Source organism: Xanthomarina sp. GH4-25 (assembly GCF_045363175.1).
In the GTDB taxonomy this organism is placed as follows: Bacteria; Bacteroidota; Bacteroidia; order Flavobacteriales; family Flavobacteriaceae; genus Xanthomarina.
Window position 1 is genome coordinate 288357 of record NZ_JBJFLO010000002.1, and the last position, 115343, is coordinate 403699.

The window sequence follows — 115343 nt, forward strand, 5'->3', positions numbered from 1 at the left end:
TGTATTACCTAACAAATCTAATGTGATTTGAAAATGCAAATGTGGAGCCCAATTGCCATTTTCAGTAACATTACCAACATAAGCTATCAAATCGTTCTTATAGATTTTCTGTCCTTGTTTGACTAAGTTTAAGCTGTTTTCGGACAAATGCCCATACAAACTATAAAATGGAATTCCAGAATCTGTTTGGTGTCTTAAAATTAAGGTAGGTCCATAATCTTTATTGCTTCCGTTGTTATACACACTATATACTTCAGCATCAAAAGGTGCATGAATAGCAGTGTTTTCCTTTACCCAAAAATCTACTCCCAAATGTGTTGTTCTAAATTCTGGTCCAGAATTCCCTTCTTTTTGATAAGCTTTAGTACTGTAAAAGGGTCTAATTTCTAAATAGCCTCCAGCAAACAAAGCTTTTGGTTTTTCGGTTTGTAGTCTATTTATTTTAAAATTTGTGAGTTCTATATCGTTATATTCACTTTCATGACCTAACCATGTACTACCAACGCTCATATCTATAGTGTGAATGTGATTGAAGTCTATAGCTGGAAAGAAATACTGTAAAGACATTTGTTGATTTTTAGCCCATTTTAAAAAAGCTTCTTCATTTGGATGTGCTTTAAAACCACAACTATTTCGAAAACTATAATGTGCCAAGTTTTCATCGATTTGCATCCATTTCTCAAGTACATCCCAAGCTGGTTTTTCACTAATTAGTAAATACTCATTTTCAGGTTCTTTCTGTTTATTCAAAGCAGATTTAGTCACGCTAATCACTAAATTCATAGCAACCAGATTATATAAGAATGAAAGCTCCACTTCCATCAAAGGATATTCTTTATGATATCCAGAAACAATAGGCAAAGCAGCAGAAAGCATATCTGGCTTATTCATGATAGCATAAGAAATAACAACAGCTAAATCATTTATAGTCTGTGTGTAGATAGTGTCTCCATAATCAATAATAGCAATAACTTCAGGGTTTTCTAATTCTGAAGAAACCAGAATGTTATTATCATTTATATCATTATGAATGACACTTTTTCTAAGATTTTTATAATCGTCTTGAAAAATTTCAAATTGCTTTTGAAAATAAGAAACCATATTTTGTCGTTCCGTTGAAAACAAACCTAAGTGTTTAGAAGTCCATTCGGCTTGAGCAACATCCCAATCAAATTGTCTGTGAATTTTATGATGTTCAAATCCCTTTAGAGCCGAGGTTACTTTTCCAGCTTGCGCACCTAAGCTAAACAACAAATTGTCTTTAATAGGATTAACCGAAGACCACAATCTTCCATCAATCCAGGAAAGCAATCTAACATATCTCTTATTCCCATCGGTATCAATTATGGTACTAATAAGTTTCCCTTGAGTGTCTGGAAAAATATTGGGAGCATTTAAATGACTTTTAGAAAGATGTTTAAGAATGTTTTTTTGAAATTCTAAATACTCAAAATCCTCATGAGGTCTACCAATTTTTAATATATAAGTTTCAGATTTGGTTTTTATCCGAAAATTAAAATCCAACTCACCAGGCAATGCCTTTACTTCGCCAGCAATATTGTAGAGGGCATTCGAAATTTCATTAGCCTGTTCAGGAAGAATTTTTATGTTCGAATAATCAATCGACATGATATGAGTTTTGAATTAAAAATAAGAGTAACGAAGTTACTTTTTTTTTAATGAATAATTCAAAAGAGATTCTTCGAATTTGTGAAAATAGATGTCTATTTTTAAAGCTTCAAAGCAAATAAAATTGAACAAAAAAGAATTAAAAGAATTTCTCGACGCCAAAGTGTTACAATATAACCGTCCAGATTTTATAGAAAGTGATCCTATACAGATTCCGCATCTTTTTAATAAAAAGGAAGATATTGAGATTTCAGGTTTTCTAACAGCAACTATTGCTTGGGGAAACAGAAAGAGTATTATAAATAACGCTAAGAAAATGATAACCTTGATGGATAATTCACCTTACGACTTTGTGATAAATCATCAAGAAAAAGACTTAGAAGCCTTACTGCCATTTGTTCATAGAACTTTTAACGGAACAGATTTCATTACGTTTATTAAAAGTTTACAACATATTTACAAGAACCATCAAGGATTGGAAAGTGTGTTTTCAAGAAACAATGAAGATCATTCATTACAAACAACTATTCATCTTTTTAAATCTGTATTTTTTGAGATTGAACACCCACTAAGAACCCAAAAACATGTAAGTGATCCGTTGAAAAATTCTGCTGCAAAAAGAATTAATATGTATCTAAGATGGATGGTTAGAAAAGATAATACTGGTGTTGATTTTGGTATTTGGAAAAATATTTCACCTTCGCAATTGTCCTGTCCTTTAGATGTTCATTCAGGTAATGTTGCCAGAAAATTAGGCTTACTAAAACGAAAACAAAACGATGCTAAAGCATTAGCCGAACTAGACAAATCCCTAAGAATATTAGATTCAAACGATCCTGTAAAATACGATTTCGCACTTTTTGGTTTAGGAGTTTTTGAAGGATTTTAACAGATTTTCAAATTGGCTTCCATTAAAACATTTTATATTTAAAAATTAAATAACATCTATGAAAAACATTTTTATATTATTAGCTACAATTTATACCAATTTGCTTTTTTCGCAAACAATTAAGATTCCATTAGACACAATGGTTGTTACCAATCATTCTGTCGCCATTAATGGTCAAGATTTACCTTATCAAGCAACAGCAGGAACCCAACCTGTCTGGAACAACAATGGAGAACCTATTGCTACATTATTTTACACGTATTATAAAAAAAGTAATAGTGACAAAGAGAACCGTCCAATCATCTTTTCATTTAATGGAGGTCCTGGATCTGCATCTGCTTGGATGCATATTGCTTATACTGGACCAGTAGTATTAAACATAGACGACGAAGGTTACCCTGTTCAACCTTATGGTGTAAAAGACAATCCGAATTCCATTTTAGATGTTGCAGATATAGTTTTTGTCGATCCGGTAAATACTGGTTATTCTAGAATGGTTGAAGATAAAGATGGAAAATTACCAGATAGAAAAACATTTTTCGGAATCAATGCCGATATAAAATATTTAGCCGAATGGATGAATACTTTTGTAACGAGACATAACAGATGGGAATCTCCTAAATATTTAATTGGCGAAAGTTATGGAGGACCAAGAGTTATGGGTTTGTCTAAAGAATTACAAAATAGCCAATGGATGTATTTAAATGGTGTAATTTTAGTATCGCCAGCAGATTATAAAATATATTCTACCAATCAGCCTATTTATTCTGCTTTAAATTTACCCTATTTTACAGCTGCAGCTTGGCATCAAAAAGCTTTACCTCCTTCGTTACAACAAAAAGACTTATTAGATATTTTACCTGAAGTGGAAAGTTACACCATTAACAATTTAATGCCTGCTCTAGCAAAAGGAGGCTTTATCTCAGCAGAAGAAAAAGAGGGTGTAGCTGAAAAAATGAGTTTGTATTCTGGATTAGACAAGAAAGCTATATTGGATCATAATTTAAATGTACCAACTAGTTTTTTTTGGAAAGAGCTCTTACGTGATGAAGGCTACACTATTGGTAGATTAGATTCGCGTTATTTAGGAATTGATAAAATGACTGCTGGAAATTCACCAGATTATAGTGCCGAATTAACGTCTTGGTTACATTCTTTTACACCAGCTATAAATTATTATTTAAGAGAAGAGCTTAACTTTAAAACTGATATTAAATATAATATGTTTGGCGATGTGCATCCTTGGGATAGACAGAACGATAATACCAGAGAAGGTTTACGTCTAGCTATGGCTCAAAATCCGTATTTAAAAGTCTTGGTGCAATCTGGGTATTATGATGGAGCTACAACTTATTTTGCTGCAAAATATACTGCCTGGCAAATGGACCCTAGTGGTAAAATGAAAGACCGATTTTCTTTTAAGGCATATAGAAGTGGACACATGATGTATTTAAGACATGAAGATTTAAAAACTGCTACAGACGATATCAGACAATTTATTAAAGCCTCTACTTCTAAAGGGAAAGCTGCTAAGTATTAAAAGAGAGTTATATACCAAACCTAACACTTATAGAGAAGTTCTAAATCAAATTAAAAATGACAAATATTTGTATTTTTCAATATAGTCCTCCAGAAAATGCAACAAAATATGAAACTAAAAAAAAGCCTGATGAAATTTCATCAGGCTTTTTTTTAAATCTTTTTTTATAGGTATTAACCTTTTAACCAAGCTTTACGTAAAGATAATTGAGCTTCGGTAGCATTTGGATTTGATACTAAAGTTTTTCCAATGGTATAAGAAGTTTCAACAGTTGTTTCTATAACAACTTCTTTTCCATCTCTATCTAAAACCATTGTAATTTCTTTTCCAGGTTGCCACATCATCACTTTTTGAAAAACAGAATTTGCAGTCATCATAGTCACTTCTTCACCATCTACAGATTTAACAACATCGTTAGGCAGTACCCCGTTATCATGCCAAAAACTATTTTGAGCTACTAATCCATTAAAATGAATGGTCCCTTTTTCTTGATTCGCTCCAAAGATTAAAGCGCCATCATTTTGAATATAATTGGTTTCCACTTTGCTTTCACCAATTTCCAATCCAACTTTAGCAAAAAACTCATTATAATTAATCGGCACATCTCCAACAACATGAGTTTGCAAGAATTCACCAACAGAAGGATAAGTCATGTCTGTAATTTCATCAATCAAATTATCATCCACAAAAGGCTTGTCTTTACCATATTTCGAAGACAATTGCTTCATTAGAGAAAGAATACCTCTATTCCCATTACTTTCTTCACGTAATAAAATATCGATGCACATGCCAATTAATGCTCCTTTTTGATACACGTTGTAATATTGACTAGCATAAGGCTCATCTAACACGTTTTCACTCATAATAGTAAAACTCATAGTGTCATTCATTCCTGAAGCCGATTGAATTTTTCCTAATATTTTAGTATAAAATTCTTGTTCTGAAATTAAATCTTGATCGACTTGAAACAACGTAGCAAAATATTCAGTCACACCTTCATACATCCATAAATGCTTAGAAAAAGTAGGATTGTTATAATCGAAATAATGTACGTCTTCAGAATGCACGCTTAAAGGGGTTACAATATGAAAAAACTCATGTGAAACCACATCTACCATACTTTCAGCAAGTGCTGCATCTGGAATAGCTTCTGGCATAACTACAACGGTAGATGTATGGTGTTCTAACGCACCAAATCCTTTAGGAGAATCTGCATCACCACGAGATAAGTATAAATAAATATCGTAACGAGGTGTGCTGTTAATGTCTCCTAAATAAGCTTTTTGAGCTTGCATCATGGTTTTCATTGTTTCTCCAATTTGTTTTGCAGTATGTGTTTGATTTGGAGAATACACACTTAACACCACTTTAATACCTCCAACCTCAAATGTTTCAACATCAAGGTTTCCATACATCATTGGGTTGTCTGTAATATCGAAATATCTAGGAGCAAAATAACTAGTTGTTATTGATTTTCCATCTTCGCTAGTTTTTTCAGCTACATTTTGTAAAGCAGAAGTTCTAACAAAATCTGAAGGAGCAGTAACATCTAATTTGTATTGATTATTTTTTAAAGAATCGAAATACCCAATAAATCCGTGTAAGTTCAACACGTAATTATCTGGTTCTATATTTGTTCCAGCTGGAGAAAACGGTGTGTCTCCACCAATACCTCCAGAAGTTTCAACATCAAAGGTATCGTTTACATTATAAGTAATGTAATCTAAATTAGTAGCACCACTAACCGTCCAAGTGTTAGTATCGACTTTGTTTGCAGCTATTTCAATACCTTCATAATTATATGCTTTAAAATCATCTACATACTTTCCAAAATCACTTACAGAATATGTTCCTTGTACTACTTTTGGCAATCTATAAGTAACAGTTTCAACGGTAAATCTTCCTGGATTAATAACAACAGGAACTTGGTCGTTAGTCACTTTAGTTAAATCTATTGATGTCTCAATAGGTGTACTTACTGCAAGATCTGCAGATGTTTTTGTGGATGAACCACAAGCAACAAGTAAAAAACTGATGCTAAAAATGGTTAATAATTTTTTCATTTTATTGGTTTTTATAATTGTCAAATTTGACGTTCAAAAATACAATGTGTTACACATATAAACCTTAACTTTTTGTTAAAAAGAGATATTGTTATATTCGCTTTATGCAAAAACCATTAATAAGCATCTTAACTCCTTGTAAAAACGCAGCAAATTTTCTCCCTGAATGTCTAGAATCTATTCAGAAACAATCCTATACAAATTGGGAATTGCTTATTATAGATGATGGTTCTACTGATGAAAGTTATCAAATAACTCAAAACTACGCACAACAAGATAAACGCATCAAACTCTTTAAAAATAAGGGTAATGGCATTATTGAAGCACTGAGATTTGCTTTCAGCAAAAGTTCGGGGGCTTATATTACCAGAATGGATAGTGATGATATCATGTCTCCAAATAAATTAGACGTTTTGTTGAGTAAATTATTATTTAACGGAAAAAACCATATTGCTACTGGCTTGGTTTCTTATTTTAGTGAAGAAGGCATTAGCGATGGTTACAAAAGTTATGAAACATGGTTAAACCAATTAACACGTAACGGAACAAATTATTCTGAAATTTATAAAGAATGTGTCATTCCATCCCCTTGCTGGATGATACATAAAGACGATTTATTAGCATGTGATGCATTTAATCCAGATGATTATCCTGAAGATTACGATTTGACATTTCGATTCTATAAACACCAATTAAAAGTAATTCCTTGCAATCAAGTGATACATTTTTGGAGAGATTACAGTACCCGAACTTCTAGAACTCATAAACATTATGCACAAAATTATTTTCTAGAAATTAAACTGAAATATTTTCTAGAAATAGATTATAATACTTCCAGGCCTTTAGTAGTCTGGGGAGCAGGTTTTAAAGGAAAATCTATAGCTAAATTGTTAATTGAAAAGCGTGTAGATTTTATCTGGATTTGCAATAACCAAAAGAAAATTGGAAAACACATTTACAATCATGAACTCTTTGATGTTACTTCTCTTAACGACATAAAACAAGCGCAATGCGTTATTACCGTTGCAAACAAAGAATCGCAACATAACATAAAAACCTTTCTTAAAAGTCATAACAAACGAGCTATGGAAGATTACTTTTTCTTCTGTTAAGTATAAAATCTATACAGAAAAAATTTAATTTGTTGTTAAAAGGTTTTCTATTTCAGAGTAAACACTATTTTTGTAAATAAACTAAAAGGAATGCAGTTTAAACATCCCGAACTTCTTTACGCTTTATTTGCGCTGCTTATCCCAATTCTTATTCATTTATTTCAACTCAGAAAATTTAAAAAGCAAGCCTTTACCAATGTAGCCTTTTTAAAGAAAGTCACATCTCAAACACGAAAAAGTTCTCAACTTAAAAAATGGCTAATTCTATGCACAAGGATGCTACTTCTAGCTGCTTTAATTATGGCGTTTGCACAACCTTTCACATCTAAAACAAACACTTTAAACACCAAGAAAGAAACGGTTATATATTTGGACAATTCTTTTAGTATGCAAGCAAAAGGCGAGCAAGGAGAGTTGTTAAAACGAGCTGTTCAAGATGTTATGGATAATGTAGACGAAACAGAAACAGTGACTCTTTTCACCAACAACCAAACCTTTAAAAACACTACTATTGGAGGTATAAAAAATGAATTGCTCCAATTAGACTATACGCCTAATCAACTGAATTACGATGCTGTATTATTAAAAGCTAAAAACCTATTTAATAATTATTCAGGAAATTTAAAACAATTAGTTTTAATTTCAGATTTTCAATCTAAATCATCCAGATTTAATCCTACAGTAGATTCTTTAATAACCATTCATGCTGTTCAATTAAAGCCTGTGAACACCAATAATCTGTCGATAGACAGCTTATATATTTCAAACAAAACACCTTTAAACATAGAACTTACAGCTGTTATTACGAATCAGGGACCAGAACTTAAAAATCTATCAATTTCATTATTTAATAATAGTAATCTTCTGGCAAGAACAGCTATCGATATTAGTGAAACTGCAACTACAAATTTCACTTTGAATACCGATGAAATAATTCTTGGAAAGCTTGTTATTGAGGATGTAAATTTGGTTTTTGATAATACCTTGTATTTTAACATCAACAAACCAAATAAAGCTAATGTTCTTGTTATTACTGAAACAAATGATGCTTATTTAAAACGAATTTTTGCAGAGAACGAATTTCATTATACATCAGAAATTCTAGCTAAACTTAATTATAACGATATTGAAAATCAAAATTTGATTGTTTTAAACGAGTTAGATAATATTCCTAATTCTTTAACTACTGCTTTAAAAGTTTTTGCAGAAAATGGTGGTTATATTGTCATGATACCTTCAGAAGAAGGTGATTTACAATCGTATAATGATTTTTTATCAACGTTAAACATGCGTTTTGAAAAACTTAATCCTTCAGAAAAAAGAATTACAACTATTAATTATTCGCATCCGCTATATAAAGATGTCTTTAATAAACAAGTTTCCAATTTCCAGTATCCCAAGGTGAACAGTTATTATCCGATGCTTTCAACGCTTACAACAACTCCATTAAAATACGAAGACGGTAAAGCTTATTTAAGTAAAAGTGGACAGGTTTATGTGTTCTCAGCATCCTTAAAAACTGAAAATTCAAATTTTGTAAACTCTCCTTTAATAGTTCCTACCTTTTATAATATTGGAAAGCAAAGTTTAAAAACATCTGAATTATATTTTACAATTGGCGAAGAAAACAGGTTTGATGTTCCTATAACACTACAACAAGATGATATTTTAACTTTATCTTTAGGTGAAGAAAATCTCATTCCGCAACAACAATATTTTAATAACAAAGTACAGATTACAACGACTGAAACACCAAACATTGCAGGAACATATAAGGTAAACAATAAGTCTGAACTCATTGAACAAATTAGTTATAACTATAAAAGAGACGAAAGCATACTTCGGTATCAAGATTTATCTACCGCAAAAAACATCCATGTCTCGCAATCTGTTTCTAATTTGTTCGATACTTTAAAAAGTGACTCGAAAATTAACGAGCTATGGAAATGGTTTGTTATTTTTGCACTAGGCTTTTTAGCTATTGAAATGCTCATCTTAAAATATTTTAAATGAACGTACTCTTAAAATCTGCCACTATTATTGACACCAAAAGCGATTTTCATAATCAAACGGTCGATATTCTTATTGAAAATGGTGTGATTTCTCAAATTTCAAAACAAATAAAAAAAACTAATAACATTAAAGAGGTAGCTTTAGAGAATCTTCATGTATCTCAAGGTTGGTTCGATAGTAGTGTAAGTTTTGGAGAACCAGGTTACGAAGAAAGAGAGACCATTGAAAATGGTTTAAAAACAGCTGCACTTTCTGGATTTACATCTGTGGCTTTAAATCCTAATACCAATCCTGTAATCGATTGTAATCCGGATATATCTTTTATAAAAAACAAAGCAGAAAAACATGCTGTAAACCTCTATCCTATTGGTGCTTTAACGAAAGAGAGTAAAGGAGTTGATTTAGCCGAATTATTTGATATGAAAACTGCTGGTGCTGTAGCTTTTGGCGATTATCAACAACCTATAGAGAACCCTAATCTTTTGAAAATTGCTTTACAATATGCTAGTAATTTTGATGGTTTAATTTGTTCTTATCCACAAGAAAATAAGATTTCAGGAAACGGAGTGATGAATGAAGAAGTTACAAGTACGTCTTTAGGTCTTAAAGGCTTAGCTAATATGGCTGAAGATTTACAAATTGCAAGAGATTTATTTTTATTAGAATATACAGATGGCAAACTTCATATTCCAACCATTTCTACAGCAAAATCTGTAGAATTAATTCGTGCAGCAAAACAGAAAAAACTCAATGTAAGTTGTAGTGTTGCTATACATAACCTTGTCTTAACTGATGAACACTTAACTAGTTTTGATACCAATTTTAAAGTATTACCTCCTTTAAGAACTCAAAAAGATATTGATGGATTACTTGAAGGACTTAAAGATGGAACCATAGATATGGTAACTAGCGACCATAATCCTATTGACATCGAACACAAGAAAATAGAATTCGATTTTGCAAAGTTTGGCACCATTGGTTTAGAATCAGCTTTTGGAGCTTTAAACACCATTTTTAGCACAAAAAAAACTATTGAACTTTTAACCAAAGGGAAAGCAAGATTTGGTATAGAATCTAAACCAATTACTATTGGAATTAAAGCAGATCTCAGCCTTTTTAATCCTAATAAAAACAGCAACTTTGGAGTTGAAAATATCAAGTCCACATCTAAAAACAGCATCTTTTTAAATAAAACCGTGAAAGGAAACGTTTATGGTATTATTTCGAAAAATAAAATACTATTAAATTCATGACAGATCAAACCATCCAAGATGGCAAAACCTTAGCCATAATAAACTATTTAACTTTTATAGGTTTAATAATTGCCATTATTATGAATCTTGAAAAAAAGAATCCATTTACTTTTTTCCATGTTAGACAAATGTTAGGTTTAATTATTATGTTATTAGCATCAAACATTATTGAAGGATATGTAAACAGTTGGTTAGGAACATGTTTCTGGATTATTACATTTGTTTGTTGGCTTTTTGGGTTGTTTTATGCAGCTAAAGGGGAAGCTAGACAAATTCCAGTTATTGGCGAAAAATTCCAAGAATGGTTTAAAAATATTAATTAAAATATACGACAGATTTGAGCTTATCATACATTACCAGACCTTCCACTTTAAATGAAAATGCACCTTTATTAATTATGTGTCATGGTTATGGAAGCGATGAAAACGATTTATTTTCTTTTGCATCCGAATTACCTGAAGAATTATTTATCATTTCTTTAAAAGCACCTTATCCCATGCAACCTTATGGTAATGCTTGGTATGCTATTAATTTTGATGCAGATCAAAACAAATGGAGTGATGATGAACAAGCTAAAACTTCAAGAGATTTAATTGCCAACTTTATTGATGAAGCTTGCAATAAATATCCAGTAAATAAAGACAATGTCACCATTCTTGGGTTTAGTCAAGGTACCATTTTAAGCTATGCAGTAGCATTAACCTATCCAGAAAAAGTAAAACAAGTAATTGCTTTAAGTGGTTATATTAATGAGCAAATTATTCCTGAAAATTTAACCGATAAAGATTATTCGCATTTAAGTTTTTATTGTTCTCATGGAAACGTGGATCAAGTACTACCTGTAGAATGGGCTAGACAAGCACCTAAGTTTTTAGAAGCTTTAAACATTGAACATACTTATTCTGAGTTTCCTGTTGGCCATGGAGTGGCTCCACAGAATTTTTATGAATTTAGAAAATGGTTAATCGATAAACTTTAACCTATTCTGTTGGGTATAAAAACGAGTCAATTAATTTAAATTTTAACTGTTCGTCTTCAGTAATTTCATAAGCAATAAACAACTCTCCCCAATATTTGCCATCTGAGAAATTAGCAATAATCCATTTATGATTTAACAAACGAATCGAGTTAATCAACATTTTACCACCTGTCATAGACGCATAAGGAATAAGTGGATGCTCCTCTCCTTTTAAAGCATTTAACTCGTACAATTCATCTTTTATAAAAGGAATCAATTCTGTAACATTATAACCACGCTCTTCAAAATAAGAAAGAGCAGCTTCGGTTTGATCTAATTTAAATTCAGATAAGGTTAATACCTGATCCCTTAAATTTGAAATAGTGTCCTGGTATATTAGATATTTCTCTTGACTTCTTTCATATTTATCATCGTAAGATTCTATAATATTTTTTGAATTTACATATTGAAAAACAACAAGTAAAAGCGCGAAAATAAATAGATACATAAAAATTCTATTCTTCATTATATGGTAATTTGTAAGTTATCGTAAGCCAAAAAAACGTTTTCTGGCAATTTTTGTTGTACTTCGTCATGAAAACCTAATAAATGACTAATATGTGTTAAATAAGCTTTCTTAGGATTTACTTTGTTTATAAAACACAAGGCTTCTTCTAAATTGAAATGTGAAATATGAGGTGTCTCTCTCAACGCATTAATCACCAAAACATCTAAATCTTTAAGTTTTTCTATCTCGGCATCTTCAATAGTTTTCATATCAGTTAAATAAGCAAATTTAGAAAATCTAAATCCAAAAACTTGCAAGTTATAATGTAAACCATCAATTGGTACAACGTTTAAATTAGCAAGTTTAAAAGGCTTGTTTTGTATTTCATTTATCGAAACACTAGGAGCTCCTGGATACTTGTTTTCAATTTCAAAAATGTAATCAAAACGTTTCTTAAGTTCACCTATAACTCGTTTATGTGCATAAATAGGAATATCTCCTTGTCGAAAAAAATAAGGTCTAATATCATCCAAACCTGCAGTGTGGTCTGCATGCTCGTGTGTAAATAAAATACCATCCAGTTTGGTGCAAGCAACTTTTAACATTTGTTGTCTAAAATCTGGACCACAATCTATAACATAAGCAAAATTATCCCATTCAATTAAAACAGAAACTCGCAATCTTTTATCTTTAAAATTTGTACTTAAACACACAGGATGAGAACTACCAATAACTGGTATTCCTTGAGATGTACCTGTGCCTAAAAATGTAATTTTCAATGAGATTTATTTTAAAACAAAAATAAGGTTATTTTTTTGTTTAACATGGTAATTTAATACCTTTGTGATTAAGAATTAATCCCAATTTACAATGGAAATTAGCTTAAAAGGAGACAAAGAGTTTGATGAAATTCCTTCATTAAAAACCAAGGCACTTCGTATAAATTTAAATGAAAATATTTACGGAACATTTGCTGAAATTGGTGCAGGTCAAGAAACTGTAAGACAGTTTTTTAGAGCTGGTGGTGCTTCTGGAACTATTGCAAAAGCCATGTCTGCTTATGATAAAGATTTTAGTGATGCTATTTATGGTATTGAGGATGATGGCCGTTATGTTACTGAAGCCCGACTTCGTAAAATGTTAGATCACGAAATTAGTCTTATTGAAAGAAGACTAACTAGAGATAAACATCCAAATAAATTATTCTTTTCATTTGCTAATACAGTAACAACTATTGATTTTGCTAAAAAATATAAAGGTCATGGTTGGGTTGGAATTAGATACCAAATTGATGCAGATCAAGATTACAATGAAATTACTTTACACCTACGATTTAAAGAGAATGATGCTAGATTACAACAAGAAACCTTAGGGGTTTTAGGAACTAATTTAATGTATGGCGCTTTTTATAAATATAATGAGCCTAAAAAATTACTTCGATACTTGTATGATCATTTAGATAAAGATCAATTAGAAATAGACACCATTAACTTTGCAGGTCCTGTCTTTGAAGATGTAGACAACCGATTAATGAGTCTGCAATTGGTTAAAAATGGCATGACAGATGCCGTTATGTTTGCCCCAGATGGCAATAACGTATTACCTGCAAGAGTCCTTTATAAAAAGAACATCTTAGCTCTTAGAGGTAGTTTTAGACCTGTAACTAAAGTTAATATAGACATGTTCGAAAAGTCTTACGACATGTTTATTAAAGAGAATAAGGTTGATATAGATAAAACTCAGGTTGTTTTCGAAATCACCCTTTCAAATTTAAGAGCTGAGGGCGAAATTGATGAGCAAGATTTTATGGATCGAGCTAAACTTTTGTGTTCTTTGGGTCATACAGTCTTGATTTCTAACTTTCAAGAATACTATAAATTAGTTGAATACTTTTCTCAGTATACTAAAAGTCGTATGGGACTTGCCATGGGAGTTAATAACTTGGTAGATATATTCGATGAAAAATATTATCGTCATTTAAGTGGAGGAATATTAGAAGCTTTTGGTAAACTATTCTTTAAAGATTTACGTGTGTACTTATATCCAATGCAAAATGATGATGGTACCTTAACAAATAGCGAAAACCTTAAAGTACATCCAAGAATGAAAGAATTATATAAATTCTTTAAATACAATGGAAAAGTAATCGATATTACAGATTATGATTCAAGCATCTTAACGGTGTTTTCAAGAACTGTATTAAAAATGATTGCAGATGGTAATGAAGGTTGGGAAACGATGCTTCCAGAAGGAGTTTCTAAATTAATAAAAGAGAAAAGTTTATTTGGTTGCGAAACTGAAGAAGTTTTTAGAGATGAATAATTAGAGAAATAAAAAAAGCGACCACAAATGTTCGCTTTTTTTTATTTCAAGATTTGGTCTGTATGAGTTTTTGTTTTGACTTTTAAAATAACATCTTCAATTATGCCTTTTTCGTCAATAACAAACGTTGTTCTATGTATGCCATCATACTCTCTACCCATAAACTTTTTTGGTCCCCAAACACCAAAGGCCTCAATTACCTTTTTATCTTCATCTGCAAGTAAAGGGTACGGAAATTTAAATTTATTTCTAAAATTACTTTGTCTTTTCTCACTATCTGCACTTACTCCTAAGATCTCAAAGCCTAATTTTTGAAATCTAGAATAGTTATCACTCAAATTACATGCTTCTGCAGTGCAACCAGGTGTACTAGCTTTAGGATAAAAGAACATAACCAATTTTTTTCCTTTATAATCGGCCAATGAAATGGAATTTCCATCTTGGTCTTTTGCAACAAAATTTGGTGCTTTATCTCCTGGTTTTAAATTTGTCATAGTATCTTTGATTATATTATTATTTTTGTAAAAATACAACATATGACCAAGCAAGAAAAGGTAGAATTCGTTATTAAAACGTTAAAGGAGCTTTACCCTACAATTCCTGTTCCATTAGATCATAAAGATCCATATACCTTGCTGATTGCTGTTTTAATGTCTGCTCAAAGTACAGATGTTCGAGTCAATAAGATAACACCACTGTTATTTGCAAAAGCAGATAACCCATACGATATGGTGAAGCTTTCTGTAGACGAAATTAGAGATATCATTAAACCAGTTGGCTTGTCTCCAATGAAAAGTAAAGGTATTCATGGATTATCTAAAATATTAATAGAGAAACACAACGGTCAAGTGCCAAAAACTTATGAAGACTTAGAAGAATTACCAGCCGTTGGACATAAAACAGCAGCAGTTGTCTTATCTCAAGCTTTTGGTATACCAGCTTTTCCTGTAGACACACATATCCATAGACTAATGTATCGTTGGGGGTTTACAAATGGAAAAAACGTGGTACAAACTGAAAAAGATGCCAAACGTTTGTTCCCAAAAGAATTATGGAACGACCTACATCTTCAAATTATTTGGTATGGTCGCCAATATTCACCTGCAAGAGGTTGGGATTTAGAAAAGGATATTATTACTAAAACAATTGGAAGAAAAAGTGTAATACATAACTATATTAAAACAAAAAAGTCCTAACGACTAATTAGGACTTTTTCAAAGTTTAGTTGAGAAGCGCTTCAAACTTCATCTTATTACAATTTATAACACTTAAAGCCTTAGAATAATCAAGAAGAAATTTAATTGTTTCCTCTTTGGGGTTCAAATTAATTTGCTTTTGGGGATTTTTTTGAGAGTAAAGTTTTGCCATTTAATATTTTTATATGGGTTATTTTACCTTAATAACGAAGCAAATAAATTTTTATTGTTTAATTGGTTAAAATAATATTATGTTTATCAATAATTTTTCTCATATTAATTAATGCATAGCGCATTCTTCCTAATGCTGTATTGATGCTTACGCCAGTTTTATCTGAAATTTCTTTAAAGCTCATGTCATTATACATACGCATCACTAACACTTCTTTTTGATCTTCAGGTAATTCTTCAATAATTTTTCTAACATCAGATTCTACCTGGCTTTTAATTATACGTTTTTCAGCATCCAATGTACTATCACTCAATACTGAAAAAATATTAAAATCGCCAGTATTACTAAATTTAGGCATGCGACTGTTTTTTCTAAAATGATCTATGACTAAATTATGTGCAATACGCATTACCCAAGGTAGAAATTTACCTTCTTCGTTATATTTTCTCTTTTTTAAAGTTTTTATAACTTTAATAAACGTGTCTTGAAAAATATCTTCAGAAACATCTCTGTCAAATACTTTTGAATAAATAAAACTGTAAATACGTTGTTTATGCCTTGTGATGAGTGTTTCTAAAGCAGATTCATCACCATTAATGTAATTACTTACTAATGTAGCGTCTGTGATAAGTTCGTTTTGCATAATCATTACTTTTTAACATAAAGTGACCTCTATGCTTGGGGTTTAAAAAATTTTAAAAAGTAAAATTATGCTATAGGCTAGACTAGTGATTTTAAGATTAGTAAGTTCCAAATATAATAACATTCTTTTATAAATCGCAAATAAAATATTCTTTTTTATAAAAAAATATTCGACAACATTCTGTTTTTTAGGCTGATTTACTTGTAGTATCTTTGCAGAATTATTGTTGAAACAACTTATGATAGCTAATATTTCTCAAGTAAATCCGAAAGAAAACATTATTATTAAAGGTGCAAGTTTGCACAATTTAAAGCATGTTGATGTTGTAATACCAAGAAATAAATTAGTTGTTATTACAGGGCTTTCTGGTTCTGGAAAATCCAGTTTGGCTTTCGATACACTTTATGCAGAAGGACAGCGTAGATATGTGGAAAGCTTGTCAAGTTATGCACGACAATTCTTGGGCAGATTAAACAAGCCAAAGGTCGAATATATTAAAGGTATCGCTCCTGCTATTGCTATAGAGCAAAAAGTAAATTCTACCAACCCTCGTTCAACCGTTGGAACTTCTACAGAAATTTACGATTATCTAAAGTTATTATTTGCCAGAATTGGAAAAACATATTCTCCAAAATCTGGAAATGAAGTTAAAAAAGATACCGTTTTAGATGTATTGAATTATATAAAAACCTTTAATGAAGGAGAAAAACTCTTGCTCCTTGCTCCTATTCATTTAGAAAGCGGTCGAACCATGGAAGACAAATTAAAGGTGCTTCAGCAACAAGGTTATGCTAGAATTAAAGTTGATAATGACGTTTTAAGAATTGAAGAAGCTACTAATGTTTCTAAAAAAGACAACATTTTTTTAGTGGTTGATAGAATTATCACAAAAAATGAAGAAGATTTTTACAATCGGTTGGCAGATGCTATACAAACATCCTTTTTTGAAGGAAAAGGAGAATGTATTGTAGAAACTTTAAAGGATAGCAAGCAACGTTTTTTTAGTAATAAATTTGAACTAGATGGTATTGATTTTCTAGAACCTAATGTTCATTTGTTTAGTTTTAATAATCCGTATGGCGCATGTCCTAAATGTGAAGGATATGGCGATATTATTGGAATTGACGAAGATTTAGTGATTCCAAACACAGCATTATCCGTTTATGAAAATGCTATTTTTGCTTGGCGTGGTGAAAGTATGAGTTGGTATCGCGATCAATTGGTAAACAATTCACATAAATTCGATTTCCCTATTCACAAACCCTATTTTCAATTAAGCGATGAACATAAACAACTTATTTGGGATGGTAATAAATACTTCGAAGGTTTAAATGCTTTTTTCACAGAATTAGAATCCAAAGCTTACAAAATTCAAAATCGAGTGATGCTTTCTCGTTACAGAGGAAAAACCAAATGTAAAGCTTGTAAAGGCAAACGCTTAAGACCAGAAACTGAATACATAAAAATTGGTGGTGCAACTATAACAGATTTAGTGGATTTGCCATTAAGCAAACTAACACCTTTCTTTAAACAGTTAAAGTTAAACGAATATGATTCAAAAATTGCTAAACGTTTGCTTAAAGAAATTAATAATCGCTTATTGTTTTTAGATAATGTGGGTTTAAACTACCTGACTTTAAACAGAAAATCGAATACATTATCTGGTGGTGAAAGTCAACGAATAAACTTAGCAACTTCTCTTGGTAGCAGTTTAGTAGGATCCATGTATATTCTGGATGAACCAAGCATTGGTCTGCATCCAAAAGATACTGAAAGGTTAATTGGTGTACTAAAATCGCTTCGAGATTTAGGTAATACGGTAATAGTGGTAGAACATGATGAAGATATCATGAAAGAAGCCGATGAAATCATCGATATTGGCCCAGAAGCAGGAACCTTTGGTGGACATGTGGTTGCCACTGGAACATTTAAGGATATACTGGCTTCAAATTCTTTAACGGCTAAATATTTAAATGGTTCTCTAGAAATTGAGGTTCCTAAAAAACGTAGAACTTCTAAATATCATGTGGATGTTCTTGGGGCCAGAGAAAATAATCTGAAGAACATTGATGTAACTATTCCACTTGGTATGCTAACCGTTATTACTGGTGTATCCGGAAGTGGAAAAAGTACACTGGTAAAGAAAATTCTCTATCCTGCACTTCAAAAAAGGCTTACAGATTTTGGTGATAAACCAGGACAATTTTCAGAATTAACTGGTAATTTCAGTAATATAAAACAGATTGAGTTTGTCGATCAAAACCCAATAGGACGTTCATCTCGTTCTAATCCTGTAACTTACATCAAAGCTTACGATGATATTCGTGCTCTATATTCAAATCAGAAATTAAGTAAGATTAGAAATTATCAAGCCAAACATTTTTCGTTTAATGTGGATGGTGGACGTTGTGAAACTTGTAAAGGTGAAGGCGAAGTGACTATAGAGATGCAATTTATGGCAGATGTGCATCTAACTTGTGAAACTTGTAATGGCAAACGTTTTAAAAAAGAAGTTTTAGAAGTTGCTTTTCATGAAAAATCTATTGACGATATTTTAAATCTAACGATTGATGAAGCCATTGATTTTTTTGAAACCCATGAACAGACAAAAATTAAAACTAAACTACAACCGCTTCAAGATGTTGGTTTGGGGTATGTTACTTTAGGGCAAAGCTCTTCTACCCTCTCTGGTGGTGAAGCGCAGCGTATTAAATTAGCTTCGTTTTTAGGAAAAGGAAGTAAAAGTGATAATGCCTTATTTATTTTCGATGAGCCCACTACAGGTTTACACTTTCACGATATTCAAAAACTCTTAAAGTCCTTCAATGCTTTAATAGAAAAAGGACATTCTATACTTGTAGTAGAACACAATTTAGAGTTGATTAAATGTGCCGACCACATTATAGATCTAGGTCCAGAAGGTGGCGAAAATGGTGGTTATTTAGTGGCTTCTGGAACACCTGAAGAAATTGTAGGAAACAAAGATTCAATTACTGGAAAATATTTAAAAGAAAAACTTTAATTTTTCTGGTTTCTAATAATACATAAACGTTACTAACCCTACAATAATTGCTGCAAAAGGTAATACCATCATCAAAAAGGTAAAAGACACCACACTACATTTAAAAAAACTTACAAACCAACCTTGTTGATAAAAACGTCTTAAAGCAACATATAGATAGAAAAACGAAGACCAAATAATAAGCCAATCTATCCAGTCTGGAATATCCAAAATAAAGTTGACTCCTATAATGATGCTAAACAACATAAATAGGAAGGAGAAAAAGTAAAAACTAAATACCAGATGATGTGCAAATGTACCACGTCTCCAATAAAAGATTTTTAAAAGCAATGCGAAAATTGGCAACAAGATAAACATAGCTAAAGGGATACTATCGTAAAAAGCACCTAACAAACTGCCTCCATCACGTTTTTTATAGAATTTAAGCATTTGAGCATACAAGCGTCGTTTAAAAGAACCTGCATCTTCCTCTAAACCCATAGCCTTATAAATTTCTTGATCTGTTGCTCCTGTTTCAATTAAAGAGTCCACTTTCTTTTCATCAAAATCAAAACTTAAATCTTTAGAATTAGAACTCAAGTCGTTTTTAAGCACTGAGTCTAAAACTTTTAATTCAGCTTCATCCATACCAATTACTTTCTGTTTATCTTTTAATGGCTTTAGTAAATTCTCAATATCTAAAGAATCCATTTCAGGCTTCATAATTATTGAATCATTTAAAAGAGGTTTATCAAATGTTTTCTTTAATTCCTTATCTAATTTTTCAGTTTGAGGACGAACTAAAATAGTGAATAAAAAGAAAAATATGACAGATATAAACAAATACATCTGAGCTGGATGTAAATATAATAGGCGTTTACCTTCAATAAATTTACTAGCTAAATAACCTGGTTTAATTAATAAAGGAATAAAACTCTTAAAAAAACGCGCATCAAAAGAAAAATAATTACTTATGGTGTTATAAAATAACACACCAATGGTTAATTCATCTTTAGATTTTTGCCCACAATGAGGACAAAATGAAAAATCTTCTTCAAAAGATTGTTCGCAATTTTTACAAGTAATTTGGTTGGTTGACATTTTTTAAAAATTGGTTTTATAAATGTAAAAAAAAATTATTCAGAGTCTTTTACTTCCTTTTTTAAATGATCTAAATATAAAATACCATTTAAATGATCGATTTCATGTTGGAAAATAACCGATGTAAACCCTTCAACAGTTTCCGTTTTATGTATATTCTCCATGGTATCATATTCAATTTCGATGGAATAAGAACGATTATATAATGTTTCTGACCTATTTGGAATTGATAAACAACCTTCGGTATATGTTTGTTTTTGTTCTGAATACTCAATTATTTTTGGATTTAAATAAACCTCAAAAGGAAACTCCTCTTTATCAAATCTCTGTACCAAAATAATATTTTTTAAAATGCCTACTTGTGGTGCTGCAATTCCTACACCCAAAGACATACTATCTCTAACGGTTCTATACAATCTTTTTACAAAATTTTGAAGCACAAGATCGTTTGGATTAGCCTTAACAGAAGTGCTTCTTGTTCTTAATAATAATGAATCTGATTTCGAGTTAATTTTAAACACACGCATAGGAATGGCGCTATCTGCTTGCATGATGAGGGCTATTTCACTTTTTGAAAAAGATGTTTTTACAACTGATTTGTCACTTACATTCTTTGTACTTGAACAAGCACTTATTGCTAGACATAAGATACATGCCACAATATATTTAAAACCAATCTTCATTTATTCGCTTTTTATTATGTATTCATCTTTTATTTCAAAAAACATTTCATTCCCTTCTTTGGTTCCTCTTTTATAGATTTTACCATCAATTAATAATACCTCCCCATATAGACCATTTTTTATGCTTGAATCTACGCCAAATATTTTTTGGTTGTAAAGCTGCACAACTTCTTCGTTTGAACAGTGTCCAACAATTATATGTTCTGAATCTGCTTGTCTTAATATAGCTGTAATCTCAGAATCTGTGAGGTTATCATTAAAATAACCACGATACCAAATAGGCCCCTTAGATCTATAATAATCTTCATAAAATGACGTCGCTTTTAATTGCTCTTTAGAAATATCGATGGATTCTCTCATGAGTTTATTAACGTTTTCAATATTATAACCCAAGTCTAAGAAAGTTTTGGATAAACCTCCATGAACATAGGTATCTTTATTAATTTTAAGAACTGTAGGTTTAGATCTTAACCATCTTCCTAAAACGGTTTGGTTACTAAATAAATCTGTATAATTCGTTTCAAGCAATTGAGATGTTAGTTGATATTTTTTATGAATATACCTTAAATCTTTATGCAAGACCATATATTCATGATTCCCTAAAAGCACATGTACTTTACCACCACTTTTTTCTGCTTGTTTTTCTAAATGATACAAAAACCAGAGTGTTTCAGTTACTTTTGGACCACGATCGAAAATATCACCGACAATGACCAAATGGCCATTGTTTAGATTCCAATTTAAATCGTTGGTAATAACATGATTGTTTTTTAAAATTTCTATGGCTAAATCAAATTGACCATGAATATCACTTAGTGCTACGATTCTAGAATTGGTTTTAAAAACAGATGATTCTGAAATAAACTCTGTTTGAAAAGCATTCAATGGCAGTTCTTTTACTTGTACTTTTCCATCGACAATTCTTTTGTCAATCAATTTATCAGATTCTATAAACACATAAGGTCCATCGTTAATATTAAGTGTGTCTTCAAGTTTCTCGGTTTCATTTTCTAAAACGGAACCCTTTAAATTTTGCGATAGAGAACTTAAAGACAGTAAAAAACAAATTAATAAAAACGTTGTTGCTTTTGAAGTGAAATTCATTGTAAAATCTATTAATAATTTATGAGTGTACTAATTTAATCATTATTTTTTGAGTAATATCAAAAGTAATGTATTAGTAACCAGAACAAAATAGCAGTTTTTATACTTCTTATTTTCAGATAATTAGGTCAAACACTCGGTTGCAAAATTATTTTTGGCATGTTGTTTGTTTTATACTTAGCAAGTTTCATTTAAATCAAACAATTATGAAAAAAAATCTATTATTAATAACAGTATTGATCCTTGGAGGATTATCTGTTAGTGCTACAACTACCAACAAACCAAGCCACGTTGATAATGCAACAACTTTGAGGGGTTACGGTAATTCTTTCATATTTGTTGAAAATGGCGTAGAATTTTCCATTTTTCCAGATGGTCAATTCGATTTTTATATGCCATCTTATGGACCTAACGTAAACGTGTCTGCACCAGGAATTAGCATCAGTTTTAATTCTGGTTATGATTATAATCCGTTTTTACAATACGATGAGTTTGGTGCCATTATTCAAGTGGAGCATGTGCCAGTTTATTACGATTATTATGGGCGCGTAAGTCAAATTGGTAACGTATTTATAAACTATAATAGTTTTGGTTATGTAACACGTATTGGAGGTCTTTATATTCATTACAACCCATATAGACGATATTCTCATTATACGGGATTCATCAATGCTTATAATCCGTATTATGTTTATAGACCTTGGCATACTTACTATAGAGTTCCTGCCTATAACCATTGTGTGGTTTATAACAAACCTTACAGAAAATATTATAAACCTGTAAGATATACATATGCCAAACCTTATGCTAATAATTACAGACGTACAACTGCTGTTGCAAGTAGAAGAGGTACGACAGTAACTAGACGAAGTGAGTTAGCTACAAGACCTACTAAGTCAAATAATATCTCTAGACAAGATGTAAGACGAGATGTAGGGACTGTAAAACCAAGAACTAGAAATCAGGTAGCTACTAAACCTAATAGATCTGAGAATATCTACAGATCACGTGAAAGTTCAAAAATGAACACGTCTAGAGTAAATAGTCGAGAAAATACTAAATCTAGAAAAAGTACGACAGTTAAGTCTAGTCCTGTTGCTACTAAACTTAGAATGCAAACTAGAGACCATAGTAAAACAAGAGTTGTAAAAAATAATGCTCCTGAAAGAAAACCAAAGACTTTAAATAATCGTACATATAATAAGAGTAACAACAGACAAGTTGCTTCAAACACAAGAAACAAAAGATAATTAGATTTTGGTTGGTTAGTTGGAAAGTCCTGCAAGTAGTTTGCCTCAAAGCAACGTTGTGGGATTTTCCTTTTTATACTTATTTACTTACGACTTCTTCTAAAGATTTTATTAATCAACGATGAAATATCATCCGACAGATTAAGAGTATAAACCAAAACGCCATAACTTAAAGAAATCAAGATACTTTTAAGAGCAATATTTATTATTGGATGAAATGGAAAATCCCAAAAATAGAACACCCCTAAACTCACCAATAAAAGCACAATAACCTTTACGGTATTAGCTGAAAATGGCAACATTTTAAATTTACTATATACAAAAGCTATTTTTGAAATATTATAAATAAGAATTGCAATAAACGTAGCAAAAGCAGCTCCGTTAATTCCGTATAATGGAATAAAAATAATATTTAAAACCACAGTTAAAGCAGCTAGAAAAACTCCTAAAACCAAGACCATTCTATAATAATCACTATTAAAAAGTATGGCATTATTATTCCCTAGTAAACTATCTAAAAGTTTCGTAACACCTATAATAAACACGACGATTAAGCCATCGACATAATTTTCGTTAATAAGTTTATAAAGTTCATTGATGTTTAAAATAATTAACAGAAAAATAAATCCACTAATAATAAATAAGGTTAACGAACTTTTTTGATATAGTATTTTTAAATCTACTTTATTTTTTTCGTTTAAAAGTTTAGCTGTTAAAGGATTTACAATTTGATACATGGATCGATACGGAACACCAATAACTGTTGCTATATAAATGGCTACTCCATAATAAGCAACATTCTCAATAGCTTCATAACGATTAATCATAAACTTATCGATCTCTAAAATAACATTAGCAACAGATCCTGCAACAATTATTAAAGTGGTGTATTTTAAAACAGCAGAAAGGTTCGGAATTCTTTCAAATTTTAACTTTGGAAAACGTAAACTGAACGCATAAAGTTTCATAATTAGCATTCGTAAAATATAAACACCAACAATACTGTATATAAATTGATTGATGGTAAGATAGCCAGCATAAAGAATTAAAAGCAAAATAGTAATGCACAATCGGTGGAATACCTCTTTCATGAAGTTACCAAAGACCGTTTGCATTTGCACTTTAGACCAAGCGTAAAACACTTCAAAATAGGCAAAAGCGACAGCAGATATATAAATTAGCCAAACATAATCGATAACAATTATATTGTCTCCAGCTAACCAGGTACTAATAAAGTCAAAAGCTAAACACCCTATTAAACCCATAGGAATAATAACCAATAAAGGCAAAAACAACATCAAAGTTAAAAAGCTGTTCTGTGATTGTTTCGATTTGAAAGATGAATAAAACTTCACGATTGTATTATGAACCCCAAAAGCCATTAAAGGCATCATAATATTGGCTGTTGAAAATAAATAACTTACCAATCCAAAATACTCATCACTTAAAAAAGAGGTGTATAAAAACAGGACATTAATTGCTCCTATACCAAAACCTAGATAGGTAATAACCGTATTCTTAATAGATTGATTGACTACAACTCCCATAAAATCAATTTAGATAAAGTTTCAGTTAAAGTCTTTCTATTATATTTTTGCAATCCAATGGCATGAGATTGCAAACTTCCATCTTGATAAGCTTTATAAAAGTTTAAAAGTGTGTTTTTTATAGCATCATGATCTTGATAGTTAAAGTAAGACCCCGTATTCGTTTCTTTTATAACATTTTCAATATCCGATGCTTGTGGACCAATGGCTAAAATAGGTCTATTAGAAACCATATATTCAAACAGTTTTCCAGGAATAATACATTTAGTTTCTTCGGAATCTATTTCGATTAACAATAAGACTTGAGATTTTCTTTGAAACTCAATAGCCTTATTATGTGTAACATAACTATGATTATTTATATAATTACTTAATCTATTATTTTTCAATGAATCTAACACCTCTTCACTTACCGATCCTATAAAATGAAGTTCAAAATCTTTTGCAAAATCTGCATGTTCTGCAACGAGTTCTTTTAGAACTTGCCAAAGAACCTCTGGGTTTCGTTTAGACAATAACGATCCAATATGCGCTATTGTAAATTTCTTATCTAATGGAGGAGTTCCTACCGAATTTCTATCATAACCATTTGTTATTACCGAAATGGGTTTATTGGTTATATTAGAAAACTCTTTCTTAGTAACCTGGCTTGTAACAATTACTTGATCTGCCGATTGAAGCACTTTTTTTTCTAAGTTTTTATGCTTTTGTTTTGCAAATTTAGTCAGTTTTAATTGTTTATGATACCCAATAGTTGTCCAAGGATCTCTAAAATCTGCAATCCACCTCACTCCTGCTCTTTTTTGTAATTCCATTCCAATAAGATGCAAACTATGTGGTGGACCTGTTGTAATAATGGTTTTAATATTATAATCATTAATATAAGTGTCTAAATATTGGACAGATGGTCTTATCCAGCTTTTTCTAGCATCAGGAATAAAAAAATTACCTCTTACAAAGAGCATTAATTTTTCAATGGGTGTTTGTTGCTTTTTTTTCGGAATAATACCTTTACTAATAGTTTGAGATTTGCTCTTCGATAAAAATCCAGCAAACTTATAAGGTTCTTTTATAGGTTGCTTTATAATTGTTATGTCTTCTGAAACATCTTCTAAAAGTGTGTCATCAATAATTGGATAGCTTGGGTTTGATGGCACATAAACAATAGGTTCAACCCCAAATTCAGGTAAATATTTTACAAATTTCAACCAACGTTGCACGCCTGGACCTCCAGCTGGTGGCCAATAATAAGCAATTATAAGAACCTTGGTTTTAGTCATTTTTACTATTGTAAAGTCATAAAAAGGCTAATCTTTATTTTTTTTCTTAAAATTATAAAACAATCCTCCTAGAAGGAGTAAAACAAAAACGACAGAACTAGCTAGTGCAATATTGCTACCCGTTGTTATGACTTGTGGTTCAAATTTAAATTCTATATCGTGTTTACCTGCTGGCACATTCATACCACGCAATAAATAATCAACACGGGAATGTGGTGTTAATTTACCATCTATATATGCGTTCCACCCATCTTTATAATATATTTCAGAAAAAACTGCAAAACCATCCACTGCACTTAATGATTTGTATTTTATATAATTAGGCTCGTATATTTCTACTGTGATACTTGCAGTAGTATCTATCATAATATCTTCTTTCAAATAAGAAGCATATTCGTCATCAGCCATCATAACTGCTACTCTTTTGGTATTTAAAGTATCAAGAACTAAAATTTCCTCATTAGCAGAATTCACCAGTTTTATGTTTTCTATAAACCAAGCATTTCCATTAGCATCTGGATTGGTATAAGGAAACGGGTTTCCTTCTTCATCTTCAGCGATAATGTATTTGGTATTCAACATATTTAACACATTGATGTTATTTTTAGAAATATAAAAATCAAATAACTCATCATAGCGTTTTAACTTGGCAGCATGGTAACCTGTTAATGAATTATAAAAGTAGGATGCTTTGGCTGGAGCTCTTGAAACTAAATCGAAAACCCTAAAGTGCTCTGGGTCTTTCATAATGGCTTTGTCAACTTCTGTTGCTTGATAAGGTTTGCTCATTCTAATAGATGGCACAAAATCGTCGTTATTAACATAGCGTCTATCGACTCCAACTAAATCGATCAAGATTAAAATAGCAAAAGCCATAATCACTTTGGTTTCTGAAAGTTTCTTTTTCAAAAACACATAGATTATTCCAGCAGATAATAGCACTAACACTAGAGTTCTTAATGTATCTTGTGTGAAGAATGCCTTTCTATCAGCGATAAGTGCATCCATAAATTGCTGCCCGTAATTCTGACGGTAATAACCATCACTACCACCAACAAAATTGAAAAATGACGATTTAAACAAAAGAAAGATAACTGCTAAACCAGCTGTTATAATTACTGTAAATTTTAATGCTTTAAGCTTTTCTTCGTCTTTATGAAAATTATTAAACAACCTTACTAGTCCGAAAATTGCTAAAATAGGGATACACAATTCTAAAAGTACCTGTATAGAGCTTACTGCACGAAACTTATTGTAAAGTGGTACATAATCTATAAAAAAGTCTGTTATAAATTTAAATGGCTGACTGTCTCCATAAGATAAAATGAGTGATAATAAACTACCTCCAACAAGCCACCATTTTAAGCGACCTTTCACTAAAAACAAGGCAAAAACAAACAAGAAAATAACAACAGCTCCTATATAAGCTGGCGCTTCAACTATGGTTTGTTTTCCCCAATAAGTAGGTGTTTGTTTAGTGTATTCTCTTGCTTCTAAAGGAGGAACTCCTTGTTTTAAAAAGAATTGATACGATTCAGAATCCTTCCCAACATCTTCATGACTTCCACCTCCTAAAAATCTAGGAATATATAGGTTAAAAGTTTCAAGAATGCCATAGCTATATTCAGTTATATAATCTCTATCTAGGCCAGTTGTAATTTCTTTTGGTGAACCATCCGGATGGATAGTTAATTCACTTTGACCACGTGTACTTTCTTTAGCGTATTCTTGAGTTGCTAAAATATTTGTAGCATTTAATCCAATTGCTAAAATTACAGCTAAAACCAAAATTCCTACAGCCTTAAAATAATGAGGTATTTCTTGTTTTTTATAAGCATCTACTAAGTAAGCAATTCCTAGAATTAATACTAAAAGAAACAAATAATAAGTCATTTGAAAGTGATTCGTAACCAACTCCAAAGCCATGGCAATTGTTGTTAACAGGAACCCAAAAATATAACGCTTTCTAAAAGTTAATAAAATACCACTTAAAACCAATGGCATATAGGCAATAGCATGAGCTTTAGCATTATGTCCTACACCAAGTATAATAATAAGGTAGGTTGAAAAACCAAATGCAAGTGCACCAAGAGCTGCAAGTTTAAAGTCGACTTTTAAAACTAATAATAAGATGTAAAAGCCTAAGAAATATAAGAAAAGATAATCGGCTGGCCTTGGTAAAAATCGAAGTGTTAAATCGAGTTTTTTTATAAAGTTGTTAGGGTAATGTGCCCCTAATTGATACGTTGGCATACCTCCAAAAGCACTATTTGTCCAATAGGTTTCCTCTCCTGTTGTTTGTTTAAAGTCTGTTTGTTGCTTAGACATGCCAATATAATGAACAATATCACTTTGATATATGGCTTTTCCTTTTAAAACAGGACTAAAATATGCTAATGAAATAAATACAAATCCTAATAATACAAGGATGTGAGGTAGAAATTTTTTAAATGAAATTGGCATGAAGTAAAGTTATACAATGAAAGCGAAAATTAATCAATTTCTTCGTAATCTACATATTCTCCTACCTTTTTATTTGAAGTTGGTTGTTGGGGTACTTTATCTATAGTGATTTCACCTTCTTTATTTTTTTCTTGTTTTGGCTGTTGGTATTGCCCAAATTGACCACCAAAACGCTCTTCGGCTTTTTTGGCAACATATTTCATTAAAAAAGGGGCAAAAATTCTAGAGAGTATTTTAATTCCGTAATAAATTAATAATATAATTAAAATAACTCTTAAAACGCCTGTTATAGATGCATACTGTAGCATAAATATATTTTTAAACAAAAATACAAATCTCCTTTTTTAAAATCTGAAATAAATACTTAAAAAAAATATAAAATCTATATATTTGATTCAAACTAAACTACATAATATGTTTGCTGCTTAATAGTTTATAATAGGTTAAAATACAATCTATTATCATTTAGAGCTTCAAATCAACAAATTATTTTTACATATGACATCTTTAAAAACTTATGTATTTCTATTCGCTTTTGCCTTTACTTTAAGTGGATATTCGCAATATACCGAAGTTATTAATTCCAATAGACCTGGAGTTTCTCAAAGCGCTTTTTCGGTTGGAACTAATGTTGTTCAATTTGAGGCTGGCCCTTATATGCTAAATGAAACACATGAACTCTTAGACCGAGAAGACAAAAGTTTTGGTGCCGATTTTGCCGTTAGATATGGCTTACTTTGGCCACAACTAGAAATAAATGTTGAAGGTACTTTTCAATCTACAAAAAGAACCTACACAAACACGATTCCAAACGAAGATAAATTCAGTAATTTTAAAACATTAACACTTGGTGCCAAATATTTGGTTTACGATCCTTTTAAAAATGCTGAAGAAGAAAAACCTAATTTATACAGCTGGAAAGCCAATCATAGTTTTAAATGGAAATATTTAATTCCTGCAGTTGCTGTTTATGCAGGCGCAAATTTCGATACAGCCGACAATCCGTTTACAGCTCCTGGAGTTGAAGGCTTTAGTCCAAAAATTATGATATCCACTCAAAACAATTTTTCTGGAGGTTGGGTTTTTGTAATGAATTTTATAAAAGATCGTATTGGTACAGACCAATCTGATTTTTCATTTATTTTAACCTTAACGAAATCTATTGCAGATCAATGGGCTGTTTTTGCAGAATCTGAAAATATAAGTAGTGATTTCTACGCTGATAATTTAATTCGTTTTGGTGGAGCTTACTTATGGACTAGAAACTTTCAAGTAGATGTGGCAGCTACATTTAACACCAAAGACACTCCCTCGGTATTTGGTGTTAATTTGGGAGCGTCTTATCGCTTAGATTTTCATAAAGATAAAGAAGAAGACGATGGCACTTCGGCAGAAGATGAACTTGAAAGAAGAGAAAATAAAGCACGTGGAGAAAAGAAAAACAAACGAAAGAAAGAAGAAATAGATTTTGATTCAGATAATTAATTTGATGTTTTTACACCTATGATAACACTTAAAGAAGTTAAAAATAAAAAGGAGCTAAAAGCATTTGTAACTTTTCCCTTCCAACTATATAAAAATTCTAAATATTGGGTACCTCCTATTATTTCAGATGAAATGGCGACTCTAAGTGCCGACAAAAACCCTGCATTTCTACATGCTGATGCACATTTTTTCTTAGCTTATAAAGACAATAATATTGTTGGTCGTGTGGCTGCAATTATTAATAAAACAGAGATTGAGAAACAAAACGTTAAGAAAATGCGATTTGGTTGGTTTGACACTATAGACGATATAGCTGTTTCAAAAGCCTTATTAGACAAGGTTATTGACATTGGTAAATCTCATAATTTAGAATTTGTTGAAGGTCCTGTTGGTTTTTCTAATCTGGATAAAAATGGAGCTTTAACTTATGGCTTTGATCATATTGGAACTATGGCAACTTGGTACAACCATCCGTATTACATTACGCATTTTGAAGCGCTTGGTTTTTTACCCGAAAAAGAATATATAGAAAGTAAATTTGCTTTTAATACCATTCCTTTAGAACGTTTTACAAGAGTTAATGAAATTATTACCAAGCGTTTTAAGCTTAGACCAAGCAAATTCACTAAAACAAAAGAGGTTGTACCACATATAGATAGTATGTTCGATTTGTTTAATCAATCGTATTCCAAACTTTCTACGTTCGTACCTGTTTCTGATGCACAACGAGATTATTTTAAGCAGAAATTTATCAATTTTATCAATCCAGAGTACATTAAATTTGTATTTGATGAGAACGATAAAATGGTTGCATTTGCCATTGTTCTTCCTTCGTTTTCTGAAGCCTTACAAGAAGCTAATGGCAAATTATTCCCTTTTGGATTTTTAAAACTCCTCAAAGCCAAAAAGAATAGTAAAACTGTCTTGTTCTATTTAATTGGCGTAGAACCACATTACCAGAATAAAGGAGTAACTGCTATTATTTTTAACGAGTTTTATGAAACTTTTACTAACCAAAACATAGAAACCTGTATTCGATTACCTGAATTATCAGATAATTTGGCTTCGCAACAAATTTGGAAAGATTTTGATTGTGAAATTATTAAACGACGAAAGACGTTTAGGAAAGAGTTATAATCAAAAAAATCCAATAGCAAATCACTATTGGATTTTTAATATAAATTGTTTTTAAATTTATTTATCCATGGCAGCTGTTACAGCAGCCGACATTCTTTTATAAGTACCATTGACTAATCTTTCTCTAATAGCATCAAAAGCATCTAGAGTTTCATTAACATCTTCTAGGGTATGTGTAGCAGTAGGTATTAAACGTAATAATATCATGCCTTTAGGAATTACAGGATACACCACAATAGAACAGAAAACACCGTGATTTTCTCTCAAGTCTCTTACCAAAGCCATGGCTTCTGGAATACTACCTTCAAGATATACGGGTGTAACACAACTTTGTGTAGTACCAATATCAAATCCTCTATCTTTTAAACCAGATTGTAAAGCATTGGTGTTTTCCCAAAGTTTATTTTTTAGTTCTGGCATGGTTTTAAGCATTTCTAAACGCTTTAAAGCACCAACAACCAATTGCATTTGCAATGATTTGGCAAACATTTGAGAGCGTAAATTATATTTTAAGAAATCGATTATTTCTTTATCTGCAGCAATAAAAGCTCCTGTACTTGCTAAAGATTTAGCAAACGTTGCAAAATACACATCAATACCATCTTGAACGCCTTGTTCTTCTCCTGCTCCTGCTCCGGTTTTACCTAGAGTTCCAAAGCCATGAGCGTCATCTACAAACAAACGGAAATTAAATTTACTTTTAAGTGCTACTATTTCTTTTAACCGTCCTTGTTCACCACGCATTCCAAACACACCTTCAGAAATTACTAAAATTCCTCCTCCAGTATGTTCAGCCATTTTAGTAGCTCTTTCAAGGTTTTTTTCTAAGCTTTCTACGTCGTTATGCTTATAGGTAAAACGTTTTCCCATATGCAAACGCACGCCATCAATAATACATGCATGTGCATCTACATCGTAAACAATAATATCATCTTTAGCAACCAAGGCATCTATGGTAGAAACCATTCCTTGATAGCCAAAGTTTAATAAATAAGCAGCTTCTTTACTAACAAAATCGGCTAACTCATTTTGTAATTTTTCATGCAATTCTGTGTGCCCAGACATCATACGCGCTCCCATTGGATATGCAGAACCGTATTGAGCAGCTGCTTCAGCATCTACTTTACGAACTTCAGGATGATTGGCTAAACCTAAATAATCATTGATACTCCAGGTAACGACTTCTTTTCCTTGAAATTTCATTCTATTAGAAATTTCGCCTTCCAGTTTTGGAAACACAAAATATCCTTCGGCTTGAGAAGCCCATTTTCCAAGCGGTCCTTTATCTCTATAAATTTTATCGAATAAGTCTTTCATATAAGCTATTAATCGTAGTTGATTGGTGCAAAATTATAGATTTTTATGTTTACAACATAATCTTTTTATGCACTATTATTAACAAATTAGGAAATTTAGAGTGATTTCCTATATTATGTAGTGTCTATTATTATTTAATTATTTGAACACTCTCAGTAGCATCTTCGTGAATACTATCGAAAAAACCTTGATCGTTCATCCATTTATCGCTATATATTTTGCTCATATAACGTGATCCATGATCAGGAAATACGACAACAACAACAGAGTCTTTAGTAAACGTTTCGTCTTCATTTAACTGTTTTAGAGCTTGCATTGCTGCTCCAGAAGTATAACCTACAAATAAACCTTCAGTTTTAGCAATCTCTCTAGCAGTGTGAGCACTTTCTTCGTCTGTTACTTTAATAAACTCGTCTATAACATCAAAATTAGTAGCTGAAGGGATTAAATTTTTACCTAAACCTTCAATGCGATAAGGATATATTTCTTTTTCATCAAACTCATGAGTCTCATGATATTTTTTAATAACAGAACCATAAGCATCTACACCAATGATTTTAATATTCGGGTTTTGTTCTTTTAGATACTTACCTATACCAGAAATTGTACCTCCAGTACCACTACAAGCAACTAAATGTGTGATTTTACCTTCAGTTTGATTCCAGATTTCTGGACCTGTAGAATGGTAATGTGCAGCGATATTCAACTCGTTAAAATATTGATTGATATAGACAGAACCTTCTGTTTCTTCATGTAAACGTTTGGCAACCTCGTAATAAGATCTAGGGTCGTCTGCACTTACATGTGCTGGACACACATACACCTGAGCTCCCATAGATTTAAGCATGTCTATTTTATCTGGTGATGATTTAGAACTTACAGCAAGAATACATTTGTAACCTTTAATAATACTAACCATAGCAATACTAAATCCTGTATTACCAGAAGTTGTTTCCACGATAGTATCTCCAGGTTTTAAAATTCCCTTTCTCTCTGCTTCTTCAATAATATAAAGAGCAATTCTATCTTTTGAAGAATGCCCAGGATTAAAAGCTTCTACTTTAGCTAGGTAGTTCCCTTTAAATGAAGCTGTAATTTTATTAAGTCTAATTAGTGGTGTGTTACCTACTAACTCTAAAACATTATTAAAAACTTGACTATTTTTTTTCATACATAATATTTTTTGGTTACCAATCAAATAAGTAACCTAAAACCTTGCAAAAATACATAATTTTTTTTACTAACAAGTAATTCCTTCTAAATCCAATATAAAAGCATACTCTAAAGCCACTTCCTTTAAACTTTCAAAGCGACCTGAAGCACCACCATGACCTGAATCCATGTCCACATGAAGCAATAATAAATTATTATCTGTTTTATAATCTCTAAGTTTTGCTACCCATTTTGCTGGTTCCCAATACTGTACTTGAGAATCGTGTAATCCTGTTGTTACTAAGGTGTTTGGGTATTCTTGCTTTTTAATATTATCGTATGGCGAATAAGCTTTCATGTACTTGTAATAGGTCTCGTCATTCGGGTTTCCCCATTCATCATATTCTCCGGTTGTTAAAGGAATGGTATCATCCAGCATGGTTGTTATAACATCAACAAAAGGAACGACTGCTAAAACACCATGGTATAACTCAGGATTAAGGTTCATAACAACTCCCATTAATAATCCGCCAGCTGAACCTCCATAGGCATATAATTGTTTTTCAGATGTATATTTTTCAGAAATTAAATGTTTTGAACAATCTATATAATCGTAAAACGTATTCATTTTAGATAAAAGTTTTCCGTTTTCGTACCAATCTCTTCCAAGATATTCACCTCCTCTAATATGTGCAATGGCATATATAAAACCTCTGTCTAATAAGCTTAATCTGACTGTTGAAAAATAAGGGTCAATAGTAGAACCATAAGATCCATAAGCATAAAGCATTAATGGATTGCCAGATTCTTTTTTCTTATCTTTTCTATACACTATAGAAACAGGTACTCTTTCTCCATCGCGAGCTGTTACCCAGATACGCTCTGATGTGTAATTTTCTTTTTTAAAATTTTTATCTAAAACTTCCTGCTCCTTTTTTAGCTCATGCGTTTTCGTCTTGAAATGATAATCTATAACTGAGCTTGGTGTTGTTAAGGAGTTAAAAGTATAACGTAAAAAATCACTATTAAAATCTGGATTGTTTCCAGAATATGCCGTATATGTTTCACTATCAAATGGTAAATAATAATCTTCATTTCCATTCCAACTCATGATGCGAAGCTTATTTAAACCTTGCTTTCTTTCTGTAACTACCAAGTAATCATTAAAAATTTCAATATCTTCCAATAAAACATCTTTTCTATGTGGTAATAAATCTTCCCAAAAGGAACTATCGGTTTGAGTTTCTAATGTTTTTTGTAGTTTGAAATTAACAGCTTCATCTTTATTATTCAAAACATAAAAATGGTCTTGATAATGTGCTATAGAATATTCTAATCCTCTTTCTCTTTTACTGAAAATTTTAAAATCTTCATTTGGTGTATCGGCATTTAAAATACGATACTCTGAAGTTAGGGTGCTTGAAGAACCTATAACTATATATTTTCTAGATTTTGTTTTATAAACAAAAGTGTTAAACGTTTCATCTGTTTCATGAAACACCTCTTTATCCTCCTTAACTTTTGTATGTAATTTGTGTTTAAATATTTTATGAGACCGAAGTGTTAATTCATCTTTACGCGAATAGTAAATAGTTTCATTATCGTTAGCCCAAGTCACACTTCCAGTCGTGTTTAGGATTTTTTCAGGATATATTTCTCCTGTAACTAAATTTTTTATTTGAATAATATATTGTCTTCTGCTAACTGTATCTGTTGAAAAAGCAGCTAGTTTATTATCTGGACTAATTGAAATAGATCCTAGATTAAAATAAGTATGTTCCTTAGCCATGACATTACAATCGAAAAGTAATTCTTCAGGAGCTTCTAATGTTTCTTTATTTCTGGCATAAATAGGATAATCCTTCCCCTTTTCAAAGCGTGTAACATACCAATAGCCATTTAATTTATACGGAACCGACTGATCGTCTTCTTTTATTCTGGCTTTCATTTCCTCAAACAATTTCTCTTGAAACTCTTCAGTGTGTTTCAACATGTGTTTGGTATAATTGTTTTCTGCTTGTAGGTAATTTAACACCTCCAGATCTTCTCTATCGTTTAACCAATAGTAATCATCAATACGAACATCTTTATGTGCAACAAGTTTTTTGGGAACTTTATTAGCTTTAGGAGGGAATATGGTGTTTTTCAAAAGTGAAAAATTTTATCTTAATTATAGGCTTCAAAAATATGAAAATTAAATAGCTTTGTACTGAAATTAATAAAATATAAAATTATGTTCGGAGATCTAATGGGAATGATGGGTAAACTTAAAGAAACCCAGAAAAAAGTTGAAGAAACTAAAAAGCGTTTAGATACAGTTTTAATTGATGAAAAAAGTAGTGATGAAAAATTGAAAATCACTTTAACAGCCAATAGAACTTTTAAGTCTATAAGTATAGACGAAAGCTTATTACAAGACAAAGAGGAATTAGAAGATTACCTAATCTTAACACTTAACAAAGCTATAGAACGTGCAACACAAGTAAATGAAGCTGAGTTAGCTGCTGTTGCTAAAGATGGCATGCCAAATATTCCTGGCATGGATATGTTTAAGTAGATAACATTATTTTAAAGCTTAAAAGCTTTTAAAGCACTTAATAAATAGTCATGCATATAGTCTGTAAAATCCAAATGTGTGACTATTCTTAGTTTACCTTGTCCCATACTGCTTAATCTGATATTTTTATCGTCTAATGATCTTAAAAATTTAGATTCGTCCGTTTTTTGCTGCAATTCAAATATGACAATATTAGTTTCAACAGGTTCTACTTTTTTTATAAAAGATAAGTCACATAATACTTGACTTATTTCTTTAGCTTTTTTATGGTCTTCAGCTAATCTATCTAAATGATTATCCAAAGCATACAGTCCAGCAGCAGCCAAATATCCAACCTGTCTCATACCTCCACCTAGAATTTTACGAATTCTAATGGCATTTTGCATAATAGCTTCATCTCCAATCAATACAGAACCTATTGGACAACCCAAGCCTTTGCTTAGACAAACAGAAATGGTATCGAATAACTGTCCGTAGTCTTTAGCAGTTTCTTTTTTTGCAACTAAAGCATTCCAAATGCGTGCGCCATCTAAATGATAACCTAGATTATTCGTATCGCAAACAGCTCTTACTTTTTTAAGTTCTTCAAAATCCCAGCAAGAACCTCCTCCTCTATTTGCTGTGTTCTCAACTTCTACCAAAGCCGTTAACGGACTGTGATAAAAATCTGGAGGATTTATTGCTTCAATAACTTGTTCAGCTGTAAACATGCCTCGATGACCATCAATAAGCTTACAAGAAACACCACTATTAAAGGAAACTCCTCCACCTTCATAATTATAAATATGAGCATCTTTATCGCAAATAACTTGATCTCCAGGATTGGTATGTAATTTTATGGCTGTTTGATTTGCCATAGTTCCTGTTGGAAAAAACAAAGCTTTTGGCTTTCCAAACATCTTGGCAAGTCGTTCTTCCAGAGCATTTACTGTTGGATCTTCCTTATAAACATCGTCACCAACTTTAGCTTGCATCATAGCATCAAGCATACCTTGTGTTGGCTTAGTAACTGTATCGCTTCTTAAATCTATTATCATTAGAAAAATATTAAAGTATAAAACTATAAAATTAAATCAAGTAATATTTTATCTGCCAGTTTTTAATTTTATTTTTGTGAAAACAAAATGATAATATGATTACTTCAGATCAAATTAAGGATCTTAATAAACGTCTAAGTGCGCTTAGACAATATCTTTGACATAGATGCCAAACTAATTGAAATCCAAAATGAAGAAGAACAAACCTTCTCTCCAACGTTTTGGAATGATTCTACTGCTGCCGAAATTGTTATGAAATCGCTTCGAACCAAGAAAAAATGGGTTGAAGATTACCAAAAAGCTGTAACTTTTGTTGAAGAGCTTGAAATAATTTATGAATTCTTTAAAGAAGGGGAATCTACTCAAGAAGATTTAGAAAATAACTTCAAAAAAACTACAGAGCTAATTGAAGACTTGGAGTTTAAAAACATGCTTTCAGAAGAAGGTGATAGTTTAAGCGCTGTACTTCAAATAACAGCTGGAGCTGGTGGAACAGAAAGTTGCGATTGGGCTAATATGTTAATGCGCATGTATTTAATGTATGCCGAAAAAAGCGGCTTTAAAGTCAAAGAGCTTAACCATCAAGAAGGTGACGTAGCAGGAATAAAAACAGTGACTTTAGAAATTGAAGGCGATTATGCCTTTGGTTGGCTTAAAGGTGAAAATGGCGTCCATAGATTGGTGCGTATTTCTCCTTTTGATAGCAATGCCAAGCGTCATACCAGTTTTGCTTCGGTGTATGTATATCCTTTAGTGGATGACACCATTGAAATTGAAATTAATCCTGCAGATATTGAAATAACCACAGCTCGTTCTAGTGGCGCTGGTGGGCAAAATGTTAATAAAGTAGAGACTAAAGTTCAATTAACACATAAACCTACTGGTATTCAAATTTCTTGTTCTGAAACGCGTTCGCAACACGACAATAGATCTCGAGCTATGCAAATGTTGAAATCTCAATTATATGAAATTGAACTTAGCAAACAGTTAGCTCAACGTGAAGATATTGAATCTGAAAAAATGAAAATTGAATGGGGTAGCCAAATAAGAAATTATGTGTTGCATCCTTATAAATTAATAAAAGACGTACGTTCTGGACATGAAACTGGAAATATAGATGCTGTTTTGGATGGACATATAGAACCGTTTTTAAAAGCCTATTTAATGATGATGGGGCAAAAAACAGAAGAAGAAACTTTATAAATTATGATTAAAATATATCACAATTCCCGTTGTAGTAAATCTAGATGTGGACTAGAGTTGGTCGAGAAATCTGGAAAAGACTTTGAAATAATATCTTATTTAGAAAACACACCTTCTAAAAACGAATTAAAACACATTTTAAAACTCTTAAATATCAAAGCTGAAAAATTAATTCGAAAAAACGAAGCTGCTTGGAAAGAAAACTTTAAAGGTAAAGAACTATCCGAAGAACAACTTATTGACGCAATGATTACTTATCCAAAACTTATTGAAAGACCCATTGTAATTAATGGCAATCAAGCTGTTATTGGTAGGCCTCCTAAAAATATTTTAGATATTATTTAGTATCGAAAAAGCTTCAAAACATCACTATTTTTGAAGCTTTTTTTATTTAACAAACTTTTAACCAAACGCCACTAAACCAAATTCTATTTTTGCAGTCTTAATTGGCAAAAATACAATCATGAATAAACTTTTATTATCCTTTCTTTTTACAATCATTTCAATTGTAACTATTCAAGCTCAAAAAGAAGTAACCATAACAGGTAAAGTCATAGACAAAACTACAGGTCAACCTCTAGAATATGCAACGGTAGCTTTTTTTAGCAAAGCTGAAAACAGAATCGTTACTGGAGGTATTACCTTAGAAAATGGTGACTTTAGTATTCCTGTGTCAAGTGGTACTTACGATATTTCCATTGAATTTATTTCATTTAAAAAACAAATTATTCCTAATCAAACTCTTTCTGCAAGTAAGAATATTGGAATTATTAGACTTGAAGCTGATACAGAATCTTTAGACGAAATTGAAATTATTGCAGAAAAAACAACTGTTGAAATAAAATTAGATAAGAAAATATATAATGTTGGAAAGGATTTAACCGTTCGTGGTGGAACTGTTAGTGATGTTTTAGACAATGTGCCTTCGGTTTCAGTAGATGTAGAAGGTAATGTGGCTTTAAGAGGCAATGAAAACGTAAGGATTTTAATAAATGGAAAACCTTCTGGTTTGGTTGGTATCAATTCCACAGACGCTTTACGTCAGCTACCTGCTGAATCCATAGAACGTGTTGAGGTAATTACCTCTCCTTCTGCAAGATATGATGCTGAAGGGACAGCTGGAATTTTAAATATTATTTTACGCAGAAGTAAACTACAAGGTTTAAATGGAGCTATTACGACCAATGTTGGTTGGCCAAAATCTGCTGGAATTTCTGGGAATATCAATTATAGAACTGGAGATTTAAATATTTTTAACACCACTAGTTACGATTACAGAGAAGTGCCAGGAAACTCTTCATCATACACCAGATATTTTAACAGGGAATTTGATGATAATGGTAACTTAATTGTAGACAATCCCGATACATATTTAGACGAAACTAACGATTATGATCGTGTTAGAAAAGGCTTGAGTACGAACTTTGGTGTGGAATGGTATATTACCGATTCAGCCTCATTAACTGGTGCAGTATCTTACAGAAATGGTGATAATGAAAGTAATACCACTAATAAATTAATCCAGTTGGATGAAAATCAAGAATTTGTATCTCAAAACAATCGTTTTGATCCAGAAGAAGAAACAGACAACGTTCTTCAGTATTCTTTAAACTTTACTAAGAATTTTGACGATGGTGGCCATAAATTAACCATGGATTTTCAATATGAGGACAATTCTGAAGATGAGTTTTCTGCCGTTTTTGTTGAAGGTGTAAATTCTGAACGTGTTTCTACCTTGGAAGACCAAAGCCGTATTTTACTACAAGCTGACTATGTTTTGCCAATTGGAGAAAAAAGTCAGTTCGAATTAGGATATCGTGGTAACTTTAACGATCAAGATACGGACTATACTGTAGAGTTTTTAAATGAAACCACCAATGAGTTTGAGTTAAGCACAGGACTTTCCAACTTTTTAAACTATCGTGAATATGTAAATGCAGCATACTCACAATTTGGTAGTAAAGTAGGAAATAAATTCTCCTATTTATTAGGGCTTCGCTTGGAAAGTACACGAATTACTATTGATCAACCTACTAGTGGAGATTATAGTAAAAACGATTATACAGGCTTATTCCCTACAGTAAACTTAAGTTATGAATTAAGTGAAAATGAAAATGTAACTCTAGGATATAGCAGACGTATTCAAAGACCAAGATCTTGGTTCATCAACCCATTCCCTTCTAGATCTAGTGTAACCAGTATTTTTAGAGGTAACCCAGAGTTAGCTCCAAGTTATTCAGGATTATTTGATTTGGGTTATTATAAAAAATTCGGTAAAGTCTCTTTAAATACATCAGCTTATTACCAACACGCTACAGATGTATTTAGTTTTATAAGTTTTGATACTGGAGAAACTGTAGATGTAAATGGTCAAACATTTTCTGTAATTGAGCGTACACCTATTAACTTAGCTGAAGAAGACAGATATGGATTTGAATTTACAGTTACTTATAATCCAATTCGTAAATGGAATATTAATGCCAACTTCAATATCTTTAAACAATCTATAACAGGTACAGATCCAAATGGCTTATCGCTTGACAACGATAATACCAGCTGGTATGCTAGATTGAATAATAAATATACCCTTCCAGGAAAAATAGAATGGCAAACAAGTTTAAATTATAGAGGACCATCTGAAGATGCACAAAACAAAAGAGAAGGTGTATTTTCTGCAAACATGGCTTTTAGTAGAGATATTTTCAACGAAAATGCCTCTGTTGCGCTTAACGTAAGCGATTTATTGAATAGTAGAAAACGTATCATGGACACTACCACTCCTACATATACTGGAACTTCAGAGTTTCAGTGGAGAGAACGTAGCATCAACTTATCTTTCACGTATAGGTTCAATCAACAAAAGAAAAGACAACAACGAGGAGGCTATGGAGACGATATGGATTTTGAAGGTTAAGAACTTTAAAATGCAACGCATAAAAAAAGGAAGCCATTTGGCTTCCTTTTTTATTATAAATAAAAACGTAATTAATTTAATTCACGTTTAGCTTTTCTTTCTTCTTTAATTTCTTTCATACGTTCTATAAATGCACCACCAATCCAATAAGGAATGACAAAAGTTAATAAAAATAACATGAGCCAAAAACCTAATGTGAATATGCCTAAAAATGCTAAAAATCCTAAATACTGACCAAAATCGAACATAATATATTTTTCTTTTATATAAATACTATGGCAAAGATAGGTGAAATGGTTTTTTTATGCAATAGGCAGTATAAGTTTTATTAACAGTAAATTTTATTATTGTTTAATAACTTTTAAATATGTTTCAGTTTGCTTCGCATCTTTCAATTTTAAATAATATAATCCAGAACTTAAATGGCTCATATCTATTTGGCCTTTAGGTTTTAAAATTCCATCATTCACTTTTGCTCCATTAGCATTATAAACCTCAAATTGGATACTCTCTAGTAAACTAGAAATTTGAATATTATCTAATGTCGGATTTGGATAAACTCTTGGAGTTAAAACAGGTTTGTTATCTTTAATGCTCAATAAAGTATTAAGATCTCCTACTTTAAAAACCTTATCCCCTTGACCACCAGCAATAAACAACTCGTTGTTATGAACTAAAATATTCATTGGTTGCCCACTCATATTGGATATAAATTCCTCAGCAATTAATACAGAATCATTCATATCAACTGTCAATAATTTATAATATAAAGCCAAACCTACAATTAAGGTGTCTTCAAAGAACGCTAACGAATAAACATTCGATTCAAAACCTATAACAACTTCTTCAACTACAGGATTTGCATCTGTAATGTTTATTTTCGACACTTTATTAGCATATGCAAAATATAATTCATCTCCTTTTAAAGCAAAAGCTAAAATTCGAGCTTCAATATTCCCTACAACTAGTTGAAGATATGGGTTCGCACTCGTTAAATCAATTTTTGAAATTCTATCATCACCAGAAATAAACAGTTCATCTTCTGTCGCAATTAGAGCTCTGGGACTATTAGTGTAGATGACATGAGTACCTGTAGGATTGGCATCATTAATATTTAATTTAGATAAATTATTAGTCGCATAATAAAGTTCATCTCCAACCAAACAAACTGCTCGTGGATAACCCAGATTAGTAATTAAATCCTCTTTTGTTGGATTACTAATAGATATATCAGCTTTAGAAATTATACCAGAATTTGGAACACCAGCATGTTCGGCAATAAAAATTTCATTTCCACTTATAGCAATTCCAACTGGATGATTTAAACCTGTTACAACATCTACTGTTTGTGAAAAAGTGAAATTTATAAAAAGTAATACAACGAATAATAGTATTTTTTTAAACATACACTGTTTTATTATAATTATTTGCAAAGAAGGGTTTTTTAAATTTAAATTACGATTGCACTGATTACTTATTTATTTAACTCTTGTTTCTTATAAATATATTCAAAAACAAAACAGCCTAATATGATAGACATAATGACTAAAACACCTACAAGATTAGAGTTAAACTGTTGAATAATTAAAGTAACAAATGCTACAGCACACATTAAAAACCCAATTAACGGAATAAGTTTTTTTCCTTTTATTTGATTTGATAATTTAAAAGCTACATAATTTACAATGGCAAAAATCAATAAAAAACCAGCACTTCCAGCAGTAGAAATACTTTCAAGTTTTAAGGTGTTTGCTATTAGCAGAGTTAGAACGGCTGTAATCATTAATCCGACAGGTTGATTCCATAATTTACTTGTTAAATGATGTGGTAATTCATCATCTTCGGCAACTTCATAACTCACACGACTTCCTCCATAAAGAGATGCATTAATAGCTGAAAATGTAGAAATTAATGCTGCTATGGTTATTATAGTAAATCCAACTTTCCCAAGCATGGGTTTTGCTGCTTCAGCTAATACGTAATCTTCTGCCTTTGCTATAGCCTCAAAGGGTAAAGAACCTACAGTAACAATAGCTATAATAACATAAAGAAATACTACAAACCAAACCGAATAATTATAAGCTTTAGAAATATTTTTTTCAGGATTTATAATATCTGGTGCTGCATTAGCTATAAGCTCAAAGCCTTCATAAGCTACAAAAATAACCATGCCTCCTGTTAACAATAAAAATGGGCTTTCCCAATGAGATGCAGAAAGTTGTTCTACGTTTGGGTTTCCCCATAATCCATAAAATCCTACAATAACAAAACCTAATAATATTATTAGTTTAATAATTACTGCATAAGATTCTATTTTACTAACTACTGCAATACTGTAATAATTTATAATAGTCGCTATTATTATAATGCCACTTAAAAAAATATGTGAATCCACAGAGGCTTCTCCTGTAATATTAAATAAATTTGGGGCATAAGAGCCAAAAGCAGAAGCATAGAGAGATAACATTATAATATAACTCACCCACAACAAATTATTGATAGCACCACTAAAAACAGTTTTCCCAAAACCTTGATTAACAAACTTTACAGTTCCACCTCTATCTGGAAAAGCTAATGATAATTTGGAATAACTATAAGCTGTTAGACTTGCTATTATACCTGCAAAAAAGAATGCTACTGGAGTGCCTCCTTTTGCTAACGAAACTGCCAATCCAAGAACAGCAAAAATACCACCTCCAACCATACCTCCTATTCCTATAGATATGGCTTCACGTAAACTTATTTTTTTATTTGCTTTCGATTGTATTGACATTTCAGATTCGTTAGTTTAAACTAAAAGTAGGTTTTTTAATTCAAAAGAGAAATTGTATCAAATATTTTCTTACAAATAACCCTTTGTTTTTTTAACAATTTTAGTCATAAAAGCGTAATTTTGTAACATAATAAACTTATTAAAATCATGACTTTTAGAATAGAAAAAGACACCATGGGTGAAGTTAAAGTGCCTGCTGACAAACTTTGGGGAGCACAAACAGAACGATCTAGAAATAATTTCAAAATAGGAGCTTCAGCTTCCATGCCATTAGAAATAGTTTACGGTTTTGCTTATTTAAAGAAAGCTGCTGCATATACGAATTCTGATTTAGGCGTACTTTCAGAAGAAAAACGTGATTTAATCGCTGCTGTTTGCGATGAAATTCTAGAAGGTAAACATGACGATCAATTTCCATTAGTTATCTGGCAAACAGGTTCTGGTACACAAAGTAACATGAATGTCAATGAAGTTATTGCTAATAGAGCACATCAAATAGCAGGAAACGTTATTGGTGAAGGTGAAAAAACCATCCAACCTAATGATGATGTTAATAAATCGCAGTCGTCAAACGATACGTTTCCTACAGGCATGCACATTGCTGCTTATAAAAAAATTGTAGAAAACACCATTCATGGGGTTATTCAATTAAGAAACACGCTTCATAACAAATCGATTGCATTTAAAAATGTGGTAAAAATTGGACGTACGCATTTAATGGATGCAACACCACTTACACTTGGTCAGGAATTTTCGGGATATGTTTCTCAATTAGACCATGGATTAAAGGCCCTTGAAAACACATTACCACATTTAGCAGAATTAGCTTTAGGTGGAACAGCTGTTGGAACTGGATTAAACACACCAGAAGGATATGCTGAATTAGTTGCAGAGTACATTGCTAAATTTACCAATTTACCTTTTGTTACTGCTGAAAATAAATTTGAAGCTTTAGCTGCACACGATGCTTTAGTTGAAACTCATGGTGCTTTAAAGCAATTAGCGGTTTCTTTAAATAAAATTGCAAACGACATTAGAATGATGGCTTCTGGACCACGTTCAGGGATTGGAGAAATTATTATTCCTGCAAACGAACCTGGAAGTTCTATCATGCCAGGAAAAGTAAATCCTACGCAATGCGAAGCCTTAACTATGGTTTGTGCTCAAGTTATGGGGAATGATGTAGCTGTGACGGTTGGAGGCACACAAGGACATTACGAATTAAATGTTTTTAAACCTATGATGGCTGCTAATGTGTTACAATCTGCTCAGTTATTAGGAGATGCCTGTGTAAGTTTTAACGAACATTGTGCTGAAGGTATAGAACCAAACCATGAAGTGATTAAACAATTATTAAACAACTCTTTAATGCTAGTAACAGCTTTAAATACTAAAATAGGATACTACAAAGCTGCAGAAATAGCAAATACAGCACATAAAAACGGAACCACTTTAAAAGAAGAAGCCATCAAATTAGGCTATGTTTCAGCTGAAGATTATGATGCATGGGTAAAACCAGAAGATATGGTTGGCACCATAAAATAATGCCTAACTAAAAATAAATCAATATATTAGCTATAACAAATCAAAAAATAAAATTATGAAAAAAACTTTACTATTATTAACTCTTTCCTTATTTATAGGGAATTCTTTTGCACAAACTGTTTGGTCCTCCTACAAAACAATAGATAGCGACCCTGGGGAAAACCCGTATACAATTGCATCAGGAATGCTTAATGGGGGTGCGTATCCAGACTTAGTTGTTGGTACTTATGTAGGCAACAAAATTTTGGTTTATATGAACAATGAAGATGGTACATTTGCTAGTTCTGTTGAAGTAGCCACTTTAGCTAATATTTCTAGTGTAACAATTGCAGACATAGATGGTGTTAATGGAAATGACATTATTGCATCATCATATTCTGCTGATGGCGGTAAATTAGTATGGTATGCCAATGATGGTTCTGGAAACTTTAGTGCTACCGAAAATGTTATTTCTAGTGATGTAGATGGTGCAGGAACCGTATTTGCAGGATTAATTAATGCAGATGCTTTTATGGATGTTGCTGTTTCTGCTTTTGATGGAGACAAAGTAGTTTGGTTTTCAAATGATGGAGCTGGCACTTTTTCTGGCGGTGAACAAAACATAAATGGAGCTATTACTGAACCTGGAGATTTTGACATGAAAGATTTTGATGGTGATGGTGACTTAGATGCAGTAATCGCAACTGCAGCTTGGGGTGCAGGCATTATTGATGTATATTATAACGATGGAACTGGAATTTTTACAATAGACCCCAACAATGTTTCAAATTCAGGTAACACATATCTTTACGACGTCGATTTTGTTGATGTGGATAATGATGGTGCTTTAGACATTTTAGTTTCTGATAGTTACGGAACTTTCTCATGGTATAAAAGAAACGATATGGATGGGACTTATTCTGAAATTGTTATAACTTCTTCTATACCTAATCCTGGAATTTCTGAATCTGAAGATATGGATAACGATGGAAAGAAAGACATAGTTCTTTCTAATGGTGCTACTGGTGGAGATGATATTGTTTGGATGAAAAGTATTGGTGTTCCTCCTACAACTTTAGATGTTCAAACGACTATAGATGGATCTGGAATACAAAAACAAGTTTATGCTATGACAATAGCTGATTTTGATAACGATGGTGATTTAGATATTGCTTCCATCTCTTACCAGGCTCCCAATGATGGCGTTTATTGGTTTGAAAACTTATTAGAAACACTTGGTGTGCCTGAAAACGAATTAGCACAAACCATCCGCATGTATCCTAATCCAACTTCAGATTTAATTCATTTTAATGGAATAACTACAGAAACCATGAATGTATCTGTATATGATGTTTTAGGAAAGCAAATAATAAATCAATCTATAAATCCTAAGGTAGCTTTAGATGTTTCAAAACTTCAAAATGGTCTTTATGTTTTAAAATTAGACAATTCTAATACAAGCTTTAAATTTGTAAAAGAATAATAAATTCTAGTTGATAAACTTATTAAAACGCTAACAAAATATGTTAGCGTTTTTTTATTACCAAAAAAATAAGCAACTTTGAAAAAAACATCACACTTTGTCACTATTAATAAAAAACATCAAAGAACTCCTTCAAGTTAGAGAGTCTCATATTTCAGTAGTAAAAGGAAAAGACATGAAAATACTTCCAAGTATTAAAAATGCTTATCTTTTAATTGACCATGATACGATTGTAGATTACGGTTCTATGAACGATATTCACAACCTAGATGCAGACAAAATTATAGATGCCACTGGAAAAATTGTGCTTCCAACTTGGTGCGATTCGCATACACATATTGTATATGCTGGAAACAGAGAACAAGAATTTGTAGATAGAATTAATGGATTAAGCTACGAAGACATCGCTAATCGTGGTGGAGGCATTTTAAATTCTGCTAAAAAACTTCAGAATTTAAGTGAAGACGATCTATATCAACAATCTGCCGAACGTTTAAAAAATGTTATTAAATTAGGTACAGGAGCCATCGAAATAAAATCTGGATATGGTCTAACTATCGACGCCGAACTAAAGATGCTTCGCGTAATCAAACGATTAAAAAAAGAGTTTCCTATTAAAGTAAGAGCAACCCTTCTAGCTGCTCATGCAGTACCAAAAGAATATAAAAATAACAAAATTGCTTTTGTTGATTTAGTAATAGATAAAATGATTCCTGAGGTTGCAAAAGAACAACTAGCAACCTATATCGATGTGTTTTGCGAAAAAGGCTATTTTGATCTTGAGGATACGGAACGCATTTTAAAAGCAGGAAAAGAACATGGTTTAATCCCTAAAATCCATGTCAATCAATTTAATGCTTTTGGTGGTGTAGGTGTTGGGGTTAAATATCAAGCACTTTCAGTAGACCATTTAGAAGAACTAAATCAAGAAGATATTGATGTTTTAAAAAACAGTGTAACCATACCTGTTGCTTTACCTTCTTGCTCTTATTTTTTAAGTATTCCATACACTCCTGCAAGACAAATTATAGATGCTGGTTTGCCTTTGGCTTTAGCTACAGATTACAATCCTGGTTCTACTCCAAGTGGAAACATGAATTTTGTTATTAGTACAGCATGTATTAAAATGAAGATGACACCCGAAGAAGCCATTAATGCAGCTACCATAAATGGGGCTTATGCAATGGGAATTGGAAGTAGATATGGAAGTGTTACAAAAGGAAAAAAAGCAAATCTTATTATCACAAAAAAAATTCCTAGTTACGCCTTCTTACCTTATGCTTTTGGCGAAAACCACATAGATCAAGTTATAATTAATGGACAAATTATTTAGTTATCCAATAACTTCAAAACAAGAACAATCGTCTGAACTTTTAAGATTAGACATTTCAAATTTTGGTGATGCTATAACATATCTAAAAAAACTGCCTTATGGTAGAAATTCTCATCGAGGTGATTACACATTAGTACTTAAAGAACAAAAAGGAACTTGTTCAACCAAACATGCTTTTTTAGCTGCAATGGCTAAAGAAAACAACATTCCAGATGTGAAATTATTTTTAGGCTTCTATAAAATGAGCGAAATCAATACCCAAGGAGTAGGTATTATACTTGATAAATGGGATTTGTCATATATTCCAGAAGCACATTGCTATTTAAAAATTAATGAGACTATTGTAGATATTACCAAAGAATCAACAAATAAGGAATCTTTTAGTCATTCCATTATCTATGAAGAAGAAATAAAGCCGTACCAGATCAATCATTATAAAGTAAAAAAACATCAATCATTTTTAAAAAAATGGCTTTTAGAAACCTCTATCCCCTATAGTTTTAAAGATATTTGGAAAATTCGGGAAGCCTGTATTGAAAACTTAAGCCAATAAAAAAACCGAAAGCCAATGGCCTTCGGTTTTTGTTATTATTAGCTCTATGGATATTAACTAATTATAACAACTTTTATTTTAATGTAAATTCTGATGTAGACACTAAATCTTTTTCATTGAATACATTCACAGTATAACGTCCATCTTCAAAACCATCTTCACCTGGCGACACAAACTCACAAATATTTAAGTTTGAATTCTCATAATTAAACTTACTTACTAAACTATAGTTAAGTGTTTTTTCTCCAAACTGTACTTGTTCGTTTACACCTAGGGTATTGTTCTTAGGGTCAATCACTTGAACATATAATTCTTGTTCCCCAGCTTGAACTAAACTATTTTTAGCAACTGTAAAACATACTCTAATTTTATCTGAACGTCCAGCTCTTTCTGTTGGAACTAATTTTCCAGAAGATCTTTCAATCACTCCAAATCCTTTTAATCCAACGGTTGTTAAAACAGCTGCATTTTCAACAACATCTGCCAAGGCTGTATTTTGTACTAATAATGAATCTGTAAACATGGTGCGCTCTTCTAAACGAACTCTTGTACTATCTAAAGATGTTGCTAATAAAGAATTTTCAATTTTTAACTTATCGTTTTCAGTTAATAAAATGTCCATTTCTTTTTGAAGAGATAAGTATTTAGACTTGTATCTCCATAAGCTTTTTACATTTGTATCAGAAATCTGTAAAGAATCGATTAAACCTTGAATACGTGCTTTTGCTTCTACTAAATTTTGATTTGCAATTTCGTTATCACCTATAACAATATCGTATTGTTTAGCCATATTGCTAAGGTCGTTCATTACTAATTGCTTTTCCTCTGTTAATTGAGCTTCAGTTTCATTCTTATCTTTTAATAGATCGAAAGAATAAAAAGCAGTTCCTATAAAAAGAACTAAGGCTATGCCTAAAGCTACTTTTAATCCAATGTTGTTACTTTTGTTATTTTCCATTGTTGTTTGTGTTTCTAGTTATTAATTTACTTGATAGTTTATATTTAATTTGTTATAAAAAATGTAATTTTAACTTCTTTAAATAAGCTTCCAAAATGAAGGACAAACTTGTATTATTTAATCAAACTACTTTAAAAAAGCTGTTAAATAAACGTTCAGCTGAATCCAAATTTGGTGAACATATAAAAATGATTACCGACATTTCCAATATATACGAGCAACTTAAAAGTTTGGATGTCGACTATGTTATTATTGGATTACCAGAAGATGTAGGAGTTTTCGCAAACTACGGAAAATCAGGCGCTTCTACTGCTTGGGAAGCAACAATTAAAATTTTGTTAAATATCCAATCCAATGCTTTCACCCATGCCGAAAAAGTTCTGATTTTAGGTCATTTAGATTTTGAAATAGAAAGAAACAAAGTGTCTAAACTCATCCAAAACAATTCAAAAGATATGACTAAGGCTAGAAAAATAGTTTCAAAAATAGATGCTGAAGTTTCAGATATTATTTACAAAATAGTAAAAGCAGGTAAAACTCCTATAATTATTGGTGGAGGACATAACAATGCCTACGGAAATTTAAAAGGATCCTCTTTAGCTCTTAACTCACACATGAATGTTGTGAATTTAGATGCACATACAGATTTTAGGAAAGAAGAAGGTAGACATAGTGGAAATGGTTTTAGTTATGCTTATTCTGAAGGGTTTTTAAAAAACTACTTTATTTTTGGGCTACATGAAAATTACACATCAACAGATATTTTTAAAACAATTGAAAGCCTAAAAAATATAGCTTATAATACATTCGAATCAATTGTTGTTCGGAAGGAATTAAAGTTTAAATCTGAAATGTCTAAAGCTTTAAATCATATATCAGAACATCCTTTTGGCATAGAAATAGATTGTGATGCCATTCAAAACATACCAAGTAGTGCCATGACTCCAAGTGGTTTTAGTGTAAATGAAACCAGGCAATTTGTGTCTTATTTTGGAAAAGATCCTCAGGCAACCTATTTACATATTTGTGAAGCTGCACCAACTCCAGACACCGAAACACAAGTAGGCAAACTTATAACCTACTTGATAACCGATTTTATTAGAGCAAATGCAAATTGAAATCATCCCTTTTGACATCGATTATTCTAAAGATTTCTATACTTTAAATATAGAATGGTTAAAAACTCATTTTTATGTGGAACCATACGATGAAGAAGTATTAAGTAAACCTGAAAAATATATTATTGATAAAAATGGTTTTATCTTTTTTATCATGTTAGACAAACAAGTCGTTGGGACAGTTGCTTTGGTGCCAATTCAAGAAGAGGGCACTTTTGAACTCACAAAAATGGCTGTGTCGCCAGAATATCGAGGACATAAGCTAGGACAAAAATTAATGCAATATTGTTTAGAGTTTGCCAAAAAACAACAGTTTAAAAGATTCCTCCTTTATTCAAGTAGAAAACTAGAAAATGCCATTCATATTTATAAAAAATATGGTTTTGTAGAGGTGCCGGTTGAAGCGAATTGTCCATATAAACGCTGCGACATAAAAATGGAACATTCATTATAGATAAAGACGCTTCATTAACTGAAGCGCCTTAAATAATAATCTATTTGATATTTTACATCATGTAATTAAGCAACTACACTTAATTTTTCTTCAACTTTATTATCTTCTAAATCAATTTTAAATTGGTTCGATGTGTTTTTCTCACCTCCTGCTTTTAAAGCTTTATCTCCTGCAAAGAAACCTTTATGGTCGTCCCCCAAATCAGATCCAGCCATACGTTGATGTTTTACACAAGAAACCCCTTTACGAATTTCCTGTCTTTGAACACCTTTAACGTAAGCTAACATGCCTTTGTCACCAAAATAATCTACTGTAAGATCATTCATATGAAGCGCTGTTGTGTGGTAAGTTGGCAACGTTATTAAATGATGAAAAATTCCAGCTTCTCTTGCAGCATCTTTTTGAAAAGTCTTAATTTTTTCATCAGCACGAAAGCATAATTCTGAATCATCATATTGTGCATCCATTAAATTATTTCTATCGTAAGCAGTCATGTTCTCTCCTTCATTTAACATGTCCTCATATGCTTGATTACGGAAATTTAAGGTCCAATTAAATGAAGGTGAATTATTATAAACCAATTTAGCATTAGGCACCACTTCTTTAACTCTATTTACCATATGGGCAATTTGTTTCACATTTGGTGTTGGTGTTTCTATCCATAGTAAATCTGCGCCATTTTGAAGACTTGTAATGCAATCTAATACAACACGATCTATATTAGAACCATCTTTAAATTTATACAAACCATTGGCCAATCTTACAGGACGAACCAATTTACCTTTTCTTTTAAGAAGCACGTCATCTTCTTTGGCATCTTCTATAGCAACTTCTTCAGCTTCCACAAAAGCCAAATATTGCGATGCTAAATCTCCAGGTTCTTGACTAACTGGTAACTTTTGTGTTAAACCAGCTCCTTCTGAATCTGTTCTTGCAACTATAATTCCATCTTCCACGCCTAACTCTAAAAACGCATATCTAATAGCATTAATTTTTGCTAAATAATCTTCGTGAGGTACGGTTACCTTACCATCTTGATGACCACATTGTTTGGCGTCTGAAACTTGATTTTCAATTTGAATAGCACAAGCACCAGCTTCAATCATTTTTTTAGTTAATAAATAGGTAGCTTCTTCATTCCCAAACCCTGCATCAATATCTGCTATAATTGGAACAATATGTGTTTCAAAATTATCAATTTGGTCTTGCACATCTTCGCCGTTTTCAAGTCTTTTAAACAAATCGTTTAATTCGATGGCATCTGCTTGACGTAAAAAATCATAAATTTCTTTAATTAATGATGGAACAGCTGTTTTCTCATGCATTGATTGATCTGGTAAAGGACCAAATTCTGAACGTAATGCAGCAACCATCCAACCAGAAAGATACAAGTATTTCTTGTTAGTTGTTTTATGATGCTTTTTAACAGCAATCATTTTTTGTTGAGCCACAAAACCATGCCAACAACCTAGAGATTGCGTGTATTTAGAAGAATCTGCATCATATTCTGCCATATCTTTCCTCATAATAGCTGCTGTGTATTTTGCAATATCCAGGCCTGTTTTAAAACGATTCTGAGTAACCATTCTGGCGGCACTTTTTGGATTTATAGTACTCCAAGTGTTTCCATACTTTTCTTTAAGATTTCTTACAGTTTGTAAGGCTGAATGATAATTACTTTGTCCTAAATTTTTCATAATTTTGTGATACGTTATTTATTATTAATAATTAGATCCTGTTGAATGTTCCAGCATTCGCAGGATTGTTTTTTATAAGTACTGATAAGCTGATTTGGTTAAAAATTCTTCGAATTTATCCGATAAAACGAATTTGTCAAATAATTTTATAGCCAATTCAAATTTTGTGTTTTTAATATTTTGTTCACCAACTTCCGCAAGTATCTTTTCAATTTCCTCATCAAAAATGGACATATAAAGTTCGATGTTAAATTTTCTTCCATCTTCCAATTCCACTTCATTTTTAAGCCATTGCCAAATTTGAGTTCTTGAAATTTCTGCCGTTGCAGCATCTTCCATTAAGTTATATAGAGCTACAGCGCCATGACCTCTTAACCAAGCTTCAATGTAAAGAATGGCAACATTTATATTTTTTCTAACTCCTTCTTCAGTTATAGTTCCAATTGGAAGCTCTACTAAATCTTCTTTAGTTACTTGTACATCATCTCTTGTAATATGTAACTGATTGTCTGTAGGCATATATTTATTAAATTCTTGCATGGCTATATTTACCAATGCTGGATGTGCCACCCAAGTGCCATCATGCCCATTTTTAACTTCTCTTTCTTTATCTACTCTAACTTTTTCTAAAGCCATAATATTGGCATATTCATCATTCTTGATTGGAATTTGTGCAGCCATACCACCAATGGCTAAGATTCCTCTCTTATGGCAACGCTGAATGACTAACTTTGAATAGGTATCCATAAATGGAGAAGTCATAGTAACTTGATCTCTATTTGGAACTATAAAATTTGGATGATTTCTAAACTTTTTAATGTAAGAGAAAATATAATCCCATCTGCCACAATTTAATCCTACGATATGGTCTTTCAATTCATAAATAATTTCATCTAATTGAAAACTAGCAGTAATGGTTTCTATTAAAACGGTAGCTTTAAAAGTTCCATTAGGCACATTTAAATAGTCTTGTGTAAATTCAAATACATCGTTCCACCAACGAGCTTCTAAATAATGTTCAAGCTTTGGAAGGTAAAAATAAGGCGCAGTATTATTATTTAATAATGTTTTTGTATTATGAAAAACATACAACCCAAAGTCTAATAAGCTCCCAGAAATTTCTTCATTATTAATTAAAAGATGCTTTTCATTTAAATGCAACCCTCTTGGACGAACTAATAAAACAGCCGTTTCTTTATTTAACTCGTATGATTTATGTTTTTTTGAATCGAAAACCGATATGGTTTTGATATTAGCATCTATTAGGTTTTTCTGCCCTTCTAACGTATTTTTCCAGGTTGGCGCATTGCTGTCTTCCAAATCTGCCATAAAAGTTTTAGCTCCAGAATTAAGTGCATTAATAATCATTTTTCTATTTACTGGACCTGTTATTTCAACACGTCGATCTAATAAATCTTTTGGAATAGAACCCGCTTTCCAATCAGATTTTCTTATTTCTTGAGTTTCAGAAGGAAAGTCTGGAAAAACACCTTGGTCGAAAATTGCCTGTTGCTTGTTTCTGGAATCTAACAATTCTAATCTTTTTAAATTAAAAGCATTATGTAATGCAATTAAAAAATCCAAAGCTTCATCGGTTAAAATCTCTGGATAATAATTTGTAGCTTCTTTAGCAAATTGAAATTTTGGTTGTATTAATAGTGTGTTTTCCATGTTGTTTATTTTTTACACTTACAATATTAAAACAAACATTTTAAAAAAACAAGCGAACGTTCGCTAAATATTAATATTCGCAATAAATACAAGTTCGCAAAAAAAGTTATATTTGTTACATGGAAGAAGAATATATTAAACTAATATTTGGTTTAAAACTAAAGCAGAAGCGTACTGAAAAGAATTTATCTCTTTTTGGATTATCTAAACTTACTGGTTTATCAAAATCCTATTTAAATGAAATAGAAAAAGGAAAAAAATATCCTAAACCTGATAAAATAGCTATTCTTTCAGAAAAATTAGATGTTCCTTACGATCAAATGGTGTCTTTAAAACTGGATAAAAACCTAGCTCCTATTGGTGAGATTTTACAGTCTAAAATTTTAAAAGAAATTCCATTGGAACTCTTTGGTATTAAAGAGAGTAATTTAATAGATATTGTTGCAAATGCTCCAGCGAAAGTCAATGCCTTTATTAGTACCATTATCGAGATTGCACAGAATTACAATTTTAGTCGTGAGAGCTTTTATCTAGCTTCTGTACGTTCTTTTCAAGAGGCAAATAATAATTATTTTGATGAAATAGAACAATGCGTTGTAACATTTGCTAAAGCTTATCATATAGATTTAACAAAATCTATTACATCCAATGAGCTTGAAGAAATTCTCATTGAAGAATTTGGATATACAATCAATCAAACAGAACTAGATAAGCATCAAGCTTTAGATAATTTACGATCGGTTTATGTTCCCAAAACCAAAACATTACTCTTAGCAAGCAGAATGGATGAAGCTCAAAGAACCTTTATTTACGCTAAAGAATTAGCTTATAATTTTTTAGACTATAAAGACCGACTTTATACTTTTTCTTGGATTAAATTTGAAAATTTCGATCAGGTTCTTAATAATTTTTACGCTTCTTATTTTGCAGGAGCTTTAATTTTACCCAAAGTTAGTTTAACAGAAAAACTAAATACGTTATTTGCTAAAAAAGCCTTTGACGAAACATTATTTTTAGATATTATTCAATCTTTTAATGCCTCTCCAGAATCTTTTTATCAGCGTTTAACAAATATTTTGCCAAAAGAATTTAATATTCAAAATTTATTCTTTTTACGATTTACACATCGTGCTGGATCAGAAAGATTTCAACTTAAAAAAGAATTGCATTTATCGCATCAACACTCACCTCATGCCAATGAAACTAATGAACATTATTGCAGACGCTGGGTTTCTTTAAATGTTTTAAAAGAAATAAGCAATTCAAAAAAGGCACATATTTTCGATATGCAAATCTCCAATTACCCAAGTGATAATATGAGTTATTTGGTGTTGTCTTCAGCTACTAAAGATCCATTTAGAGAGCATCATTATAGAAGCATAAGCATTGGTTTATTGATTGATAAACAGCTTAAAAGAAAATTACAATTTTTAGGAAATTCTAAAATTAAGCAGCAAATAGTTGGAGTGACCTGCGAACGTTGTGCTATTAAAGATTGTCAAGTACGACAAGTTCCTGCCATTAGATTAGAACATAAAGCAAAAAACAAACAAATTGAATTAGTTGTTGAAGATTTAAAAAACCGATTCAGTTAGTTTTATTACTTTTAAAAATTAAACATCAAATCATGAAATTCAAAATTTTCGTAATATTAATAGTCACAACTGTTTTTTTAGGCTGCAAAAAAGACACTAAAGAACCTGTTGTAGTACCTGAAAATATCATTGTAAAAGATTCAGTTCCTCTACTAAAGGACATAGATTCCATTATTGAAGATTCCATTATCATTGAAGAGCCCGTAATAATACCGACAAAACCAGTTAAAAAGAAATCTGTAGCTAAACCTAAAAAAGCAGTACCAACAAGTAAGAATAGTTATACTAAAAATGATATTAAATTTACTCCAATTGAACACGCAACACTTGTAATAGAATTTAACAACACGATCATTTACGTGGATCCTGTTGGTGGAAAAGAAGCTTTTAAAAACTTTAAATCTCCAAATTTTATCTTAATCACAGATATTCATGGCGATCATTTAGATACGGAAACACTTGAAGCTATAAACACTCCAAACACACAAATAATTGGACCTAAAGCTGTAAAAGCAAAACTATCTGCTGATTTATTAAAAAATTACAACACTATATTTAGTGGTATAAGTCGTGGGTTTTCTACTTCTAAAATGTCGCTAGATGTTGAAGGTGTAGCCATGTATAACATTCGTCCAGAGGCCAAAAAATACCATCCACAATCGCGTGGAGTTGGTTATATCCTGAGTTTAAACAATAAACGTATTTATATTTCTGGTGATACCGAAGACACTTTTGAAATGCGGCATCTAAAAAACATTGATATGGCATTTGTCTGTATGAATTTACCATATACCATGTCTGTTGAAAGTGCTGCTAGTGCAGTATTAGATTTTAAACCTAAACAAGTATTTCCATACCACTACAAAGGAACAGGTGGTTTTAGTGATGTTAAAAAGTTTAAAACCCTAGTAAATAGAAGTAATAAAAGCATTGAGGTTGTTCAACTAGATTGGTATTAAGGTTTATAGTCTTTTAATACCTAGTTGTTTAGTTAAAAAAAATGTTTATATTTGAATAGCTATTAACCAAATCGAATACCTACAATGACACATTTATTATCACTTACGGAGATGCTCTCCATAATTCTAATTGAACAATCAAGTATTGTTTTAGGCTTGTCTATATCTGTTGCTTTTTTCCTTATATTACTACTTTTAGGGTTAAGAAAGTCTTACTTATTAAGAAAAGAAAGTGAAAAATTAAATGAAACTTTTACAATGGACACTGAAGAAGAAAACAAAACATATAGAGACTTTACTGAAGGACACATGTATGATAACAACTAAAAATAATTCAAAAATATATAAACTAAAAATGCCTCGAATTATCGAGGCATTTTTTTGTATTGATTTTTAAAAATTATCTTACTAATTTTCTATATTTAATACGTTTCGGTATTAAATCTCCACCAAGACGTTGTTTTTTGTTTTCTTCGTAATCGCTAAATCCACCTTCAAAGAAATATACCTCAGAATTTCCTTCAAAAGCTAAAATATGCGTACATATTCTATCTAAAAACCATCTATCGTGACTAATAACGACTGCACAACCAGCAAAGTTTTCTAAACCTTCTTCTAAGGCTCTTAAAGTATTCACATCCAGATCATTTGTTGGCTCATCTAAAAGTAAGACGTTTCCTTCTTCTTTTAGTGTCATGGCTAAATGTAATCTGTTTCGTTCTCCACCAGATAGCATGTTTACTTTTTTGTTTTGCTCGCTACCGCTAAAGTTAAATCGACTTAAATAGGCTCTAGAATTCACTTGCTTGCCTCCCATCATAATCAACTCTTGTTCATCGCTAAAGTTTTGCCAAATAGTTTTTTCTGGATCAATATTAGAATGTGCTTGATCTACATAAGCGATTTTAGCAGTTTCTCCAACTTTAAATTCGCCTTTGTCAGGAGTTTCTTCACCCATTATCATTCTGAAAATAGTAGTTTTACCAGCTCCATTTGGACCAATAATTCCTACAATTCCAGCTTGAGGCAAGTTGAAATTTAAATTATCGTATAATAACTTATCATCGTAACCTTTGCTAACACCAACTGCTTCAATAACATTAGTTCCTAAACGAGGTCCATTTGGAATATAAATTTCCAGTTTCTCGTCTAATTGTTTCTGATCCTGACTTAATAATTTATCGTAGTTCTTTAAACGTGCTTTTTGTTTGGTTTGTCTTCCTTTTGCACCTTGTCTCACCCATTCCAACTCACGTTCTAAGGTTTTCTGACGTTTAGAAGCTGTTTTTCCTTCCTGTGCCATACGTTTTGATTTTTGATCTAACCATGACGAGTAATTTCCTTTCCATGGAATCCCTTCACCGCGATCTAATTCTAAAATCCACCCAGCTACATTGTCAAGAAAATATCTATCGTGCGTAACTGCAATTACAGTTCCTTTATATTGTGCTAAATGATGCTCTAACCAATGTACCGATTCTGCATCCAAGTGGTTGGTAGGCTCATCCAATAATAACACATCAGGCTCTTGTAATAATAATCTACACAAAGCCACACGACGGCGTTCTCCTCCTGAAAGAACACTTATTTTTTTATCGCCATCTGGAGTTCTTAAAGCATCCATGGCAATTACTAGTTTTGTATCTAATTCCCATGCATCTGAAGCATCAATTTCATCTTGTAAAACAGCTTGTCTGTTCATGAGTTTTTCCATCTTATCCGGATCACTATACACTTCTTCAAGCCCAAACATATCGTTAATTTTATTGTATTCCTCAAGAATAGCAACCGTTTCGGCTGCTCCTTCTTTTACAATTTCCATAACGGTTTTATTTTCATCTAATTTTGGTTCTTGCTCTAAATAACCAACAGAATAACCTGGAGAAAACACCACATCTCCTTGATAATTATTATCAACTCCAGCTATAATTTTAAGTAAGGTAGATTTACCAGAACCGTTAAGTCCTAATATTCCAATTTTTGCACCATAAAAGAAACTTAAATAAATATTCTTTAATACTGGTGTATTTGCACTTTGATAGGTCTTGGTTAAACCAGACATTGAGAAAATTACTTTTTTATCGTCGCTCATTACATTCTTCCTTTTAAAGCATTAAACACCCAAGCAATAGAAAAGAAGCCAATTCCAACTGCTGCAAATCCCCAACCTGCTACATCGTCATATCTAAAAGCACCTAATGCAATTAATGCTAAACCTACAAATATCATAATCCAAGTAGCCCAAGCTAAAACCGTATTTTTATTCATTGCCATATTCTATATCTTTTTATTAACATTTTGTCGAAAGACAAATATCGTGATTTTTTAAACAATAAAAGCATCCAAAAAGATGCTTTTTCATTATCTGTATTACAAGTTTTTAAATCATTGGAATTTCTATAAAAAGGAGACTTGAATCTTCTTTTGCTTTTATTGAAAAACCATCTACTTCCGATATCCCCATTGCATCTCTAGTTTCTAAAGCTTCATCTTTAATTGCAATATTCCCAAAGATATTCATAATATAAACCCCATGATACTTAGACTTTAATCGATACTTAAAAGTTTCATCACTATCTAAATCAATTCTTGAAATAAGAGCATCTTGATGAATTTTTAAACTTCCTTCATGATTTTCGTCAATGGAAGACACCAAAACTTGAAGTGTATTTTTTCTATCTGCTTCATTAAATGTTTTCTGACCATAACGTGGTGCCACATTTTGCTTATTTGGTATTATCCATATTTGAAACAAACTTAAATGCTCATTGTCAGACCCATTAATTTCAGAATGTTGGACACCTGTACCAGCACTCATAACTTGCACTTCTTCTGGAAGCACTTGTTGCCACACTTCTTGCATATTATCACGATGTTTTAATACACCACTTAACGGAATGGTAATAATTTCCATATTATCGTGTGGATGATTACCAAACCCCATTTTAGGAGCTATAACGTCATCGTTTAGAACTCGTAATGCTCCAAATTGTATTTTGTCTTTATCAAAGTAACTTGCAAAACTAAATGAATGGTTCGCTTGTAGCCAACCATGATTTGCAAAACCTCTACTGTCTGCTTTATGTACTATAGTCTTCATAAATTAGATTTTATGAGTCTCCATGGAAACTATTTAATTAATTTTTATTTTATCGCATTTTATCTAATAAATCGCTTAAAAGTTGTGCTTCTTCTTCAGTAATATTTTTAACTAAATCGTCATTAAAATTATCAGATATTTCCTCTAGTAATTTCATTCCCCCGTTGGTTATTTTAATATGCACTACACGTCTATCTTTAGGACAAGGCAAACGTTCAATCAAATTTTTATCACATAACTTATCCATTAAACGTGTTGCATTTGGCGATCTATCTATCATCCGTTCTTTAATAGCTTGAACTTTTAATGGTGTATTTGCACCACGTAATATTCGTAAAATATTATATTGTTGTGGTGAGATACCAAAAGGCTTAAAAAACGTATTTTGGTAACTTGTTATCCAATTTGCTGTATAAAGGATGTTGATTAATGCTTTTACTTTATTATTAGCAAATTTAGAATTGACGTCTTTAGATATATCTCCCATGATCTAAATTTTAAGCAAGTCTATCTGAATATTCATGTTTCTTTTTAAAAACTGCTGTTGCGAAAGGACAAAGTGGAATTGCCACAATATTATTTTTTCGCATAAATTGCACAGATGCCTCAACTAATTTATAGCCAACTCCTTGTCCTTTTAATTTTTCTCCTACCTCTGTATGGTCTATAATAATTTTATTTGATCCCGCATATGTATAAGTCATTTCTGCTTCTTGTTTGCCTTCTATATCAATGTAAAATTTTCCTTTTTTTCCGTTATCTTCTTGTTTAATTTCCATAATTATATAGCTTTATTAAATTCTTTAACTTTTGTAGTTAATTCTAAATTCAATGTATCATCTATGATTTTTCCATCTAAAAAATTAGTGCCAAAAAAAGGCAAAGAAAACACTTCAATAATTTTAGCATCATGTCTAGGAAATCTGTCTTTCGCTATTGCTAAAACCGAAGCTCCACCTCTACCTCCTGGAGATGCTGCCATTAAAAGCATGGGTTTATTCATAAATGTTTTTTGTTCTGCCCTAGACATCCAATCAAACAAATTTTTAAATACAGCAGAATAAGCGCCATTATGCTCTGCTAAAGATAAAATGATGCCATTAGACGATTTAATTTTATCTAAGAACTTTATAGCGTTTTCAGGAATGCCTTGCTCCTCTTCTAAATCGACACCAAATACTGGTAAACTAAAATCATTCAAATCTAATAGTTCGATCGTTGTGTTTTCTAATAATTCTGAAGCATAAGTTGCTAATTGTTTATTAATAGACTTTTTACTATTACTCCCTGCAAATACAATAACTTTTTTCATATTAAGCTTGTGTTTTTTTATTAAAAATATAAGACACAATTAGTAATAATAATGCCAATAAAGCTGTTAAATGTTCTCCATCATGAATCATAAAATGGGCGAAAAAGGCAAGAATAAATGCGAAAAAGAAGCCTGCGTATGCCCATTCTTTTATAATTTTAAAATTAGGATTCCAAATGGCAAATAAACCCACTAATTTAATAACTGCATAAGGGTAAACAATATAAGTTGGATAGCCAAAACTGGTAAACATTTGCACAACTTCATCATAATTAAAAAAATACATGCCAGCTGAAAACAATATTAAAACGGTTAACAGACCTGTAGCTACATAATAAACAATCTTATTCTTTTTCATAAATATATTTTTGATTTTGTGGTACAAAGATACAATAAAATATATTAGTTTCCTAGGGAACTATTTACATGTAATGTTATTTAACAAAATATTCGCTTTTAATCCATGTTCTACTTTTGTAAATTCGTAGCAAATAAATATTTGTATGGACATTAACTTCAACAAAAACGAAGATCATAATAAACTTTTAGTATCTGATTTAAAAAAACGATTTGCACAAGTGAAACTTGGAGGTGGTAAAAAAAATATTGAAAAACACCATTCCAAAGGCAAAATGACTGCTAGAGAACGAATTGATTACTTATTAGACACTAAAAAAGATAGAATAGAAATAGCTGCTTTTGCTGGAGAAGATATGTACGAAGAACATGGTGGATGTCCTTCTGGTGGTGTGGTTGTTAAAATTGGCTATATTAAAGGAAAGCAATGTATGGTTGTGGCAAACGATGCCACAGTAAAGGCTGGAGCCTGGTTTCCAATTACTGGAAAAAAGAATTTGCGCGCTCAAGAAATAGCTATTGAAAACAAATTACCTATTATTTATTTAGTAGATTCTGCTGGAGTATATCTACCAATGCAAGATGAAATATTCCCAGACAAAGAACATTTTGGACGTATTTTTAGGAACAATGCCATCATGAGTAGTTTAGGAATTACTCAAATTGCAGCTGTTATGGGTAGTTGTGTGGCTGGAGGGGCTTATTTACCAATTATGAGTGATGAAGCCATGATTGTAGATAAAACTGGAAGTATTTTTTTAGCAGGAAGCTATTTGGTTAAAGCTGCCATTGGTGAAACTATAGATAATGAAACTTTAGGTGGTGCAACAACGCATTGTGAAATTTCTGGGGTAACCGATTATAAAGCCAAAGACGATAAAGATGCCTTAGATAGAATTAAAAACATTATTGATAAAATTGGCGATTTTGATAAAGCAGGATTTAATAGAACTGATTCAAAGAAACCAACTGAAAAACAAGAAGATATTTATGGTATTTTACCTAAATCTCGTGCAGATCAATACGATATGTACGAAATTATAAAACGTTTAGTTGACAAGTCTGAATTTGATGAATACAAAGCTGGCTATGGTAAAACCATTATAACTGCTTATGCCAGAATCGATGGTTGGGCTGTTGGAATTGTTGCTAATCAAAGAAAATTGGTTAAAACCAAACAAGGAGAAATGCAATTTGGAGGTGTTATCTATAATGATAGCGCAGACAAAGCAACACGTTTTATAGCCAATTGCAATCAAAAGAAAATTCCTCTTGTATTCTTACAGGACGTTACCGGTTTTATGGTTGGAAGTAAAAGCGAGCATGGTGGAATTATTAAAGATGGTGCTAAAATGGTAAATGCTGTTAGTAATTCTGTAGTACCAAAATTCACAATCATCCTCGGAAATAGTTATGGCGCCGGAAATTATGCCATGTGTGGCAAAGCTTACGACCCTAGATTAATAGTCGCTTGGCCAAGTGCTGAATTGGCTGTTATGAGTGGTAATAGTGCTGCTAAAGTATTATTGCAAATTGAAAAAGCTTCGCTTAAAAAGAAAGGCGAAGTGATTACTAAAGAAAAGGAAGACGAATTATTCAATAAAATTAAAGATAGATACGACAGACAAGTGTCTCCTTATTATGCGGCTTCTAGAATTTGGACAGATGCTGTAATCGACCCATTAGATACAAGAAAATGGATTAGTATGGGAATTGAAGCAGCCAACCACGCTCCTATCGAGAAAAAATTTAATTTAGGAGTGATTCAGGTGTAATTAAAATCATGTTTAAAAATTTCGTATCTTAAAGACTGATAATCAAACATTTCAGTCATGGAAAAAATTAAAACCTTAAACAAGTGGGCAAATGCGCATACATATTACCCATTAGATGTTTTACGAATTGCCTTGGGTGTGTTATTATTTATTAAAGGCATCCATTTTGTGTCTAATACCGAACTCTTAGTCGAATTAATTAAACCAATGAATAATTATGCAGGAAGCATGATTATGGCACACTATGTAGCTGCTTCTCACTTAGTTGGTGGTGCTTTAATAGTTTTTGGTTTATTAACCCGATGGGCCGTAATTGCACAACTACCTATTTTAATTGGAGCTATTATTATCAATTTTGTTGGAGAATTTAATACAACAAACTTATTAATGGCCACAATTACGTTTCTAGTATGTGTGTTTTTTATGTTCTACGGATCTGGGAAACATTCGTCAGATTACTATTTTAAAATGCAGCAATAGTTTATTTAATAATTGACAAGGTTTTTAAACGTTGAATCTTACCTGAAGTAGTTTCAATAAATTTTGAAACTGCATAAATTTTCTTTGGCTTTTCATAAGCTTCTAAACTTTCAAAAACAGAAGCAGGTAGCGTATTGCTTTCAGCTTCTAATATAAGAATTAACCTATCTCCTAATATTTCATCAGCTTCCGAAGTAATAAAAAAACGATTTGAAATTTTTGCTTTTAATTTGTCTTCTATTTGTTCTGGAAAGAATTTTATACCTCCAGAATTTATGACATTGTCTATTCTTCCTAACCATTCAAAAGAGGTCTCCGAATGCAGCTTAACCACATCATTAGTCATAATTATCTCTTTAGAAAGTTGTGGAGCTTCGATAACTAAACAATCTCTGTCGTCTTGAGAAATAGTAACATTTGGAAGTGTCTTGTAAAATAATTCTTGGTCCGTAGTCGAAGTCGATTTTTCAAAATTATTTAATTGTTTTACAGCAATATGTGTGATGGTTTCTGTCATACCATATGTAGCATAAACCTTCGTATTTAGACTTTGAATTTGCTCAATAAGCTCAGGAGACATTGGAGCTCCACCAACAATAAGTTTTTTTATAAGACCTAATCTTTTAAAGTTACCCTGAACCTGCATAGGTATCATAGCACAAAAATCATAGTGTTTCTTAGTACTGAAATTTAAAACAGTTCCAGGTTCTACAACATCTATTTGCCAACCCAAAATAATAGCTCGAACCAGCATCATTTTTCCGGCAATAAACTCTGTAGGTAAACAATGTAACACTTTATCTCCTGGTTTTAAATCAAAATAATTACCAGTAGCTATAGCAGAATGCACCATTGCCTGTTTTTTAATTTTAATAGTTTTAGGCTTTCCTGTAGTACCAGACGTTTTGGTTTTTATAAAATCTTTAGAATCTAACCAATCTGCTAAGAAATCGCCAAGAGCTTTTTCAAAAGGTTTTCCTTCTTTTATTAAACTACAGGCCACATCATTAAGTTCTTGATGCGTATAATTAGAGTTATTTAATTTGAATTTATTATGTACTTTGTTATAATTAGGTATCAAAGGTTTTATTCTTAAAAGTTACTTTCTTCTTCTTCTTCTTCAACCACTTCTACTATTGGCTCTTCAATAGCACCAAATAATTTTTCATTCCAATTAGTCCAGTTATATTTTTTAGAAAACACCAATAGCAATAAAGGAAACACAATAAAAACAGGCATGAATATTTCTGCAAAATTAGCTGAAGTAGGCTCAGACATGTCTTTTAAAACAGAATGCGTTTGAAAAGCTGTCCAATCTGCTGTAACCAATAAGGCTGTAAACAAATTGTTTGCTGCATGAAAGCCTAATGCTAACTCTAAGCCATCGTCCATAAGTGTCATAATACCTAAAAACAATCCTGTTCCAATATAATAAACCATAATAACGTAACCTAGTTTTTCTACTTCTGGATTTGCAATATGTAATAACCCAAAAACTATAGAAGTAAATAATAATGGCAGCCACTTATTTTTAACTAAAACGCCAATTCCTTGCATTAAATAGCCTCTAAATAAATATTCTTCAAAACTAGTTTGCAATGGAACTAATACTATAGCTATTACACATAGAATTAAAAATGGTTGCAACTTAAAGTTAATTACATAGTCTTCAGGAGACATATAATAATCTAATAGAATAAAACCAGAACTAACAATTCCCCATAAAATAAAAGCAAACCACACACGTTTCCAATCGATTTTTGATCTCGAAGTTGTAAGCAATGTGATACTTTGTTTATGAAGGAATTTAACGACTAGAAACAATCCAACCAATCCAACTGCAAAAGAAAGCAACATGAGAAACAAATTTAAATTAGGCTCTAAAATGTTCATCATTTTCGTTTCGTCCATGCCAATAACACTATCGCCATCGCTCATAGCTTTAACAAATATGGCAGCTGTAAACGGTATCTGACCAATAATAACAGCAACAATAACAATTAATAAACCAATTAAATATCTCCACCAATCATGAAGCACTTGAAACGTTTGAACTATATACATGTTTTATAAATTAAAATTCCAATTTGTGTTTTTTTGATATTGCAATGTACCATTTTTTACTTGTAAAGGTGATGTAAAATTGTTTGTGAATAACCCCCCTGTTCCAAGTCCTTGAGGCAAATTACTTTTTAAAGCATAAGTCCATTGAGCAATAGCATTTAAACCTACATTACTTTCTAAAGCACTTGTAATCCACCAACCTGTTTTTTGATTCTTAGCAATATGAATCCAGTCATTACTTCCTGAAAACCCTCCTACTAAACTAGGTTTTAGAATTATGTATTGAGGTTTTATAGTTTGAAGCAAAGCTTCCTTTTTTTCTTTTGAAAATACGCCAATAAGTTCTTCATCTAGTGCAATTGGTAGAGGAGACTTTTCGCATAATTTTGCCATTTCTTGAATCTGACCTTGTTTTATAGGTTGCTCTATAGAATGAATTTGTAATTCTGAAAGCTTGTTAAGTTTTTCAAGAGCTTCAGATGGATGAAATGCACCATTTGCATCCACTCTTAACGCTATTTCATTTGAAGAAAACTCATTTCTTATTGATTTCAATAAATTCATTTCAGTTTGAAAATCTATTGCTCCAATTTTCATTTTAATACAAGAATAACCAGCCTCAATTTTATCTTTAATTTGCTGTTTCATATAGCTTTCAGTTCCCATCCAAATCAAACCGTTTATAGGAATTGAACCTTTACTTTGAGAGAAATTAGAAGTGAAAATTTCAAAAGGATCATCATTTTTAAAAGAAGCAAAAGCTGTTTCTAGACCAAATTGAATACTTGGAAACTTATAGAGTTCATCTAATAAAACGTCTAACCCTAAATGAATGTTGAGGCAAGTCCATTGCAAAATATCTTCGTAATGTACTACATCATCCACACTTAACCCACGAAACAAACCACACTCTCCTATGCCAATTCTACCTTCTTTTTCAAGCTTTATAAACCAAGTTTCCTTAGTTTTTAAAACACCCCTGGAAGTGCCACTAGGTCGTTTAAAATGTAAAATGTATTTCTGGTAAGTTGCAGTCATATTTAAATTCAAAAATACTTAAAATATTTTGTACATTAGGCTTCCAAAGACATAATAAACATGCCGAATTTTCCAAATCTCATACATTTTGCCATTCCTTTTTTTGTAATTTCAATGCTATTGGAATTATTTATTACAACTAGAAAGGAAATTAAAACATACGAAACTAAAGACGCCTTCACCTCTATTGCTTTGGGTTTAGGCAATGTTTTTTTAGGACTTTTAAGTAAAGGGCTTGTTTTATTGGCTTTATTTTTTGTTTATGAAAATTTTAGGTTTTTCACTATTCCAGTAACATGGTGGAGCTTTGTTTTACTTCTGTTTGCTGACGATTTATCCTATTATTTGTTTCATAGAGTATCGCATGAATGTCGTTTGTTTTGGGCTTCTCATGTTGTGCATCATTCGTCTCAACATTATAATTTAAGTACAGCTTTAAGACAAACATGGTCTGGTGGTTTTTACACCTTTATTTTTTGGTTGTGGTTACCATTATTAGGATTTCATCCAGCCATGATTTTATTACAAATGTCTATCAGTTTGCTTTATCAATTTTGGATCCATACAGAAACTATAAACAAACTTCCAAAATGGTTTGAGGCTGTTATGAACACACCATCTCATCATAGAGTTCATCATGGTAGCAACCCTATATATTTAGATAGAAATCATGCAGGGATTTTTATTATTTGGGATAAACTATTTGGAACATTTCAACCAGAACTTGAAGAAGAAAAAGTGGTTTATGGCTTAGTAACCAATATCAATACTTACAATCCTGTAAAAGTAGCTTTTATTGAATGGTATAACATGTTTAAAGATATGTTTTCTGGGAAAAAATCTTTTGAGAACAGGTTAAAATACTTAATTAAACCACCAGGCTGGAAACACGATGGTACTGGAAAAGTGAGTGACGATTTAAGAAAAGAATGGCTTAAAACCAACATGAAATCTCAAAGTACTTTAGAAAATATGCAGACTACTTTTTCTGCTAAAAGCAAAAACAAAACAGCATGACCTTTAAAAATAAAGTTGTTTGGATTACTGGAGCTTCTAGTGGTATTGGCAAAGGATTAACACTAGAATTGGCTAAATTAGATTGTAAATTAATTCTTTCTGCTAGAAATGGTGAAAAACTTGAAGAAGTAAAAGCAGCATGTGGGAATTTAGAAAACATTCAAATACTTCCATTCGATTTGGCTGATTATGCTAATATGAAACTAGTTGTTGAAGATGCACTTAAACTCTTTGGAAAAGTAGATCTTTTAATTAACAATGGTGGTATTAGTCAGCGCTCTCCAATAATAGAAACATCAATTGAAGTTGATAAAAAATTGATGGATATTGATTATTTAGGAACTGTAGCTTTAAGTAAAGCTCTTTTGCCACATTTTGTTTCCAACCAATCTGGTTATTATGTTGTTGTATCCAGTCTTATGGGGAAATTTAGTTCTCCACTACGTTCTGCTTATTGTGGTGCTAAACATGCCTTACATGGCTTTTTTGATGCTTTACGGTTAGAGCATGATAATGATAATATTAAAGTAACCCTGATTTGCCCAGGATTTGTAAATACGGATGTTGCTAGAAATGCTTTAACTGCAAATGGCAGCAAGCAAGGTTATCAAGATGAAATGACTGAAAACGGTTTACACGTTGATGTTTTTGTTAAGCGTATGCTGAAAGCAATTCAAAAAGAAAAGTACGAAGCATATATTGGTAAATTTGAAGCTTATGGCATTTATGTTAAACGTTTTTTTCCTAAGCTACTTCATAAATTAGTATTAAAAAGCAAGGTTAATTAACCTTGTTCTGTTCTGCGAAATTTTTAAAATTCACCAACCACTTATTCACTTGTTTTTTAAATATTCCAGGAAAAAGTAATGCCAACGCTTTTGGAACAAAACCTCTAAATGCTGTATAATGAATTTCTGAAATATATTTAGTTGTAAAATTATCAATAGCTACAAATTGACAAAGCATGGTATTATCCATATGTTTATGGTGATAGCTTGCAAAAAAAGAGTCAGGTAAGTTGTTATCAATAATAGTTTCCGTTAATTCCATGTCATCTTTTCCCATTTTCATCTTAAAAAGCAGTTTAGAAACTGCTCCATTTTCACCTTCAAGACCTTTAATAAGCTCTTTACTAATAAACCCTTCTTGATACTCCGTTAAATGCTCTGGATTCGCAAACAGTCTAGATACTTCAATTTTAGGTAGATTAATATCTATGGAACAGGTAAACTTCATATTTATTATTTAAAGCTCAATACTTTCTCCTATCTCTAATAGCATCAAATCTTTATTTTTATCGAAGAATTTTCTTTTGGCTTCTTCATGATCAATTTCAATATAACCAAAAGTATCAAAGTGATAACCTAAAATTTTATCACATTGCACAAAATCGCTTGCCAGAATCGCATCATCAATTCCCATAGTAAAGTTATCACCTATTGGCAAAATAGCAAGATCTAATTTAATTTGAAGTGGTATGAGTTTCATATCCATAGTCAGTGCTGTATCTCCAGCAATGTAAATATTTTTACGTTCGCCTTCAATAACAAAACCACCTGGTTGTCCACCATAACTCCCATCAGGAAATGAAGAGGTATGAATAGCGTTTACATATTTTACATTTCCAAATTCAAAATCCCAGCTTCCACCATGATTCATTGGGTGTCCTTCAAAACCTTTATTCTGAAAATGCGATACAATTTCATAATTAGAAACAATAACGGCATCTGTACGTTTGGCTATAATTTCAACATCTAAAATATGATCTTGATGCGCATGAGTTAATAAAATATAATCAGCTTTTAAAGTATTTAAATCAATATGTGAAGCTTTTTCATTTGCAGAAATAAAAGGGTCTACCAGAATATGAACATCGTTCACTTCAATTCCTATACTTGCATGACCATAAAATGTAATTTTCATTTTTGAGTGTTTTTTAAAACTTGAAAATACAAAAAAACTCAAACAAATTATATTAATCTGTTTGAGTTTTTCAATCCCCAAATATGAAGTATTATTTACACTTCACTTATTGATAATAACCTACCAACAATTAAATATAAGACTTATTTATTTGAAAAACAAGTGTTTATGTGTTTTATTATAATAAGAACATTACAATAAATGACCTATTGCTAACAAAATACTCAGGAAAAAAGTAGTTAATGCCAGTTTTTTAAGTTCAGAATCTAACAACCTTGGTTCCTTGTTTTTATAGACCGTAACAAGGTGAATTATTAACGGAATATAGGTAACAAAATAAATAAGGTTGAAAATAGATGTATAATATAGAATACCATATAAAAGAGACACTATAATGGCAGAAATGATTAAAAAATAATGATAGATTTTACCTTTTTTATAGCCCATTTTAACTACAAGCGTATTTTTATTGGCTTTTTTATCTGAATCAACATCTCTTAGGTTATTCAAATTTAAAACTGCGACACTCAATAAACCTATTGTACATGCGGGTAAAATGGTAATATGATCGAACTGTCTTGAAAACAACACATAACCACCTATGACACTCACTAAACCAAAAAAAACAAAAACAAATATATCTCCAAGCCCTTTATAACCGTAAGCATTGCTTCCTATTGTATATTTAATGGCTGCATAAATAGATAATAAACCCAAACCAAAAAACAACATGGCTAATAAAAAATGGTTTATTCCAAATGCAGCTAATATTAAAAAGAAAGCTAGTCCAATAGATATTAGAATATTTATTTTTATAGCTTCAAACATGCTATTGGCTGTTATTTTCCCACTTTGCAACGCACGTTCTGGACCAATTCTATCTATATTATCTGTTCCTTTAACGCCATCTCCGTAATCGTTTGCAATATTTGAGAGTATCTGTAAACTCAATGTAGTTAGAATGGCTAAAACCAATACTACCCAATCGAAAAAACCATTGTATTCGGCTAGACTTCCCGCTACAATAATTCCAGAAACAGATAATGGAAGCGTTCTTAATCTAAAGGCAGATATCCACGTTTTAATATTTTCTAACATAAATAAGTTTTTATTCTATAGATTATGGGATCCATTTTTTAGGGAAATTTGGCTTTCTTTTTTCAAGAAAAGCATCACGACCTTCTTTAGCCTCGTCTGTCATATACGCTAAACGAGTTGCTTCTCCAGCAAATACTTGCTGTCCTACCATGCCATCGTCTGTTAAATTCATTGCAAATTTAAGCATCTTTATGGATGTAGGTGATTTTGCCAAAATTTCCTGAGCCCATTCATAAGCTGTATCTTCTAAGGCTCCATGAGGAATAACAGCATTTACCATGCCCATATCATAAGCTTCTTGAGCAGAATAATTTCTTCCTAAGAAAAAGATTTCTCGTGCTTTTTTTTGTCCAACCATTTTAGCTAAATAAGCCGATCCATAACCACCATCGAAACTAGTGACGTCTGCATCTGTTTGCTTAAAAATAGCATGTTCTTTACTGGCTAGAGTTAAATCGCAAACCACATGTAAACTATGTCCTCCACCAACAGCCCAACCCGGAACTACAGCAATAACGGCCTTTGGCATAAACCTAATAAGGCGTTGTACTTCAAGAATATTTAATCTGTGATATCCATCGTCTCCAACATAGCCTTGATGACCTCTAGCTTGTTGGTCTCCTCCAGAACAAAATGAATAAACACCATCTTTAGTTGAAGGACCTTCGGCAGATAATAGAACCACTCCAATGTTTACGTCTTCTCCAGCATCATAAAAAGCATCGTATAGTTCTTTGGTAGTTTTTGGTCTAAACGCATTTCTAACATTTGGTCTATTAAAGGCTATTCTTGCAACACCATTACATTTCTTATAGGTTATGTCTTCGTATTCTTTAGCTGTTTTCCAGTTAATATCACTCATAGTCTTGTGAAATTTACTGTGTAAAAATACATAATTACAGCAAATATTAAAGTGCATCGTTGCTTTTATACTTTAAAAATTTTAACTTAGTTTGTAACCTGCATATACTTAAAGTCCAAAAATTGCATTAGCACATTTAATTATTGCGTATTTTATTATTAAACCAAAGCTGTTTATGTCAAAACCTGTTCTCAAATCTTATTTATCTACTCAGATTCTAAAAACCTATAATTTTAAAATAGGTGACTTTTATTTTTTTGAGAATTTTATTGTGGTTGAATATGCAGAAAACATTGTTGTTTCCATGGATGTTTTACAAACTATAAAAAAAATTGTTATGCAACACTTTCCAAATAACAAACCATTTGGAATAATTGTAAATAAAATTCACCCATTTAATACCGTTCCAACAGACGCCATGAAACTAGAAAAAGAAGCTCCAAATTTAGTGGTTACGGCTGTTGTAAGTGAAGACTTTACTCAGACGGTCAATTTTGACCTAGAAAATCATTTTTTTAAACAAATTAACCGTCGTTTATTCTCTAATCTAGAAGAAGCTGAGAAATGGGTTAACGAGAAAATTGAAACTAAAAAAGGTTCATTAAATTAAATAAATTCCGTCTTCTTTAATATCTATAAGTTTCTGCTTATATAAAGACCCTACAGCTTTTTTAAAGCTTTTTTTACTCATTTTAAGTAATAACTTAATGGTTTCAGGATCAGATTTATCTGTTAAGTTCAGATAGCCACTATTATCACGAAGCTCTATCATAATAGCATCTGCATTTGGTTCGATATTTCTATAACCTATTTGTCCAAGAACAACATCAATTTTATTATCAGGTCTAATTTTCTTAATGTATCCTTTTAATCGATCTCCAACGCTTAAATCCTGAAAGATATCGTCATTAAAAATAAGTCCTAAATGCTTTTTATTAATAATAACATTCATGCCAATATCTGAAGGATGAGAGACAATTAAATCGACTTCTTCAAACTCTTTTACAGTGAGTTTCTTATTGTCTAAAAACTGGTTTGTTTTACTTGAAGCAACCAATCTATCACTTTTTTCGTCTAAAAAACAATAAACAAAATACCAGCCTCCTGCTTTCATTTTAAAAGCTTGTTCTCTAAATGGGCAGAATAATTCTTTAACCATTCCCCAATCTAGAAAGGCACCATGATCTGTAACTGCATTACATCTTAAAAGTGCAAAATCGCCATTCTTAATATATGGTTTATCTGTAACTGCAACTAAACGTTCTTCATTGTCTAAATAAACAAATACTTCTATTTTTTCCCAAATTGTAAAAGTTTCAGGAACGTATCTGTTTGGCAATAACACTTCATTTCCTTCATCATCTGCTAAATATAGTCCTTGTTCCGATTCCCGAAGTATTTCTAAGGTATTGTATTCTCCTAAATGTATCATGCTGCAAAGGTAGTAATATTAGGTTTGAGAAGTAAAAAATTAAATAATAGATTTTGATTTACTTTATAAATTTAAAATAATCTAAAAGCACCTGATCGTTAATTATTCGAGGCGTAAAAATTTCTAACAATTTTGGCTGATTAGTTTCAGTGAAAAAAGTCTTCAACTGCGTTTTTAATTGCTTTTCATTTATAGCAGTTGCATAATCGAAATCATACATTTTACATAAATGTTTTGCAGTTAAGTCATGAGTAGTTTCAAAAAAAGTTTCGAATTTCTTAGAATTTTTATCTCCGGGAAGTATTCTAAAAATTCCACCTCCTTGATTATTTACAAGAATAATTCTAAAATTATTAGGAATAAAATTGTTCCACAAAGCATTACTATCGTAAAAAAAGCTTAGATCTCCTGTAATTAAAGTGGTCTGTTCTTTTCTGGCTTTGGCACAACCAATAGCAGTACTTGTGCTTCCATCGATACCACTTGTACCCCGATTACAAAAAACCTGAATGGATTTCTTTAAATCGAAAAGTTGCGCATATCTTACTGCAGAACTATTCCCTAATTGTAAAATACTTTGTTCTGGTATGGCTTTTAAAACCGCATCGAAAACTTTGAAATCGGAATACGGTATGTCGTTTAAATACGTTAGTTGTTTATTTTCTCTATGAGATTTAACATCGTTCCAAAACGGCTTATAATCGCTTTTAACGAAATGTGTTAATCTTGGTAACAAGGCATTAAAGAACTGATTTGGTGTTGCTTCTATATGTTTATCTAAACAAAAAAAGGTGTCGTTCGCATGTTTTTTATCAATATGCCAATGATGCTTTGGTTGAAATTTTCTTAAAAACCCTTTTATTTTTTTAGAAACTATTAACCCTCCAAAAGTAACTAATACATCTGGTTGTAATTGTTTAAACTCCTCTTCGGTTAAAGGTGCTATAATTTTATCGATGCTATTAAAAAACTGTTTATTATGAACATTTGAAGTTGTTTCTGTAAACACAATAACACTATTGTCTTTAGACAAATCATCTAAAATTTGCTGCTCGATTTTATTTGGTTGATTGGCACCGATTAAAATCATTTTTTTTGAATAGCTATTCCAATCGTCATAACATTCCTGTATAAAGAAATCGTCAATTTTCTTCTTTCTTACTTCTACATCAATAACTTTAGGTTTAACCTCTAGTTTATCTGTAGTTTCATAAAGAGGCTCTTCAAAAGGGATGTTTATATGTACTGGTCCATTACTAGATATGGCTCTGTTTAAAGCTGTATTTATTTTTGTTTCGTTTTCATCATCTAATTCCTGTTTAACACCTAAAATACGTTCCAGTTTATTTTCAATAGATTTTATGATTGCTGGTTCTGCTTCGTTATTATTTTTAGGACCATGTTCAAAATTCAACTTTAAATTGGCTGAATTAAGAATATGGTTTTCAAACACGTTTTTTTGATTAATGGTCTGTCCATCCCCAATACCAATTAAATATTTAGGTCTATCTGCCGAGAGTATCACCAAAGGAATATCGCTATAGAAAGCTTCAGCAACAGCTGGATAATAATTAAGCAATGCACTTCCTGAGGTGCAAACCAAAACCACAGGACTTTCTAATTGTTGGGCGATTCCAAGAGCAAAAAAGCCTGCGCAACGCTCATCTACAATGCTGTAGCATGAAAAGTAAGGATCGTTTGTAAAACCAATTGTTAATGGCGCATTTCTACTTCCAGGAGAAATAACTATGTGCTGAATATTTTTGGCTTTACACAACTGAATAACAGTTTGTGCAAGAGGGTTTTTTGGGTATAGCATGTTAGATAAAATCTAGCTGTAAATGTAGTAAATAGGTTTACCAAATAAAATTATTGCAAAACCTTTTTCATGACCTCAGATTTGGCGATCGTTTCTTGCCATTCGGCTTCAGGAATTGAATCTTTGGTAATCCCTCCTCCTATATAAATACTAGCTGTATTATCTGAAATTTGCATACAACGAAGATTAACAAACAAGTTTGAAATTTTTTTTACAGAAGCATACGCATTATTCTCAACATTACGTCTGTTAGAATTTCTTATTGTTTTTTCTTGCAGATTTAATTCACCCAAAAAACCAGTATAATATTCTCTATTGTAACTTTCATGCTTTAAAATAAACTGTTTCGCTTTTTCTTTTGGCAAACCACAAACAGCTGGTGTTGGGTGAAGTGCTTCAAGCACTTCTTTAAGGTTTATTTCCTTAAAATTTACAATTCCTGAAATGACTGTTTTTAGATGAACAATGTTACCAGCCCTTACTGTTTCTGTTTCGGACTTAAAAATATTGCTAACCGAATTCTGCAAACTATTTACTATAAAATCTGTAACAAACTGTTGTTCTTCTTTTTCTTTGTTTTCCCAAATAATATCAAGTGTGCCGTTATATTTTTGGGTTCCAGCTAAAGCCATGGTTTTAAAACGAGAGCCTTCTACTTCAATTAAAGTTTCAGGTGTTGCTCCTAACCATAATCCAATTTTTGGATGATACCAACAATATACAAATGCAGATTGGTAATTTTGAAGTAGGCTTTTAAAAATTTCTATCGGATTTGTTTCAGAAAATTCTACAGTTTCACATCTAGATAAAACAACTTTTTGAAATTGATTCTTTTTAATGGCATCAATCCCTTTTTGTACAAGGTTAATGTGTTGTGGTTTATCAAATTCTAAATTTTTAAAAATAGATTGACGTGTCTCACTAACGTTATAATTTACTAAATCGCATTCAATTGATAATGAATCTTTTATTGGTATTAGAATTGCATCATTGGAGGCATCGAATGGAGCAAAAACAAAACCTTTCTCTGTATAATCTTTAATAACATGAACAGCATCAGTGTTTTGAAGCATGGCATTAATACATGTACTCTTCGGTTTTCTATATGCTACAAACGGTTTTTTATTATCTAATTGCTGCTGTATGGAATTGAAAAAATCTTCAGAAGTCATTATATCTTTTTTGGAAGCGAAATGGTTGAAAGTTTACAAACAGACACCAAATTATCAAGGTCGTCTGTCACTCTAATATCCAATAATTGAGTTGTTCTTCCTTTGTGTAAAAAAGTAGCTTTAGCGTGAACATAACCATCTGTAACACTTTTTAAATGGTTGGCAGTTATCTCTATGCCTCTAACAAAAAAAGTATCTAAATCAGTAAATAGATGAGATGCAAAACTACCCACGCTTTCTGCCAATGCTGCAGTAGCTCCACCATGCAACACGCCATCTGGCTGATACACTCTAGAATTTACTGGCATTCTAGCAACTAAAAAATCATCGCCAAAATCGGTAATTTCTATTTCTAACGTTTCCATTAAGGTGTTTTTACTCACTTTATTTAACTCAACTAAATGCTCTTTTTTGGATAATGACATAGATTTCTTGTATTTTTAAAATCGAAATGTAAAAGTACGAAATGAATTTAGAAGAAAAAGAAATATCCTATACAACTACTAATAGTTATGCAACCTTAAACACCTTGACAGATAAAACAAAACATGTTTGGTTTGTATGTCATGGTATGGGTTATTTAAGCAGGTATTTTTTAAGATATTTTAGTGGATTAAATGCAGATGAAAACTACCTTATAGCACCACAAGCTCAAAGCAAATACTACATACCTCCAAAATTTAAACATGTTGGTTCTAGCTGGTTAACAAAAGAAAACACGCTTAAAGAAACAGAGAATGTCTTGCGTTATTTTGATGCTGTTTTTGAAGCTGAGCAAATTTCGGAAGATAAAAACTTAATTGTTTTAGGTTATTCACAAGGTGTTAGTGTGGCTACAAGATATGTTGCTAAAAGAAAAATAGCATGTTCGCAATTGGTACTACATTCCGGAGGAATTCCAAAAGAATTAACTACAAATGATTTTAGTTTTATCAACGCAAAAGTAACCATGATTTATGGCAATGAAGATGAGTATTTAAATGAAAAACGTATTTTACATGAAACCCAAAGAGCCAAAGAATTATTTGGTGCTAATTTAAAAATAATTCCTTTTGAAGGAAAACATATTGTTAATGTAGAACTTATACATGCTTTGGTTTAGGACATGACAGCACCTCAATTAGAAAACACTTTTGTAAAACTCTCACTATTAGATTTGAGCAATTACAAACAGCTTCATGATATCGCTAGCGAAAAAGACTTAATTTACTACTCTCCTAGCAATATTTCGACACCAGATACACTAAAAGAATACGTGCAAACTGCTGTAGATGGTTATTACAGAAAAACTACCATTCCATTTATTATTTATGATAAAAAAACAAAAACCTATGCAGGAAGCACACGTTTTGGATTGATAAACTGGAATAATAAAGTGCTTCATATTGGTTGGACTTGGATTGGAAAAAAGTTTCAAGGTTCTGGATTAAATAAACAGATGAAATTTTTAATGCTTCAGTATGCGTTTGAAACCTTGTTATTTGAAAAAGTTGAATTTAGAATCGACGAACGAAACATACGTTCTAGAAAAGCAGCAGAAAAACTTGGAGCTACTTTAGAAGGTGTTTTAAGAAAAGACACACTTATGCAAGATGGTTTTAGACGCAATACTTGTTGTTATGGCATTTTAAAAGAAGAATGGCCAGATATTAAAAAGACTGTTTTTAATGGGTTATAGTGATATTAATTGAAATTTCATTTGTAAAAAAAACACGAAACTAATCTAATAATTCATCCATTAAAGCGCATATTTTGTTAAGAATTAAACCTTCAGAATGCTTAATATATTTTTCAGTTAAATTTGAAATTTCATGATGTAAGGTTACTTCCTTGTCATTAGTCCAATCAATTCTTCTAAATGGAATACCAGAAATAGGTTTTTCAGAAAACTCCACAATATTTCCTTTCACGATCCCTTTGTTTTTTAGCCAAGTAAAAACTCTGTGATTGTTTAAAAACGCTAAAATAAAATAGATGCTTTCTTTTGTTTCTTTTTTGGGAAATATAGCAGTAACATCTTGTGTTGGGAAGATTCCAGAAGGAACATAGGCAAATCTAAAATTATCTTTATTGGATATGCGCTCCTTGCAAGGCACAAATATTCTTGGGGTTTTAGAATTAAATAAATGATGATTTCTTAAAAACACCCAATGCCAATAAGGTATTGTTCTATTGTATTGGTATCTTTTGTCTAATCGATCTTTTAAAGGTGTTAGTTTTTTATAAAAATTTGGGAAATTTTGTTTAAAGTTTTTTTCGTCTTCAACTTCATTTGCAAAAATATAATGTGTTGTTTTATTATAACCGAATGGTTCTAAATTTTTAGCCTTTATGACTTTAATTGTATGGGCTGATTCAATGTCATTTAATTGTTCATCTTTTAACTGAAATGCCTTATCCAAACCACTAACCATACCATTTCCTATATCGCAAACATCTCCTATGGTTGGATATGTTGAAATTGTAGTTGAAGAAAATAAATCATGTTTTATTGAAGTTTCAGAACCACAACTTTTTTCAAATGCTTCTATTTTATCTATTTCAGCCACATTTGTGAGTAGCCATCTTTTATTTTTCTCAAATTGAGGAACTGAGAACTTTTTAATGTTTGAATTAGATTTTTCTTCCTTAATTTGATTTAATATTTTAGGGCTTAAAATTCTGTTTTTATAATATTTTACAACATCAATTTTTTTGCTTTTATTTTTAGATTTAATGTATTTAAAAACGACAACAGAAACCGTTGCGTTATTGAATATTGGAGTTTCATTAAAATGAATAATCTTTTCAAAATACCCGTTTTCAACCATATAATTTCTTAAAGTAATAGAATGTGTGGTGTTCATCCAATATTCCGGGCAAATAAAAATAAGCTGTCCATTATCTTCAAGTAATTCAATTGACTTTAAGATAAAAATATATAAGTAGTCGCATAAACTATTAAAATAGGTGTTCCATAGTGCATTTGTTGCTAGTTCTTCTTTAAGTTCTTTTTCAAGATTTTTCCAACGAATGTATGGTGGATTTCCAATGATAAGTTGGAATTTTTCTTTAATATTAGAAGACACAAAACTTTTATAGGTCACAAAATCGAATTGTTTCCCTAGTTCACTATCAATCTCGAATGCTGTTAAATTATAAAACCCTCGCTTTAATAAAACATCTAAAAAAATGCCTTCTCCACAAGAAGGTTCTAATATGGACGAGTTTGTATCTATTTCCGCTAAATCTACCATGAATTCAGCAACCATAGATGGTGTAAAATATTGTCCATATTTATTCTTTGAGGATTGCTCTACTATCGATATACTTTCATCAAACATGCTATATTCTTTAGTGATTCTGCAAGTTACTAATTTAGTATTGCTTTGTTAAATATGAGTATGATTCATCATTAGTCAATGTAAAAAAACATCTATTATAAACTAAAAAAGGTTTCCTTTTTAAGAGAAACACTTTTTTAAAATTTATGCAGATATGTTTTTTTACAGTTTTTAGGTAATTAGTTTTTTAATAATTTTTTTGGTCGGTAAAATTTCTGTGGTATGCTCAATGCTTGGCCCTGCAACCCAAACCGTTTTATAAGTCGCTTGTGTAGCTGCTTTAGTAGTTGCATTCATACCAATAGAAAAACGAATCATTTTTACCCATTTTTTAAGTTTCTTGTTTTTATTTAAAATAGATTCTAACTTAGATTCTTTGGTTCCTATTTTTTGTACATAAGGTGTATTAATAACTGTGCAAGGTGTCCCCGAAATACGTTGCGTCATTACAATATCTTTAGCACCATAATCTACACAGGCTTGTTTGTATTCTTCAGTTACTTCGGCTTCTACTGAGGCTATAAAAGGACTTCCAACGGAAACACCATCTGCTCCATAACTTAGCATTCTATCAATGTCTGCTTTACATCCTACACCTCCAGCAGAAATAACAGGAATAGAAATGTTGTCTTTAAGAAGCTTTATTAATTCTTCAGGTGAATAATTTCCTCTATGTCCTCCTGCTTGATTATTAACACAAATAGCAGCATCTGCTCCAAGACTTTCAACCTTTTGCGCAAATTTTAAATCGGTAACATCACAAAACACTTTTATACCAACTGCATGTGCCTGATTGATAGTTTCTTCTGGGCTACCTAATGATGTAATAATAAAATCGCAACCTTCTTCACAAAGCACTCTTAATTGCTCTTTATATTTGATGTTAGATTTGTTTACAATCAGATTATAACCAAAAGATCCTCCTTCAACTTTCGCTGCTTTTAATTCTTGTATGGAAGCTCTCAACTCTTCTAAAGTTCTGTAATTTAAGGCAGGAATACAGCCTGCAATGCCACCTTTCATGGCTTCAATAACCATGGCAGTGTTAGACACCAAAAACATAGGAGCTTGTATAATAGGATATGTTATATTTAAGAGTTGGGTAAGTTGAGTTTGCATAGGAGGTTTTTGTTTATGGACAAATATACTACAATTTACTATGCGTGCATAATTTATTAGAACGATGATTATAAAATTTAAAATGAGGCTAAAACTAATATAAAGATTATTTTTTTCTAGGAACTAACTCTTTGTTTTCTGACAACTTATAAATAGTCCATGCTAAAATAACAGCATTTTTAATAACATCTTGTTCTGGAACATATTCCAAAACGTCTAATTCTGTGTGATGTGTTGCAGAATTATATTCCAAAGGGTCTTGAATAAACTGAAAAGCTGGAATATTATAAAAATCAAAAGTTTCATGATCTGTTGATAAGGTATTTTCAATGGTTAATACACCATCTGTTAAATCTGTTATTGAAGAGAACACCTCGCTAAATACAGGTTTTGCATACTTATTATTTTGAAGATATAAACCTCTAATGGCTCCTGCTCCATTATCTAAATTCAAATAAGCAGAGACTTTAGTTGATTCTATATTTGCTTTTTCATCATGCTGTCCGAAATGTTTTTTACCATAAGAAACAGAGCCTAAAAAAGCTTGTTCTTCTCCACCCCATAGCCCCATTTTTATCGTTCTTTTTGGCTGATACCCAACAGCCTTAAGAATTCTTAAAGCTTCTACTAAAACGATAGAACTTGCACCGTTATCTGTTGCTCCTGTTCCAGCATGCCAAGAATCGAAATGAGCTCCTACCATAACTGTTTCAGATTTTAGTTTTTTATCAGTACCAGATAATTCAGCCAGAATATTAACGTTATTCTCTGGTTTAAAATAAAAGGATGTTTCTAAATTTAAACGAATTTTTGGAACGACATTCATTTCTAACATTCTAGATAATCTACCAAAATGTTCTGGCATAATCGTAAAATAAGGCAAGGGTTTATAATGATCTTCTTTATAAAAATAAGTGCCATCTGGATGTAATACACCTAAATACATGGAACGGGATTTTAATACTGCCAACGCACCTTCTGATTCTAAAAATCTTAAGAAGTCTTCTTCTTTAACGTCATCTGCTTCCCATGATTTTAATAAATCTGGTAAGTATGTTTGTTTGACTTTAGCAGAATCTTGTTTAGCCATTTTATCTAAATAGGCTTCAGAATATCTTTCAAAAATGGTATCGGTTAAAGATTTTCTTTGTGGTTCTCTTCCTAATAAAATAATTTTACCTTTTAATTTTCCTGAATATTTCAGTTTTATAGAGTCTAACTCTTTATACTTTTTTATATAGATCACATCTCCTGCAACAATACCATCTGTACTTTTAGACATTGCTAATGGATATGCAGAAATATGCATGAAATTTGGAGAAATCATTTCTACATTAAAACTTTCCATGCTCCATCCTCGACAATCGTCGCAATAAGATTCAAAATGAACATTCTGTAGTCCAACAGATGTCATTTTTTTAGACATCCATTTTGCTGCTTCAAAATATTCGTTAGAACCAGTAAGACGTTGTCCGTAAACATCTGTTAATTCACCTAACATAGCCATAGCTTGCGAGTTATTAAAACCCTCGTTCTTAATCTTTTCAAGCATCTCGTTATTGCTTGCCGTTTGCGAATAACTACTAAAAAAGAAACTTAGTAGGAATACATAAAAGAATGTTGATTTTAACGTCATGAGTATGGTTTTAAAAAATTCAATTCGAATGTAAGAAAGAATAGACATATTTAAGTTCATAATCTGAAAAGAATTTGAAAAAAAAACGCAATCAAATGAATGATTGCGTTTTTATTATTTAATTGAGATTCCTCGACTACTCTTGGAATGACATTTTTTATTTCACTTCTTCGAAGTCTACGTCTTCGACATCGCTAGCTTCGTTAGCATCTGTTCCTGCATTTGCATCAGGTCCTGCTTCTTGGCCACCTTGAGCATCTGCTTGTGCTTTATACATTTCTTCACTAGCAACTTTCCAAGCTTCGTTTATTTTCTCTAAAGCTGGGTCTATAACTGCAAGATCTTTTGTTTCGAAAGCTGTTTTTAGTTCTGCAAGAGCTTCTTCAATTGGTTGTTTTTTATCATCAGATAATTTATCACCAAATTCTTTTAGCTGACTCTCTGTTTGGAAAATCATAGCATCAGCAGCATTTAATTTATCAGCTTTTTCTTTAGCTGCTTTATCTGCATCAGCATTTGCTTCAGCATCAGCTTTCATTTTTTGAATTTCTTCTTCAGTTAAACCTGAAGATGCTTCAATTCTAATATCCTGAGTTTTGCCTGTGGCTTTATCACCAGCAGTTACATGGATGATACCATTTGCATCGATATCGAAAGTCACTTCAATTTGAGGTGTTCCTCTTCTTGCTGGTGGAATACCATCTAAATGGAAACGTCCAATTGTTTTATTGTCGGCTGCCATGGCTCTTTCTCCTTGTAATACATGGATTTCAACAGAAGGCTGATTATCTGCTGCTGTAGAAAACACTTGACTTTTCTTAGTTGGAATAGTTGTGTTTGCTTCAATAAGCTTAGTCATTACATTCCCCATAGTTTCAATACCTAGAGACAAAGGTGTTACGTCTAATAACAAGACATCTTTAACATCTCCTGTTAAAACACCACCTTGAATTCCAGCTCCTAAAGAAACAACTTCATCTGGATTAACACCTTTACTTGGTGCTTTTCCGAAGAATTTTTCAACAGCTTCTTGAACTGCTGGGATACGAGTTGATCCACCTACTAAAATTACTTCGTCAATATCGTTTTTAGATAATCCTGCTGCTTTCAAAGCTTTTTCGCAAGGAGCTATAGTACGTTTAACCAAATCGTCGATTAATTGCTCGAATTTAGCACGAGTTAAAGTACGTACTAAGTGTTTTGGTCCTGAAGCCGTTGCTGTTACATAAGGCAAATTAATTTCAGTTTGTGCTGAAGATGATAATTCAATCTTCGCTTTTTCAGCAGCTTCTTTTAAACGTTGTAAAGCCATAGGGTCTTGACGTAAATCAATATCTTCATCTGCTTTAAACTCATCTGCCAACCAATCAATTACTTTTTGGTCTACATCGTCACCACCTAAGTGTGTGTCACCATCTGTAGCAAGCACTTCAAAAACACCATCTCCTAATTCTAGTATAGAAACATCATGTGTTCCTCCTCCAAAATCAAAAACCGCTATTTTTTGGTCTGTCCCTTTTTTGTCCATTCCGTAAGCTAAAGCTGCTGCTGTAGGTTCGTTAATAATTCTTCGAACTTTTAAACCTGCAATTTCTCCAGCTTCTTTTGTTGCTTGACGTTGAGAGTCATTAAAATAAGCAGGAACAGTAATAACTGCCTCACTTACAGTTTGACCTAAATAGTCTTCAGCCGTTTTCTTCATTTTTTGAAGAATCATGGCAGATAATTCTTGAGGTGTATATAAACGACCATCAATATCTACACGTGGTGTATCATTATCTCCTTTTACTACTTTGTATGGTACGCGTTCTGCTTCTTTTTTAGATTCAGAATATTTATTACCCATAAAACGTTTTATAGAAGATACCGTTTTTGTAGGGTTTGTTACTGCTTGACGTTTTGCTGGGTCACCAACTTTAATTTCGCCTCCTTCAACAAAAGCGATAACAGATGGCGTTGTACGCTTACCTTCTGCATTAGGAATAACAACTGGCTCATTACCTTCCATTACAGAGACACAAGAGTTCGTTGTTCCTAAATCGATTCCAATAATTTTACTCATAATAATATTTGTTTTTATAAATTTCCGTCTTCACGGAAACGTTGTGTTCAATTTTAAATTCGGAATGTATAAGTCAATGATTATGCCATGTCAAAAAATATGACAGGATGTCACTTAGTAAATGGCAAAACTTAAAAACCCTTATTATTAAAGTTAAATTATTCAAAAAAATATCTTAATAACTCAATAGCTATTTACATTTTAATTGAAAGAAAGACTTTATATTTGTTGTTCATTCAAATGAAGGGTTATGGAGTGTATTTCAGTTTTCGACATGTTAAAAATTGGTGTTGGACCTTCTAGTTCCCACACTTTAGGTCCTTGGCGAGCAGCAGAGCGTTGGATTAAAGAATTAAAAGCAAATAATACTTTTGATAAAGTAGAGAGTATTCATGTAGACCTGTATGGCTCATTATCGCTTACAGGAAAAGGGCATGCTACAGACTATGCTGTCATGTTAGGATTGTTTGGTAGTGACCCAGAAACAATTCCAACAGACACAATTCCTACCATTATTTCTAACATTAAAAGCAGCAAAACTTTGGTTTTAAATAATGAAAGAGCTTTATCTTTTAATCCTGAAACAGACATCGTTTTCAACCGAAAATTTCTTCCGTTTCATTCTAATGGAATGGAATTTACCGCTATGATAGGTGGCAAAAAGAAAAAGTCTACCTTTTATTCAATTGGTGGTGGATTTGTAGTCAAAGAAGAACGAACAAATCATAAAAGAAATTTTGAAATTAAATGCTCATTTCCATATCCTATTGATAAAGGTACTGAGCTTTTACAGTTTTGTAATGATTTAGATTTACCCATTTCTCAAGTCGTTTTAGAAAATGAAAAATCGATTCGTGAAGAAACAGAAATAGATAAAGAGTTACAACGTATTTGGGACACGATGTTGGAATGTATGTATATTGGATGTCATACAGAGGGCAATCTTCCTGGAGGCTTAAATGTAAGACGCCGAGCTTACGACATGAACCAAAATTTAAAAGGTGTAACACCTTACTCAAATCCAGTAGAATGGATTTATTCTATAAGAAGTACCGAAGTAAAGTTTAGACAAATTATTAAATGGGTTAGTTGTTTTGCTCTTGCTGTCAACGAGGTCAATGCGTCTTTAGGTCGTGTAGTTACAGCACCAACTAATGGTAGCGCTGGAGTTATACCATCTGTTTTAATGTACTACTTAGTAATAGAAAATCATGATGGAAACTTTGAAGACATAAAAAAATTCTTATTGGTCGCTGGAGAAATAGGAAGTATCTTTAAAAAAGGAGCAACAATAAGTGCTGCAATGGGTGGCTGTCAAGCTGAAATTGGCGTGTCTTCTGCAATGGCTGCAGGTGCTTTAACCGAGCTACTAGGTGGCACACCAGAACAAGTATTAATTGCTGCAGAAATTGCTATGGAACATCATTTAGGTTTAACCTGTGATCCTATTGGAGGTTTGGTGCAAATTCCATGTATTGAAAGGAATGCCATGGGAGCTATAAAAGCTATTAATGCTGCAGAATTAGCACTGGATACAGATCCAAAAAACGTGAAAGTTCCTTTAGACAAAGTTGTTCAAACCATGTGGGAAACTGCAAAGGATATGAATTCTAAATACAAAGAAACTAGCGAAGGTGGTCTTGCTGTTGGTGTTAATATGGCAGATTGTTAAGTCTTAATATAATTCGTTTTTTAGATTAATTTAAATCTAGAATTCTTTAATATTTTTTCAAGAAATTTATTCTTGACAACCTTCTCTTCTTCTAGTATCAATTAAATAAATTATTTTCCAATTACCATCATCTTTAAACAATTGAAATGAATTAACGCCACAGTGACTGAACTGTCCATTTACCCAAAACTCATATGGTGTCCAAACATGAGCCATGGTGCCATCCATTTGAATCTTGTAATCTAATAAACGTTCGTCCCATTTTTGTTCAACTGGTCTGTTAGCAATAGCCAGAATCAATTTAGACGATTCCTCTGTAACTAACATCCCTTTACCTTCTTTATTTATATAAGTTGTTTGAAAATGTATTTTATCATACATAACAGACTTCATTAAGGTGGTGTCGCCTTTATGAAATCCTACAAAAAAAGTATCTATTGCTAATTTAACTTGAGTATCTTCAGCATCTTGAGCTGTAATTGTAGCTGTTATTAATAACACCAAAAAAGTAATAATTCGTCCCATTCTCTGTTTGTTTTCAACTAAATTAATTGAACTATGAGTTGTTATAAAGACTTTAAAGAAAAATTTAACATTAAATATCTAATTTAGTACATTTACAATCTATAAAAATCAATCTCTTACTATGTCTGTAGCAAAAAAAGAATATAAAAGAATTACTGTAAAAACCTTAGTAGACATGAAAGCTCATGGTGAAAAAATCTCTATGCTTACAGCTTACGATTATACCATGGCTAAAATTGTAGATGGTTCTGGAATAGATGTTATTCTGGTAGGTGATTCTGCTAGCAACGTTATGGCTGGACATGAAACTACTTTACCTATTACTTTAGATCAGATGATTTATCATGCATCTTCTGTGGTAAGAGCTGTAGAACGTGCTTTGGTGGTTGTAGATTTGCCATTTGGAAGTTACCAAAGTGATCCTAAAGAAGCCTTGCGCTCTGCTATTCGAATTATGAAAGAGTCTGGAGGTCATGCAGTAAAACTAGAAGGAGGAAAAGAAGTTAAAGAATCTATTAAACGTATTCTAAATGCAGGAATTCCAGTAATGGGACATTTGGGTTTAACACCTCAATCCATCTATAAATTTGGAACTTATACTGTTCGTGCTAAAGAAGATGAAGAAGCAGCGAGATTAAAACAAGACGCATTGATGCTAGAAAAAGCTGGATGTTTTGCTATTGTTTTAGAAAAAATACCTGCCAAATTAGCTCAAGAAGTGGCCGAAAGCATCTCTATTCCAGTTATTGGTATTGGTGCTGGACAAGGCGTAGATGGACAAGTATTGGTATTACACGACATGATTGGAATGACTCATGAGTTTCATCCTCGTTTTTTAAGACGTTATATGAACTTATACGAAGACATGACAACAGCTATCTCTCAATATGTTGATGATGTGAAGACTAAAGATTTCCCAAATGATGAGGAGCAATACTAGTGTTTAGTGTTGGTAGCAATATTAATTATTCGTGTATTAGTGGCAAAAAATTCAAATAAAATACTTTCAAATAAAGAAAACCTTCAAGTTCTATACGAAGACAATCACATTATTATTGTTAATAAACGTACTGGTGATATTGTTCAAGGTGACAAAACAGGAGACAAACCATTAAGCGACGTTGTTAAAGAATATATTAAGGAAAAATACGACAAACCTGGCAATGTATATCTTGGTGTGGTACATAGGTTAGACAGACCAACTACTGGAGTTGTTATGTTCTCTAAAACCAGTAAAGCCTTACCGAGACTCAATAAGTTATTTGCCGATAAAGAAACCAATAAAACCTATTGGGCTTTAGTAAAGCAAGAACCAACTAAAAAGAAGGACACCTTAATTCATTGGTTAAAAAAGAATCCGAAAAACAATAAATCTACAGCTTATCCAAAGGAAATTCCTGATGGTAAAAAGGCAATACTACATTATCAGGTTATAAAAGAATTGGATTCCTATTATCTTTTAGAAGTCACTTTAGAAACTGGCAGACATCATCAAATTCGTGTGCAATTAGCGAGTATTGGTTGTCCAATTAAAGGAGATCTAAAATATGGTTTTAACCGAAGTAATAAAGACGCAAGCATTAGTTTACATGCAAGAAATCTACAATTTGTACATCCTGTTTCCAACGACTATATTGATGTCACTGCTCCTTTACCAAAAGATCCAGTTTGGGATGCCTGTGTTTAAAGCTTCTTTACTTATTCGTGTTAATTGTCAGAAATTAAAGGATAGGTAATCGTTAATTTAACACCTTCGTTAGGTTTAGAAAACAAGTCAAATTTAGCTTTTATAAGCTCAGCTCGACTCTTCATATTTATAAGTCCTGAACCTTTTTTAGCTGTTTCAACATCAAAGCCTTTTCCATCGTCTGAAGCGATAATAATCAAGTCATCATTTACATATTCTAACTCAACTTTTAAGTTTTGTGCTTCAGAGTACTTTACTGAATTAGAAAAGAATTCTTGTAAGATTCGAAACAAGATAATTTCGTGCTTTTTATTATTTAAAGATTTATTTTCACCTTTTATCTTTAATTCGGCAGAAGCAAACTTCATTCGTTTTAATCGATCCAACTCATTGGTTATAGATTTTTCAAAACCAATATTTAAAATCACATCATTATTTAAAGATTTTGACAAAGAACGCACCTCTTTTAAGCTTTCTTTTATTGTTTCGGTTGTCAGATTCAATGTTCCTTTCATATCTTCAGGAATTTTAGCAGAAAGCATATTTAATTGCATGCTGGCATAAGCTAAAAGTTGCCCCACATTATCGTGTAATTCCCAACCTATATGTTTTAAGGTTTGTTCCTGAATTTCTGTTTGGGTTTGAGCAATCTCTTCGTCGAAAGCTTGTTGTTGTTTAATTTTATCTAATAAAAGCTTGTTTTTACGTTTCTGAAAAACAATAAAAAATATCACAACCAAAGCCGTAACTATAAACAAAACACCAATCATATAAATTAATAAGTAGCGTTCTGCTGATGTAGAAACTGAAGGTTGTTGAAGAAATAAATAAGTATTAAATAATTTCATTATTAGATTTAGGCTTAGAAATAATAAAACCAACTGTAAAACAAGTATACATAAATATATTAGCGAATAAAAAAATTCTTCGTTTTAAATTAGCAAAATCCCAATCTGCACTAGTATTATAATTATTGAAAAAGATAACTGGTGATACAATTAACCACCAAACAAAAAGTCCAATTGTAACATAAAAACTTAATGTTCTAAATATATTAAATACATTTTCACCATTTAAGAATTCTATAAAATATAAAGAAACACAAAATAACGTGACAATTAATCCAGATATTTGATAAAGAGGAGGATGTACTGTTAAAAATATTTTAGGGAAAATTATAAAATGGCTTAACATAACCATTGAAAACAGTATCGCCATTATTTTTAAAAACAACTTAAATTTAAGGTTAAAAAATAGTGAGTGGTAATAAAAAATTATAAATAAAATACTGCCGTATAACCAAAACAAATTAAACCAGCTTGTGGTTCTAATTCCAATACGTATTAAATACGAGATTAGTACAGTGGATTTTAAGTACATTAAAGAAAAAGCAACAAGCTCAACAAAAACAACATATCCCAAATAGAAAACAAAAATTCTTGTGGATTTGCATCTTGTTTTATTAAAAAAATACAAGCCTACTAATAAAGCAAGTATCTCAAAAGTATAAACGATAAAATTAAAATGACTAGTTATAAATTCAATCACAGGGTTCCATAATTTAATTTATTCCTATAGGATATAAATTTTATAATAATCATTTTTTAGATTTTGATACTATTAGTACTGCAGTAAAAGAAAGGTACATAAAGATATTAGCATAAAGCATGATCAGCCATTTTAATTCTGCTTGATTAGGGTCTATGGCTGCATTACCACAAATAAAATGTACTAATGGAATGGTTACCAACAACCAGATTAAAACAATAGTACTTATATAAAAATGAATATCTTTATAAAAGTCCAATACTTTCTCGGAATGCAATATTTGGTAAAAATAAAAAGACACACATAACATGATTATGGACATATTACCAATTCTAATACTTTTAAATGTGCCTACAAAAAAATGTTGAAAATTAATAACAATACCTCCTATCGAGATAGCTAGGAACAATACTAAAGCGTATTGAAGTATGTTTTTTAAAAATTTGTTTTTAAGTAGCTTTCTATAATACCAAACAAAAAAGATGGCAGAACCCAGATACCAAGTAATAGTATGCCACCAAAAATTGAATTTAATAACAGTATTTTCTATAAGATAATAAAGGTCTAAATAATTTAAGATTCTAGCGTATAAGCCAAAAACTTGAGCAAAAAACACATAAACTAAAAAGTAAATAAAAAATCTAACTGAGGTGTCTTTATATTTTTTAATTAAAATTAAACCTGTTATAGCTGCAATAAAAACTACAACCAAATTTACAAACTTATAATTATTAATTAGGAAGTCTTTCATCCTTTAGATTGCTTATAAAATAAATTAAGTTTCGATGTACATATTATTTAAAACACATATCATGCTATTATTATAATACTTAAAAGCATTTTAACTCTTTAGATTCGTTTTCGGCATATTTTAAATAATTTTTCATGTACTATTTATTAAGTTGAAAATTAGATTTCTTGTTCTGGATCACACCATAATAAGGCTAATGCAAAACCTAAATACATAAAGATATTTGCAATTAATGTAATTGTCCATTTAATTGTTACAAAATCCCAATCAGAATCTGAATTATAAACTTCAAAAAAGCTTAATGGAGTTGTAATTAGCCACCAAACGAGCAAAATTATAGCTACATAAAAATAAAGAGACTTAAAAGAATTTAATAATTTTTCAGAATTTATCAAATTATATAAATAAAAAACTGTGCTTAAAATTATAATAGTGACATTTAAAACTGTTATATAGGTTGGTCTAATTCCAAAAATAATTTTATAATCAATTATTGCAGACACTAGTATAACCAATACATAGCCATATATACAAAGTTTTATTATTGTTTTGAAAATGTTTGACTCATACTTTTGGCTCAAAAACCATGAATAAAATATGGTTGCAGTTGATGCCCAAGATATCGTGTACCACCAATAGTTTTGTTCTATCAAAGTACCTTTAATTAAATGGGATAAACCTGAGTTTTGCAAATACAAAGGATAACTACCTACAATTTCCAAAAAAACAATCCAACCTAAAAACCAAATAAAATATTTTACTTGCGTTTTTTTATATTTTTTATAGACTAGAATACCAACAATAAAAGCGAATATTATGAAACATTTTGTTACTGGTGAATAATATTCGTATAAAAATTCTCTCACAATATGCTTATTGTGGATAATTTGATGGAGGTGGATTTCCCATATTACCATCATTCAACCCGTTCCCTCCAGGAATATCTCCTCCTCCAGGTGGCAACATATTGAATAAGCTACTATTTCCTTGAGAGATGTTTTCAACACCTGTTGGCACCATAAACATGGTGGTGTAACCTACTTCTGCTTCTGTAGGATAGGCTCCTAAGTATACACGTACACCATCCATGGTGTAACCCAACTCCTTAGATTCGTTTTCGGCATATTTTAAATAATTTTTCATGTCTTCTAAAGACCACCAAGCCGAACGGTTGTCTGGACGTTTCACTATAGAGTCGCTAATTAAAGCATGTCTGCTGTTAAACGCTTGGTCCATGGTCTTGGCCTCTTCTGGTGTAATCAGTCCTTTTGGAGCTACAATGGCAACTTCGGTATTGTTTTCACAGGTAGAGCAAAAATAGTAGGTAGCAAATGCCCCAATAAGAATTCCTAAAATTAATAAGCTTAAATTTTTCATAATTAAAATGATTGGTTATTAGATTCTAAATGTATTAAAAATGTTTGAAAATTCTTTCAATTTTCCGTTAGTATAATTGGCTGACTTAAAGTCTTGTTTCAATTCATTATCGTGAAATTCAAACTATCAACTCATATCTCATTATAAATCATACTTTTACATAAGATTAACCTAGCCAACCTTCTCTATCTAAACTTCTATATTGAATAGCTTCGCTAATATGAGATCCTTTTATATCTTCACTTCCTTCCAAATCGGCAATAGTTCTGGAAACTTTTAAAATCCTGTCGTACGCTCTAGCAGACAAGTTTAATCGCTCCATGGCTGTTTTTAATAGCTGCATGGAAGCATCATCTAGCAAACAGTGTTTTCTAATTTGCTTGGTGTTCATTTGAGCGTTGTAATGTACTGCTTTAGAATCTTCAAAACGTTTCGTTTGAAGAACTCTCGCAGCTGTTACTCGCTTTCTTATATCTATGGAAGATTCCCCTTTTCTGGTATCGGACAGCTTTTCGAAAGGCACTGGCGTTACTTCTATATGAATATCTATTCTGTCCAATAAAGGTCCAGAAATCTTGCTTAAATAACGTTGCATTTCGGCTGGTGAAGATGTTACAGGAGCATTTGGATCATTAAAATAACCACTCGGACTCGGATTCATACTGGCAACCAACATAAAAGATGAAGGATAGGTAATCGTAAACTTCGCTCTGGAAATAGTCACTTCTCTGTCTTCTAACGGCTGACGCATCACTTCTAATACCTCCCGTTTAAACTCAGGCAATTCGTCTAAAAATAAAACCCCATTATGTGATAAGGAAATTTCTCCAGGTTGTGGGTAACTGCCTCCTCCAACCAAAGCAACATTCGATATAGTATGATGCGGACTTCTAAACGGTCTTTGAGCCATAAGTCCTGTATTTTCTTTGACTCTCCCAACAACCGAATGGATTTTAGTGGTTTCTAAAGCCTCATGTAAAGTCATTGGTGGTAATATACTTGGTAATCGTTTGGCAAGCATGGTTTTTCCTGCGCCAGGAGGTCCAATTAAAATAATGTTATGTCCACCAGCTGCCGCAATTTCCATACAACGCTTAATGGTTTCTTGACCTTTAACATCAGAAAAATCAAACTCTGGAAAATTGAGGCTTTTATTAAACTCTTCCTCGACATTAATAATGGTTTGATTTAAAGGTTCACCCTTATCAAAATAATTGATGACTTGCTCTATGGTTTCAACACCATACACATTAAGTCCTGAAACAATAGCAGCTTCTTTCGCATTTTGAATAGGAAGAATAAACCCTTTATAACCTTCTTCTTTGGCTTTTATGGCAATGGGTAATGCACCTTTAATGGGTTGCAAAGAACCGTCTAAAGACAGCTCGCCCATAATAAGATAATCTTCTAAATCGTCAGCTTGAATTTGATTGGTGGCTGCTAAAATACCCATGGCTAAGGTTAAATCGTATGCTGATCCTTCTTTGCGTAAATCGGCTGGAGACATATTGATAATAATCTTCTTACCTGGAATTTTAAAGCCATTATTCTGTAAAGCTGCAGCAATTCTATAGTTACTTTCCTTAATGGCATTATCCGGCAAACCTACTAAGTGATACCCAATACCTGTATCTACATTTACCTCGACGGTAATTGTAGTAGCTTCGACTCCAAAAACAGCACTTCCAAAGACTTTTCTAAGCATAATTGATTGGTTTCCATAAATGTAAGAAAAAACATTTATTAAAACTAAGACCAAACACTGCAAAAAAGTGAGTAAGAAATCTGAAATAAATCATTTAAAACAACGATTTAGATTGGTATCTTTGTAGTTGAAGTCATCTTAAACATTGTTTAACAAAAAAATAGTATGATTGATTCCCTGTTGAAAATTAAGAATATTATATAAATAAAAAAAAGCATCATGAACAAACCATCCTTTATAAAAGACTTAACATTACCAGTTATTGCAGCACCTATGTTTTTAATTTCTGGTCCGCAATTAGTGATTGAATGTTGTAAAAATGGTATTGTAGGGACGTTTCCGGCACTTAACCAAAGAACAAGTGAAGGTTTTGAAGCATGGCTGATAGAAATAAAAACAGCACTTTCAGAATTTGAAAAAGAAACAGGTGAAAAAGCTGCTCCTTTTGGAGTTAATCTTATTGTTCACAATACAAACCCTCGTTTAGAAGCCGATTTAAAGTTATGTGTTAAACATCAGGTACCTTTAATTATTACCTCTTTAGGTGCTGTTCCTGAATTGGTAAATGCAATTCATTCCTATGGAGGCTTGGTGTTTCATGATATCATAAAAAAACGTCATGCAGAAAAAGCAGCTGAAGCTGGCGTAGATGGATTAATATTAGTTTCAGCTGGAGCTGGTGGGCATGCAGGAACTATCAACCCAATGCCTTTGGTGGCTGAAATTAAAAGCTTTTTCAAGAAAACCATCTTACTTGCTGGAACCATTAGTACAGGTCGAGATATTGCTTCTGCCTTACAAATGGGAGCCGATTTGGCTTATATGGGAACCCGCTTTATAAATACTCAAGAAAGTAAAGCACCAAAGGAATATAGAGAAATGATTATTGACTCAGGAGCTAGCGATATTGTTTATACAGCAGCTATTTCTGGTGTTGCTGCTAACTTTTTAGGTCCTAGTATTGAAGCTATGGGAATTACTGAGGAAATGCTTAAAAGAAAGAAAAAAGTCGATTTTGGCGAAGAATTAACGGTTCATAAAGACGATGCTAAAGCTTGGGCAACCATTTGGTCTGCTGGACAAGGGGTTACTAACATTCATAATGCTCCAAAAGTCTCTGAATTAGTTTCTGAACTTAAAAAAGATTTTATAATCGCTATTGAAGAACAGATTAAGTATTTAGAAGTTTATAAGTAATTTATACATTCTGTTGCACAAATTCTAAAGCTCGTTTTTCGTTGTAATAAAAACCTCCTCTTTGAAAAAAGCCAACATGACCTCCGTGTTTTGGCATTTCTAAAAACAGTTTGGGATTGTTTTTTGCTTCTTTTACAGGATAACATTCTGCAGATAAAAACGAATCGTTAAGCGCATTTATAAGTAAGGTCGGAATATTGATGTTTGGAAGAAATTGTAAGCTACTACTCTGCTTATAATAGTCTTGAGCATCCTTAAATCCATGTGCTTTAGAAGTGTATAGATTATCGAAATCATTTAAAGTTTTAATTGAAACAATCATCTTATCTTTCAGTTTATCAGAATGTTGCTTTGATTTTAATAGTAATTTCGCTTTTAAATTTCGTTTAAATTTATCATGAAACGCTTTATTTTTAAATGTATGTAATTCTTTAGCTGAACCAGCTAAAAAACAAGGGACAGAAACAGCAATTCCTGCTTTAATCTGCGCTGGAATATGTTGGTTTTCACCCAAATATTTTAATGCCACATTCCCTCCTAAACTAAAACCTTTAATATAAATTTCGGAGTACTCTGTTGTGTTTAAAATATGTTGAATAACCTGCTTTAAATCTTCGGTTTCACCAGAATGATAGGAACGATAAGACAAGTTATCTTCGCCACTACAACCACGAAAATTAACCGAAACTGCATCGATATGATTCTGATTAAAAAGCTTGGCTGTACCAGTGATGTAATGTCTTTGCGCATTCCCTTCTAAGCCATGAAGAATAATGATGAGCCTTTCTGTTTTTCCTTCGGAATAACTCCAGTCTAAATCCAGAAAATCGCCATCAGACAAGGTTATCCGTTCTCTTTTTTGAATCAGACCACTTACTTTTCTAAACAATCCTGAATAAACAGTTGATACAAAACCCTTTCTAAAGAAATAAGGTGCCTTGTAGGTAGATTCTATAACTGGCATGCTCTAAGCTTCTAAATTTGTAAATTGAAACGTATTTCCATCAAATAGTCCTTTATCGCTCAATTTTAATGACGGAATCACTAACAAAGCCATAAAACTCAAAGTCATATAAGGTGCATGTAGTGTGCTTCCTAATTGTTTTGCCATTTTATCAAGTTCAGCATATTGTTTTCCAATTGTTTTTGCATCCTGATCGCTCATAATTCCTGCAACTGGCAATGCCACCCCTTTTTCCATTGTATCTGAAACTGCACAAATACCACCTTTGTTTTCAATAAGTAAATTAACAGCTTTACAAATAGCTTCATCGCTTACTCCTACTGCTATGATGTTATGCGAATCATGTCCAACAGAAGAAGCTATAGCACCTTCTTTAAGTCCGAAATTCTTTATAAAGGCAATAGCAGGTTTCTGATTTTGATACCTGTTTACAACAGTCATTTTTAAAATGTCTTTTTCAACATTTGAAACTAAATTTCCGTCTTGCAACATGCTTTCTTCAATCAGTTCGTTGGTAACTAACTGACCTTCCAAAGCTTCAATCACTCTAATTTCTTTGGCTGTAGATTCAAACCTAAAGTCTAAAAGGTCTTTTTTATTTGTATGAAAGTTGTTTAGAATTTCAAAAGGAACAGAATGTAATTTTGAAACCCCTTGATCGAAAACCAATTCTCCGTTGATATAGGTTTGAAGCGTTTTAAAATCTTTTAAATCTTCAACCACTATACAATCGGCAAAATCTCCTATATTAAGCAAACCAACATCTAAATTGTAATGTTTAACAGGATTAACACAAGCTACCTTTAAGACTTTAAAAATATCCATGCCTTTAGCAATAGCTCTTGCACATAGATTGTTTATATGATGTAATAACAAATCGTCTGGATGCTTGTCATCGCTACAAAACATCATGTTTTCATAATGTTCAGGAAGTAAATCGATAAGTGCTTCAAAATTTTTAGCAGCTGAACCTTCACGAATAAGAACCTTCATCCCTTTTTGAAGTTTTTCTAAACCTTCTTCGTTAGTAAAACACTCATGATCTGTACTAATTCCAGCTTGAATGTATTTAGTCACATCGTCGCCTCGTAAACCTGGAGCATGTCCATCAATAGGTTTATTGTAGTGTTTTGCCCATGCTATCTTTTTCATGACTTCTTCATCATCAAATAAAACGCCAGGATAATTCATCATTTCGGCCAAATATTTAATGTCAGGATTAGCCATTAAGGCTTTAATGCCTTCGGAATCAATCATAGCTCCAGCAGATTCAAAATTAGTTGCTGGCACACAAGAAGGTGCTCCAAAATTGAATTTAAAAGGAGTTTTCTTTCCGTTGGCAATCATAAACTCCACGCCTTCAACCCCTAAAACATTAGCAATTTCATGTGGATCTGAAACCGTTGCAACCGTTCCATGTTTTACAGCAATTCTAGCAAATTCACTTGGAACCAACATAGAACTTTCAATATGGATGTGAGCATCTACAAATCCTGGAAGAATATAACGATTGACATCGTGTTGCTTTTCTTCTATATTAAAAATCTTTCCATCTTTAATGGTAATTTCACCTTTAAAAATGCGTTTGTTCTGAATATCGACTATATTTCCTTTTAATATCATAATTCAAATTTAATCATTCTAGACTTAGTTGCTTCACCTCGACTCCCCCAGTGCAGGCAAGCACAGCATGACAATTTTTAAAAAAAAAGCGAGAACAAGTCTCGCTTTTCAATTTTATATAAGTTGTTTATTTCTTAAAATTCTCAATCCCTTTTTTCAACCAATTGTAATACTCTTCAACATCTGGTGTATAACCAACAGCAGGACTAATATCTTCACCTTCTAAATTCTGAATAACGTACAATGGTTGTGCATTGGTATTGTATCTTGTTTGCTGGAATTCTAACCACTTATGTCCATAAGTCCTTACTTTGTTTCCAGTAAGTTCAGATTCGAATTGTTCAGCCTCAGGAAGTTTGGTCCTATCGTCCACATACAATGAAATTAACACAATATCGTTGTCTAACAAGGCATAAATTTCATCTTCGACCCAAACCTGTTCTTCCATTTTTCGGCAATTAACACAAGTTAAGCCTGTAAAATCCAACATCACAGGTTTATTCACTTTTTTAGCATAAGCCATACCCGTTTCGTAATCGTGAAAAGCAATTAAATCATTTGGTCCAAAGTGTGCATCATTCGGTAATTCTTTAGCTACAAATTCTCCAGAAGCTGACACTTGTTTTTTCATAAAACCAACACCATAAGGCGATTCGCTATTTGTACTCATAGGTGGTGGAAACCCACTAATTAGTTTTAAAGGTGCTCCCCAAAGTCCAGGAATCATATATAAAGTGAATGACAAAGCTAAGATAGCCATACACAATCTACCAACTGAAATATGTTCTAAAGGCGAATCGTGTGGCAGTTTAATTTTGCCTAACAAATACAAGCCTAGCGTTCCAAAAATGGCAATCCAAATAGCTAAAAAGACTTCTCTTTCTAAGAAGTGCCATTCTAATACCAAATCAATCATCGATAAGAATTTAAAAGCAAAGGCTAACTCTAAGAACCCTAAAACGACTTTTACTGTATTTAGCCAACCACCAGACTTTGGTAAAGAATTCAACCAACTTGGGAAGAATGCAAATAATCCAAATGGTAAGGCTATGGCTGAAGAAAAACCTAACATACTTATAATAGGTGCTATCCCACCTTTTGTTGCTGCATCCAATAAGGCAGTTCCTGCTATTGGAAATGTGCATGAAAATGATACCACAGCTAAAGCTAAGGCCATAAAGAAAATACCAACCACGCCTCCTCTATTGGCACCACTGTCTACTTTGTTTACCCAAGAGTTTGGCAGCATTATTTCGAATGCTCCCAAAAATGAAAATGCAAATACTAGTAATGCAATAAACATAATGGCATTGAAGGTTACTCCAGTTGAGAATTCGTACATGGCATTACTTCCAAAAAGAGCCGAAATAGCTGTTCCTAAAAGTGTGTAAATCACGATGATAAAAAAGCCATATAACAAGGCATTTTTAATTCCTAAAGCTCTGGTTTTACTTTGTTTGGTAAAGAAACTCACGGTCATTGGAATCATTGGAAACACACATGGTGTCAATAAAACTAGGAATCCTAAAAAGAAAGCTGTAAAAAAAATGGCTAATAAGCCTTTGCTTTCATTATCAGTATTTACTGGCTCAATATTTTCTTTAATAACTGTTTTAGTTTCGTCCTCTACATAATCTGTAGGGTTTTCTGTAACTAAAGTAGCTTTTGTTAAATCGAATGTTACCATTTTACTTTGATAAATACAACGCTCGTCATCGCAAGCTTGAAAAGATGCTTCTACTACTATGGTTTTCAGTTCTGGATTTAAAACTTCTATTTTTTGAGTGAATGTTGCTTCTTTGTCAAAATAATTCAAATCCATTTCAAACACTTTGTCGTAGGCCGTTATATATGGACTTTCTTGGGTTTTTCCAATTAGCTTGTAATTGTTTATCTGACTTAAAGAATCAAAAATAAACTCGGTTGGTAAGGCACCTCCTTCTGGCATCTCTTGAGAATATAAATGCCAATGTTTTTCAATATCTGCTTTAAAAATTAAATGGTATTCTGTTTCAGATATTTTTTGAGTTTCTCCAGTCCAAACTACAGGATTTAAAACCTGGGCGTGAACAATAAAAGCTGTAAAAAACAATGTAATAAATAGGGCTAATTTATGTTTCATTATGAAGCGAAATTTTAAGTATGCTCTTGGTATTATTTGTTGTTTTAAATCGGTTATCTGCTCGATGGTTCATAACCCAAACCACATCATTATTCGAACATAACAACCAAGTATTTTCTTTTTCTAACATGGAAAATTTTTCATCTTTAAAAAACTTACTTAGTTTCTTTTTGTTTTCCATACCAAAAGGGTAAAAATAGTCTCCTTTTTCCCATTTTCTTACTGTTAATGGATATTTTAACAAATCTTTATCAACATAAATTGTCGACTTACTTGAAGTATCTAAGCTTTCTGTAATTTCGAAAACTAAATTTCCTAAAGCCGTTTTTACATTTTTGGTTTCCTGAGCAATAACTATAGATTTTAATAAGTCACCTGACCTTATGTGAGATAAAATCAATTCGTCTCTATTTTTCAATAATCTATGCGATTTAGAAAGCACTTGTTTTCCGGTTTGAGCCTCCAATAAATCTACTATATCCTGCCATTCGGTAAAATGATATTCTTTTAGAATTTCATACAAATAAGCTTTCGGATTTGTTAGCGTTTTAATATTTGAAATGCTGAAATGAATTTCATTCTCAGACATTCTTACAACTACTTTTTCTAAAACCTGTTCAATTCTATCCTCCACAATTACTCTTGAATCCTGTAAATATGTTTGTGACTTCTGGAAATTTTGAAGCAAATGTGGGTTTATTTCTTTTAATACAGGTATCACATCATGTCGCAATTTATTTCTGAGATATTTGGTTGAAGCATTGCTACTATCTTCTGTCCATGCAATTTTATTTTCTAATGCATAAGTTTCTAATTCTTCTCTTGAGAAATTCAATAAAGGTCTTATAACTTTCCCATTAATTTCTGGAATTCCGGTTAACCCCTCTAACCCTGTTCCTCTGGATAAATTTATTAAAAACGTTTCCAGATTATCATCTGCATGATGCGCTGTTAGAATATAATCAAACTGAAGTTGCTCTGCCAATTCTTGAAACCAATGATAACGTAAAGCACGAGCAGCCATTTGAGTGGATAATTTATGGTCTTTGGCAAATGTTTCTGTATCGAAATTTTCAACAAAAACTTCTAGTTCTAAGTCTTCTGCTAATTGTAAAACAAACTCTTCATCTGCATCGCTTTCATTGCCTCTTAAATTAAAATTACAATGAGCTAAACTTATATTCAACTTTAAATCTTTACAAAGATGTGTTAATATAACACTATCTAAACCTCCTGATATCGCTATAAGAACTTTGGCCTCCCTTAGAAATTTTAGATTTTGTTCTATATGATTTTGAAAAGCTTTAAGCATATTTATCAGAAATGATTTTTAATACGTATCAAATATAACACCTTGAAGCTTTTAACTTTTAACTTTTAGCTGAAAATTTTAGTTTTCAAGTACCTCACGCATAGCCTTAGCTTTAATCAAACATTCTTCGTATTCTTTTTGAGAGTTGCTTTTTGCCGTTATGGCACTTCCTACAGAAAATGATATATATTTTTTGGTTTCGTTATATAAAATACTTCTTATAACCACATTGAAATCGAAATCGCTATTTGGGGTAAAGTATCCCACTGCTCCAGAGTAAACACCTCGTTTGGTTTCCTCTAGTTCTTCAATAATTTTCATGGCTGAAATTTTTGGAGCTCCTGTCATGCTTCCCATAGGAAATGTAGATTCTAAAACATGTACAGGATGTTCGGTTACTGCAATTTCTGAAGTCACCGTTGAAATCATTTGATGCACTTGTGGAAACGTATAAACTTGACAAAGCTCTTCTACTTTAACACTTCTTTTGATGGCAGTTTTGGATAAATCGTTGCGAACCAAGTCTACAATCATAATATTTTCACTACGCTCTTTTTCGTCTAAAGCCAATTGTTCTTTTAATCTATTGTCTTCATCTTTATCTTGCGAACGTTTTGCAGTTCCTTTAATAGGTTGCGACACTATTTTATTTCCTGTTTTCTTTAAATAACGTTCTGGTGAAGCAGACAATACATATTTATCACCAACTTTTACAAAAGTAGCAAAAGGTGGTTTAGAGATTTTATTGAGTTTCTGATAGGTTTCTAGAGGCTGAAGGCTTGCATTTTTAGCATAGAACTCCTGACAAAAATTAGCTTCATATATATCGCCTCGATGAATGTGTTCTAGTATGGCTGATACTTTATCCAAATATTCATCTTTAGGGATACGTGGTATTATATCTATGCCATTATCAGAGATTTTTTGATTACTCCTAAGCTGATAAATTTCGTTTTTAGTGATTTTTAATACATCTTCTTCAAATTCTTCCGAAACCATGTTTAAATAATGCATTTCTACTGTATCTCCCTTAAATAAAAACATTTTTTTAGGTTGAAAAAAATAGAGTTCTGGGAATTCCAAATTATCAAAATTTTCAGAAGTCAAATCTTCAACAGCATTTTTCAAATCGTAAGACAAATAGCCAAATATCCAATCTTTTGTGATAGTTTGATACTCTTTCAGTTTAATAAAAGCTTCCTGATAATCTGTTTGAATACTGGTCATCGCATCTACTGCTAATACTGCATCAAAGCTAGAATAGGATTCAATCAATTCATTAGAATCCATCCAGATTATGTCGTGGAATTGTTGGCTCCAAGTAAGCAATTGCTCTTTAAAGGTGTTTATGGATTCTGGTTTATGTAGATATGTTGTTCTCACTACCACAAATTACCGAAATTTAAAATGGATTTAAAAGCTGAAACAATTTATAATCTATATATTTTCTATTAAATAAAGATTCCTACCTTCTCGGGAATGTGGAATCCTTATAAAAATCTATCTTTGCAACAGATAAAATAACCATGAGTTTGTTTTAAGCTGCTCGCTGTTATCATTTATTTAATGTCAGATTGAATTCGCTAAAAAAAATCTTCTAATAATAATATCTAAATATGGCTCATTTCAGAGATTTAAATTTAAATACACCTTTATACAACGCCTTAGACGATTTAGGATTCACACAACCTACTCCAATTCAAGAACAAGCCTTTAATGTGGTTGCTTCAGGTAGAGATGTGGTTGGTATTGCCCAAACTGGCACAGGTAAAACTTTTGCTTACATGTTACCAATTCTTAAAAACCTTAAGTTTTCTAAACAAGATAATCCAAGAGTTTTAGTATTAGTACCAACTAGAGAATTGGTTGTGCAAGTGGTTGATGAAGTTGAAAAACTGGCAAAATACATCAATGTTCGGGTGTTAGGAGTTTATGGAGGCGTTAATATTAACACACAAAAACAAGCTGTTGCTCAAGGGTTAGATATTATTGTGGCTACTCCTGGTCGGTTGTACGATTTGGCTGTAAGTCGGGTTTTGCAATTAAAATCGATTCAAAAATTGGTGATTGATGAAGTAGATGTTATGTTGGATCTTGGCTTTAGACATCAGCTTTTAAATATTTTTGATATTCTTCCTGAAAGAAGACAAAACATCATGTTTTCGGCTACCATGACACAAGATGTAGACGATTTAATTTACGATTTTTTTATTGCTCCAGAACGCGTTTCTATAGCAGTTTCTGGAACCCCTTTAGAAAATATTTCACAAAGTAAATATCGTGTTCCAAACTTTTATACGAAGTTGAATTTGTTAAATCACTTATTAAGTGATACTGAAGAATTTAACAAAGTGCTTATTTTTGTGGCTTACAAAAAAATGGCAGACAGATTGTTTGAAGCTTTAGATGAAACCTTTCATGATGAATTATGTGTGATTCATTCAAACAAAACACAAAATTACAGATTGCGTAGTATTGAGCAATTTAGAGAAGGTTTTAACAGAATTTTGGTAGCAACAGATGTTATGGCTCGTGGGTTAGATATCGATAACGTGTCGCATGTTATTAATTTTGACACTCCAGATTTTCCAGAAAATTACATGCATCGAATTGGTAGAACTGGACGTGCAGAACGCGAAGGGCAAGCCATTATTTTTTCTACTGAAAAAGAACAAGAATCTCTAGAAAAGATAGAGACTTTAATGCAAATGGAAATTCCTTATATGGAAATACCAGAAAACGTTGTTATTTCTACTGAACTTATTGAAGAAGAACGTGAAGTTATTAAAGAACGTAACAATCCTTTAAGACTCAAAAAAAACGAAGAAGTTGGAGCTGCTTTTCATGAAAAGTCTGAAAAAAATCAGAAAGAAAATCTAGGTGGTTCTTATAAATTTAAAATCGCTCAGAAATATAAAAAGCCTAAGACTCGAGGTGATAAAAATTATAACAAACGAAATAAGAAAAAATAGCTTTAAAAAGAAAGCGAAACTTTTATAATAAAAAATCCCTCTTCATTTCTGAAAAGGGATTAAGAATAACTTCATGTTTTCAAAACCTTCCTAACAATAACTTATTTACCATACATAAGTTTAGCTTCGAATTCAATTCAATTATCCTATTTTAATTATAACTATATTCTTAATTAATAACTAATATCTTCAATTTTTATTACATAACCAAAGATACCTATTATTCTATACATTAATATCTAATAAAAACATACAAAAAGCGAGCCAAATTGGCTCGCTTTTTATATTCATAGAAAACACGTTATATTTTCCTATTTTTTAGCATTTAAAGTTTCAAGCCTTTCTTTATGGTAGTTACTCCCACTTATCTGAAACGCTAATGTTACATATTTTATAGCATTTGGCAAATCTGCTATAGCTTCATAATAATCTGCCATAGAATCGTATGCATTGGCGCTTTTTGGATAATATTTAATGGCTTGTTCAAAATACATTTTAGATTTATCTAATTGTTCCATGTCTATATTCATATAACCAAGCACATTAAATAAATAATCTGGGTAAGGTGCGACAAAATAACCAAAATGATTTTGCAGTTTTTCTTCTCGATAATTAATAACCTTTAATAAGGTGTCTATGGATGTTTCTGGATTATTAATTTTATCCATATTTTCCATCTGAAACCATGTAAAAAGAGATATTAAACCGTCTTTTATAGAAGGTTGAGGAATCGTTCCATGTAAGTCGTTTGGATAAAACTGCCAGTAATAATTTAGCCCAATTGCCTTGTTCTCTTTAATAAAATTAGATAACTCTATATTGGATCGTGCAAACAATGTATAGTCTGAAGTGTCTTGCATCACATTATCAAGAGTAATCTCTGAATTCTGCATGTGTAACTGTCCACCTAAAGACATAAACAACCCCTTACCATTTAAATCTTTTTTTAAGAAAACAGTTTCAGCCTGTTTTAATAATTTTTGATTATCCCAATCTAAACTAGGGTCGATACTTATATAATTTACAAATAATTCTGGTTGATTTAATAAACTATAAATTGCAAACAATCCTCCATAAGAATGCCCAATTAAGGTTCTGTAATTTGTAACAGGATACTGGTTTTCAATAAAAGGAATCAATTCTAATTGCATAAATTTCAAAAAATTGTCTGCCTCGCCATTTTCTTCATTATAAGGCATTTCTTGTCTTGATGTAATTTTTGAAGTGGTTAAATCTCTCGTTCTGTTTTCAGCATTAGAAATACCCACAATAACCATTTCTGGCATAAAACCACCACTATAAAAATCGTGAACGTTAACGACAGTTGGCAACAACACATCGCCATCTAAAACATAAACTACAGGATACTTCTCTTTTGTATCAGGCGTATAACTATTTGGAAGTTGAACATAAATCTCTCTAGATTCATTCAGAACTTTAGAATACACACTATCCTTTTTTCCTACTTGATACAAGTATTCTTTTTGACAATTCGCTGTCTGTTGAAAAACCACACAGAATAATAAAAATAAAACGGTTCGCATGATTGATTTGATTGATTTAATTAAATTGATACAAATTAATACAACTATGCTTTTTGCATACCTCTTAGAATAACAATTCCTATTCTAGCAACAATAAAAGTTAGCAAACCAAATGTTGCTGTTAAAAGAGATAATTTTAAACCTCCTGCAAATATTGCTGGATCAGCATTTCCCATAGCTTCAATAGAATCGAATGCTGTAATTAACCCGATGACCGAAGAGAAAAAACCAATGGCCAATCCTAATAAACTAGTATCAACCGCTAATTTTAGCATTTTTTTTGAGGTTTGTATATTCGTTTTTAGATTTAAAAACCCTTTCACGATAAAGAATAAAGACAATAACAAACAAATTAAAATAAGGTACATAAAAGAACCTCCTTCACTCATTCTATCAGCAAATGGATTTAATGTTATTAAAACAGTTGGTAATAAGATAACTAATTTCATAATTGATGGTTTAAAATTAAAATTATATAAATTTAAGTGAGATGTTCGATATAAAAACTTAAATGCGACGAACAACCAATTTAACAAAGGAATTAACCTGAATCTCCAAATTAATTTATTTTAGTTAATGTTTTAGGCGATTCGCCAGGCTGTTTAAATAATAATGAATTTGTTTCTAAATTAAAATTTAAAACCACTCCTAAAGATTCTAAAACAAATTCATCTTTATTCGTTGCTTTTAATATTTTCAATTCACTGCCTTCCGGAGCACCTTTTAACACTTTGCCATCTGTTTCAAAGACTAAATAAAAGGGCAAATCCTTAGACATATAAATGCCTACATATTTGTTTAATTCTATTTTGTTCAAAGAAATCGTCGTAGAAGCAGGCATATTTAATTCTTCTCCTTTTATAGCTGCAATGGCATTAAACATAATAGGCATCAAACCATAATCTAATGCATTTGTATTCAAGGCTATTGCTAACTTTTGCTCTGGAATATAGATGTACATGGATCTAAAAAAATCTATGGTACCATTGTGTGCAAAAATGGTCATTCCTCCCTTTTTGGCACTCATAATACCACTTCCATATTCCTTATTTATGGTTGTCATAATTTTAAAACTTTTTTCAGACATTAGTTTGCCATTAAATAATGCATTAATAAAAACAACTAAATCTGATGGATTAGAAACAATACCTCCTGCTCCACCTGGAATAGTTAAAATTGCCTGATTAGCTTCGTGTAGCGAACCATCATCTTTATAATAATATGATAAGCACTCGTTATTTGACGTGTTTATTACACTACCAAAATAAGTGTTTTTCAACTCTAATTTATTAACTATTCTTGAGTTCAAAATCTTGCTATAAGGTGCATTTTCAAGATCTTCTAGAATATAACCTAAAAGCACATAGTTGGTATTACTATACTCGTGTTTAGTACCTGCTTCAAAATCTGGCTTATGGTTTGCCATCATGGTTAGCATTTGCGCTTTTGACGTTTCTATCTGTTCATTAAAATTCTCGTCAGCAGGAATATTAAATAAGCCACTAGAATGATTTAGCATATTTCTAATGGTAATATGTTCAGAACCTGGAATTTGAGGGTAATATTTAGACAAAGGTTGATCTAGACTTATTTTGTTTTCATCTATTAATTGAAAAATAAGGACAGCTGTAAAAGTTTTGGTGATACTACCTATTCGAAATTTAGAACTTTCAGTAATTAGTTTATTCGCTTCCTTACTAACAAATTGATAACCAACAGATTTACTATAAACAGTGTTACCATCTTTAGTCATCGTTAAATTACCCATCATTTTTTGATCCTTATAAAGAGTTTCTAAAAATTCATCTAATGCGTCAAAATTTTGAGATTGTAGGTTTGAAAAATTCCAAACTACTAAAAATAAAAATAATATTTTTTTCATGTTATAATCTGTCTATATGGTTAATTGATTACAAACTTATGTTTAAAAAGAAATTAAATGATAACAATGCGATACTCTACCAAATTAGTATTGTTTTTAACCTATTTGTTAAATAGCTTGCTTAATTGGTTATCCGTCTATAAAAAAATGGTGTACTAAAAAAACATCGTATTATTGTAGTACAAATTGTAGGTATGCTAACTAAAAAAGTCATTATAAAAACAATAGTTCGTGTGTTGCTTCACATACTTTTTTGGAGTGCTGTTTTAATCTTTTTTACATATTTTTTTAGTGCTGGAAAAGACAGTTTCAATAACACCTTATTATTTTCTTTATTTTTAATGCCTGTTACTATAGCCACAACCTACGTATCCATTTATAAATTAATACCAGATTATTTAATAACCAAACGTTACTGGCTTTTTGGATTGTACAGCTTATATACCTTTATTATTTCCGGATACCTTATAATGGTTTCCATATTTTTTAGTCTGATATATATAGCAAACTTTGAGTATGAAGACATGAATCCCATTACCAGAAATATTTTGCTTGTAACGTCTGGAGTCTATTTGGTTGTTGTTATTGTAAGTGCTTTTAAATTATTAAAACTAAATCTGATTCAAGCCGAAAACACCAAAAAACTAGAAACTAAAATTTTAGAAACTCAATTAAAACTAAAAGAACAGGAGTTAAATTACTTAAAAATGCAAATTCATCCGCATTTCTTATTTAATACCTTAAACACTATGTATGGCTTTGCTTTAAAAAAAGCAGACGAAACACCAGAAATGATCTTAAAATTATCCAATCTACTAGATTATTTACTCTATCAAGTCGATAAACCATTTGTGTTATTAACAGATGAAATAAATCATATAAAAGATTATATCGAATTAGAAAAAATGCGTTTTAACAACACTTTAGATGTCACTTTTATCACTGAAAACATTTTAGAAAGCACCCAAATAGCGCCCATGCTACTTTTACCTTTTGTGGAAAACAGTTTTAAACATGGACATTTAAAAAATGGTGTTTTAACCATTAATATCGATTTAAAATACACCTCTGATGGTCTTTACTTTTCTATAGAAAATTCTCACTCTAATTTAGGTGACACAAACAAAGGTATAGGTTTAGAAAACATACAAAAACGCTTAGATTTGTTATATAAAAATAACTACAAGCTAAATATTGAGGATTCTGAAAACCATTTTAAAGTGCAATTAAAATTAAACACAATCTAATTGAGCGTCACTAAAAACATATCCTGCTTAATTGTCGATGACGAAGCCATTGCTAGAGAAATTATTGCAACACATCTCTCTAAAATTAGTCATATAAATGTTATTGCTAATTGTAGTAATGCTATGGAAGCATTTAATGAAATAAGCCAAAACAACATAGATCTGGTGTTTTTAGATATTAATATGCCTGAAATTTCCGGAATCTCTTTTGCCAAATCCATTAATAAAAATATTAAAATTATTTTCACAACTGCTTATCGTGATTATGCTGTGGAAGGTTTCGAACTTCAAGCAGTCGATTACTTAATGAAGCCTATTTCTTTTGATCGCCTATTAAAAGCCATAAACACTTATTTTGAAGTCAATACTAAATCAAGTTTTAAATCTATAAAAGAAGTAGAAAGTATCAACTTTATGTTTGTACGTGCAGATAGACGCATGATAAAGATTGATTTTGAGGCTATTATTTATGTAGAAAGTTATAGTGATTATATTAAGATCCATCTGGCTAACAAAACCATAGTCACACGTGAAACCATAAGTGCCATTGAAGCCAAACTGCCTAGTAGGCAGTTTATCAGAATTCATAGATCCTATATAATTGCTTTGTCTCATATTTCTTCATTTACAAATGAACATATTGTAATTCATGGACAAGCCTTAACTATTAGTAGAAGCTATAAAAAGGAAGTTTTGGAATTGTTAGAGAGTTTTTGAAAGCATTACATAGATTCAACAAAATCTAAAAATACTTTTTTATGAAACTCTAAGTCCAGATTAGGTGAAAGTGATGCGCGAACAATGTAATCTTTATCGCCTTCCTTGGTGGTTCCCTGTGTTGAAGTTGCTGGAATGGTCCAATAACACCCTTTTAGCTGTCCATAACTCACACAGAACTTACTCTCATGAGGAATTCTAGTAATCATTAAGTTAATTAACTTCAAATTCAACATTCTTTTATTGGCTTCTTTTTCTTCATCTGTTTGTCCTTTTGTAGGAAGGTCTAATGAAAAAACAGATGGTGTAAATCCTTGTTCAGCTAAATCTTCTGACACAAAATTGATTTTTGCCTCTGGTAAGGTTTTTTGAATGAAATTTACAAATTCGCGTGTGTTTTTATAAGCATCAATGATGCGTTGTTTCATGGATGGCAATTGTTTGGCTAATATTTCATATTGAAGATCTGTAGCTTCATTATCACAAAGCGCTAAATGCATTTCTACTTTTTCCATCAATGTGTTAGTTTGCTTATTACCTACACAATAACCAGCTGTACATAGGCCTCCACTTGGAAATTTCGATCCACTAGCAAAAGAAATGGTTCTAACGCTTGAAAGCATGTCGTTTTCACCTAAAAAATGCACATTAGGACAAAATGTTTGATCTAAAATAAAAACAGGATCTATAGCAACTCCTCCAGTTGCAGTTTGGCGCTCTTGACTTAAAACGTCTTGTAATTTAAAAAGGTCTGGCACTTCAACTCTTGGATTGGTAGGGATTTCGGCAATGATGTATGGAATCGCGTCTTCTTTTGCAATTTGAGTTAATACGAAATCAATGCTTTGCACCATATCGTTTTCACCATCAACTAATAAGTCTACAATCTCTACATCATCCAAACAAGCTGCAATCCGTCTAGCTTGGTCGTTTGTGCCACCATAACAATTTGGAGGCACTATAATTTTAATTGCTTTTCCTCTATGGTTTTCAACTGCATCATGAATAAGTCCCATTAAAATAGCATATTGAATAGATAGACCACTAGATGCAACCAGAGCTTTTGTTGTGGTACCAGTTATCTCGTTAATCGAATTTAAAACACGTAATTTAACTGTTTCAATAGGATGTTTTTTGTACTCAATAGGAGACTTAGCTATCAGTGCTTTTAAAACAATCAGGCAATTAGCAGGCGTCATAGCAATGGTTTCTCTTCTTCTTACATGCTGAATATCTGAAACATAACCTTCGTTTTGTTTACCATTTACAATTAAAACACTTCCTAAGTTTTTATAAAGACTTATGTGAAAATCTATATTCGAATGAAGCTCTATGGCTTCAATTTTTGCTTGTTGTGAAATAAAAATGGTACTTCCGTCGAAGGCTGAAATCTTGTCTACACTATCTACTTTTTTTAATTCAAATGCATAACCATAAATGTTTTTGATAACCTCAGCATCAAAAAAGTGAGGTAACTCACCTGTATAGGCTATTTGAGTGTCTTTTTTATCAAATACATTTTTTCTTAAGATGGCTAAAATAGGAATGGTCTGCGATGAGAAACTAATCACATTCTTAGATTCTAAATGATGCGTCTTAGCAATTACCCATTCCAAAATACAGGATAGTGGATGACCCAATCGAATGTAATCATATGCTGTTGGTAAATTATTTAATGAAGCTGTCTCAGAATTGTTGTGGTTATACAAGTATTCAAACTGCTCTAAAAATTGAGTTTTCGCCAATTTTTCATCATAAATATCTAATCGATGGGTTGTTAAGCGCAACCAATCTGTTGGCATATTATTCAATACTTCTTTTATATAATCTAGCATATTTTAATCTTCAATTTTACAGTTTCATCCTACTTATTACGATTGCAATAAATATTTGATAAATATAAACATATTACTAAAAACTAAAGAGTAAAACACTAATATAAACACAGTGACAGTTTATCTTAATCGGTCTCAAAACTACCCAAATCTATCTGAGGTTTTGGTCTGGGAAGTTTAAAGTATTCGTTTGTAGTATTATCGAGGTTTTTTATTATTCTATTAAAATTCTTCTCGTCTGGTTGAAGATTAATGTGTTTATTAATAATATTGCTTCTCTTATAAATAATAAAAGTATTTTGAACATTCGGATTAATTTTGTTGGTGTAAATTTCAGAGTTTTTATCAGTAAAAGATGGCACAAAAGTTAAGGCTACCTTTTTCAAAACAAGCTCATTACCTAGCCTTTTTAAATCTAAATTTCTCTGATTAAAATTATAATCCGTTTCATTGCCATACACAAAATACACTTTTAAGTATTTTTCTTTTTTAATACTTAAAGCATCCAAAAAGGTTAACCATTTCTTTATATCATCCCAATGTGGATTATTCCCTACAAAATATAAAATACCATGATACCATCCATACTTGCAAATTGGGCAAGTTTTCGTGCCTTTATCTTCACCAAAAGCATGAAATGGAGTAAAAGACATAATATCTTCACCAATGTTTTTTCCGGAGTTTAAATCAACTTTAGCACTTTCTGGGTAATCGGGAATATTCAATCCCAAATAAATATCTCGTTCACCAATCAGCAGGTTTTCTTTTTGCACAAATCGAATAACACCACTTCCTCCTCTATTGTTCATATTCTTTCTTCGTTTGCTTGTTAGGAGCACATCGTCATCAAATACAAAATCGTCTATATAATATGGTTCTTTTATACGTTCTTCTTTAATAGTTAAGTGTACATGTGCTGGTTCATTTCTACTTGGATAAGTTCCTGGTTTAACAGTATATATAGAATAAGTGCCGTTTTCGTCTGTTTTAACCCAACCTCTTATATAGCCATGAGTTTGGCCTAATTTATTTTTTGGCATGTTTCGTTCTTCACTTTCTTTTGTTTTATAAACGCCATTAATATCTGTTTGATAATAGTAGAGAATTACATTTGGGACTGGTGTTTTTCCATCTACATCATAAACAGTTCCAGTAAATAAGATTTTCTGTCCATTTAAATGCCATCCTGGACTTGTATCTATAGATGACAAGTTTTCTGGCATTTTATAGAAAAATGGAGGTTTCTTGTCAAAATCGTCGCTTAGCATTTGCGGTTGAATTTTAGGTGTTTGCCCTAGACAGTTAACCAAAATTAAGGATGTAATAAATACATACCAATACTTAAAAATATGTAACATGATTGTTGTTTTTCAATAAATGTAGTCTATAGAAGAAGTGATTCATTGAATATTTATGAGCAAATATCTGTGTGGAGGAAATACTTAGCTTACTGGAGTAGTTGTTGCCAATTATTTCGATAATGCCTACTGAGTCTTATAACCTGACCATTATCCAACTTTACGTCATAATCGCCATTACTTCTTGATTTTAGTTCTTTAATACACGTTGCATTTATAATGGTTGAACGATGTACTCTTAAAAATATGTTTGGATCGAGTTCCTTTTCAAACTCTTTTAAACTTTTAATATCTAAAAATTTTTGTTGGCTGGTATAAACAATAGAATAAGGTTTATCTGTGGAAATAAAAATAATAGAAGCTGTTGGTACAGCTATTAATTTTGATCCTATTTTGAACATCAATGTTTCGGAAAAAGTAGTTGTTGGATATGGCAACTTAACTTTTGAAACATAAATAATTGGAAAAATAATATACCAAGATAAAGCTATGTAGAACTGATTTGAAAATGCTGCATTAAACATATTTACAAATCGATGAGCAGGTGTAAATAACAAATAACTAACACCTACAAATAATGACGTAAATACAACAATGTGTAACAAACTAAAAGCAATACCAATTAAAAGATTATAAGGAAGTTTCCTTAATTTATTCTTAGGATTGATTTTTTTTATTAATTGATTATTGAAAATGGTAAATGGTATAAAAAATGCCCAAAACGTATTATAAAGCATGGATTCAGACAAATAAAAACCCGTATTTTGCAATTTACTATATATTAAATCTTGAAGTATAGCCAAAAACATTACAAATAAGACAATAATTAAATACATAGGTGTTTTACCTATTTTTGGTAACCTTAATTGTTTAATTATGTCAACTGATTCTTCCAATAATTTAGCTAATATTTAAACTCAGTTCTTTGTTGTGCTTATGTTATTCACCTAATAATCTTTCAATTAAATTAAGTGTTTCTATAGTTTTTTCTTTAACTTTTAAATGTCCTTTAATTGTATTATCAAAAGTAAACTCTCTTAATTTCAAAACTGTAGTGAAATTACCAACAAATTCTTTTTCATTGATATTGTTCCATAATATACTATCAATAATATTATTCTCTGGTGCATTTGAATTAACAACTGAAAAACTTTTTGAATAATTTGACACAACATCTAAATAGGAATCCAGATTACTTTGAAATCGTTTTAACTGATCTGTTTGCAAACTATTTAATTCCATTAATTTTTCTATTAATTCTCTATCAAGAAGTTCTATGTTTCCAGAAGAAATAATCGTATTAAACGTATTGTTAGAATAGTCTCTTTTCACTTGAAAGGCATATTCGAATTCTTTTTTAGCAATTTTTACTATAGTATCAATTGTAGCTGATTGACTATAAATTCTATTTAAAAAATCATTTGTTTTATGATTGTCAGAAACTTGGATTTGAGTAATACGGTTTATATCGAGAGTATCTATGTTTAAATCATTCATCAAAGACTTCATGTAAAACACTTTCAGTTTGTTATTTTCCTTTTCTTGATTCCAATTATTAATTTGAAGTGCAATTAAAATTCCTATAACTACTAAAACAATTTCGCCAAAAGCATAAAGTAAATACTTGCTGAATTTATTTTCAGAGAGTAATCTTTGTCTAATTTTTCTAAAAAATTTTATCATTAATTTAATATATACTTATTTCGGACTGGGCAAACTTGTTGGTAACAGCTTTGTATTTGATTAGTAGCGTGTTTTAACAACTAATTTAGCAAATAAATACCGAATATACACGAGCACTGCGTACTGGTGCAAGCAAAATCCGAAAGGATCTTTGTAATTAGGCGAAAACTATCAATAAATTATAAATGGTTTAAGACAGCATATTTTAAAAACATGAAACTTAGGCATATAACATAAGTAAAAATACGATTAAAATACGCTGACTTTTATAGAAGTACTAGTGTAAAAAATTAATACCATTCAACTTGTTTTACCACAGTACTTTGCTGCACTTTTGTTATTTTTCAATGCTTAGACTTTTTCCGTTCAATTCATTTAACAAATCC

Annotated in this window: 105 protein-coding genes (2 of these 105 cut by a window edge); 40 read left to right on the top strand and 65 right to left on the bottom strand. The window is 31.6% G+C overall.

Annotated elements, in window-relative coordinates:
• Positions 1-1629, bottom strand: partial view of an aminotransferase class III-fold pyridoxal phosphate-dependent enzyme gene (locus ACI5KZ_RS03955; RefSeq protein ID WP_406846962.1) — the 5' portion only. It extends 1398 nt beyond the left edge of the window; 1629 of the gene's 3027 nt are visible here — the first part of the coding sequence; its start codon is at positions 1627-1629; the stop codon falls past the left edge of the window.
• Between the two features lie 124 nt (positions 1630-1753).
• Between ACI5KZ_RS03955 and ACI5KZ_RS03960 the strand changes: the two genes are divergently transcribed.
• Entirely contained in the window at positions 1754-2518 is a 765-nt protein-coding gene (locus ACI5KZ_RS03960; protein WP_109309666.1) for a TIGR02757 family protein, read from the top strand.
• Positions 2519-2576: 58 nt separating this feature from the next.
• Positions 2577-4058 (top strand): S10 family peptidase, encoded by a 1482-nt coding sequence (locus ACI5KZ_RS03965; RefSeq protein ID WP_406846963.1) that lies wholly within the window; start codon positions 2577-2579, stop codon positions 4056-4058.
• 173 nt (positions 4059-4231) lie between these two features.
• Here the strand turns inward: ACI5KZ_RS03965 and ACI5KZ_RS03970 are convergent, their stop codons facing one another.
• Complete coding sequence (locus tag ACI5KZ_RS03970) at positions 4232-6121, bottom strand: peptidase M61 (RefSeq protein ID WP_406846964.1); 1890 nt, start codon at positions 6119-6121, stop codon at positions 4232-4234.
• A 104-nt stretch (positions 6122-6225) separates the two neighbouring features.
• Between ACI5KZ_RS03970 and ACI5KZ_RS03975 the strand changes: the two genes are divergently transcribed.
• The 5 genes from ACI5KZ_RS03975 (at position 6226) to ACI5KZ_RS03995 (ending at position 11478) form a co-directional block, all read left to right on the top strand.
• A complete protein-coding gene (locus tag ACI5KZ_RS03975) occupies positions 6226-7233 on the top strand; it encodes a glycosyltransferase family 2 protein (protein WP_406846965.1) in 1008 nt (335 codons plus the stop codon).
• A 90-nt stretch (positions 7234-7323) separates the two neighbouring features.
• On the top strand, positions 7324-9246 hold the full coding sequence (locus tag ACI5KZ_RS03980; protein ID WP_406846966.1) for a BatA domain-containing protein: 1923 nt from the start codon (positions 7324-7326) through the stop codon (positions 9244-9246).
• Positions 9243-10499, top strand: a complete 1257-nt coding sequence (locus tag ACI5KZ_RS03985; protein ID WP_406846967.1) for a dihydroorotase — start codon at positions 9243-9245, stop codon at positions 10497-10499. Before ACI5KZ_RS03980 ends, ACI5KZ_RS03985 begins: the two co-directional genes overlap by 4 nt.
• On the top strand, positions 10496-10822 hold the full coding sequence (locus tag ACI5KZ_RS03990) for a DUF4870 domain-containing protein (RefSeq protein WP_406846968.1): 327 nt from the start codon (positions 10496-10498) through the stop codon (positions 10820-10822). The genes ACI5KZ_RS03985 and ACI5KZ_RS03990 overlap by 4 nt, the downstream gene beginning before the upstream one ends.
• Positions 10823-10836: 14 nt before the next feature.
• Positions 10837-11478, top strand: coding sequence for an alpha/beta hydrolase (locus tag ACI5KZ_RS03995; RefSeq protein WP_109309559.1), 642 nt, complete (start codon positions 10837-10839; stop codon positions 11476-11478).
• A gap of 1 nt (position 11479) precedes the next feature.
• On the opposite strand, the gene ACI5KZ_RS04000 is transcribed toward ACI5KZ_RS03995, so the two are convergent.
• Positions 11480-11983, bottom strand: a complete 504-nt coding sequence (locus ACI5KZ_RS04000) for a hydrolase (RefSeq protein WP_406846969.1) — start codon at positions 11981-11983, stop codon at positions 11480-11482.
• Positions 11983-12744 carry an MBL fold metallo-hydrolase gene (locus ACI5KZ_RS04005; RefSeq protein WP_406846970.1) on the bottom strand — a complete coding sequence of 254 codons (762 nt, stop codon included), beginning with the start codon at positions 12742-12744 and terminating at the stop codon, positions 11983-11985. Before ACI5KZ_RS04005 ends, ACI5KZ_RS04000 begins: the two co-directional genes overlap by 1 nt.
• Before the next feature lie 91 nt (positions 12745-12835).
• On the opposite strand from ACI5KZ_RS04005, the gene ACI5KZ_RS04010 reads away from it, so the two are divergent.
• A complete protein-coding gene (locus ACI5KZ_RS04010; protein WP_406846971.1) occupies positions 12836-14287 on the top strand; it encodes a TonB-dependent receptor in 1452 nt (483 codons plus the stop codon).
• A 41-nt stretch (positions 14288-14328) separates the two neighbouring features.
• Here the strand turns inward: ACI5KZ_RS04010 and bcp are convergent, their stop codons facing one another.
• Complete coding sequence (bcp, locus tag ACI5KZ_RS04015) at positions 14329-14781, bottom strand: thioredoxin-dependent thiol peroxidase (protein ID WP_406846972.1); 453 nt, start codon at positions 14779-14781, stop codon at positions 14329-14331.
• 42 nt (positions 14782-14823) lie between these two features.
• On the opposite strand from bcp, the gene nth reads away from it, so the two are divergent.
• Positions 14824-15483, top strand: coding sequence for an endonuclease III domain-containing protein (gene nth, locus ACI5KZ_RS04020; protein ID WP_406846973.1), 660 nt, complete (start codon positions 14824-14826; stop codon positions 15481-15483).
• A gap of 230 nt (positions 15484-15713) precedes the next feature.
• Here the strand turns inward: nth and ACI5KZ_RS04025 are convergent, their stop codons facing one another.
• Positions 15714-16298: an RNA polymerase sigma factor gene (locus tag ACI5KZ_RS04025; protein ID WP_109309669.1), complete on the bottom strand. Its 585-nt coding sequence runs from the start codon at positions 16296-16298 to the stop codon at positions 15714-15716.
• A 238-nt stretch (positions 16299-16536) separates the two neighbouring features.
• Between ACI5KZ_RS04025 and uvrA the strand changes: the two genes are divergently transcribed.
• Positions 16537-19320: an excinuclease ABC subunit UvrA gene (gene uvrA / locus ACI5KZ_RS04030; protein WP_406846974.1), complete on the top strand. Its 2784-nt coding sequence runs from the start codon at positions 16537-16539 to the stop codon at positions 19318-19320.
• 12 nt (positions 19321-19332) lie between these two features.
• Here uvrA and ACI5KZ_RS04035 read toward each other — a convergent pair whose 3' ends face one another.
• The 3 genes from ACI5KZ_RS04035 to ACI5KZ_RS04045 are packed head-to-tail and all read right to left on the bottom strand — an operon-like array spanning position 19333 to position 22187.
• On the bottom strand, positions 19333-20400 hold the full coding sequence (locus tag ACI5KZ_RS04035; protein ID WP_109309564.1) for a DUF3667 domain-containing protein: 1068 nt from the start codon (positions 20398-20400) through the stop codon (positions 19333-19335).
• A gap of 35 nt (positions 20401-20435) precedes the next feature.
• The gene (gene def / locus ACI5KZ_RS04040; RefSeq protein ID WP_406846975.1) at positions 20436-21083 is read right to left on the bottom strand and encodes a peptide deformylase; all 648 of its coding nucleotides are present in this window, start codon (positions 21081-21083) and stop codon (positions 20436-20438) included.
• Positions 21084-22187 (bottom strand): metallophosphoesterase, encoded by a 1104-nt coding sequence (locus tag ACI5KZ_RS04045; protein ID WP_406846976.1) that lies wholly within the window; start codon positions 22185-22187, stop codon positions 21084-21086.
• 206 nt (positions 22188-22393) lie between these two features.
• Between ACI5KZ_RS04045 and ACI5KZ_RS04050 the strand changes: the two genes are divergently transcribed.
• Positions 22394-23437: a hypothetical protein gene (locus ACI5KZ_RS04050; protein ID WP_406846977.1), complete on the top strand. Its 1044-nt coding sequence runs from the start codon at positions 22394-22396 to the stop codon at positions 23435-23437.
• Positions 23438-23520: 83 nt separating this feature from the next.
• On the opposite strand, the gene ACI5KZ_RS04055 is transcribed toward ACI5KZ_RS04050, so the two are convergent.
• Genes ACI5KZ_RS04055 through ACI5KZ_RS04070 form a run of 4 tightly spaced genes read right to left on the bottom strand, consistent with a single transcriptional unit; the run spans position 23521 to position 29035 of the window.
• Positions 23521-24984 carry a lipopolysaccharide biosynthesis protein gene (locus ACI5KZ_RS04055; RefSeq protein ID WP_406846978.1) on the bottom strand — a complete coding sequence of 488 codons (1464 nt, stop codon included), beginning with the start codon at positions 24982-24984 and terminating at the stop codon, positions 23521-23523.
• On the bottom strand, positions 24972-26264 hold the full coding sequence (locus tag ACI5KZ_RS04060; protein ID WP_406846979.1) for a glycosyltransferase family 4 protein: 1293 nt from the start codon (positions 26262-26264) through the stop codon (positions 24972-24974). Before ACI5KZ_RS04060 ends, ACI5KZ_RS04055 begins: the two co-directional genes overlap by 13 nt.
• Positions 26265-26291: 27 nt before the next feature.
• Positions 26292-28727 (bottom strand): YfhO family protein, encoded by a 2436-nt coding sequence (locus tag ACI5KZ_RS04065; protein ID WP_406846980.1) that lies wholly within the window; start codon positions 28725-28727, stop codon positions 26292-26294.
• A gap of 29 nt (positions 28728-28756) precedes the next feature.
• Positions 28757-29035 (bottom strand): DUF4834 family protein, encoded by a 279-nt coding sequence (locus tag ACI5KZ_RS04070; protein ID WP_109309571.1) that lies wholly within the window; start codon positions 29033-29035, stop codon positions 28757-28759.
• A 190-nt stretch (positions 29036-29225) separates the two neighbouring features.
• Here ACI5KZ_RS04070 and ACI5KZ_RS04075 point away from each other — a divergent pair, with 190 nt between their 5' ends.
• Positions 29226-30212: a transporter gene (locus ACI5KZ_RS04075; RefSeq protein ID WP_406846981.1), complete on the top strand. Its 987-nt coding sequence runs from the start codon at positions 29226-29228 to the stop codon at positions 30210-30212.
• 18 nt (positions 30213-30230) lie between these two features.
• Complete coding sequence (locus ACI5KZ_RS04080) at positions 30231-31349, top strand: GTP cyclohydrolase (protein ID WP_109309573.1); 1119 nt, start codon at positions 30231-30233, stop codon at positions 31347-31349.
• A 57-nt stretch (positions 31350-31406) separates the two neighbouring features.
• On the opposite strand, the gene ACI5KZ_RS04085 is transcribed toward ACI5KZ_RS04080, so the two are convergent.
• From ACI5KZ_RS04085 to ACI5KZ_RS04095, 3 genes are all read right to left on the bottom strand, one after another.
• Positions 31407-32666 (bottom strand): aminotransferase class I/II-fold pyridoxal phosphate-dependent enzyme, encoded by a 1260-nt coding sequence (locus ACI5KZ_RS04085; protein ID WP_109309574.1) that lies wholly within the window; start codon positions 32664-32666, stop codon positions 31407-31409.
• Positions 32667-32796: 130 nt separating this feature from the next.
• Entirely contained in the window at positions 32797-33837 is a 1041-nt protein-coding gene (locus tag ACI5KZ_RS04090) for a PLP-dependent cysteine synthase family protein (protein ID WP_109309575.1), read from the bottom strand.
• 69 nt (positions 33838-33906) lie between these two features.
• Positions 33907-35967: a S9 family peptidase gene (locus ACI5KZ_RS04095; protein ID WP_406846982.1), complete on the bottom strand. Its 2061-nt coding sequence runs from the start codon at positions 35965-35967 to the stop codon at positions 33907-33909.
• An 84-nt stretch (positions 35968-36051) separates the two neighbouring features.
• On the opposite strand from ACI5KZ_RS04095, the gene ACI5KZ_RS04100 reads away from it, so the two are divergent.
• Entirely contained in the window at positions 36052-36375 is a 324-nt protein-coding gene (locus ACI5KZ_RS04100; protein WP_406846983.1) for a YbaB/EbfC family nucleoid-associated protein, read from the top strand.
• A gap of 11 nt (positions 36376-36386) precedes the next feature.
• Here ACI5KZ_RS04100 and ACI5KZ_RS04105 read toward each other — a convergent pair whose 3' ends face one another.
• A complete protein-coding gene (locus ACI5KZ_RS04105; protein WP_109309578.1) occupies positions 36387-37412 on the bottom strand; it encodes a low specificity L-threonine aldolase in 1026 nt (341 codons plus the stop codon).
• A 95-nt stretch (positions 37413-37507) separates the two neighbouring features.
• Between ACI5KZ_RS04105 and prfB the strand changes: the two genes are divergently transcribed.
• From prfB to ACI5KZ_RS04120, 3 genes are all read left to right on the top strand, one after another.
• A protein-coding gene (gene prfB / locus ACI5KZ_RS04110) for a peptide chain release factor 2 (protein WP_406846984.1) occupies positions 37508-38615 on the top strand; the annotation gives its coding sequence in 2 pieces (ribosomal slippage) (positions 37508-37570 and positions 37572-38615; 1107 coding nt in all).
• Between the two features lie 3 nt (positions 38616-38618).
• Complete coding sequence (arsC, locus tag ACI5KZ_RS04115) at positions 38619-38960, top strand: arsenate reductase (glutaredoxin) (RefSeq protein ID WP_406846985.1); 342 nt, start codon at positions 38619-38621, stop codon at positions 38958-38960.
• A 118-nt stretch (positions 38961-39078) separates the two neighbouring features.
• Positions 39079-41529: a TonB-dependent receptor domain-containing protein gene (locus ACI5KZ_RS04120; protein ID WP_406846986.1), complete on the top strand. Its 2451-nt coding sequence runs from the start codon at positions 39079-39081 to the stop codon at positions 41527-41529.
• 71 nt (positions 41530-41600) lie between these two features.
• Here ACI5KZ_RS04120 and ACI5KZ_RS04125 read toward each other — a convergent pair whose 3' ends face one another.
• The 3 genes from ACI5KZ_RS04125 to ACI5KZ_RS04135 form a co-directional block, all read right to left on the bottom strand.
• Entirely contained in the window at positions 41601-41777 is a 177-nt protein-coding gene (locus ACI5KZ_RS04125) for a hypothetical protein (RefSeq protein ID WP_165815834.1), read from the bottom strand.
• Positions 41778-41873: 96 nt separating this feature from the next.
• Positions 41874-42935: a T9SS type A sorting domain-containing protein gene (locus ACI5KZ_RS04130; RefSeq protein ID WP_406846987.1), complete on the bottom strand. Its 1062-nt coding sequence runs from the start codon at positions 42933-42935 to the stop codon at positions 41874-41876.
• Between the two features lie 68 nt (positions 42936-43003).
• Positions 43004-44302 carry an APC family permease gene (locus ACI5KZ_RS04135; protein WP_406846988.1) on the bottom strand — a complete coding sequence of 433 codons (1299 nt, stop codon included), beginning with the start codon at positions 44300-44302 and terminating at the stop codon, positions 43004-43006.
• 147 nt (positions 44303-44449) lie between these two features.
• Here ACI5KZ_RS04135 and fumC point away from each other — a divergent pair, with 147 nt between their 5' ends.
• From fumC to ACI5KZ_RS04155, 4 genes are all read left to right on the top strand, one after another.
• A complete protein-coding gene (gene fumC, locus ACI5KZ_RS04140; protein WP_406846989.1) occupies positions 44450-45847 on the top strand; it encodes a class II fumarate hydratase in 1398 nt (465 codons plus the stop codon).
• A gap of 55 nt (positions 45848-45902) precedes the next feature.
• Positions 45903-47309, top strand: a complete 1407-nt coding sequence (locus tag ACI5KZ_RS04145) for a T9SS type A sorting domain-containing protein (protein ID WP_406846990.1) — start codon at positions 45903-45905, stop codon at positions 47307-47309.
• A gap of 97 nt (positions 47310-47406) precedes the next feature.
• Positions 47407-48642, top strand: coding sequence for an imidazolonepropionase (gene hutI / locus ACI5KZ_RS04150; protein WP_406846991.1), 1236 nt, complete (start codon positions 47407-47409; stop codon positions 48640-48642).
• On the top strand, positions 48626-49195 hold the full coding sequence (locus tag ACI5KZ_RS04155) for a hypothetical protein (protein WP_406846992.1): 570 nt from the start codon (positions 48626-48628) through the stop codon (positions 49193-49195). Before hutI ends, ACI5KZ_RS04155 begins: the two co-directional genes overlap by 17 nt.
• A 73-nt stretch (positions 49196-49268) precedes the next feature.
• On the opposite strand, the gene ACI5KZ_RS04160 is transcribed toward ACI5KZ_RS04155, so the two are convergent.
• A complete protein-coding gene (locus ACI5KZ_RS04160; RefSeq protein ID WP_109309588.1) occupies positions 49269-50153 on the bottom strand; it encodes a chromosome partitioning protein ParA in 885 nt (294 codons plus the stop codon).
• Positions 50154-50248: 95 nt separating this feature from the next.
• Between ACI5KZ_RS04160 and ACI5KZ_RS04165 the strand changes: the two genes are divergently transcribed.
• Positions 50249-51271 (top strand): formimidoylglutamase, encoded by a 1023-nt coding sequence (locus tag ACI5KZ_RS04165; protein WP_406846993.1) that lies wholly within the window; start codon positions 50249-50251, stop codon positions 51269-51271.
• Positions 51261-51725 carry a GNAT family N-acetyltransferase gene (locus ACI5KZ_RS04170; RefSeq protein WP_406846994.1) on the top strand — a complete coding sequence of 155 codons (465 nt, stop codon included), beginning with the start codon at positions 51261-51263 and terminating at the stop codon, positions 51723-51725. Before ACI5KZ_RS04165 ends, ACI5KZ_RS04170 begins: the two co-directional genes overlap by 11 nt.
• A gap of 65 nt (positions 51726-51790) precedes the next feature.
• Here ACI5KZ_RS04170 and ACI5KZ_RS04175 read toward each other — a convergent pair whose 3' ends face one another.
• Positions 51791-53422, bottom strand: a complete 1632-nt coding sequence (locus tag ACI5KZ_RS04175) for an isocitrate lyase (RefSeq protein ID WP_109309591.1) — start codon at positions 53420-53422, stop codon at positions 51791-51793.
• 72 nt (positions 53423-53494) lie between these two features.
• Positions 53495-55093 carry a malate synthase A gene (gene aceB / locus ACI5KZ_RS04180; RefSeq protein WP_406846995.1) on the bottom strand — a complete coding sequence of 533 codons (1599 nt, stop codon included), beginning with the start codon at positions 55091-55093 and terminating at the stop codon, positions 53495-53497.
• Between the two features lie 119 nt (positions 55094-55212).
• Between aceB and ACI5KZ_RS04185 the strand changes: the two genes are divergently transcribed.
• From ACI5KZ_RS04185 to ACI5KZ_RS04195, 3 genes are all read left to right on the top strand, one after another.
• Positions 55213-56688, top strand: coding sequence for a helix-turn-helix domain-containing protein (locus ACI5KZ_RS04185; protein ID WP_406846996.1), 1476 nt, complete (start codon positions 55213-55215; stop codon positions 56686-56688).
• A gap of 32 nt (positions 56689-56720) precedes the next feature.
• Positions 56721-57647 (top strand): MBL fold metallo-hydrolase, encoded by a 927-nt coding sequence (locus ACI5KZ_RS04190; RefSeq protein WP_406846997.1) that lies wholly within the window; start codon positions 56721-56723, stop codon positions 57645-57647.
• An 84-nt stretch (positions 57648-57731) separates the two neighbouring features.
• Positions 57732-57974: a hypothetical protein gene (locus ACI5KZ_RS04195; RefSeq protein WP_109309595.1), complete on the top strand. Its 243-nt coding sequence runs from the start codon at positions 57732-57734 to the stop codon at positions 57972-57974.
• 73 nt (positions 57975-58047) lie between these two features.
• Here ACI5KZ_RS04195 and ettA read toward each other — a convergent pair whose 3' ends face one another.
• The 7 genes from ettA to ACI5KZ_RS04230 form a co-directional block, all read right to left on the bottom strand.
• The gene (gene ettA / locus ACI5KZ_RS04200) at positions 58048-59739 is read right to left on the bottom strand and encodes an energy-dependent translational throttle protein EttA (protein WP_406846998.1); all 1692 of its coding nucleotides are present in this window, start codon (positions 59737-59739) and stop codon (positions 58048-58050) included.
• Positions 59739-59921 (bottom strand): CAL67264 family membrane protein, encoded by a 183-nt coding sequence (locus ACI5KZ_RS04205; protein WP_055444644.1) that lies wholly within the window; start codon positions 59919-59921, stop codon positions 59739-59741. Before ACI5KZ_RS04205 ends, ettA begins: the two co-directional genes overlap by 1 nt.
• Positions 59922-60027: 106 nt before the next feature.
• Positions 60028-60747: a pirin family protein gene (locus tag ACI5KZ_RS04210; protein ID WP_109309597.1), complete on the bottom strand. Its 720-nt coding sequence runs from the start codon at positions 60745-60747 to the stop codon at positions 60028-60030.
• A gap of 49 nt (positions 60748-60796) precedes the next feature.
• Positions 60797-61234: a MarR family winged helix-turn-helix transcriptional regulator gene (locus ACI5KZ_RS04215; protein WP_109309598.1), complete on the bottom strand. Its 438-nt coding sequence runs from the start codon at positions 61232-61234 to the stop codon at positions 60797-60799.
• 10 nt (positions 61235-61244) lie between these two features.
• A complete protein-coding gene (locus ACI5KZ_RS04220) occupies positions 61245-61526 on the bottom strand; it encodes a GNAT family N-acetyltransferase (protein ID WP_406846999.1) in 282 nt (93 codons plus the stop codon).
• 2 nt (positions 61527-61528) lie between these two features.
• A complete protein-coding gene (locus ACI5KZ_RS04225) occupies positions 61529-62059 on the bottom strand; it encodes an NADPH-dependent FMN reductase (RefSeq protein WP_406847000.1) in 531 nt (176 codons plus the stop codon).
• 1 nt (position 62060) lies between these two features.
• A complete protein-coding gene (locus ACI5KZ_RS04230) occupies positions 62061-62417 on the bottom strand; it encodes a DoxX family protein (RefSeq protein ID WP_109309601.1) in 357 nt (118 codons plus the stop codon).
• A gap of 145 nt (positions 62418-62562) precedes the next feature.
• Between ACI5KZ_RS04230 and ACI5KZ_RS04235 the strand changes: the two genes are divergently transcribed.
• The gene (locus ACI5KZ_RS04235) at positions 62563-64191 is read left to right on the top strand and encodes an acyl-CoA carboxylase subunit beta (protein ID WP_109309602.1); all 1629 of its coding nucleotides are present in this window, start codon (positions 62563-62565) and stop codon (positions 64189-64191) included.
• Positions 64192-64248: 57 nt separating this feature from the next.
• On the top strand, positions 64249-64671 hold the full coding sequence (locus ACI5KZ_RS04240; protein ID WP_109309603.1) for a DoxX family protein: 423 nt from the start codon (positions 64249-64251) through the stop codon (positions 64669-64671).
• Between the two features lies 1 nt (position 64672).
• On the opposite strand, the gene ACI5KZ_RS04245 is transcribed toward ACI5KZ_RS04240, so the two are convergent.
• From ACI5KZ_RS04245 to ACI5KZ_RS04255, 3 genes are read right to left on the bottom strand one after another with little or no spacing between them, the layout of a single operon-like run.
• A complete protein-coding gene (locus ACI5KZ_RS04245) occupies positions 64673-65752 on the bottom strand; it encodes an AMP-binding protein (RefSeq protein WP_109309604.1) in 1080 nt (359 codons plus the stop codon).
• A gap of 11 nt (positions 65753-65763) precedes the next feature.
• Positions 65764-66735 (bottom strand): lysostaphin resistance A-like protein, encoded by a 972-nt coding sequence (locus tag ACI5KZ_RS04250; RefSeq protein WP_406847001.1) that lies wholly within the window; start codon positions 66733-66735, stop codon positions 65764-65766.
• Between the two features lie 3 nt (positions 66736-66738).
• A complete protein-coding gene (locus tag ACI5KZ_RS04255) occupies positions 66739-67773 on the bottom strand; it encodes an o-succinylbenzoate synthase (protein ID WP_109309606.1) in 1035 nt (344 codons plus the stop codon).
• Positions 67774-67833: 60 nt separating this feature from the next.
• Between ACI5KZ_RS04255 and ACI5KZ_RS04260 the strand changes: the two genes are divergently transcribed.
• Together ACI5KZ_RS04260 and ACI5KZ_RS04265 are read left to right on the top strand one after the other, a co-directional pair.
• On the top strand, positions 67834-68790 hold the full coding sequence (locus ACI5KZ_RS04260; protein WP_109309607.1) for a sterol desaturase family protein: 957 nt from the start codon (positions 67834-67836) through the stop codon (positions 68788-68790).
• On the top strand, positions 68787-69578 hold the full coding sequence (locus ACI5KZ_RS04265; RefSeq protein WP_406847002.1) for an SDR family oxidoreductase: 792 nt from the start codon (positions 68787-68789) through the stop codon (positions 69576-69578). Before ACI5KZ_RS04260 ends, ACI5KZ_RS04265 begins: the two co-directional genes overlap by 4 nt.
• Here ACI5KZ_RS04265 and ACI5KZ_RS04270 read toward each other — a convergent pair.
• The 4 genes from ACI5KZ_RS04270 to ACI5KZ_RS04285 form a co-directional block, all read right to left on the bottom strand.
• On the bottom strand, positions 69571-70026 hold the full coding sequence (locus ACI5KZ_RS04270) for an SRPBCC family protein (protein ID WP_406847003.1): 456 nt from the start codon (positions 70024-70026) through the stop codon (positions 69571-69573). The genes ACI5KZ_RS04265 and ACI5KZ_RS04270 overlap by 8 nt on opposite strands.
• 9 nt (positions 70027-70035) lie before the next feature.
• Complete coding sequence (locus tag ACI5KZ_RS04275) at positions 70036-70713, bottom strand: metal-dependent hydrolase (protein ID WP_109309610.1); 678 nt, start codon at positions 70711-70713, stop codon at positions 70036-70038.
• Positions 70714-70905: 192 nt separating this feature from the next.
• Entirely contained in the window at positions 70906-71811 is a 906-nt protein-coding gene (menA, locus tag ACI5KZ_RS04280; RefSeq protein ID WP_109309611.1) for a 1,4-dihydroxy-2-naphthoate octaprenyltransferase, read from the bottom strand.
• A gap of 22 nt (positions 71812-71833) precedes the next feature.
• Positions 71834-72673 (bottom strand): 1,4-dihydroxy-2-naphthoyl-CoA synthase, encoded by an 840-nt coding sequence (locus ACI5KZ_RS04285; protein ID WP_109309612.1) that lies wholly within the window; start codon positions 72671-72673, stop codon positions 71834-71836.
• Positions 72674-72848: 175 nt separating this feature from the next.
• On the opposite strand from ACI5KZ_RS04285, the gene ACI5KZ_RS04290 reads away from it, so the two are divergent.
• Positions 72849-73283: a hypothetical protein gene (locus ACI5KZ_RS04290; RefSeq protein ID WP_406847004.1), complete on the top strand. Its 435-nt coding sequence runs from the start codon at positions 72849-72851 to the stop codon at positions 73281-73283.
• Here the strand turns inward: ACI5KZ_RS04290 and ACI5KZ_RS04295 are convergent.
• The 4 genes from ACI5KZ_RS04295 to ACI5KZ_RS04310 are packed head-to-tail and all read right to left on the bottom strand — an operon-like array spanning position 73275 to position 77521.
• On the bottom strand, positions 73275-74105 hold the full coding sequence (locus ACI5KZ_RS04295) for a S1 RNA-binding domain-containing protein (protein ID WP_109309614.1): 831 nt from the start codon (positions 74103-74105) through the stop codon (positions 73275-73277). The two genes, ACI5KZ_RS04290 and ACI5KZ_RS04295, sit on opposite strands and share 9 nt — an antisense overlap.
• 58 nt (positions 74106-74163) lie before the next feature.
• Positions 74164-75924: a 2-succinyl-5-enolpyruvyl-6-hydroxy-3-cyclohexene-1-carboxylate synthase gene (menD, locus tag ACI5KZ_RS04300; RefSeq protein WP_406847005.1), complete on the bottom strand. Its 1761-nt coding sequence runs from the start codon at positions 75922-75924 to the stop codon at positions 74164-74166.
• Positions 75925-75974: 50 nt separating this feature from the next.
• Positions 75975-77096: a chorismate-binding protein gene (locus ACI5KZ_RS04305; protein ID WP_406847006.1), complete on the bottom strand. Its 1122-nt coding sequence runs from the start codon at positions 77094-77096 to the stop codon at positions 75975-75977.
• Entirely contained in the window at positions 77096-77521 is a 426-nt protein-coding gene (locus tag ACI5KZ_RS04310) for a PaaI family thioesterase (RefSeq protein WP_406847007.1), read from the bottom strand. Before ACI5KZ_RS04310 ends, ACI5KZ_RS04305 begins: the two co-directional genes overlap by 1 nt.
• A 41-nt stretch (positions 77522-77562) precedes the next feature.
• Between ACI5KZ_RS04310 and ACI5KZ_RS04315 the strand changes: the two genes are divergently transcribed.
• Both ACI5KZ_RS04315 and ACI5KZ_RS04320 read left to right on the top strand, forming a co-directional pair.
• Complete coding sequence (locus ACI5KZ_RS04315) at positions 77563-78198, top strand: alpha/beta hydrolase (RefSeq protein ID WP_406847008.1); 636 nt, start codon at positions 77563-77565, stop codon at positions 78196-78198.
• Positions 78199-78201: 3 nt separating this feature from the next.
• Positions 78202-78774: a GNAT family N-acetyltransferase gene (locus ACI5KZ_RS04320; RefSeq protein WP_406847009.1), complete on the top strand. Its 573-nt coding sequence runs from the start codon at positions 78202-78204 to the stop codon at positions 78772-78774.
• Between the two features lie 40 nt (positions 78775-78814).
• Here the strand turns inward: ACI5KZ_RS04320 and ACI5KZ_RS04325 are convergent, their stop codons facing one another.
• The 4 genes from ACI5KZ_RS04325 to dnaK all read right to left on the bottom strand — a co-directional run bounded on the left by ACI5KZ_RS04325 (position 78815) and on the right by dnaK (position 85236).
• Entirely contained in the window at positions 78815-80419 is a 1605-nt protein-coding gene (locus ACI5KZ_RS04325) for a class I SAM-dependent DNA methyltransferase (RefSeq protein ID WP_406847010.1), read from the bottom strand.
• A 171-nt stretch (positions 80420-80590) separates the two neighbouring features.
• A complete protein-coding gene (locus tag ACI5KZ_RS04330; RefSeq protein WP_406847041.1) occupies positions 80591-81565 on the bottom strand; it encodes an NAD(P)H-dependent flavin oxidoreductase in 975 nt (324 codons plus the stop codon).
• 79 nt (positions 81566-81644) lie between these two features.
• The gene (locus ACI5KZ_RS04335; RefSeq protein ID WP_406847011.1) at positions 81645-83174 is read right to left on the bottom strand and encodes a M28 family peptidase; all 1530 of its coding nucleotides are present in this window, start codon (positions 83172-83174) and stop codon (positions 81645-81647) included.
• A 157-nt stretch (positions 83175-83331) separates the two neighbouring features.
• Positions 83332-85236, bottom strand: coding sequence for a molecular chaperone DnaK (gene dnaK / locus ACI5KZ_RS04340; protein WP_109309623.1), 1905 nt, complete (start codon positions 85234-85236; stop codon positions 83332-83334).
• A 250-nt stretch (positions 85237-85486) separates the two neighbouring features.
• On the opposite strand from dnaK, the gene ACI5KZ_RS04345 reads away from it, so the two are divergent.
• Positions 85487-86908: an L-serine ammonia-lyase gene (locus tag ACI5KZ_RS04345; RefSeq protein WP_406847012.1), complete on the top strand. Its 1422-nt coding sequence runs from the start codon at positions 85487-85489 to the stop codon at positions 86906-86908.
• A 66-nt stretch (positions 86909-86974) separates the two neighbouring features.
• Here ACI5KZ_RS04345 and ACI5KZ_RS04350 read toward each other — a convergent pair whose 3' ends face one another.
• A complete protein-coding gene (locus tag ACI5KZ_RS04350; RefSeq protein ID WP_406847013.1) occupies positions 86975-87433 on the bottom strand; it encodes a nuclear transport factor 2 family protein in 459 nt (152 codons plus the stop codon).
• A 121-nt stretch (positions 87434-87554) separates the two neighbouring features.
• On the opposite strand from ACI5KZ_RS04350, the gene panB reads away from it, so the two are divergent.
• Together panB and ACI5KZ_RS04360 are read left to right on the top strand one after the other, a co-directional pair.
• Positions 87555-88373 carry a 3-methyl-2-oxobutanoate hydroxymethyltransferase gene (panB, locus tag ACI5KZ_RS04355; protein WP_109309626.1) on the top strand — a complete coding sequence of 273 codons (819 nt, stop codon included), beginning with the start codon at positions 87555-87557 and terminating at the stop codon, positions 88371-88373.
• A 39-nt stretch (positions 88374-88412) separates the two neighbouring features.
• The gene (locus ACI5KZ_RS04360) at positions 88413-89120 is read left to right on the top strand and encodes an RluA family pseudouridine synthase (RefSeq protein ID WP_406847014.1); all 708 of its coding nucleotides are present in this window, start codon (positions 88413-88415) and stop codon (positions 89118-89120) included.
• Positions 89121-89140: 20 nt separating this feature from the next.
• Here the strand turns inward: ACI5KZ_RS04360 and ACI5KZ_RS04365 are convergent, their stop codons facing one another.
• The 6 genes from ACI5KZ_RS04365 to ACI5KZ_RS04390 all read right to left on the bottom strand — a co-directional run bounded on the left by ACI5KZ_RS04365 (position 89141) and on the right by ACI5KZ_RS04390 (position 94501).
• Complete coding sequence (locus ACI5KZ_RS04365) at positions 89141-89968, bottom strand: sensor histidine kinase (RefSeq protein WP_406847015.1); 828 nt, start codon at positions 89966-89968, stop codon at positions 89141-89143.
• Positions 89955-90668 carry a hypothetical protein gene (locus tag ACI5KZ_RS04370; RefSeq protein ID WP_165815837.1) on the bottom strand — a complete coding sequence of 238 codons (714 nt, stop codon included), beginning with the start codon at positions 90666-90668 and terminating at the stop codon, positions 89955-89957. The genes ACI5KZ_RS04365 and ACI5KZ_RS04370 overlap by 14 nt, the downstream gene beginning before the upstream one ends.
• 49 nt (positions 90669-90717) lie before the next feature.
• Positions 90718-91419 carry a hypothetical protein gene (locus tag ACI5KZ_RS04375; RefSeq protein ID WP_109309629.1) on the bottom strand — a complete coding sequence of 234 codons (702 nt, stop codon included), beginning with the start codon at positions 91417-91419 and terminating at the stop codon, positions 90718-90720.
• 158 nt (positions 91420-91577) lie between these two features.
• Positions 91578-92285, bottom strand: coding sequence for a hypothetical protein (locus tag ACI5KZ_RS04380; RefSeq protein WP_109309630.1), 708 nt, complete (start codon positions 92283-92285; stop codon positions 91578-91580).
• Between the two features lie 7 nt (positions 92286-92292).
• On the bottom strand, positions 92293-92796 hold the full coding sequence (locus ACI5KZ_RS04385) for a hypothetical protein (RefSeq protein ID WP_109309631.1): 504 nt from the start codon (positions 92794-92796) through the stop codon (positions 92293-92295).
• Positions 92797-92962: 166 nt separating this feature from the next.
• Positions 92963-94501, bottom strand: coding sequence for a YifB family Mg chelatase-like AAA ATPase (locus ACI5KZ_RS04390; protein WP_406847016.1), 1539 nt, complete (start codon positions 94499-94501; stop codon positions 92963-92965).
• 219 nt (positions 94502-94720) lie between these two features.
• Here ACI5KZ_RS04390 and ACI5KZ_RS04395 point away from each other — a divergent pair, with 219 nt between their 5' ends.
• A complete protein-coding gene (locus ACI5KZ_RS04395; protein ID WP_406847017.1) occupies positions 94721-95698 on the top strand; it encodes an NAD(P)H-dependent flavin oxidoreductase in 978 nt (325 codons plus the stop codon).
• Position 95699: 1 nt separating this feature from the next.
• Here ACI5KZ_RS04395 and ACI5KZ_RS04400 read toward each other — a convergent pair whose 3' ends face one another.
• The 5 genes from ACI5KZ_RS04400 to pabB form a co-directional block, all read right to left on the bottom strand.
• Entirely contained in the window at positions 95700-96662 is a 963-nt protein-coding gene (locus ACI5KZ_RS04400; protein WP_406847018.1) for a YheT family hydrolase, read from the bottom strand.
• 3 nt (positions 96663-96665) lie between these two features.
• Positions 96666-98285 (bottom strand): adenine deaminase, encoded by a 1620-nt coding sequence (ade, locus tag ACI5KZ_RS04405; RefSeq protein WP_406847019.1) that lies wholly within the window; start codon positions 98283-98285, stop codon positions 96666-96668.
• A gap of 127 nt (positions 98286-98412) precedes the next feature.
• A complete protein-coding gene (locus ACI5KZ_RS04410; RefSeq protein ID WP_406847020.1) occupies positions 98413-100407 on the bottom strand; it encodes a protein-disulfide reductase DsbD family protein in 1995 nt (664 codons plus the stop codon).
• Positions 100397-101719, bottom strand: a complete 1323-nt coding sequence (gene tilS, locus ACI5KZ_RS04415; RefSeq protein ID WP_406847021.1) for a tRNA lysidine(34) synthetase TilS — start codon at positions 101717-101719, stop codon at positions 100397-100399. Before tilS ends, ACI5KZ_RS04410 begins: the two co-directional genes overlap by 11 nt.
• A gap of 78 nt (positions 101720-101797) precedes the next feature.
• Positions 101798-103102, bottom strand: coding sequence for an aminodeoxychorismate synthase component I (gene pabB / locus ACI5KZ_RS04420; RefSeq protein ID WP_406847022.1), 1305 nt, complete (start codon positions 103100-103102; stop codon positions 101798-101800).
• 233 nt (positions 103103-103335) lie between these two features.
• Here pabB and ACI5KZ_RS04425 point away from each other — a divergent pair, with 233 nt between their 5' ends.
• Positions 103336-104691: a DEAD/DEAH box helicase gene (locus ACI5KZ_RS04425; protein WP_109309637.1), complete on the top strand. Its 1356-nt coding sequence runs from the start codon at positions 103336-103338 to the stop codon at positions 104689-104691.
• A gap of 311 nt (positions 104692-105002) precedes the next feature.
• On the opposite strand, the gene ACI5KZ_RS04430 is transcribed toward ACI5KZ_RS04425, so the two are convergent.
• The 3 genes from ACI5KZ_RS04430 to ACI5KZ_RS04440 form a co-directional block, all read right to left on the bottom strand.
• Positions 105003-106235, bottom strand: coding sequence for an alpha/beta hydrolase-fold protein (locus ACI5KZ_RS04430; protein WP_406847023.1), 1233 nt, complete (start codon positions 106233-106235; stop codon positions 105003-105005).
• A 44-nt stretch (positions 106236-106279) separates the two neighbouring features.
• Entirely contained in the window at positions 106280-106684 is a 405-nt protein-coding gene (locus ACI5KZ_RS04435) for a MotA/TolQ/ExbB proton channel family protein (protein ID WP_109309639.1), read from the bottom strand.
• 110 nt (positions 106685-106794) lie between these two features.
• Entirely contained in the window at positions 106795-108117 is a 1323-nt protein-coding gene (locus ACI5KZ_RS04440) for a serine hydrolase domain-containing protein (RefSeq protein ID WP_406847024.1), read from the bottom strand.
• A gap of 194 nt (positions 108118-108311) precedes the next feature.
• Between ACI5KZ_RS04440 and ACI5KZ_RS04445 the strand changes: the two genes are divergently transcribed.
• The gene (locus tag ACI5KZ_RS04445) at positions 108312-109364 is read left to right on the top strand and encodes a sensor histidine kinase (protein ID WP_406847025.1); all 1053 of its coding nucleotides are present in this window, start codon (positions 108312-108314) and stop codon (positions 109362-109364) included.
• Complete coding sequence (locus ACI5KZ_RS04450) at positions 109365-110081, top strand: LytR/AlgR family response regulator transcription factor (protein WP_406847026.1); 717 nt, start codon at positions 109365-109367, stop codon at positions 110079-110081.
• A gap of 5 nt (positions 110082-110086) precedes the next feature.
• Here ACI5KZ_RS04450 and ACI5KZ_RS04455 read toward each other — a convergent pair whose 3' ends face one another.
• The 5 genes from ACI5KZ_RS04455 to ACI5KZ_RS04475 form a co-directional block, all read right to left on the bottom strand.
• The gene (locus tag ACI5KZ_RS04455; protein ID WP_406847027.1) at positions 110087-111916 is read right to left on the bottom strand and encodes a cystathionine beta-synthase; all 1830 of its coding nucleotides are present in this window, start codon (positions 111914-111916) and stop codon (positions 110087-110089) included.
• 125 nt (positions 111917-112041) lie between these two features.
• Positions 112042-113274 carry an intradiol ring-cleavage dioxygenase gene (locus ACI5KZ_RS04460; RefSeq protein ID WP_406847028.1) on the bottom strand — a complete coding sequence of 411 codons (1233 nt, stop codon included), beginning with the start codon at positions 113272-113274 and terminating at the stop codon, positions 112042-112044.
• Between the two features lie 89 nt (positions 113275-113363).
• The gene (locus ACI5KZ_RS04465) at positions 113364-114170 is read right to left on the bottom strand and encodes a LytTR family DNA-binding domain-containing protein (protein ID WP_109309644.1); all 807 of its coding nucleotides are present in this window, start codon (positions 114168-114170) and stop codon (positions 113364-113366) included.
• Between the two features lie 43 nt (positions 114171-114213).
• Positions 114214-114957 carry a DUF6090 family protein gene (locus ACI5KZ_RS04470; protein ID WP_406847029.1) on the bottom strand — a complete coding sequence of 248 codons (744 nt, stop codon included), beginning with the start codon at positions 114955-114957 and terminating at the stop codon, positions 114214-114216.
• A 337-nt stretch (positions 114958-115294) separates the two neighbouring features.
• Positions 115295-115343: the final stretch of a DUF6090 family protein gene (locus tag ACI5KZ_RS04475; protein WP_406847030.1), read on the bottom strand. Its footprint extends 719 nt past the window's final position; only the last 49 of its 768 coding nucleotides appear in the window; its start codon lies off the right edge, out of view; it ends in the stop codon at positions 115295-115297.

Excerpts from the sequence above, each read along its gene's own strand:
- ACI5KZ_RS03965 (WP_406846963.1), top strand. The coding sequence starts at position 2,577 with ATGAAAAACATTTTTATATTATTAGCTACAATTTATACCAATTTGCTT.
- ACI5KZ_RS03970 (WP_406846964.1), bottom strand. The coding sequence starts at position 6,121 with ATGAAAAAATTATTAACCATTTTTAGCATCAGTTTTTTACTTGTTGCT.
- ACI5KZ_RS03975 (WP_406846965.1), top strand. The coding sequence starts at position 6,226 with ATGCAAAAACCATTAATAAGCATCTTAACTCCTTGTAAAAACGCAGCA.
- ACI5KZ_RS03980 (WP_406846966.1), top strand. The coding sequence starts at position 7,324 with ATGCAGTTTAAACATCCCGAACTTCTTTACGCTTTATTTGCGCTGCTT.
- ACI5KZ_RS03985 (WP_406846967.1), top strand. The coding sequence starts at position 9,243 with ATGAACGTACTCTTAAAATCTGCCACTATTATTGACACCAAAAGCGAT.
- ACI5KZ_RS03990 (WP_406846968.1), top strand. The coding sequence starts at position 10,496 with ATGACAGATCAAACCATCCAAGATGGCAAAACCTTAGCCATAATAAAC.
- ACI5KZ_RS04000 (WP_406846969.1), bottom strand. The coding sequence starts at position 11,983 with ATGAAGAATAGAATTTTTATGTATCTATTTATTTTCGCGCTTTTACTT.
- ACI5KZ_RS04010 (WP_406846971.1), top strand. The coding sequence starts at position 12,836 with ATGGAAATTAGCTTAAAAGGAGACAAAGAGTTTGATGAAATTCCTTCA.
- bcp (WP_406846972.1), bottom strand. The coding sequence starts at position 14,781 with ATGACAAATTTAAAACCAGGAGATAAAGCACCAAATTTTGTTGCAAAA.
- nth (WP_406846973.1), top strand. The coding sequence starts at position 14,824 with ATGACCAAGCAAGAAAAGGTAGAATTCGTTATTAAAACGTTAAAGGAG.
- ACI5KZ_RS04025 (WP_109309669.1), bottom strand. The coding sequence starts at position 16,298 with ATGCAAAACGAACTTATCACAGACGCTACATTAGTAAGTAATTACATT.
- uvrA (WP_406846974.1), top strand. The coding sequence starts at position 16,537 with ATGATAGCTAATATTTCTCAAGTAAATCCGAAAGAAAACATTATTATT.
- ACI5KZ_RS04035 (WP_109309564.1), bottom strand. The coding sequence starts at position 20,400 with ATGTCAACCAACCAAATTACTTGTAAAAATTGCGAACAATCTTTTGAA.
- def (WP_406846975.1), bottom strand. The coding sequence starts at position 21,083 with ATGAAGATTGGTTTTAAATATATTGTGGCATGTATCTTATGTCTAGCA.
- ACI5KZ_RS04045 (WP_406846976.1), bottom strand. The coding sequence starts at position 22,187 with ATGAATTTCACTTCAAAAGCAACAACGTTTTTATTAATTTGTTTTTTA.
- ACI5KZ_RS04050 (WP_406846977.1), top strand. The coding sequence starts at position 22,394 with ATGAAAAAAAATCTATTATTAATAACAGTATTGATCCTTGGAGGATTA.
- ACI5KZ_RS04055 (WP_406846978.1), bottom strand. The coding sequence starts at position 24,984 with ATGGGAGTTGTAGTCAATCAATCTATTAAGAATACGGTTATTACCTAT.
- ACI5KZ_RS04060 (WP_406846979.1), bottom strand. The coding sequence starts at position 26,264 with ATGACTAAAACCAAGGTTCTTATAATTGCTTATTATTGGCCACCAGCT.
- ACI5KZ_RS04065 (WP_406846980.1), bottom strand. The coding sequence starts at position 28,727 with ATGCCAATTTCATTTAAAAAATTTCTACCTCACATCCTTGTATTATTA.
- ACI5KZ_RS04070 (WP_109309571.1), bottom strand. The coding sequence starts at position 29,035 with ATGCTACAGTATGCATCTATAACAGGCGTTTTAAGAGTTATTTTAATT.
- ACI5KZ_RS04075 (WP_406846981.1), top strand. The coding sequence starts at position 29,226 with ATGACATCTTTAAAAACTTATGTATTTCTATTCGCTTTTGCCTTTACT.
- ACI5KZ_RS04080 (WP_109309573.1), top strand. The coding sequence starts at position 30,231 with ATGATAACACTTAAAGAAGTTAAAAATAAAAAGGAGCTAAAAGCATTT.
- ACI5KZ_RS04085 (WP_109309574.1), bottom strand. The coding sequence starts at position 32,666 with ATGAAAGACTTATTCGATAAAATTTATAGAGATAAAGGACCGCTTGGA.
- ACI5KZ_RS04090 (WP_109309575.1), bottom strand. The coding sequence starts at position 33,837 with ATGAAAAAAAATAGTCAAGTTTTTAATAATGTTTTAGAGTTAGTAGGT.
- ACI5KZ_RS04100 (WP_406846983.1), top strand. The coding sequence starts at position 36,052 with ATGTTCGGAGATCTAATGGGAATGATGGGTAAACTTAAAGAAACCCAG.
- ACI5KZ_RS04105 (WP_109309578.1), bottom strand. The coding sequence starts at position 37,412 with ATGATAATAGATTTAAGAAGCGATACAGTTACTAAGCCAACACAAGGT.
- arsC (WP_406846985.1), top strand. The coding sequence starts at position 38,619 with ATGATTAAAATATATCACAATTCCCGTTGTAGTAAATCTAGATGTGGA.
- ACI5KZ_RS04120 (WP_406846986.1), top strand. The coding sequence starts at position 39,079 with ATGAATAAACTTTTATTATCCTTTCTTTTTACAATCATTTCAATTGTA.
- ACI5KZ_RS04125 (WP_165815834.1), bottom strand. The coding sequence starts at position 41,777 with ATGTTCGATTTTGGTCAGTATTTAGGATTTTTAGCATTTTTAGGCATA.
- ACI5KZ_RS04130 (WP_406846987.1), bottom strand. The coding sequence starts at position 42,935 with ATGTTTAAAAAAATACTATTATTCGTTGTATTACTTTTTATAAATTTC.
- ACI5KZ_RS04135 (WP_406846988.1), bottom strand. The coding sequence starts at position 44,302 with ATGTCAATACAATCGAAAGCAAATAAAAAAATAAGTTTACGTGAAGCC.
- fumC (WP_406846989.1), top strand. The coding sequence starts at position 44,450 with ATGACTTTTAGAATAGAAAAAGACACCATGGGTGAAGTTAAAGTGCCT.
- ACI5KZ_RS04145 (WP_406846990.1), top strand. The coding sequence starts at position 45,903 with ATGAAAAAAACTTTACTATTATTAACTCTTTCCTTATTTATAGGGAAT.
- ACI5KZ_RS04155 (WP_406846992.1), top strand. The coding sequence starts at position 48,626 with ATGGACAAATTATTTAGTTATCCAATAACTTCAAAACAAGAACAATCG.
- ACI5KZ_RS04160 (WP_109309588.1), bottom strand. The coding sequence starts at position 50,153 with ATGGAAAATAACAAAAGTAACAACATTGGATTAAAAGTAGCTTTAGGC.
- ACI5KZ_RS04165 (WP_406846993.1), top strand. The coding sequence starts at position 50,249 with ATGAAGGACAAACTTGTATTATTTAATCAAACTACTTTAAAAAAGCTG.
- ACI5KZ_RS04170 (WP_406846994.1), top strand. The coding sequence starts at position 51,261 with ATGCAAATTGAAATCATCCCTTTTGACATCGATTATTCTAAAGATTTC.
- ACI5KZ_RS04175 (WP_109309591.1), bottom strand. The coding sequence starts at position 53,422 with ATGAAAAATTTAGGACAAAGTAATTATCATTCAGCCTTACAAACTGTA.
- aceB (WP_406846995.1), bottom strand. The coding sequence starts at position 55,093 with ATGGAAAACACACTATTAATACAACCAAAATTTCAATTTGCTAAAGAA.
- ACI5KZ_RS04185 (WP_406846996.1), top strand. The coding sequence starts at position 55,213 with ATGGAAGAAGAATATATTAAACTAATATTTGGTTTAAAACTAAAGCAG.
- ACI5KZ_RS04190 (WP_406846997.1), top strand. The coding sequence starts at position 56,721 with ATGAAATTCAAAATTTTCGTAATATTAATAGTCACAACTGTTTTTTTA.
- ACI5KZ_RS04195 (WP_109309595.1), top strand. The coding sequence starts at position 57,732 with ATGACACATTTATTATCACTTACGGAGATGCTCTCCATAATTCTAATT.
- ettA (WP_406846998.1), bottom strand. The coding sequence starts at position 59,739 with ATGAGCGACGATAAAAAAGTAATTTTCTCAATGTCTGGTTTAACCAAG.
- ACI5KZ_RS04205 (WP_055444644.1), bottom strand. The coding sequence starts at position 59,921 with ATGGCAATGAATAAAAATACGGTTTTAGCTTGGGCTACTTGGATTATG.
- ACI5KZ_RS04210 (WP_109309597.1), bottom strand. The coding sequence starts at position 60,747 with ATGAAGACTATAGTACATAAAGCAGACAGTAGAGGTTTTGCAAATCAT.
- ACI5KZ_RS04215 (WP_109309598.1), bottom strand. The coding sequence starts at position 61,234 with ATGGGAGATATATCTAAAGACGTCAATTCTAAATTTGCTAATAATAAA.
- ACI5KZ_RS04220 (WP_406846999.1), bottom strand. The coding sequence starts at position 61,526 with ATGGAAATTAAACAAGAAGATAACGGAAAAAAAGGAAAATTTTACATT.
- ACI5KZ_RS04225 (WP_406847000.1), bottom strand. The coding sequence starts at position 62,059 with ATGAAAAAAGTTATTGTATTTGCAGGGAGTAATAGTAAAAAGTCTATT.
- ACI5KZ_RS04230 (WP_109309601.1), bottom strand. The coding sequence starts at position 62,417 with ATGAAAAAGAATAAGATTGTTTATTATGTAGCTACAGGTCTGTTAACC.
- ACI5KZ_RS04235 (WP_109309602.1), top strand. The coding sequence starts at position 62,563 with ATGGACATTAACTTCAACAAAAACGAAGATCATAATAAACTTTTAGTA.
- ACI5KZ_RS04240 (WP_109309603.1), top strand. The coding sequence starts at position 64,249 with ATGGAAAAAATTAAAACCTTAAACAAGTGGGCAAATGCGCATACATAT.
- ACI5KZ_RS04250 (WP_406847001.1), bottom strand. The coding sequence starts at position 66,735 with ATGTATATAGTTCAAACGTTTCAAGTGCTTCATGATTGGTGGAGATAT.
- ACI5KZ_RS04255 (WP_109309606.1), bottom strand. The coding sequence starts at position 67,773 with ATGACTGCAACTTACCAGAAATACATTTTACATTTTAAACGACCTAGT.
- ACI5KZ_RS04260 (WP_109309607.1), top strand. The coding sequence starts at position 67,834 with ATGCCGAATTTTCCAAATCTCATACATTTTGCCATTCCTTTTTTTGTA.
- ACI5KZ_RS04265 (WP_406847002.1), top strand. The coding sequence starts at position 68,787 with ATGACCTTTAAAAATAAAGTTGTTTGGATTACTGGAGCTTCTAGTGGT.
- ACI5KZ_RS04270 (WP_406847003.1), bottom strand. The coding sequence starts at position 70,026 with ATGAAGTTTACCTGTTCCATAGATATTAATCTACCTAAAATTGAAGTA.
- ACI5KZ_RS04275 (WP_109309610.1), bottom strand. The coding sequence starts at position 70,713 with ATGAAAATTACATTTTATGGTCATGCAAGTATAGGAATTGAAGTGAAC.
- menA (WP_109309611.1), bottom strand. The coding sequence starts at position 71,811 with ATGTTAGAAAATATTAAAACGTGGATATCTGCCTTTAGATTAAGAACG.
- ACI5KZ_RS04285 (WP_109309612.1), bottom strand. The coding sequence starts at position 72,673 with ATGAGTGATATTAACTGGAAAACAGCTAAAGAATACGAAGACATAACC.
- ACI5KZ_RS04290 (WP_406847004.1), top strand. The coding sequence starts at position 72,849 with ATGTCAAAACCTGTTCTCAAATCTTATTTATCTACTCAGATTCTAAAA.
- ACI5KZ_RS04295 (WP_109309614.1), bottom strand. The coding sequence starts at position 74,105 with ATGATACATTTAGGAGAATACAATACCTTAGAAATACTTCGGGAATCG.
- menD (WP_406847005.1), bottom strand. The coding sequence starts at position 75,924 with ATGCTATACCCAAAAAACCCTCTTGCACAAACTGTTATTCAGTTGTGT.
- ACI5KZ_RS04305 (WP_406847006.1), bottom strand. The coding sequence starts at position 77,096 with ATGACTTCTGAAGATTTTTTCAATTCCATACAGCAGCAATTAGATAAT.
- ACI5KZ_RS04310 (WP_406847007.1), bottom strand. The coding sequence starts at position 77,521 with ATGTCATTATCCAAAAAAGAGCATTTAGTTGAGTTAAATAAAGTGAGT.
- ACI5KZ_RS04315 (WP_406847008.1), top strand. The coding sequence starts at position 77,563 with ATGAATTTAGAAGAAAAAGAAATATCCTATACAACTACTAATAGTTAT.
- ACI5KZ_RS04320 (WP_406847009.1), top strand. The coding sequence starts at position 78,202 with ATGACAGCACCTCAATTAGAAAACACTTTTGTAAAACTCTCACTATTA.
- ACI5KZ_RS04325 (WP_406847010.1), bottom strand. The coding sequence starts at position 80,419 with ATGTTTGATGAAAGTATATCGATAGTAGAGCAATCCTCAAAGAATAAA.
- ACI5KZ_RS04335 (WP_406847011.1), bottom strand. The coding sequence starts at position 83,174 with ATGACGTTAAAATCAACATTCTTTTATGTATTCCTACTAAGTTTCTTT.
- dnaK (WP_109309623.1), bottom strand. The coding sequence starts at position 85,236 with ATGAGTAAAATTATTGGAATCGATTTAGGAACAACGAACTCTTGTGTC.
- ACI5KZ_RS04345 (WP_406847012.1), top strand. The coding sequence starts at position 85,487 with ATGGAGTGTATTTCAGTTTTCGACATGTTAAAAATTGGTGTTGGACCT.
- ACI5KZ_RS04350 (WP_406847013.1), bottom strand. The coding sequence starts at position 87,433 with ATGGGACGAATTATTACTTTTTTGGTGTTATTAATAACAGCTACAATT.
- panB (WP_109309626.1), top strand. The coding sequence starts at position 87,555 with ATGTCTGTAGCAAAAAAAGAATATAAAAGAATTACTGTAAAAACCTTA.
- ACI5KZ_RS04365 (WP_406847015.1), bottom strand. The coding sequence starts at position 89,968 with ATGAAATTATTTAATACTTATTTATTTCTTCAACAACCTTCAGTTTCT.
- ACI5KZ_RS04375 (WP_109309629.1), bottom strand. The coding sequence starts at position 91,419 with ATGAAAGACTTCCTAATTAATAATTATAAGTTTGTAAATTTGGTTGTA.
- ACI5KZ_RS04385 (WP_109309631.1), bottom strand. The coding sequence starts at position 92,796 with ATGAAAAATTTAAGCTTATTAATTTTAGGAATTCTTATTGGGGCATTT.
- ACI5KZ_RS04390 (WP_406847016.1), bottom strand. The coding sequence starts at position 94,501 with ATGCTTAGAAAAGTCTTTGGAAGTGCTGTTTTTGGAGTCGAAGCTACT.
- ACI5KZ_RS04395 (WP_406847017.1), top strand. The coding sequence starts at position 94,721 with ATGAACAAACCATCCTTTATAAAAGACTTAACATTACCAGTTATTGCA.
- ACI5KZ_RS04400 (WP_406847018.1), bottom strand. The coding sequence starts at position 96,662 with ATGCCAGTTATAGAATCTACCTACAAGGCACCTTATTTCTTTAGAAAG.
- ade (WP_406847019.1), bottom strand. The coding sequence starts at position 98,285 with ATGATATTAAAAGGAAATATAGTCGATATTCAGAACAAACGCATTTTT.
- ACI5KZ_RS04410 (WP_406847020.1), bottom strand. The coding sequence starts at position 100,407 with ATGAAACATAAATTAGCCCTATTTATTACATTGTTTTTTACAGCTTTT.
- tilS (WP_406847021.1), bottom strand. The coding sequence starts at position 101,719 with ATGCTTAAAGCTTTTCAAAATCATATAGAACAAAATCTAAAATTTCTA.
- ACI5KZ_RS04425 (WP_109309637.1), top strand. The coding sequence starts at position 103,336 with ATGGCTCATTTCAGAGATTTAAATTTAAATACACCTTTATACAACGCC.
- ACI5KZ_RS04430 (WP_406847023.1), bottom strand. The coding sequence starts at position 106,235 with ATGCGAACCGTTTTATTTTTATTATTCTGTGTGGTTTTTCAACAGACA.
- ACI5KZ_RS04435 (WP_109309639.1), bottom strand. The coding sequence starts at position 106,684 with ATGAAATTAGTTATCTTATTACCAACTGTTTTAATAACATTAAATCCA.
- ACI5KZ_RS04440 (WP_406847024.1), bottom strand. The coding sequence starts at position 108,117 with ATGAAAAAAATATTATTTTTATTTTTAGTAGTTTGGAATTTTTCAAAC.
- ACI5KZ_RS04445 (WP_406847025.1), top strand. The coding sequence starts at position 108,312 with ATGCTAACTAAAAAAGTCATTATAAAAACAATAGTTCGTGTGTTGCTT.
- ACI5KZ_RS04455 (WP_406847027.1), bottom strand. The coding sequence starts at position 111,916 with ATGCTAGATTATATAAAAGAAGTATTGAATAATATGCCAACAGATTGG.
- ACI5KZ_RS04460 (WP_406847028.1), bottom strand. The coding sequence starts at position 113,274 with ATGTTACATATTTTTAAGTATTGGTATGTATTTATTACATCCTTAATT.
- ACI5KZ_RS04470 (WP_406847029.1), bottom strand. The coding sequence starts at position 114,957 with ATGATAAAATTTTTTAGAAAAATTAGACAAAGATTACTCTCTGAAAAT.